General features: G+C 62.7%; 92 protein-coding genes, 2 tRNA genes and 2 riboswitches (2 of these 96 cut by a window edge). Of the genes, 39 read left to right on the top strand and 55 right to left on the bottom strand.

Going from position 1 to position 115,343, the window contains the following annotated elements; translation table 11 throughout:
- A protein-coding gene (gene mnmL, locus SPITH_RS00925) for a tRNA modification radical SAM protein MnmL/YtqA (protein WP_014623874.1) crosses the window boundary here: on the bottom strand, positions 1-819 show its 5' portion. Its footprint begins 135 nt before the window's first position; only the first 819 of its 954 coding nucleotides appear in the window; the start codon lies at positions 817-819; its stop codon lies off the left edge, out of view.
- A 65-nt stretch (positions 820-884) separates the two neighbouring features.
- On the opposite strand from mnmL, the gene SPITH_RS00920 reads away from it, so the two are divergent.
- Positions 885-2,069 (top strand): type 2 periplasmic-binding domain-containing protein, encoded by a 1,185-nt coding sequence (locus SPITH_RS00920; protein WP_014623873.1) that lies wholly within the window; start codon positions 885-887, stop codon positions 2,067-2,069.
- 69 nt (positions 2,070-2,138) lie between these two features.
- The gene (locus tag SPITH_RS00915; protein WP_014623872.1) at positions 2,139-3,236 is read left to right on the top strand and encodes an ABC transporter ATP-binding protein; all 1,098 of its coding nucleotides are present in this window, start codon (positions 2,139-2,141) and stop codon (positions 3,234-3,236) included.
- 64 nt (positions 3,237-3,300) lie between these two features.
- Here SPITH_RS00915 and SPITH_RS00910 read toward each other — a convergent pair whose 3' ends face one another.
- The 3 genes from SPITH_RS00910 to SPITH_RS00900 are packed head-to-tail and all read right to left on the bottom strand — an operon-like array spanning position 3,301 to position 6,312.
- The gene (locus tag SPITH_RS00910; protein ID WP_014623871.1) at positions 3,301-4,365 is read right to left on the bottom strand and encodes a FecR family protein; all 1,065 of its coding nucleotides are present in this window, start codon (positions 4,363-4,365) and stop codon (positions 3,301-3,303) included.
- On the bottom strand, positions 4,362-5,450 hold the full coding sequence (locus SPITH_RS00905; protein WP_014623870.1) for an SPL family radical SAM protein: 1,089 nt from the start codon (positions 5,448-5,450) through the stop codon (positions 4,362-4,364). The genes SPITH_RS00910 and SPITH_RS00905 overlap by 4 nt, the downstream gene beginning before the upstream one ends.
- Positions 5,425-6,312 (bottom strand): hypothetical protein, encoded by an 888-nt coding sequence (locus SPITH_RS00900; protein WP_014623869.1) that lies wholly within the window; start codon positions 6,310-6,312, stop codon positions 5,425-5,427. The genes SPITH_RS00905 and SPITH_RS00900 overlap by 26 nt, the downstream gene beginning before the upstream one ends.
- Positions 6,313-6,407: 95 nt before the next feature.
- Here SPITH_RS00900 and SPITH_RS00895 point away from each other — a divergent pair, with 95 nt between their 5' ends.
- Positions 6,408-7,730: a homoserine dehydrogenase gene (locus SPITH_RS00895; protein ID WP_014623868.1), complete on the top strand. Its 1,323-nt coding sequence runs from the start codon at positions 6,408-6,410 to the stop codon at positions 7,728-7,730.
- 30 nt (positions 7,731-7,760) lie between these two features.
- Here SPITH_RS00895 and SPITH_RS00890 read toward each other — a convergent pair whose 3' ends face one another.
- Entirely contained in the window at positions 7,761-8,447 is a 687-nt protein-coding gene (locus SPITH_RS00890; RefSeq protein WP_014623867.1) for a DUF554 domain-containing protein, read from the bottom strand.
- Between the two features lie 253 nt (positions 8,448-8,700).
- On the opposite strand from SPITH_RS00890, the gene SPITH_RS12330 reads away from it, so the two are divergent.
- Together SPITH_RS12330 and SPITH_RS00880 are read left to right on the top strand one after the other, a co-directional pair.
- On the top strand, positions 8,701-8,856 hold the full coding sequence (locus tag SPITH_RS12330) for a hypothetical protein (RefSeq protein ID WP_237223315.1): 156 nt from the start codon (positions 8,701-8,703) through the stop codon (positions 8,854-8,856).
- A 20-nt stretch (positions 8,857-8,876) separates the two neighbouring features.
- Positions 8,877-9,290, top strand: coding sequence for an outer membrane protein assembly factor BamD (locus SPITH_RS00880; protein WP_014623866.1), 414 nt, complete (start codon positions 8,877-8,879; stop codon positions 9,288-9,290).
- A gap of 1 nt (position 9,291) precedes the next feature.
- Here SPITH_RS00880 and SPITH_RS00875 read toward each other — a convergent pair whose 3' ends face one another.
- From SPITH_RS00875 to SPITH_RS00865, 3 genes are all read right to left on the bottom strand, one after another.
- Complete coding sequence (locus SPITH_RS00875; RefSeq protein ID WP_014623865.1) at positions 9,292-10,395, bottom strand: vWA domain-containing protein; 1,104 nt, start codon at positions 10,393-10,395, stop codon at positions 9,292-9,294.
- 44 nt (positions 10,396-10,439) lie between these two features.
- The gene (gene glmS, locus SPITH_RS00870) at positions 10,440-12,263 is read right to left on the bottom strand and encodes a glutamine--fructose-6-phosphate transaminase (isomerizing) (RefSeq protein WP_014623864.1); all 1,824 of its coding nucleotides are present in this window, start codon (positions 12,261-12,263) and stop codon (positions 10,440-10,442) included.
- A 70-nt stretch (positions 12,264-12,333) separates the two neighbouring features.
- The gene (locus SPITH_RS00865) at positions 12,334-12,957 is read right to left on the bottom strand and encodes a Crp/Fnr family transcriptional regulator (protein ID WP_014623863.1); all 624 of its coding nucleotides are present in this window, start codon (positions 12,955-12,957) and stop codon (positions 12,334-12,336) included.
- 51 nt (positions 12,958-13,008) lie between these two features.
- On the opposite strand from SPITH_RS00865, the gene SPITH_RS00860 reads away from it, so the two are divergent.
- Entirely contained in the window at positions 13,009-14,013 is a 1,005-nt protein-coding gene (locus SPITH_RS00860) for a lipoprotein TP_1001-related protein (RefSeq protein WP_041624111.1), read from the top strand.
- Here SPITH_RS00860 and trxA (SPITH_RS00855) read toward each other — a convergent pair.
- The 8 genes from trxA (SPITH_RS00855) to SPITH_RS00820 all read right to left on the bottom strand — a co-directional run bounded on the left by trxA (SPITH_RS00855) (position 14,010) and on the right by SPITH_RS00820 (position 23,551).
- Positions 14,010-14,330: a thioredoxin gene (gene trxA, locus SPITH_RS00855; protein ID WP_014623861.1), complete on the bottom strand. Its 321-nt coding sequence runs from the start codon at positions 14,328-14,330 to the stop codon at positions 14,010-14,012. The genes SPITH_RS00860 and trxA (SPITH_RS00855) overlap by 4 nt on opposite strands.
- A gap of 58 nt (positions 14,331-14,388) precedes the next feature.
- Positions 14,389-15,150: a tryptophan synthase subunit alpha gene (gene trpA, locus SPITH_RS00850; RefSeq protein WP_014623860.1), complete on the bottom strand. Its 762-nt coding sequence runs from the start codon at positions 15,148-15,150 to the stop codon at positions 14,389-14,391.
- On the bottom strand, positions 15,147-16,370 hold the full coding sequence (gene trpB / locus SPITH_RS00845; RefSeq protein WP_014623859.1) for a tryptophan synthase subunit beta: 1,224 nt from the start codon (positions 16,368-16,370) through the stop codon (positions 15,147-15,149). Before trpB ends, trpA begins: the two co-directional genes overlap by 4 nt.
- Complete coding sequence (trpF, locus tag SPITH_RS00840) at positions 16,354-17,796, bottom strand: bifunctional indole-3-glycerol phosphate synthase/phosphoribosylanthranilate isomerase (RefSeq protein ID WP_014623858.1); 1,443 nt, start codon at positions 17,794-17,796, stop codon at positions 16,354-16,356. Before trpF ends, trpB begins: the two co-directional genes overlap by 17 nt.
- The gene (locus tag SPITH_RS00835; protein ID WP_014623857.1) at positions 17,793-19,391 is read right to left on the bottom strand and encodes a bifunctional anthranilate synthase component II/anthranilate phosphoribosyltransferase; all 1,599 of its coding nucleotides are present in this window, start codon (positions 19,389-19,391) and stop codon (positions 17,793-17,795) included. Before SPITH_RS00835 ends, trpF begins: the two co-directional genes overlap by 4 nt.
- Positions 19,372-20,790 carry a chorismate-binding protein gene (locus SPITH_RS00830; RefSeq protein ID WP_014623856.1) on the bottom strand — a complete coding sequence of 473 codons (1,419 nt, stop codon included), beginning with the start codon at positions 20,788-20,790 and terminating at the stop codon, positions 19,372-19,374. The genes SPITH_RS00835 and SPITH_RS00830 overlap by 20 nt, the downstream gene beginning before the upstream one ends.
- Before the next feature lie 193 nt (positions 20,791-20,983).
- The gene (locus SPITH_RS00825; protein ID WP_014623855.1) at positions 20,984-22,324 is read right to left on the bottom strand and encodes a hypothetical protein; all 1,341 of its coding nucleotides are present in this window, start codon (positions 22,322-22,324) and stop codon (positions 20,984-20,986) included.
- 168 nt (positions 22,325-22,492) lie between these two features.
- Positions 22,493-23,551 carry a mannose-1-phosphate guanylyltransferase gene (locus tag SPITH_RS00820; RefSeq protein WP_014623854.1) on the bottom strand — a complete coding sequence of 353 codons (1,059 nt, stop codon included), beginning with the start codon at positions 23,549-23,551 and terminating at the stop codon, positions 22,493-22,495.
- Positions 23,552-23,700: 149 nt separating this feature from the next.
- On the opposite strand from SPITH_RS00820, the gene ilvE reads away from it, so the two are divergent.
- The gene (gene ilvE / locus SPITH_RS00815; protein WP_014623853.1) at positions 23,701-24,795 is read left to right on the top strand and encodes a branched-chain-amino-acid transaminase; all 1,095 of its coding nucleotides are present in this window, start codon (positions 23,701-23,703) and stop codon (positions 24,793-24,795) included.
- Between the two features lie 69 nt (positions 24,796-24,864).
- Here the strand turns inward: ilvE and flcA are convergent, their stop codons facing one another.
- Positions 24,865-27,759: a periplasmic flagellar collar protein FlcA gene (flcA, locus tag SPITH_RS00810; RefSeq protein ID WP_014623852.1), complete on the bottom strand. Its 2,895-nt coding sequence runs from the start codon at positions 27,757-27,759 to the stop codon at positions 24,865-24,867.
- An 88-nt stretch (positions 27,760-27,847) separates the two neighbouring features.
- Between flcA and SPITH_RS00805 the strand changes: the two genes are divergently transcribed.
- The 3 genes from SPITH_RS00805 to SPITH_RS00795 all read left to right on the top strand — a co-directional run bounded on the left by SPITH_RS00805 (position 27,848) and on the right by SPITH_RS00795 (position 28,770).
- A complete protein-coding gene (locus tag SPITH_RS00805) occupies positions 27,848-28,570 on the top strand; it encodes an early set domain-containing protein (protein ID WP_014623851.1) in 723 nt (240 codons plus the stop codon).
- Between the two features lie 39 nt (positions 28,571-28,609).
- A tRNA-Arg gene (locus tag SPITH_RS00800) sits at positions 28,610-28,683 on the top strand.
- 13 nt (positions 28,684-28,696) lie between these two features.
- Positions 28,697-28,770, top strand: a tRNA-Arg gene (locus SPITH_RS00795).
- 53 nt (positions 28,771-28,823) lie between these two features.
- Here the strand turns inward: SPITH_RS00795 and SPITH_RS00790 are convergent.
- Positions 28,824-29,045: a YgaP family membrane protein gene (locus tag SPITH_RS00790; RefSeq protein ID WP_014623850.1), complete on the bottom strand. Its 222-nt coding sequence runs from the start codon at positions 29,043-29,045 to the stop codon at positions 28,824-28,826.
- Positions 29,046-29,136: 91 nt separating this feature from the next.
- Positions 29,137-29,222: riboswitch (ZMP/ZTP riboswitch) on the top strand.
- A gap of 24 nt (positions 29,223-29,246) precedes the next feature.
- On the opposite strand from SPITH_RS00790, the gene SPITH_RS00785 reads away from it, so the two are divergent.
- A complete protein-coding gene (locus SPITH_RS00785) occupies positions 29,247-30,755 on the top strand; it encodes a glycine hydroxymethyltransferase (RefSeq protein ID WP_014623849.1) in 1,509 nt (502 codons plus the stop codon).
- Positions 30,756-30,770: 15 nt separating this feature from the next.
- On the opposite strand, the gene SPITH_RS00780 is transcribed toward SPITH_RS00785, so the two are convergent.
- Entirely contained in the window at positions 30,771-31,298 is a 528-nt protein-coding gene (locus tag SPITH_RS00780; protein WP_014623848.1) for a nitroreductase family protein, read from the bottom strand.
- A 51-nt stretch (positions 31,299-31,349) separates the two neighbouring features.
- Between SPITH_RS00780 and SPITH_RS12695 the strand changes: the two genes are divergently transcribed.
- From SPITH_RS12695 to SPITH_RS00755, 5 genes are all read left to right on the top strand, one after another.
- Positions 31,350-31,994, top strand: coding sequence for an NUDIX hydrolase (locus SPITH_RS12695; protein WP_014623847.1), 645 nt, complete (start codon positions 31,350-31,352; stop codon positions 31,992-31,994).
- A gap of 41 nt (positions 31,995-32,035) precedes the next feature.
- Complete coding sequence (locus SPITH_RS00770) at positions 32,036-34,429, top strand: Lon protease family protein (RefSeq protein ID WP_014623846.1); 2,394 nt, start codon at positions 32,036-32,038, stop codon at positions 34,427-34,429.
- A 104-nt stretch (positions 34,430-34,533) separates the two neighbouring features.
- The gene (locus SPITH_RS00765; protein ID WP_014623845.1) at positions 34,534-36,027 is read left to right on the top strand and encodes an HDOD domain-containing protein; all 1,494 of its coding nucleotides are present in this window, start codon (positions 34,534-34,536) and stop codon (positions 36,025-36,027) included.
- 72 nt (positions 36,028-36,099) lie between these two features.
- Positions 36,100-36,333 carry a glutaredoxin family protein gene (locus tag SPITH_RS00760; protein ID WP_013312982.1) on the top strand — a complete coding sequence of 78 codons (234 nt, stop codon included), beginning with the start codon at positions 36,100-36,102 and terminating at the stop codon, positions 36,331-36,333.
- A complete protein-coding gene (locus tag SPITH_RS00755; protein ID WP_013312981.1) occupies positions 36,333-36,749 on the top strand; it encodes an OsmC family protein in 417 nt (138 codons plus the stop codon). Before SPITH_RS00760 ends, SPITH_RS00755 begins: the two co-directional genes overlap by 1 nt.
- On the opposite strand, the gene SPITH_RS00750 is transcribed toward SPITH_RS00755, so the two are convergent.
- The 4 genes from SPITH_RS00750 to rsmI are packed head-to-tail and all read right to left on the bottom strand — an operon-like array spanning position 36,733 to position 39,706.
- Entirely contained in the window at positions 36,733-37,530 is a 798-nt protein-coding gene (locus tag SPITH_RS00750) for a TrmH family RNA methyltransferase (protein WP_014623844.1), read from the bottom strand. The genes SPITH_RS00755 and SPITH_RS00750 overlap by 17 nt on opposite strands.
- Positions 37,531-37,532: 2 nt before the next feature.
- The gene (locus SPITH_RS00745) at positions 37,533-38,672 is read right to left on the bottom strand and encodes an iron-containing alcohol dehydrogenase (RefSeq protein ID WP_014623843.1); all 1,140 of its coding nucleotides are present in this window, start codon (positions 38,670-38,672) and stop codon (positions 37,533-37,535) included.
- A 22-nt stretch (positions 38,673-38,694) separates the two neighbouring features.
- The gene (locus tag SPITH_RS00740) at positions 38,695-38,979 is read right to left on the bottom strand and encodes a flagellar biosynthesis anti-sigma factor FlgM (protein ID WP_014623842.1); all 285 of its coding nucleotides are present in this window, start codon (positions 38,977-38,979) and stop codon (positions 38,695-38,697) included.
- Between the two features lie 46 nt (positions 38,980-39,025).
- Positions 39,026-39,706 (bottom strand): 16S rRNA (cytidine(1402)-2'-O)-methyltransferase, encoded by a 681-nt coding sequence (gene rsmI, locus SPITH_RS00735; protein ID WP_014623841.1) that lies wholly within the window; start codon positions 39,704-39,706, stop codon positions 39,026-39,028.
- A 51-nt stretch (positions 39,707-39,757) separates the two neighbouring features.
- Between rsmI and SPITH_RS00730 the strand changes: the two genes are divergently transcribed.
- From SPITH_RS00730 to aspS, 3 genes are read left to right on the top strand one after another with little or no spacing between them, the layout of a single operon-like run.
- Complete coding sequence (locus SPITH_RS00730; RefSeq protein WP_014623840.1) at positions 39,758-40,171, top strand: hypothetical protein; 414 nt, start codon at positions 39,758-39,760, stop codon at positions 40,169-40,171.
- A gap of 19 nt (positions 40,172-40,190) precedes the next feature.
- Entirely contained in the window at positions 40,191-41,105 is a 915-nt protein-coding gene (locus tag SPITH_RS00725; RefSeq protein ID WP_245523413.1) for a cation diffusion facilitator family transporter, read from the top strand.
- A gap of 46 nt (positions 41,106-41,151) precedes the next feature.
- Positions 41,152-42,945, top strand: a complete 1,794-nt coding sequence (gene aspS, locus SPITH_RS00720; protein WP_014623838.1) for an aspartate--tRNA ligase — start codon at positions 41,152-41,154, stop codon at positions 42,943-42,945.
- Here aspS and SPITH_RS00715 read toward each other — a convergent pair.
- Complete coding sequence (locus SPITH_RS00715) at positions 42,942-43,652, bottom strand: RNA methyltransferase (protein WP_014623837.1); 711 nt, start codon at positions 43,650-43,652, stop codon at positions 42,942-42,944. The two genes, aspS and SPITH_RS00715, sit on opposite strands and share 4 nt — an antisense overlap.
- A gap of 102 nt (positions 43,653-43,754) precedes the next feature.
- On the opposite strand from SPITH_RS00715, the gene SPITH_RS00710 reads away from it, so the two are divergent.
- The 3 genes from SPITH_RS00710 to SPITH_RS12690 all read left to right on the top strand — a co-directional run bounded on the left by SPITH_RS00710 (position 43,755) and on the right by SPITH_RS12690 (position 50,972).
- Positions 43,755-44,759: a LysM peptidoglycan-binding domain-containing protein gene (locus tag SPITH_RS00710; RefSeq protein WP_014623836.1), complete on the top strand. Its 1,005-nt coding sequence runs from the start codon at positions 43,755-43,757 to the stop codon at positions 44,757-44,759.
- Between the two features lie 218 nt (positions 44,760-44,977).
- Positions 44,978-49,843 carry an Ig-like domain-containing protein gene (locus tag SPITH_RS00705; RefSeq protein WP_014623835.1) on the top strand — a complete coding sequence of 1,622 codons (4,866 nt, stop codon included), beginning with the start codon at positions 44,978-44,980 and terminating at the stop codon, positions 49,841-49,843.
- Between the two features lie 133 nt (positions 49,844-49,976).
- Positions 49,977-50,972, top strand: coding sequence for a hypothetical protein (locus tag SPITH_RS12690; RefSeq protein ID WP_014623834.1), 996 nt, complete (start codon positions 49,977-49,979; stop codon positions 50,970-50,972).
- Between the two features lie 80 nt (positions 50,973-51,052).
- On the opposite strand, the gene SPITH_RS00695 is transcribed toward SPITH_RS12690, so the two are convergent.
- A complete protein-coding gene (locus SPITH_RS00695) occupies positions 51,053-59,599 on the bottom strand; it encodes an Ig-like domain-containing protein (RefSeq protein WP_014623833.1) in 8,547 nt (2,848 codons plus the stop codon).
- Positions 59,600-59,890: 291 nt separating this feature from the next.
- Between SPITH_RS00695 and SPITH_RS00690 the strand changes: the two genes are divergently transcribed.
- The 9 genes from SPITH_RS00690 to thiC all read left to right on the top strand — a co-directional run bounded on the left by SPITH_RS00690 (position 59,891) and on the right by thiC (position 68,348).
- A complete protein-coding gene (locus SPITH_RS00690; protein WP_014623832.1) occupies positions 59,891-60,580 on the top strand; it encodes a redox-sensing transcriptional repressor Rex in 690 nt (229 codons plus the stop codon).
- Positions 60,577-61,668, top strand: coding sequence for a 3-phosphoserine/phosphohydroxythreonine transaminase (gene serC, locus SPITH_RS00685; protein ID WP_014623831.1), 1,092 nt, complete (start codon positions 60,577-60,579; stop codon positions 61,666-61,668). The genes SPITH_RS00690 and serC overlap by 4 nt, the downstream gene beginning before the upstream one ends.
- Positions 61,668-62,861 carry a phosphoglycerate dehydrogenase gene (locus SPITH_RS00680; RefSeq protein WP_014623830.1) on the top strand — a complete coding sequence of 398 codons (1,194 nt, stop codon included), beginning with the start codon at positions 61,668-61,670 and terminating at the stop codon, positions 62,859-62,861. The genes serC and SPITH_RS00680 overlap by 1 nt, the downstream gene beginning before the upstream one ends.
- A 43-nt stretch (positions 62,862-62,904) precedes the next feature.
- A riboswitch (TPP riboswitch) is annotated at positions 62,905-63,014 on the top strand.
- A 107-nt stretch (positions 63,015-63,121) separates the two neighbouring features.
- Positions 63,122-63,319 (top strand): sulfur carrier protein ThiS, encoded by a 198-nt coding sequence (thiS, locus tag SPITH_RS00675; protein ID WP_014623829.1) that lies wholly within the window; start codon positions 63,122-63,124, stop codon positions 63,317-63,319.
- On the top strand, positions 63,319-64,104 hold the full coding sequence (locus tag SPITH_RS00670; protein WP_014623828.1) for a thiazole synthase: 786 nt from the start codon (positions 63,319-63,321) through the stop codon (positions 64,102-64,104). The genes thiS and SPITH_RS00670 overlap by 1 nt, the downstream gene beginning before the upstream one ends.
- Positions 64,101-65,228, top strand: coding sequence for a 2-iminoacetate synthase ThiH (gene thiH / locus SPITH_RS00665; RefSeq protein WP_014623827.1), 1,128 nt, complete (start codon positions 64,101-64,103; stop codon positions 65,226-65,228). The genes SPITH_RS00670 and thiH overlap by 4 nt, the downstream gene beginning before the upstream one ends.
- The gene (gene thiF / locus SPITH_RS00660) at positions 65,225-65,929 is read left to right on the top strand and encodes a sulfur carrier protein ThiS adenylyltransferase ThiF (protein WP_014623826.1); all 705 of its coding nucleotides are present in this window, start codon (positions 65,225-65,227) and stop codon (positions 65,927-65,929) included. The genes thiH and thiF overlap by 4 nt, the downstream gene beginning before the upstream one ends.
- Positions 65,926-67,077: a thiamine phosphate synthase gene (thiE, locus tag SPITH_RS00655; RefSeq protein ID WP_014623825.1), complete on the top strand. Its 1,152-nt coding sequence runs from the start codon at positions 65,926-65,928 to the stop codon at positions 67,075-67,077. The genes thiF and thiE overlap by 4 nt, the downstream gene beginning before the upstream one ends.
- Positions 67,074-68,348 carry a phosphomethylpyrimidine synthase ThiC gene (gene thiC, locus SPITH_RS00650; protein ID WP_014623824.1) on the top strand — a complete coding sequence of 425 codons (1,275 nt, stop codon included), beginning with the start codon at positions 67,074-67,076 and terminating at the stop codon, positions 68,346-68,348. Before thiE ends, thiC begins: the two co-directional genes overlap by 4 nt.
- Positions 68,349-68,352: 4 nt before the next feature.
- Here thiC and radA read toward each other — a convergent pair whose 3' ends face one another.
- The 6 genes from radA to SPITH_RS00620 are packed head-to-tail and all read right to left on the bottom strand — an operon-like array spanning position 68,353 to position 76,261.
- Positions 68,353-69,696 (bottom strand): DNA repair protein RadA, encoded by a 1,344-nt coding sequence (radA, locus tag SPITH_RS00645; protein WP_014623823.1) that lies wholly within the window; start codon positions 69,694-69,696, stop codon positions 68,353-68,355.
- A gap of 10 nt (positions 69,697-69,706) precedes the next feature.
- Positions 69,707-71,965: an ATP-binding protein gene (locus tag SPITH_RS12685; RefSeq protein ID WP_014623822.1), complete on the bottom strand. Its 2,259-nt coding sequence runs from the start codon at positions 71,963-71,965 to the stop codon at positions 69,707-69,709.
- A 31-nt stretch (positions 71,966-71,996) separates the two neighbouring features.
- Positions 71,997-72,746 (bottom strand): YdcF family protein, encoded by a 750-nt coding sequence (locus tag SPITH_RS00635; RefSeq protein WP_014623821.1) that lies wholly within the window; start codon positions 72,744-72,746, stop codon positions 71,997-71,999.
- Position 72,747: 1 nt separating this feature from the next.
- A complete protein-coding gene (locus SPITH_RS00630) occupies positions 72,748-73,941 on the bottom strand; it encodes a TraB/GumN family protein (RefSeq protein ID WP_014623820.1) in 1,194 nt (397 codons plus the stop codon).
- Positions 73,938-74,900, bottom strand: coding sequence for a DHH family phosphoesterase (locus tag SPITH_RS00625; RefSeq protein WP_014623819.1), 963 nt, complete (start codon positions 74,898-74,900; stop codon positions 73,938-73,940). The genes SPITH_RS00630 and SPITH_RS00625 overlap by 4 nt, the downstream gene beginning before the upstream one ends.
- Positions 74,897-76,261, bottom strand: coding sequence for a tetratricopeptide repeat protein (locus tag SPITH_RS00620; protein WP_014623818.1), 1,365 nt, complete (start codon positions 76,259-76,261; stop codon positions 74,897-74,899). Before SPITH_RS00620 ends, SPITH_RS00625 begins: the two co-directional genes overlap by 4 nt.
- 117 nt (positions 76,262-76,378) lie before the next feature.
- On the opposite strand from SPITH_RS00620, the gene SPITH_RS00615 reads away from it, so the two are divergent.
- On the top strand, positions 76,379-78,199 hold the full coding sequence (locus SPITH_RS00615) for a hypothetical protein (protein WP_014623817.1): 1,821 nt from the start codon (positions 76,379-76,381) through the stop codon (positions 78,197-78,199).
- A gap of 55 nt (positions 78,200-78,254) precedes the next feature.
- On the opposite strand, the gene SPITH_RS00610 is transcribed toward SPITH_RS00615, so the two are convergent.
- From SPITH_RS00610 to SPITH_RS00585, 6 genes are all read right to left on the bottom strand, one after another.
- Positions 78,255-79,757 (bottom strand): xylulokinase, encoded by a 1,503-nt coding sequence (locus SPITH_RS00610; protein ID WP_014623816.1) that lies wholly within the window; start codon positions 79,755-79,757, stop codon positions 78,255-78,257.
- Between the two features lie 130 nt (positions 79,758-79,887).
- Positions 79,888-81,858: a transketolase gene (gene tkt / locus SPITH_RS00605; RefSeq protein WP_014623815.1), complete on the bottom strand. Its 1,971-nt coding sequence runs from the start codon at positions 81,856-81,858 to the stop codon at positions 79,888-79,890.
- A gap of 83 nt (positions 81,859-81,941) precedes the next feature.
- Positions 81,942-83,483 carry a cache domain-containing protein gene (locus tag SPITH_RS00600; RefSeq protein WP_014623814.1) on the bottom strand — a complete coding sequence of 514 codons (1,542 nt, stop codon included), beginning with the start codon at positions 83,481-83,483 and terminating at the stop codon, positions 81,942-81,944.
- Between the two features lie 2 nt (positions 83,484-83,485).
- The gene (locus tag SPITH_RS00595; protein ID WP_014623813.1) at positions 83,486-84,625 is read right to left on the bottom strand and encodes an ABC transporter substrate-binding protein; all 1,140 of its coding nucleotides are present in this window, start codon (positions 84,623-84,625) and stop codon (positions 83,486-83,488) included.
- Positions 84,626-84,631: 6 nt separating this feature from the next.
- Complete coding sequence (hisE, locus tag SPITH_RS00590; protein WP_014623812.1) at positions 84,632-85,198, bottom strand: phosphoribosyl-ATP diphosphatase; 567 nt, start codon at positions 85,196-85,198, stop codon at positions 84,632-84,634.
- Positions 85,198-85,959 (bottom strand): 1-(5-phosphoribosyl)-5-[(5-phosphoribosylamino)methylideneamino]imidazole-4-carboxamide isomerase, encoded by a 762-nt coding sequence (locus tag SPITH_RS00585; protein WP_014623811.1) that lies wholly within the window; start codon positions 85,957-85,959, stop codon positions 85,198-85,200. The genes hisE and SPITH_RS00585 overlap by 1 nt, the downstream gene beginning before the upstream one ends.
- Positions 85,960-86,071: 112 nt before the next feature.
- Between SPITH_RS00585 and SPITH_RS00580 the strand changes: the two genes are divergently transcribed.
- The 4 genes from SPITH_RS00580 (at position 86,072) to SPITH_RS00565 (ending at position 89,123) form a co-directional block, all read left to right on the top strand.
- Positions 86,072-86,626, top strand: a complete 555-nt coding sequence (locus SPITH_RS00580) for a DUF4230 domain-containing protein (protein WP_014623810.1) — start codon at positions 86,072-86,074, stop codon at positions 86,624-86,626.
- On the top strand, positions 86,623-87,297 hold the full coding sequence (locus SPITH_RS00575; protein ID WP_014623809.1) for a DUF4230 domain-containing protein: 675 nt from the start codon (positions 86,623-86,625) through the stop codon (positions 87,295-87,297). Before SPITH_RS00580 ends, SPITH_RS00575 begins: the two co-directional genes overlap by 4 nt.
- Positions 87,298-87,324: 27 nt before the next feature.
- Entirely contained in the window at positions 87,325-87,681 is a 357-nt protein-coding gene (trxA, locus tag SPITH_RS00570) for a thioredoxin (RefSeq protein ID WP_014623808.1), read from the top strand.
- Between the two features lie 179 nt (positions 87,682-87,860).
- Entirely contained in the window at positions 87,861-89,123 is a 1,263-nt protein-coding gene (locus SPITH_RS00565) for a hemolysin family protein (RefSeq protein WP_014623807.1), read from the top strand.
- Here SPITH_RS00565 and SPITH_RS00560 read toward each other — a convergent pair.
- From SPITH_RS00560 to pyk, 12 genes are all read right to left on the bottom strand, one after another.
- Positions 89,120-90,241, bottom strand: a complete 1,122-nt coding sequence (locus tag SPITH_RS00560; RefSeq protein ID WP_014623806.1) for an aminopeptidase — start codon at positions 90,239-90,241, stop codon at positions 89,120-89,122. The genes SPITH_RS00565 and SPITH_RS00560 overlap by 4 nt on opposite strands.
- 53 nt (positions 90,242-90,294) lie before the next feature.
- Positions 90,295-90,891, bottom strand: a complete 597-nt coding sequence (gene leuD, locus SPITH_RS00555) for a 3-isopropylmalate dehydratase small subunit (protein ID WP_014623805.1) — start codon at positions 90,889-90,891, stop codon at positions 90,295-90,297.
- Positions 90,892-90,900: 9 nt separating this feature from the next.
- Entirely contained in the window at positions 90,901-92,304 is a 1,404-nt protein-coding gene (leuC, locus tag SPITH_RS00550) for a 3-isopropylmalate dehydratase large subunit (protein WP_014623804.1), read from the bottom strand.
- 54 nt (positions 92,305-92,358) lie between these two features.
- Positions 92,359-93,426, bottom strand: coding sequence for a protein-glutamate methylesterase/protein-glutamine glutaminase (locus SPITH_RS00545; RefSeq protein WP_014623803.1), 1,068 nt, complete (start codon positions 93,424-93,426; stop codon positions 92,359-92,361).
- A gap of 3 nt (positions 93,427-93,429) precedes the next feature.
- Positions 93,430-93,918: a chemotaxis protein CheD gene (locus SPITH_RS00540; protein WP_014623802.1), complete on the bottom strand. Its 489-nt coding sequence runs from the start codon at positions 93,916-93,918 to the stop codon at positions 93,430-93,432.
- A gap of 1 nt (position 93,919) precedes the next feature.
- Complete coding sequence (locus tag SPITH_RS00535) at positions 93,920-94,735, bottom strand: CheR family methyltransferase (protein ID WP_014623801.1); 816 nt, start codon at positions 94,733-94,735, stop codon at positions 93,920-93,922.
- Positions 94,736-94,741: 6 nt separating this feature from the next.
- Positions 94,742-96,319, bottom strand: coding sequence for a methyl-accepting chemotaxis protein (locus SPITH_RS00530; RefSeq protein WP_014623800.1), 1,578 nt, complete (start codon positions 96,317-96,319; stop codon positions 94,742-94,744).
- Positions 96,320-96,321: 2 nt separating this feature from the next.
- Positions 96,322-96,843 (bottom strand): chemotaxis protein CheW, encoded by a 522-nt coding sequence (locus SPITH_RS00525; RefSeq protein WP_014623799.1) that lies wholly within the window; start codon positions 96,841-96,843, stop codon positions 96,322-96,324.
- Between the two features lie 17 nt (positions 96,844-96,860).
- A complete protein-coding gene (locus SPITH_RS00520) occupies positions 96,861-97,226 on the bottom strand; it encodes a response regulator (RefSeq protein ID WP_014623798.1) in 366 nt (121 codons plus the stop codon).
- The gene (locus SPITH_RS00515) at positions 97,227-99,461 is read right to left on the bottom strand and encodes a chemotaxis protein CheA (protein WP_245523412.1); all 2,235 of its coding nucleotides are present in this window, start codon (positions 99,459-99,461) and stop codon (positions 97,227-97,229) included.
- Between the two features lie 82 nt (positions 99,462-99,543).
- Positions 99,544-101,844: an MFS transporter gene (locus SPITH_RS00510; RefSeq protein WP_014623796.1), complete on the bottom strand. Its 2,301-nt coding sequence runs from the start codon at positions 101,842-101,844 to the stop codon at positions 99,544-99,546.
- 50 nt (positions 101,845-101,894) lie between these two features.
- The gene (gene pyk / locus SPITH_RS00505; RefSeq protein WP_014623795.1) at positions 101,895-103,319 is read right to left on the bottom strand and encodes a pyruvate kinase; all 1,425 of its coding nucleotides are present in this window, start codon (positions 103,317-103,319) and stop codon (positions 101,895-101,897) included.
- Positions 103,320-103,484: 165 nt separating this feature from the next.
- Between pyk and SPITH_RS00500 the strand changes: the two genes are divergently transcribed.
- The 3 genes from SPITH_RS00500 (at position 103,485) to SPITH_RS00490 (ending at position 109,219) form a co-directional block, all read left to right on the top strand.
- Positions 103,485-105,086 carry a methyl-accepting chemotaxis protein gene (locus SPITH_RS00500; RefSeq protein ID WP_014623794.1) on the top strand — a complete coding sequence of 534 codons (1,602 nt, stop codon included), beginning with the start codon at positions 103,485-103,487 and terminating at the stop codon, positions 105,084-105,086.
- Between the two features lie 15 nt (positions 105,087-105,101).
- Positions 105,102-106,703, top strand: coding sequence for a cache domain-containing protein (locus tag SPITH_RS00495; protein WP_014623793.1), 1,602 nt, complete (start codon positions 105,102-105,104; stop codon positions 106,701-106,703).
- Positions 106,704-106,825: 122 nt separating this feature from the next.
- Positions 106,826-109,219 carry a coiled-coil domain-containing protein gene (locus SPITH_RS00490; RefSeq protein WP_014623792.1) on the top strand — a complete coding sequence of 798 codons (2,394 nt, stop codon included), beginning with the start codon at positions 106,826-106,828 and terminating at the stop codon, positions 109,217-109,219.
- Between the two features lie 7 nt (positions 109,220-109,226).
- Here SPITH_RS00490 and SPITH_RS00485 read toward each other — a convergent pair whose 3' ends face one another.
- The 6 genes in view from SPITH_RS00485 to SPITH_RS00460 are tightly spaced (at most 33 nt apart) and all read right to left on the bottom strand, a layout consistent with a single transcriptional unit that may run on beyond the window.
- The gene (locus tag SPITH_RS00485) at positions 109,227-110,261 is read right to left on the bottom strand and encodes a hypothetical protein (protein ID WP_014623791.1); all 1,035 of its coding nucleotides are present in this window, start codon (positions 110,259-110,261) and stop codon (positions 109,227-109,229) included.
- Positions 110,255-111,436, bottom strand: coding sequence for a hypothetical protein (locus SPITH_RS00480; protein WP_014623790.1), 1,182 nt, complete (start codon positions 111,434-111,436; stop codon positions 110,255-110,257). Before SPITH_RS00480 ends, SPITH_RS00485 begins: the two co-directional genes overlap by 7 nt.
- Entirely contained in the window at positions 111,427-112,350 is a 924-nt protein-coding gene (locus SPITH_RS00475) for a hypothetical protein (RefSeq protein WP_014623789.1), read from the bottom strand. The genes SPITH_RS00480 and SPITH_RS00475 overlap by 10 nt, the downstream gene beginning before the upstream one ends.
- A gap of 17 nt (positions 112,351-112,367) precedes the next feature.
- Complete coding sequence (locus tag SPITH_RS00470; protein WP_245523411.1) at positions 112,368-113,459, bottom strand: hypothetical protein; 1,092 nt, start codon at positions 113,457-113,459, stop codon at positions 112,368-112,370.
- Positions 113,460-113,492: 33 nt separating this feature from the next.
- Complete coding sequence (locus SPITH_RS00465) at positions 113,493-115,154, bottom strand: adenylate/guanylate cyclase domain-containing protein (RefSeq protein WP_014623787.1); 1,662 nt, start codon at positions 115,152-115,154, stop codon at positions 113,493-113,495.
- A 13-nt stretch (positions 115,155-115,167) separates the two neighbouring features.
- Positions 115,168-115,343, bottom strand: the 3' end of a protein-coding gene (locus SPITH_RS00460; RefSeq protein ID WP_014623786.1) for a methyl-accepting chemotaxis protein. It continues 2,014 nt past the right edge of the window; the window shows 176 of its 2,190 coding nt (coding positions 2,015-2,190); its start codon lies off the right edge, out of view — the gene reads right to left on this strand; the stop codon is at positions 115,168-115,170.

The following is a 115,343-nucleotide window of genomic DNA, read 5'->3' as shown; positions in this document are numbered from 1 at the left end:
CGGGGTGTCGGTGACGAGCCGCATCACCACCATATCGGGCCGTATCCGCTCCAGGGCCCCCATCACGTACTCGAGGTAGCGCTCCCGTGAGAGGAGGGAGAGCTCACCCCTCAGATACTCCTGGAAGAGGGGTGCACCCACCGGAAGGTGGAGATCGTGGAACTTGATCCCCTCCACCCCGGATTCGGCCACGAACCGGGCGCTCTCCCAGAACGCCTCCCTCCCCTCGCCGGGAAGGCCTGCGATGAGATGGGCCGCCCGGAGGAGCCCGGCCTCACCTGCCCGCCGCACCGCATCCTCCCACTGGGCCACGGTGTGCCCTCGCCGTATCCTCCTGAGCGTCTCGTCGAAGGCGGACTGGAGCCCCAGCTCCACCCACACCTCGAGGCCCCGCGCCTTGTAGGAAGCGAGGAGGTCGAGCACCTCGTCGGGAAGGTAGTCCGGTCGGGTAGAGACGATCAGCCCCACCCATTCCCCCTCACCCGCCGCCAGCCCCGCCTCGTACACCCTCCGGAGCTCCTCCACCGGGCCGTACGTATTGGTGTACGCCTGGAAGTAGAGCAGGAACCGCGAGGCCCCGTAGCGCGCCTTCAGGAACCCCTTGGCCCGCCGCACCTGCTCCTCGAGCCCCCGGACATCACCGAGATAGGGCGCCCGGGACCCCTCCACATCGCAGAAGGCGCACCCCCGTCCCTCCCTCGAGTCCCGATGGGGGCAGGAGAATCCCGCATCGACCCCCACCCGGTAGACCACCCCGCCGAAGCGTTCCTTGAGATAGCGCGAGAACGAACGATACCGCGGCCCTTCCCGGTCCTCCATCACCTCAATACTCGCCCATCCTCCACCGATTGACAAGAGCGTACACCGTCTCTAGAGTGAGGCCCATGAGAGGCGTGCTCCTCTTCCTCCTCATCGTGTTTTCCTTCACAGGATGCGAGACCACCGTGGATTTCTCGGCCCGCCTCCTCACCACGATCCCGGAGACCGCCCTGTGGGTGGAGGCCTTCCATCGCACCTATTCCCACGACCACATCGAGGTCCTCTACGCCCCCTCGCTCGAGGAGGGCCTCTCACGCTACCGCGACATCGACCTCGTCATCTCGGAAGAAACCCTCCCGGCCTCCAGGCTCTTCCCCTATCCTCCGGGAGCGGAGAACCCCCTGTGTGACCCGGATTCGTTCTATCCCGGTATCCTCGCGGCCCTGGGCAACGGCAGCACCCTCATCCGGTATCCCCTCTCGTTCTCCCTTCCTGTGCTCGCCTATGCGACCGCCTCCCTCTCCGAGCTCCAGCCCGGTTCCCTCACCGACCTCGAGACCGTCATCGAACTGAGCGCAGACCACACCACCACGAGGAGGGGCGCCATCACCCGCATCGGATTCTTCCCGGGACTCGCACCATCGTGGGTGGAACACTACCTGCCCCTCTTCGACGTCACCTTCCTCCCCGGCCCCGGGGGGAGGATCGTATGGGACCAGCGCTCGCTCGAAGGATTCATGGACTTCCTGACCTCCTGGTATGACCGGGCCGGCATCTCCCATCGGGATGTCGTCCGTTACAGGGAACGCTACCTCACCCTCCCCCCTGCAGAGAACCTCCGCCAGGGGAGGGCCACCATGCTCTACCTCCCCCTCTCGAGCTTCTTCATGATACCGGAGGAGGCCCGATCCTCCCTCGATTTCGTCTACCTCTCCCACCGGGGACGGGTGCCGGCCATCTCCCCCGTGACCACCGCCTCCATACTGAGAGACGCCCCCCACCGCGACACCGCCGAGCACTTCCTCCGATGGCTCCTCGACCCCGAGGGACAGGAAGAGATCCTCGCCCACCTGGGTCGTACGGGGATCCCCTTCTTCGGGCTCGCGGGAGGCCTGAGCAGCCTCGTGGAGGTGAGTGAAGGCATCCTCCCGCGTATCCACCCCCGGCTCGCAGGAAAGATCCCACCCCCGAACGCCATCCTCTTCACCCCCCCTCCCCGTGAAGAGGTGAGACGGTTCTACGACGAATCCTTCCTCCCCTGGCTCGAGGCGGCCCTCGAAGGAGAGGCCGGAGAGTCCCTCGCCCCGTGAGAATTGTTTGACAAATCCTCCGCCATACCGTATCATGGGAACAATAAGATATACCTATCGGAGGTTTGTATGGCAACGGTAGAACTCAAGAACGTCACCAAGGTCTACGGCGGCAAGGTGACGGCGGTGAAGGACGCGAACATCAGCGTGGAAGACGGTGAGTTCGTGGTCCTCGTCGGCCCCTCGGGATGTGGAAAGACCACCACACTCCGTATGATCGCAGGCCTCGAAGACATCACCGAGGGCGATCTGTTCATCGACGGGACCAGAATGAACGATGTGCCCCCCAAGGACAGGGACATCGCCATGGTGTTCCAGAACTACGCCCTCTACCCGCACATGAGTGTATATGACAACATGGCCTTCGGGCTCAAGATCCGCAAATTCCCCAAGGAGGAGATCGACCAGAGGGTCCACAAGGCCGCGCAGATCCTCGACATCGAGGAGCTCCTCGAGCGGAAGCCCAAGGAACTCTCGGGCGGCCAGAGGCAGCGTGTGGCCGTGGGAAGGGCCATCGTTCGTGAGCCCAAGGTCTTCCTCTTCGACGAGCCGCTCTCCAACCTCGACGCGAAGCTCAGGGTGCAGATGAGAGCCGAACTCTCCGCCCTCCACCACAGGCTGGGCAAGACGATGATCTACGTCACACACGACCAGGTGGAAGCCATGACCATGGCGGACCGCATCGTGGTCATGAGGGACGGCCTCATACAGCAGATCGGAACCCCGCTCCAGCTCTACAACCACCCGGTGAACCTCTTCGTGGCGGGCTTCATAGGATCGCCTCCGATGAACTTCATCTCCTCCACCATCAGGGAGGAGGGCGCCCACCTCGTGGCCGACGAAGGCGACTTCCAGATCATCGTGCCGGAGAAGTACGAGAAGGCCCTCAAGCCCTACGTGGGCAAGCAGATCATCTTCGGCATCCGACCGGAGGACCTCACCTACGACCCCTCGGGCAAGGGCGAGATCAAGGCCATCGTCACCGTGGTGGAGCCCCTCGGTGCGGAGATCCACCTCTACATCAGCACGGGTCAGAACCAGATCATCGCCCGCACCCCACCGCAGCACGAGTTCAAGGTGGGCGAGAAGGTCTCCTTCAAGCCGAACCTCGAGCGCGCACACTTCTTCGATCCCGAGACCGAGCGCTCGCTCACTGCGGAACTCTGAACCGAGACCCCAGACCAAAGGGGCTGCCGTATGGCAGCCCCTTTCTTCACGGGTGTACCCCTCATCAGTCCTCGAAGAGAAGCGACTCGCCCAGCAGTGAACGTCCCCGCTGTTCGAAGAGGAACATGACGAACCGCACGTACTGGAGCCTCGAGGCCAGCTCCCTCGCCTCTTTCTCCACCTGTGCGACGAAGCTCCCTATCTCCTCTCCGGTATCGAGCCTCCCGTGCCCCACTCCTTCGTGGTAGTACGAGACCAGTTCGATCAACCTGTAGTAGACCCGTGAGAAGAGGAACAGTTCCTTCCTCAATCGGAGCATGACCCCCGCAAGCTCTTTGCGTTCCCGTAAGGCCTCGGGTCCCCCTTCAGAAAGCCTCCCCTGCTTGTAGCGCCGTATCCACTCGTTCACCACCTCCTGCCTCCTGAGGAGATCCCCGTAGGCCTCATCAAAGGCTCGCTTTCTCTCCCGATAGAGGCGGGCATAGAGCGAAAAGACACGGGGTGCGTTGGCCCTGAAGGCCTCCATCCGCTCGGTGAGCCAGTTCCGCTTGAGGTCCTCGGCCTCGGCGAGCCGGAAGAGCACGGTTCTCAGCCGCTCCCCCACCCGGCGTTCCACGGCCTTGCCCGGCTCGGCGAAGGCGGTCTCTCCCTCCCCAGCCCGGCACGCCACCCTCCCTTCGGTACAGATCACCAGGAGATCACCTCCCGCGGAGGTGATCACCTCGAACTCCGTCCCCCGCACCCCCATCGCCGCACCCTCGGTACGCACCACCACCTCGTCGGTGCCCGCGAGCCGCTTCACCTTCAGGAAGACCTGACCGGCGAAGAGTTCCATGGTCGTGGTCTTCTCCTCTTCCTCGCGCACCACCTGGAACACGCTTCCCGGCCGTATCTCCACCGAACCGGAGATGCCCCCCTCCTCCAGGAAGTCCACCACCACGTACCCGTCCCGTCCCGTCCTTATGAGGTCGTACTCACGCACCTCCATCCCGAAGTCCACCGGGAGGAGCTCCCTGTCCTCTCTGAGGAGCACCACCTCGCCTTCCACATAGCTCACCATACCCATCTCGGGGCCCGTGGCATACAGGCCCGCACATACGAACAGGGACACGAGCACCATACGTTTCATCGCTTCCTCCTTTCTCCCGAGAGCGCTACCCTTTCAAATATAGCCCAAAGCTCGGGAATTTTCCGGGGAAGGGTACCGAATACGCGATACCAGACCGCGGCGCTCTCCATGCACAGGTACACGGGGGTCCCGGGCCAGATACCGGTGATGAGATCCTTCATGTATCGGTACACCTCCACCCTCATCGCCTGAAGATACCTGAACTTGCCGTCCCGGGAGAGGACGAACTCGTCGTAGAGATAGGGGCGCCCCGACATCCTCTCCTTCAGGGCCGGCAGGTATCGGATGGTCCCCAGACTCACCCAGGCGATTCCGTCGGCCGGGAACGGAGCGAGGGCCCCCACCACCCGGGCATAGGCATCCTCCCATCCGGGGAAACGAAAGATGGGATCGAAATGCAAGGAGAGGCGGAACCCGGCATCAAGGACCTTCTTCGCCGCCTCGAGACGCTCCTCCAGCGGAGCGGCGGCCCCTTCCTCTTCCGCCACCACCCGGGGAGGATTGAGGGAGAACCCCACCACGGCCCGGCCCTTGGGAGCCACCCCGAGCAGGTGATCCACCGAGGCGGTCTTGGTCTTCACCTCGAAGCTCACGTGGGGATAAGGGGCGAGGGCCCGGATGAACTCCTCCGAGAGTCTGAAGACAGGGTCGAGGAACAGCGAATCCCCCACCTCCCCCGTGCCCACCCGTATCGGCCGGTCGGGATGGGTCTCCGCGAGTCGCACCAGCTCCTCCACGGCGGGTCGAGGATCCACGTGCACCACCAGCGGGGAGAAGTTGAGATATCCCTTCATCACACAGTAGGAACAGCCGAGCGGGCATCCCACGTAGAGGTCCACCGTGAGGTAGTTGCAGCACACGTGCCCTCGTGACCCGGGACACCGCCCGACGATCCTCCCCTTCGGCCGGGTGAGGAAGAGCGTCCTGCTGTTGAGGTCTTCGGGAGGCATCTCCTCCTTCCCTTCCACCACGTGCCACGAGGCCCCTGCGAGGGACTCCCTCGCCCGCTCAACTGCAGGGAGGGAGAGCGCGTCCCGCTCTACGTAGACGTGAGCGATCTCAGCCAAGGAACGAAAGGAACTCATCCAGATGCTCCTCGAGTTTCGAGAGCGCCTTCATCCTCCGCCCAAACTCCGTACGGGAGGAGAACCGGAAACTCACCCTCAGGGAATGCCCCTCGAACCCCGGGGGCGCCTCCAGTGCCACCCCGGTACCGTCGAGGAGCCTTCGCCTCGACGCAGCGAAGGAATCCTCCATGCCGGCGAGACGCGGGAAACGGGCCCTCCACACCGCTTCGAGGGGTTTGGGCGACGCGAGCAGTTCCCCCGCGCGGTGCATCGCCGCACGCTCGTCGAGCCCCTCCCGCCGGACGATCTCGGCCAGCATCACGAGGATCTGTCTCCTTTCCGAGAAGGTCATCCTGTGGGGATAGTAGGAAACGAGCCCTCCCACCGGATCCGGGAGATCCCTCACCTCCCAGGCCGTCTTGAGATCCACCTTGCCCTCACGGACCATCTCCCTGAACGACGCAGGAAGGGACAGGTAACGCTCCACGTGGGAGAAATCGCGCTTGCCCGGAACCACGAGAGGGACGATCCGCTCCGCCTCCTCGAGGAGGCCGTAGGTCCTGCAGAGCTCGTAGATACGCGCCTGTTCCTCCCAGGTGTAGGCCCCTGCCCTGTTCTCGCACTCCAAGGCGGCCGTGATCCGGTTGAGGGGACGTGCCTCCTCCCCCTCGAGCAGTACCACGGGGATCTCCTTCCACCCCGCCTCCCGGAGACGATCGCAGAGGGCCCCGCTCCACACGAGCCCGTCAGGGGCCCAGAGGAGCGGGGGGACCACCCCCCTTCGGAGCGCACCCTCGGAAGGGAGGGAAGGCTCCTCCCAGATCTCCGCCTCCGGGAGTCTCCTCTTCAACGCCGATACAGGATAGACCGCACGCTTCATGCCCCTACTCTACCATGCAACCCGGTCATGCGGCCACCGCCGATATTGACACCTCCACGAGGTTGCCCGTACCATACCGGCACCAAGGAGCAGCTATGGACCGACACAAGATCGCCCTCATAGGTTGCGGCACGGTGGGGAGCGGCGTGGCCGCCCTCCTCACGAAGGATGCGGATCTTCTCGCACAGAGGACCGGTCGACACCTCCATCTCGCCTATGTCGTGGACAGGGACTTCTCCCGGGCGCGCGCCCTGGGCCTCGACGAGCGCCTCTTCTGCGACGACTACCGGAAGGCCCTCGCAGACCCCGAGGTGGAGATCGTCGTGGAGCTCGTGGGCGGCACCGGTGTAGCGAAGACCATCACCGAGGAGGCCCTCAAGGCGGGCAAACACGTGGTCACCGCGAACAAGGCCCTCCTCGCGCACCACGGCCCCGACCTCCTGCGCCTCGCGAGGGAGCATGGAGTGGCCGTCGCCTTCGAGGCAAGCTGTGGAGGAGGGATCCCGATCATCCGCGCCCTCTACGACGGCCTCATCGCCAACCGCATCGACGCCCTCTACGGCATCGTGAACGGCACCTGCAACTACATTCTCACCCGCATGATAGGAGAGGGGATACCCTATGAAGCGGCCTTGAAAGAGGCGCAGGAACAGGGTTTTGCAGAGGCAGACCCCACCCTCGACGTCTCGGGCATGGACTCCGCACACAAACTCACCATCATGGCATCGCTCGCCTTCGGTTGCAGAGTCGATCTCGACGCCGTCCCCGTGCAGGGTATCCACAGGCTCGAGCTCCTCGACATCACCTACGGTCGAGAGCTCGGGTACGTGATGAAGCTCCTCGCCGTGGCGAGACGGGAGGAAGGTGGTCTCTCTCTGGTGGTGAGACCCTCCTTCATCTCCACCGAACACCCCCTCGCGTGGGTCTCCGGCTCGTTCAACGCCGTGAGCGTCTACGGCCATGCGACAGGCCACACCATGTACTACGGGAGGGGCGCCGGCTCCCGTCCCACCGCCTCCGCCATCGTGGCCGACATCGTGGCCCTGGTGACGGGCACCTATCCCCGGCTGTTCCAGGCCCTCCCCCTCTGGCCCGACAGGGGGACTCCTCCGACATACCTCCCTCTCGAGGCCACCATCTCGCGGTTCTATCTCCGCATCATGGTGGAAGACCGTCCCGGTGTCCTCGCCCGGATCACCGGTATCCTGGGAGAGCACGACATCAGCATCTCCTCCGTGCTCCAGAAGGAAGTCCCCGAGGGCAGGGGCACGAACCACGTGCCCATCGTGATCATCACCCACACGGTGGGAGAAGCCCGTGTTCAGGAGGCGGCGGACCGCATAGGGAACCTTCCCACGGTACACGAGCGACCCGTCATCATCCCCATCGTGGACGAACACGAAGAGTCCATAGGATAGAGAGGACCGACCCTCCTCCTCTGAGACCCATCAAAACCAGGGGACGAAACAGAGGGGGACCACCAGTATGAGGGCGGGAAAGAAGTTCCCGGTCTTGATCCTGGTCACTCCCAGGAGGTTGAGCCCTATCATTATCACCATGGCCCCTCCCACCCCTGTCACCTCATTGAGGATCGTCTCCGTGACGAGAGGCTGGAGGAACCCCGAGAGCAGGGTGAGCCCCCCCTGATACACCAGTATGGTGAGGGCGGAGAAGGCCACCCCCATCCCCAGGGCCGCGGTGAGGAGGATGGCCATGAAGCCGTCCATCACCGACTTGGTGAGGAGGAGGGTGTAATCCCCCTCGGTCCCGGCCTTGAAGGCCCCCACCAGGGTCATAGCCCCCACGCAGAACAGGATGGAGGCGTCGAGGAACCCCGAGGCGAAGGTACTCTCACCCTCCGCCCGCGCTACCCTGCGCTTGAGGAACTCCCCGAAGCGGTAGATCCCTCCCTCTATGTCCCACCACGTGCCGAGGATCCCTCCCGCGACGAGGGAAAGGGCCATCCAGAGCACCCGCTGGCTCTCGAGGGCCATGCTCAACCCGATCACCAGGGTGAAGATCCCCACCCCCTGGTAGACCACCTTTTTGAAGTCCTCCGAGATCCTCGCATGGAACAGAAGCCCCAGCAGGGATCCCACGATCACCGTCACCATGTTCACGAACGTCGCTATCATGAAGCGTAGTATATCAGAAGCTCGTTACATGTAAAAGAGATATATCTAAACTATTGACCGGTAAACCACGATGATAGTAGTATACCGGTGCCAAGGGGGGAGGATGGGAAAGTCGGGTTCCACTCTCTCATCCAGAGAGAAAAAGAAGAAGATCTACTGTGCAAACTGCATTCACTGCAAGGTGTCTGCAGAACCAACCGGAGGGGGGTACCTGCTCAGGGTACGTTGTGCTGCGGGCAAATGGAGGAAGAAGATGGGTGCCGAGAAGCTCTACCGCCTCTCCACCGTCATGAGAAGGGTGATGACGGAATGTGAGGCCTATGAACCGATGGGAGACGAGGAGGAGTTTCTCAGGGAACTCAAGAAGACCCTTCCCGTGCAGGACGACCCCTACGAGATTTCATCCTAACCATCAGGTGGAGGCATGCGATGCGGCGTACAGCGTTTCTGGTCGGCGTCCTTGTGATCACGATCCTCTCGACAGGTGCATGCAAGAGCACCCCGCCCGAGATCCCCGAGGGTCTTTCCCGGGAAGAGCTCTTCCAGCGGGCACAGGAGGCCGTCGATCGGGGGGACGAACAGACGGCGCTCCTCTACTATCAGACGGTCCTCGAACGCTATCCCGACGATCTCGAGGGACGGGCCGCCGCGGAGTACGAGATTGCCCACATCTACTACAAACAGGGGCTCTACGGAGAAGCGAAGGAACTCTTCCTCACCATCCTGTCCTACTATGACACGCAGGAGGGAACCTCGCTTCCCCTCTGGATCAAGGTCCTCTCCGAGAAACACCTCTCCTGGATCCAGGAGAAGGAAGCCGAACAGGAGGCACAGGGTTCCTGACCTACTGGGGGAGGAGTACGGGGTAGATCCGCACCTTCTTCCTCTCCGCCTCCCGGCGTACCATCTCCTCGGTGACCGCCCCACGAGGCCTCGGATGAGGAGGTGCGTCTCCCACCAGTATGATCTTCCTGTCCTCGGCCTGCCAGTCGAATCGGACGAGGGCCGCATACAAGGCCTCATGGACCGCCTCGGGGAGATCCCGCCCGCCTGAGACCCTTATGCCCTGGACGAGGCGCTGGAACTCCCCCATATCGCTCTCGAACGGTATCACCTTGTTGAGATATTCCTCCATGTAATCCTTGTAGAGCACCACACCTATCCTCACGCTCCGGTAGGGGGCACACACACGTCGGACGAGCGGCCCGAGCTCCCGCTTCACGTAGGGAATATCGTCTTCCATGCTCTGTGTGGTATCGAGCACGACCACCAGGTCGAGGGTGTCCCCCTCCCTCTCCGAGAGCACCTCCTCTATTCTCTTGAGCACATCCTCCTGTCCCGTGGAATAGAGGAGGGGAGTCCGGCTCTCCTCGGCGAGCCTCGTGAAACTCTCCACGGCGGCGGGCATGTAGTTCTCCTCAGGGGGGCCCTCGAACGGCTTCTGTATCACCCTGAGGATGAAAGGATTGTCCTGGAAGGCCCCGGTGTAGTCGGCATAGGGCTTCTCGAAGGTGCGCACATTGAGGTAGGTCCCGTCCACCACGAGGAGCTCACCCGAACGCGACCATGGATAGCCGTAGATCACCACGTACGGGATAAAGATGTGAAAAGCCTCGCCAAAGACAGGGTGGGATTCCGGGGTTGAATCCACCAGGTGGTAGCCCCTCGAGGTATCGAGGAACTCACCGTCGAGGATCCGCCGCTCGTCCCCGTTCACGGGATTGTACTCCGTGGTGCGGAAGGCGTAGGATGCCACCTTTCTCGCTGGGTCCTCCGTGGACTCCGTGAGCAGGACCGAGGCAATGTCCGGTTTCTTCCTGATCCAGAGATGATACCCCCCCTCTAGGGCCTGTTCGACGAGAAGGTCGTCCGGTGAAAGAGAGAGATCGAGTCCTCCGAGCGCGCCGACGGAGAGGAGGAGACACGCCAGGACACCACTGCCTTTCATCCCACTATACAGGATCGGCACCCATGGGGAGGTGGTTTATCCCGTCATTCCACCGTGACGCTCTTCGCGAGGTTCCGCGGCTGATCCACATCGCGTCCCAGTTCGAGGGCCATGTAGTAGGCGAAGAGCTGGAGAGGAACCACCATGAGGTAGGGATACATGTACCGGTAGACCGCCGGAATCTCGATCACATCATCGGCGATCTCCCTCACATCCGGATCTCCCTCGGTGCACAGGGCGACCACCTTCCCCCCTCGTGACTTGACCTCCTTCATGTTGCTCAGGACCTTCTCACGTAGCTCATCATGGGGCACGAGGAACACGCTCGGCGTCTCGGGATTGATGAGCGCGATGGGTCCATGCTTGATCTCCGCCGCACTGTAGCCCTCGGCGTGGATGTACGAGACCTCCTTGAGCTTGAGCGCCCCCTCGAGGGCCACCGGATAGTTGAGACCTCTTCCGAGGAAGAGGAAGTTCTTCACCCATGCGTACTTCCGGGCAAGGGCCTTGATCTCCGGAGCCTTCTCGAGCACCTCCCGCAGTCTTTCCGGAACCTCGCGGAGAGCCCGTATGAACAGGAGGCCCTCCTCGTAGGAGAGATGGCGCATCCTCGCCATGAGGAGCGCGAAGAGGTAGAAGGCCGTCACCTGCGAGGTGAAGGCCTTGGTGGAGGCCACCGCGATCTCCGGCCCCGAGTGGATGTACACCCCGCCGTCGGATTCCCTGGGGATGGAGGAGCCCACCACGTTGCAGATCCCGAGGACGCGGGCCCCCTTCCGCTTGAGCTCTCGAAGGGCGTAGAGGGTGTCGGCCGTCTCACCCGACTGCGAGACCGCGAAGTAGAGGGTGTTCTTCCTCACCACCGGGTTCCGATAGCGGATCTCGGAAGAGAGCTCCGCCACCGCAGGGATCCTCGCGAGCTGCTCGATCACATACGCCCCGAGCATACCCGCATAGTAGGAGGTGCCTGCACCGATGATCACCACCTGCTCCACCTCGAGGAGCTCGCGACTGGTCATGTTGAGCCCTCCCAGGTGGGCGGTGGCATACTCCTCGTCGATCCTCCCCTGCATGGCCCGCTTGATCGACTCAGGCTGTTCGAAGATCTCCTTGAGCATGTAGTGCTGGTAGGGGCCCTTCTCTATCTCCTCCAGCTCCCACGTGATGAGTTCCACCTTCTTGTCGATGACGGTGTTCCTCAGGTCCGTGGTCAGGAACTCCTCAGGGGTGACCCTCACCACCTCGTTGTCTTCCAGGTAGACCACCTGTCGGGTATGCCCCAGGAGGGCGGAGACATCGGAGGCGAGGAACATCTCGTGTTCCCCCACTCCCAACACGAGAGGGGAGCCGTTCCGCGCACCGACGATCACCTGAGGCTCGTCCGCGTGCACACACAGGAGACCGTACGTACCCTTCACCAGGGAGAGGGCGCGTTTCACCGCCTCTTCGAGCGATCCCTCATAGAAATCCTCGATGAGGTGGGCGAGCACCTCGGAATCGGTCTCGGATACGAACCGATATCCTCGCTCCTCCAGGGTCTCCTTGAGCGACTGGAAGTTCTCGATGATCCCGTTGTGGACCACGGCGATCTTTCCGTTTTGGGAAACATGCGGATGGGCATTGGTGTCGGTGACCCCCCCGTGCGTGGCCCACCTCGTATGCCCTATCCCATACTCGCCGTCGAGATCCTGTGGGACGATCCCCTCGAGGTCCTTGATCTTGCCCGCCCGTTTGATCACCGTGAGCGCGCCGTCCCGCACGGTGGCGATCCCCGCGGAGTCATAGCCCCGATACTCGAGTCGCTTGAGCCCCTCGAGCAGGACCCGAGCGGTGGGCTTTGGACCACAATAGCCGATGATTCCACACATGGAAGGGCCCCCTTCACGAAGTTCTATACATCAACATACCACATGGGAACGCTCTCTTCAATTTCCCACGTTATCTTTCGGCCCCGTCGACCATGGCCTTGAGGCCGTCCATGTCCATGAGCACGAGATCGTTCCCCGATCGCTCCAGGATCCCCCGCCCGATGAGATCCTGTATCGCGCGCTCCACCTCAGCCGCATCCACCTCCTTGTTGAGGGCGATCTCGTGCACGGTCTGGTTGTAGGGGACGGTCCGGACGAGCCCCTGCGTCCCCTTGAAGACGAAGTAGAGATCCAGGAGGATGAGGTTCTTGAGGTTGCGGCGGACCAGATACTGGAGCTGGAGGTTGGTCTGATTGAGCCTGCGGCAGAGCTTGTCGATGATGGCGAGGGCGATACGCGCGTTCTTCTCCACCATGCTCTGAAACCCCTCGCGGGTGAAGCCCAGGGCGAGCACATCGGTGACTGCCGTGGCCGTGGCGGTGCGAGGCGATCTCATCACCAGGGCCATCTCTCCGAAAAAGTCCCCTTTCTCGAGTATCGCGAGCGTATGGTCCTTCCCTCCCACTTGCTTCGAGATCCGCACCTTGCCTTCCTGGATGATGTACATCTTATCGCCGGGATCTCCTTCCTTGAAGATGATCCTGCCCGCGGGAAACAGTTGCCCGTACTTCTCCACGAGGGGGTTTGCTGCCATGCATGCTCCTTTCTTGAAGCGGGTTCACCGAATATCCAGTATAGCCCTATGATGAGAGAAGTGCAAATACTCCTTGTCGTCATCTCTTGCGTGATATCGAGTGCGTGCCTCGAGGAGGGGATAGAAGATGCCTTCGACCTCGCACCTCCGGAACTCGTCTCATGGGAGGCGGTCTCCGAAGAGGAGATCCTCATCTCCTTCACGGAAGAGGTGAACGCCTCACCGGATGACTTCTTCCTTCCACAAGGGAGAACGCTCACCTCCCTCACCGTGGGAGGTGAGGACCTGCGGCTCACCATCTCCCCACCCTCCTCACCGGGGGAAGCTCTCCCCCTCGAGGGGAGAGTGAGGGACAGGGTCGGCAACTCCCTCACCTTCTTCCTCGTGGTCTACGGGTACAACGAAAGGCTCCCCGAGGTGCTCATCAACGAGTTCACCACACAGGGGAGCTCCTCGCACCCCGATTGCGTGGAACTCTACCTGGCCACCGAGGGGAACATAGGCGGCCTCGTCTTCTACGAGGGCACGGACACGGACTGGGATCAGATGTTCGTCTTCCCCCCTCTCGACCTTCCTGCGGGGAGCTTCGTGATCCTCCACACCAAGCCAGAAGGTATCCCCGAAGAGATTGACGAAACGACCGACCCCGCGGCTTCCGGCGGAAAGGACAGTCACCCTTCCGCCTGGGACTTCTGGCTTCCCGACGGGAAAGGGCTTTCCGGCAACAACGGGGTGCTCACCCTCTACACACGACCGGGGGGCCGCCTCCTCGATGCGGTGGTCTACAGCACCGGGACGTCCGAGAAGTACGAAGGCTTTGCCCAGAAAAAGGTGCTCGATCGGGTGAGGGAGGTGGAGGGGCTCGGCGGCTGGAAGGGGGACTCCTCTCCCCTCACCCCCGGTGACTGCATCGATCCGGACCCCTCCACTGCCACGCGGTCCATCTGCAGGGCCTCTGTTCCTCAAGACACCGACACCAAGGAGGACTGGCACATCGTACCCACGGGAGGGGCCACGTTCGGCGAACCCAACTCGGACGAGGTCTACACACCCTAGCCGAGATGGGGCTGGATCATCTGCTCGAAGACCTGCCGGGGAGCGGCCCCTATCTGCTGGGCTGCCACCTGCCCATTCTTGAAGAGAAGGATGGTGGGGATACTCACGATGCCGAACCTGCTCGCGAGGTCCGGTTCCTCGTCCACGTTCACCTTCACCACCTTGAGTTTCCCGGCATATTCCTCGGCGAGCTCGTCGAGGATGGGCGAGACCATCCGGCACGGCATGCACCATTCGGCCCAGAAGTCCACGAGTACAGGGATATCGGCCTTCAAGACTTCCTTTTCAAAGTCGGCTGCCTTCACATGAAGCGACATGACGCCCTCCTACCTCTATTGTTGTCAAGGAAAATATCACAAAACTTTTATATACCGTCTACTCTCGGCGGTTAGCCTCCTTCGAAGAGAGAAGCTCCCCTATCTTCGCCTTGAGGGGAGCCGCGGGGCTCCCGCTGCATGAGGCGATCACTCGGACGAAGGCCGATCCCACCACCACCGCGTGGACGTGTGGTGCGAGGAGGGCTACCTGCTCGGGTGAATCGATGCCGAACCCGGCGAGCGTTCTCGTCCCTGCGGCCTCGAGCGTGTCGAGCAGGGAAAGGTTCTCCTCCCCGATCTCGGTGTGATACCCGGTGATCCCCTTCCTGAGGGCCGCATACACATAGGCGGGGGAAAGGGAGAGGATACGGGAGAGTCGCTCACCTCGAATCTGCGGAATCACCACCGGCACGACCGGAATCCCATGGCGGGCTCCGGCCTCGTAGAGGCCTTCGTCGTAGTCAGGAGGAAGGTCGGGAACGATGAGCCCCTCGAGTCCGAGCTCTGCACACCGTTCCACGAAGGGATCCACCCCCTTTCGCACCGGGATACTCCCATAACACATGAGGAAGACCGGCAGATCGGGCCACCGTCCCTTCAGCCATTCGAGGAACCGGAACCCCTTCTCCACGGTGAAGCCCGCCTCCAAAGCCCGCGTGCATGCCTCCTGAATCGCAGGACCGTCGGCCGTGGGATCCGAGAAAGGGAACTGTATCTCGAGCGCCCACGCACCTCCTTCCACGAGGGCCTGTGCCACCTCCCGGGAACGCGCCTCGTCCGGGAAGAACGAGACCATATGGGCCATGATGCGTGCACTCATGAGGAAGCCTCTCTCAGCAGGAATTCCCGCCACTTCTCACCATCGAGGGCCTTGGCGGTGATGAAGATGTCTTTATCGCCCCTGCCAGACATGTTCACTATGATGGCCTTCTCCGGGGAGCCCTCCCGCGCCATCTTCATGGCCACGGCTCCTGCGTGGGCGCTCTCGAGGGCAAAGACCAGACCTTCATGGCGGGCGAAGAACTTCAAGGCCTCGAGCGCCTCCTCGTCCGAGGCCGTGGTGAAGGAGATCCTGCCGGTCCTCCCCAGATGGGCGAGCTGAGGCCCTATCCCCGGATAGTCGAGTCCGGCCGAGATCGAGTGGGTGGGGAGCACCTGCCCGTCCTCGTCGAGGAGGAAGAGGCTCTTGTAGCCGTGGACCACTCCCTCCACCCCTGCCCCACTCATACGGGCGGCATGCTCTCCTGGACCGTTCCCCCTCCCCCCGGCCTCCACACCCACGAGCTTCGGCCGGTCGGCCTCGATGAACGGGGCGAAGAATCCGATGGCGTTCGACCCTCCCCCCACACATGCCACCAGGGCCACCACCTCCTCACCCACCTGTTCCCTCATCTGCTCCACGAGTTCCCTCCCGACCACCGACTGGAACTCCCGCACCATGTCGGGGAAGGGGCTCGGCCCCAGAGCCGAACCGAGCAGGTAGTGGGTATCCTCCCAGGAGGCGGCCCAGTCACGCAGGGCCTCGTTCACCGCATCCTTGAGGGTGCGAGAGCCACTGCACACCGGGACCACCTTCGCACCGAAGAGCTCCATCAGGTAGACATTGGGCCGCTGTCGCGCCATGTCCACCTCTCCCATGTAGACCGTGCACTCGAGGCCAAGCCGTGCGCACACGCTCGCCGTCGCCACCCCATGCTGCCCTGCCCCTGTCTCGGCGATGATCCTCCGCTTGCCCATCCGCTTGGCAAGGAGGGCCTGGCCGAGGGCATTGTTGATCTTGTGAGCCCCTGTGTTGGCGAGACCCTCGAGCTTTATGTAGATCCTGCTTCCTCCCAGCGCCCTGGTGGCATTCTCTGCGTACAGGAGAGGGGTGGGACGTCCCACGAAGTGGCGCCGGGCCTCGGCGAGCTCTACATGGAAGGCGGGATCGGCCATGGCCTCCAGAAAGGCCTGCTCCAGTTCGTCGAGCGGGCGCCTGAGCACCTCGGCCACGTACCGCCCCCCGAAGGTCCCGAAAAAGTCGTTATACACCTTCTGCATCTCGGATCTCCCTGAAGAATCGTTCGAGCCTGCCCCTATCCTTTACTCCCGGCGCCGCCTCGAGCCCTGAGGATGCATCCACCAGCTCGGGCCTGAAGCGCCGCACCACCTCCCCCACACTCCCCGGCCCCAGCCCCCCCGCCAGCCACACAGGCCCCCTCTCCCCCGCCGCCTCCACCACCCCCTCCGGCACCCGCATCCCCGTCCCCCCGTACGCCCCCTCGACCCTCGCATCCAGCAGCACCCGCACCGCACCGTACCGCTCCACCCCCTCCAGATCCCCCCGCTCCTTCACCCGCACCGCCTTGTACCACGGCACACACAGCGATCCCAGCACCTCCGGATCCTCCTCACCGTGGCACTGGATCCCGTCCAGGAGACCTTCCTCCACCAAACGCACCGCCTCCTCCAGCCCACCCCCCTGCTCTCCGACCACCACCCCCACCCTCCTCGCCCGCACCGGCCCCATCCGCTCGAGGAACGAGCGATCCACCTGCCGGGGAGAGGGGGCGAGGATGAAGCCAAGAATATCGGCCCCCGACCTATCCGCGAGCTCCACGTCCTCCTCCCGGGCAAGACCACACACCTTCACGAGCGTCCTCCCGGCCGCAAGCCCGCTCCAGAACCTCCTCCCCCTCACCCAGTCCCGCTTCCCGGCGGCGAGTCCCTCCATGATCGCCCGCACCCTCCCCCGCTCCCGCATCACCGCCTCACCCACCAGCACCCCCCACGCCCCGCCACTCCCCGCCACATATCCATGCGTCCTCGTCCAGAGCCCCGACTCGAAGACCACGCGCGCATCCCAGTCGATGAGCCGTCGCATCCTCACCGGGTGGAGGAGATCCACCCGGAAGGTAGCCAGATCCCTCGCATTGATCCCCACCAGGAGAGGCTCGAACCGCCTCACCTTCTCCACATCTTCAGGCGTGTGTACCTCCACAAGAGCCGAAAGCCCCAACTCCTCTGCCCTCCGAAGCATTCGGCCCAGCACATCCTCGGGGAGCACCCGGGCGATGAGGAGCACCGCGTCGGCCCCTGCACGCCAGGACACCTCCACATCCTCCTCGGAGAGGAGGAAATCCTTCCGGAGCACCGCCACACGGGGAAAACGCTCTTTGATGCGGACGAGATCACCGAGGGACCCACCGAAATACCCCTCCTCGGTGAGCACCGACACCGCCCGTACCCCCTGCGACACGTAGGCGCCTACCTGCTCCACCGGGTCCGCCTCCTCAGCGATGGCACCACGTGAGGGAGATCTCCGCTTGAATTCCGCGATGAGACACGGATCCTGGGCGAAGGGCACCAGCGGCACATCCCTCCGCGCGGGAAGCCGCATCCCCTGTGCAGGCCCCTCCTCCGCCACCCGTCTCCGCCTCGCCTCCACGATCGTATCCAGGATATCCCCCGAGACCCCGCTCCTCATACCCGCTCCTTCCCATGGGAGACGAGCCGTTCCACCAACTCCCCCACCTTCCCAGAGGAGAGCACATCGAGCGCCGTCCCCACCCCTTCTGACGGGCTACTCACCGCTCCTGCCACGTAGAGGGCCACCCCGGCGTTCGCCGCCACCGCATCCCGGAGCGCAGGCCTGCCCTCACCGGCGAAAACCCGTCGCGCCTCCTCCACGTTCTCCTCAGGCGTCCCACCGAGCACCTCCTCGAGCGGGTAGCGCCCCACCCCCAGGTCCTCCGGCTCGAAGACTCCCTCCTCCCTCCTCCCCTCCGCATCCAGGTATACGTAGAACGTGCGGCCGGTCACCGACACCTCATCCTGCCCGTCTTCCCCATGCACCGCCATCACCCGCCTCACCCCCAACTGCAGGGCTGCCTCGGCCATGAGTGAGAGGTAGTCGCGCGAGAAGACGCCCACCAACTGGTAGACCGCACCCGCCGGGTTGGAGAGCGGCCCCACGAAGTTCATGATAGTCTTGATACCCAGCTCCCGTCTCGGCCCTGCTGCGTACTTCATGGCTCCATGGTACCGGGGAGCAAAGAGAAAGACAAAGCCCTCCTGCTCGAGCATCCGTGCCGCTACATCAGGCGGAAGGTCCACTGGAATCCCCAGCGCCGCATAGAAGTCCGCGCTCCCGCTCTTCGAGCTCACCGCCCGGTTGCCGTGCTTGGCCACCGGAACCCCACACGCAGCCGCAACCAGGGCCGCACAGGACGAAATGTTAAAGGTGCCGAGGCCGTCACCCCCTGTCCCACACGTGTCGAGAAACGCCCCCTCTGCCGGAAACGGCACTGCCTTACGCTTTAGCACCGCTGCACACCCTGCCACCTCCTGGGGGGCAAACCCCTTGGCATTGAGCGCCACGAGGGCCCCTGCGATCTGCGCAGGTGTGAGGTTCCCGCTCGTGAGCTCGTCCATGAACTCCTCGGCCTCCTCGCGGGAGGCGTCCTCACCCTCGAGGAGCCTGCTGAGAAACCCGCGATAGTCGAACGGCTCGCGCTTGTAGGAGAGGAAATTGGCGAGCATACGCTTTCCCTCCTCGGTGGCGATCGACTCGGGATGGAACTGCACCCCTTCGAGGACCCACTCCCTGTGACGGACCCCCATGATCTCACCGTCCGAACTACGTGCCGTGACCTCGAACTCGGGCGGAAGGCTCTCCTCGTCGATCACCAGGGAGTGATAGCGGACGCAGGTGAGCGTCCTGGGGAGCATCCGGAAGATCCCCTTACCGTCCAGGTGCACGGTATCGGTCTTGCCGTGCATGATACGCTTCGCCTGCACGATGCGCGCACCGAAGGCCTGTCCGATGCACTGGTGCCCCAGACACACCCCCAGGATGGGTACCTTGCCGGCGAACCGGCGTATCACCTCGAGCGAGATCCCCGCATCCTCGGGCCGTCCCGGTCCGGGGGAGATGATGATCCCCCTGGGGTGCAAGGCCTCCACCTCTTCCACCGTGATCTCGTCGTTTCGAACCACCCTCACCGGCTCTTCGGCGAGCTCACAGAGGTACTGGTAGATGTTGTAGGTGAACGAATCGTAGTTATCGATGAGAAGGTACATTGGCATCCTCCAGTCCTATGGCATGCATGAGGGCGGCGAGCTTCTCCTCGGTCTCTTCGAACTCACGCTCGGGCCGCGAGTCGTACACCACCCCCGCCCCCGCCTGTAGGAAGAGCATATCGCCCTTCTTGAGTCCGCTCCGAATGGTGATGCACGTATCGAGGCTCCCGTCCGGCTCGAGATACCCCACCACCCCGGCGTAGAAGCCCCTCGCCACCGGCTCGAGCCCGCTCACCACCTCTCCGGCCTTGATCTTGGGAGCCCCGGTCACCGTACCCGCAGGGAAGCTCGCCCTGAGGGCATCGATCCCGGTCTTTCCTTCCCTAAGCCTTCCCCGCACCTCGGAGACGATGTGCATCACGTGGGAATACCGCTCCACCATCATGAGGTCGGCGACGTGTACGCTCGCAGGCTCGCAGACCCTCCCGAGGTCGTTCCGCGCGAGATCCACGAGCATGAGGTGCTCAGCCCGCTCCTTCTCGTCGGAGAGGAGCTCGGCCTCGAGGGCCGTGTCTTCCTCCTGATCTCGTCCCCTCCTCCTCGTCCCCGCGATGGGCCTGATGATCGCCTCCCCGCCCTTCACCTTCACGTGCACCTCAGGAGAGGAACCGAAAAGCTGGAACGTGCCGAAGTCGAGGAAAAAGAGATAGGGGGAAGGGTTCACCGACCTGAGCACCCGGTAGGCCTCGAAGGCGGGAAGCTCGGTCTTGAGGGCCTTCCGCCTGGAGGGTACGGCCTGGAGGAGGTTGCCCCTCACGATGTGGTCCTTTATCACGTTCACCGCATCGAGGAACCAACTCTGATCACCTGAAAGGTCCTCCACCGGATACCGCCCCTCCTCAGGAGCCTCCATGAAGGAAAAGTCCAAATTCTCCAGCTTCCTCTCTACCGCATCGAGGGCCCGCTCGAGGTCCACCTCGGCCTCCCGGTAGTTCATCCCCACCAGGTACATCCTGTCGGTGTAGTGGTCCATCACCACCCACACGTGGCCGAAGAGGAAACTCCCCAGGGGAAGACCGAGCGGATCGGGCTTCTGCTCGAGACGGATCGTATCGCAGAAGGTACAGAACTCGTAGGAGAGGAAACCCACGCCCCCCGCGGGGAACGGCAGCCCGCCGTCGAGTGGCGCGTGTTGCTGAGCGAAGTAGAAGAGCACGTCGAGGATGTCGCGCCCCGGATGCTTTATCCGGAAGGTCTTTCCCCCCCGAGAGAGGAAGACGCCCTCCCTGGTCTGAGAGACCCTGAAGGCCTCGTCCACGAGAAGCAGGGAGTACCGCCCCCTCCCCTGCTGGAGCGAGGCCGACTCCAGCAACACCCTGGCATCGAGCTTTCTCGCGAGGCTGAACGGCGTGAACCGCTCCGAGGGAAGCATCCGCACCCGGACATCTGATCGCTCCACAGCGCGCTCCTTCTCAAGGGATCGTGCGTTTCTTTTTATAGAAACGCACCGCATACGGTATCACACTTTTACTACCCTGTCAAGATTCTTTTGGAAGAAACAAGCGCTTCCACTGAATTTTGTACTCTGGTGGGTACATAAAAGAAGAGCGCCCTGCTCCTGCAGGGCGCTCACACATTATCTGCTACTGGAATTAGTAGCTGATCTTGATAGCGAAGGTGATCTCACCGAGGCGAGCACCAGAATCGTTAGCAAACACGTCAGCAGTGTAATCAGCCGCAGACTCCTCGTGAGTGAGGTCGCCCGAGGCATACTTGAGGGTGAAGGTGGTGTTCTGCACCGCAGTGATGTCAGTTCCTACCTGCATCATGAAGTCAGACTGGTCATCACCACTTACGCCCTCGGTAAGGGTCTGCTCATAGATCACACCAACGAAGGGCTTCGCAACCCCAAGCCCAGCACTGAGATCAGCTTTCAGAGCGAACGCAGAGGCTTCCGTATCGGTATCCATCATTCCATACTCACCATTGAGGCTCACATCTACCACAGGGATCATACCGCCATCAGAGACGGAACCCTTCACAAGGAGCTTGTACTGGTTCTCAGCAGGAATTACGTAAAGCACATTCACACTAGTGCTGAGCCCATTGTACCCCACGCTCAGACCACCAAGGATATCGTGGGCAAGCGCATCTCCCTTCTTCACAAGATCATACGCCACAGAGGGAGTAATGGAGAGCCCCTCGCCCACAGAAGCGGCATAAGAGGCATTCACACCAACAGCAAGGGGATTGTCAGCATCTTCGCCGATGCTTCCACCGTTGTTACCAAACAGACCACTCACGTTAACACCAAGCGTCGCACCAGCCACACTTACAGAGACTTCACCAGCAACCAACCCAGCATTCTCAGAGTCGCCATTCCAGTCGTCCTCAGTACCGAGCGTCACCGACGCATCCACCACATCGGTGTCCACGCCAAGGGTGAGGTTGTTGTAATCATTATCTTCGAAGCTGGAGGCTGCCACATCGTTGCCACCGAATGCTTCTTCCTTGATAAAGTCAGGATCAAGGGAAGCCTTATCGATGTCAGCACCCTTAGTGGTAATGAGGAGGTAGGCAGGCCCCATCATGAGCTTGGCGGTGATGCTGGGAGGCGTGATCACAAAGTCGCTCTTAGCCTTGATGGAATCCACACCAAGATTATTTTTCACGCTGTCGGTAACATCATTATCATCGGCATCGTAGAACACCACGTCCTCTTCTACGATGTTGTTCCCAGCCTTTGCCGAGAAGCCGGAGAGGGAGATCCAGCCGTACACGGTGCCTTCACCGCCCTTTTCCTCGCTTCCCTCAACAAAGGTGATGGTAAGATCAGCACTGGTCTCGTTCTTGATTCCGAACGTCTTACCATCGAGATCGTACCCTATGGTTGCAGTGGCGCTTCCGCTTATAGAGTAGTCCACCTGACTGTCAGCAAAGGCATACCCTACCACCAGCGCCATTGCAAGAAGGAGCAGTAATCCTCTCTTCATAGCAAGTTCCCTCCTTGCACAAAGTTTGGAGTCGCGAGGGGGACGATCGAAGATCGTCCTTATCCTCTTTAGCGCTCATTATATCCGTGCACGCTCTCAGTTGTCAAGGTTTTTTCACTGCGAAAACAAATCTTTTTCGCTCCACCACATTCGGGAGGAGCCGTTCCTTCACTCTTCCCACCCTTTTCCCTCCTCCTTCATCCGCTCCACCGCCTTCTTCACGAGCTGCCCCCGCCCCTTCCTGAGCACCAGTATCCGGCCGTTCCTGCAGGACACCACCAGGTCCTCCACCCCGCAGAGCACCACCGGCAGGTCGCTCACCACGGTACATCCTTCCGACTCCACCTCGAGGACCTCGCCCAGGTGATCGCCCAACCAGGCCGCATACTCCTCCCAGCTCCCTATGTCGCTCCAGGAGAAGCGTGCGGGCACCATGGCGGCCCGTTCGGTCCGCTCCATGAGGGCGTAGTCTATGGAGTCGGCGGGAATGCGGGCGTAGACCTCCTCGAGGACATCCCCCCTCACAGGTCCCTCTGCAAGGTCGAGTGCCCCGAGCCCCGTCTCGAGGAAGGGCCGGGCGATCCGGGGGGCGTAGCGCTCCATCTCATCGAGGAACACGTCACGCCTGAACACGAACATCCCCGAGTTCCAGTAGTAGGTCCCCTCTTCCACGTAGCGTCGTGCCGTGGCCTCATCGGGCTTCTCGGTGAACGACTCCACGAGAAACCCTCCTTTATAAGGCGCGCCCACGTGGATGTACCCGTATCCCGTCTCGGGACGCACGGGGGGTATCCCGAAGGTCACATGGTAGCCATCGCGGGCGATCTCCACGGCCCTCTCCACATCCTCCACGAAGGACTCGAGCGGCCTCACCAGGTGGTCCGCCGTGAGCACCACCATCACCCCTTCCGTCGCCTTCATGAGGGTTGCGGCGCACATCACGGCCGGGGCGGTGTTCTTCCCCTCAGGTTCCCCCACCAGGACGGTCGCCGCCTGCTGTTCCCGGGGAAGCGCCCCCATCACCTCCTGTGAGGCCTCCAGGTAGCGGTCTCCGGTCACCACGATCACACCCTCTCTCGGAGCAAGGGCCCAGGCCCGCAGGAGGGCTTCCTCGAGGAGTGTCCTCCCTCCTTCCACCGTGAGGAACTGCTTGGGATGGGCCTCGGTCGAGGCAGGCCAGAGCCTCGTGCCCTTCCCTCCGGCGAGTACGACCACCACGTCCACCATACGACACCTCCTCGTCGCTCATGTGCTCTCACCTCAAGACTACCTTTTTTTCGGACTCGAGACCACCCCGGAGGAGGATTCTCCTTGACGCATCCCCTTCTCCGGCATACAATTCATGCTATCCTCCATCGTTAAGGAGCACGGGATCCATGGCAAAGAGCTTCAGCCTCTCCCTCTACCCTTGGGTGTACAAGGCCCAACACCAACCCGACGGCTCGTGGCAGGAAGCATTCGAGGCGAAGGTGCACCTCGCCCCCGAGGCCGAGGCGGCACTCCCCCACGAGGGGAGGATGGCCCTCCTCGCGAGGCGCAACTCCTTCCCCGACCTCCCGCTCGTCAACTACAGCACCCAGTACGGATTCTCGGTTTTCGAGGGCCTCAAGGCCTTTCCTCAGAAGGACGGCTCGCTCAAGCTCTTCAGACCCGACGAGAACGCCCGACGCATGCGCCGCTCCATGGAAGGCCTCAAGATGCCCGGCTTCCCCGAGGAGCTCTTCGTCCTCGCGGTGAAGGAGGTGGTGCGTCGGAACAAGGAGCTGGGATTCTATCCCCGCTACAACCCCGAGTGGGAGAAAGACGGTTTCCTCTCGGGCCACGCGGTCTACATACGACCCTTCTCCTACACCGAGCCGGGAATCGGGCTCGACCTCTCGCACCACCCCTGGGTGGTCATCATCACCACACCGGTGGGCGCCTACTTCGAGGGACCGAACAACAAGGCCGTCACCACCGACAGGATACGCGCCACCCCCAAGGGTACCGGATGGATCAAGTGCTCCGCGAACTACGTGATTCCCACGCTCGTCAAGAAGGAAGCGAACGAACAAGGCTACATGGAGGCGATCTTCCTCGATGCCCGCGAGCAGCGATACGTGGAGGAAGGCTCCTCCTGTAACATCTTCTTCTACCTGAAGAACGGCACCCTCGTCACGCCCGAGCTGGGAGACACCATCCTTCCCGGTATCACGAGAAAGAGCGTGCTCGCCCTCGCAACACACATGGGCATCCCCACCGAGGAGCGCAAGATCTCCATAGACGAGGTCCTTTCCGAGGCAAAGGAGGTCTTCGTCACGGGGACGGCTGCGGGCATCTCCTACATCGAGTCGATCACCCACGAGGGGAAAACCGCGGTCTTCAACGACGGGAAGATGGGGGAAGTGACCCGAACCCTGCTTCTCACCCTGAAGGGGATCCAGTACGGAGCGAAGGAGGATCCCTTCGGCTGGATGGTCCCCGTGGAGTGATGAGGCCGGACCTCCGATTCCCGAAACCGAGACCGGGGCGAGACCCCGGCGTGTGCATGGTTCTACCCTCTACGGACCCGAGAGCCCCCGGGCCTTCACATCCACGGGAAGGCTCCGGTAGATGGCGAGGGGAAGCTGAGCAAACGGCACGGTGGGATGGAGGATGGCGTCCATGTTGAGGTAGGCGAGGTTCACCGCTCCGGCCCGCTCCATGGTCTCGGGATCGCGGTAGAGGTTGACGAAGAGCTCCTGGGCGTCGGTGAGGAAGGTGAGGGCCTCAGGATAGGCGGGGTGTCCTTCTCTCCCTCCGGATCTCTTGAAGAGCGTCACCCCCAGGTTGTTCTCCACCCTGATGATGCCCTCGACCAGAGCCCGGTGGTCGGGATTCTCGTCCACCCTGAGGGCCGGAAGGGCGGCCTTCTCCCGTTCCAGCATGTCGAGGAGACGCCGGTAGTAGCCTTCGGCGGCCGTGTAACTGGCCTTGAAATAGAGCGCGTTGGCCAGGGCGAAGAGCACCACCCGGTTGTTCCTGAAGGCTTCCTCGGACTTCGCGAACTCCGTGAGTGCCCTGTCGTAGAGCCCCTTGCGGTAGAGCAGCCGCCCTTTCTTGTACGCGTTCTCCGGTGTCACGTAGCCATGCGATTCGGCCGTCTCGTAGAGGGTGAGCGCGGTCTCCTCTTCGGCCGAGTGGTAGTAGTAGATATCAGCGAGGGAGGCATAGATGCTGCCGAAGCGGGCGGAGCGTCTGAGAAGCCTCGATGAGAGGGCCTGCTCGTAGAGCCGTATGGCGTCCCGGTAGGCGTCCTCCGCCGAGAGGAGTTCCCCCTGACCGTAAAAGAGATCCCCCTGCCGCCGGTAGGTATCAACGAGCTGGGCTGTCTGGCGGCGTGTACGCATCGGGAGGTCTTCGAGGAGGAGGCGGGCAGCCTGGAGGGCCTTGGCCTCGTCGGCCGGGCGCTCCACTATCCTGAAGTACCGGGCGAGCTGGTAGTGGACCTCCGGATGGGGGTCCTGGATCTCTCTCGCCCTGAAGAGGACGTCCCGGACCCTGTCGATACGGTTCCTGTCGATGAGATATCCCCCCGCCCGGGCGAGCTCGCCCGCATCGACCACGAGCTTCGGACGCTCCAGGATGTACTCCACCAGCTGCTCCACGTGGGAGAGGTTGTCGACATCGGTCCTCCCCAGTTCCGCCGCCTTCTCCTCCTGGTGCACGAAGTACATCAGCATGCGCTGGACGATCGGGGCCCTGCTCCCGTGATACTCCATGGCCCGGGCATACATCTTGCGGGCTTCCTCGAACCTGTCGAAGTCCTCGGCTCCTCCCTCGTCGGCCCATCTGAGGAAATTGTCCCCACGGGCGAGGAGCACGTCGAGATCCTTCAGGTTCTCGAGCCGGAGGTACCGCTCGAGGGGCAGGTCGGCCTTCTCGTAGTTGGCGAGCACCCTGCTCTCGAACTCCGCGTACTCGAGCGTGGCCTCCTTGTCCAGCGGATAATAGGCGAGGAGTTGTTCGTACTTCTCCTCGGCGAGGGGATACTGTCTCATCTCGGTATAGGCCCGTGCGTATCTGAAGAACCACCCCTTCATGCGCCACAGCCGGAGTCCCTGCTCGAACCTGAGGAGTGACGCGTCGTACTCCTCCTGGAAGATCTGCCTGTAGCCCTCGGTGTAGAGGAGGTGAGCCCTGATCGGACGGTAGACGAACTGGAATACCACGGCCGTGAGACCTGCGAGGATGAGGGTGCCCACCAGCACGGCCCTCACCACAGGGAGGAGGCGGTACCTCACGAGATACCAGAGCCCGCCCTTCGCCTCCTCGAATTCGGCCCCCGTACCCCGCTCATAACGGGCCGGTATCCGTATGCGCTTGCCCGTGAGGCGACCCACGAAGGCCGCGAGCGCCCGGGGAGACTCCCCTTCGACGAGCATCCTCACGAGCCGCTCCAGGTCTTCCCCACCTACCTTCGCCTCGGCCACCAGGGACTCGATCTCCATCTTCAGGTTCCGAGGCAGGGAGAAGAGGTGCTCCTGCAGGCGTCTGAACTCCTGCTCGGTGAGGCCGAATCCCGTCTCGGGGAGCTCTTCCACGGCCTCGGGGGTGATGGCTATGGCGGGGTTGAGGGATTCCTCCTCGGCCACGAGCCCCGGCTCCTCCTCCACCACGCCGAATTCCTCACCCAGATCCCTGAGGCTGAACTCTTCAACCTCTATGTCCTCGGGGAATTCCTCGGCGAGGAGGGCCTCCTCCTCCAGGGCGAGATCCTCGGGGGACGGCACCGGAGGGGCTTCTTCTTCCGGGGACCCCGGTGTGACTTCTCCCTCGTCTTCGGTGAAATCGAGGGAAAGGCCGAGATCCTCGTCGGGCTCCGGAAGTGCCTCCCCGGGTTCCTCCTCGAGCTCATGGAAATCAGGGAGTACGAATTCCTCCCTCCCCTCCCCGGCCGGCTCCCCACCTGCCAGATCCTCCACCGGTGGAGTCGCCTCAGCGTCCTCCGGCGACACCCCTTCCAGTCCTTCGACAGACGGGGCCGCCTCCTCCGGCCCTTCCTCTCCGAGTTCTGGAAGCTCTTCGAGCACTCCCAGGTCCTCACCGGCAGGAGTCTCTTCCTCCCCGAGATCGAAGAGACCCTCGGGAAGCTCCTCCGGGAGGTCGGCCTGCGGCATCTCTCCCTCGAGATCCTCCTCGAGAGGCTCGAAACCGAGCGCCTCGAAGGCATCCCCCTCGGACTTCTCTTCCTCAGGCTGCTCGTCCCCGAACCTCGAGAGAAGCCCCTCTATCGACTCCTCCCCTTCACCGGCACGCTCCTCTTCCTCCCCCGTCCGCGAGACCGGCACGTGGACCTCGGGCTCCACCGGGGGAGGGATCTCCACCGTCTCCCCCCATTCGTCGAGCACCCGGGGCTCTTCCCTGAGCTTGAGGAGTTCCCGGCCAAGCCGTTCTATGTCACGTTCTTCAGGCATCGTCCCTCTGTATATGAGTCGGCCGTTATGGGCCTGGGATAAAACCCTTTACTTCGCCGCCCCATCTTCCGAATACTGTAGCAGAAAGATGGAAAAAAGCAAATTCATCCTGGCGGGTGTGTGCCTCCTCTGTTTCGGCCTTTCACTCTCCTCCCAGGACCTCGGATTCATCGTCGAGGACAAGGACCTCCACCTCTACCTCCTCGATCTCAAGGAGGCAAGACCTCCGCACACGAAGAAGAACCGCCTCGTCTTCACCTTCCAGGGGAGCACGCGGACGAGGAGCGTGGGCATCGCCTTCTCCTTCGAACGTTTCCGAACCGTTCACCTCATGGCCCGTAACCCCTCCCGCATCTTCTTCTATGTCCTCGATCCACCGGAGGACCGATTCACCTACCGCCTCGTGGTCGACGGCGTGTGGATGGCGGACCCCTCCAACCCCGTAGTCGTGGAGGACGAAGACGGCGTGCGCCTCTCACTCGTATCCCTGCCCCCTCGTCCAGCAGAGGAAGCAGGGCCGGTCCCGCTGGAAGGGGAGATCGCATTCCTCTTCAGGTACACACCGGGCAGACGGGTCTTCCTGGTGGGCGAGTTCTGCAACTGGGACCCGTTCCTCCTCCCCATGGAAGAGGTGGAGCCCGGACTCTACCGGAAGACCCTCTCCCTCCCTGCAGGGACCTATGCCTACTACTTCCTGGCCGACGGGAAGCGCATCGCCGATCCCGAGAATCCGCGTCGGGTGTATCTGGACGCGATCCCGGTGTCGCTCGTGGAGGTGCCGCCCCGCATATCGGCCCGGCTGCAAGATTGACACAATCCCTTCGATATGGATACTATATAGAGACGGAATGCCCCGGTAGCTCAGTCGGATAGAGCGACTCCCTCCTAAGGAGTAGGTCATGCGTTCGAATCGCATCCGGGGTAGGAGCAAAGACATGCCCCGGTAGCTCAGGTGGATAGAGCGACTGCCTCCGGAGCAGTAGGTCGGACGTTCGAGTCGTCTCCGGGGTATGGCACAGCCCCTCCCGACAGGGAGGGGCTGTTTCAGATGCCCGCGAGCGCCTTCAGGTCTTCGAGGGGTCTGTCCCCTCCTTACGAGGACAGGTGGAGACCCCGAAGAGGGTGTAGAGCCCGCAGAAGCCCACCGCTCCCGTCACGAGGGAGACGGCCCCGATGACGGCGAGCCACCAGTAGGCCCCACCCCGGACGAAGATCCCCAGGCCGATGAGCACCAGGCCCAGCACCACCCTGATGATCCTGTCGATCGTTCCCACGTTTCCTTTCATGTCTCGCTCCTCAAAATATGGTCTTTTACTAATATACTCAGCATCCACGGCGTCGTCTGCCTTCATTGACACCTCCCTGCACTTCCCGCGATAATGAGCCGACGACTGGCGCCCTCCGAGGCGGAATCGACCGCCGGGAAGTCTTTTCCTCCCCTGTCGCGCGCCTGGGCAGGGGGATATACCACGCATCTGGAGGGAAGCATGTCCCAGACACTGCTCGCTTCATACCTTACGACTCATCCGCAGGCCGCCTCCAACCCCGAGATGGTGGGTTTCGTGGCCCAGCTCGAGGTGATCATCCGGACTGCGCCGGAAGTGGCCCGGGCGATCGTGAAGGAACTGCGGGATCAGCGGCGAAACATCAAGCTCATCGCGAGCGAGAACTACTCCTCGCTCGCCACGCAATTCGCCATGGCGAACCTCTTCACCGACAAGTACGCCGAAGGGTACCCCGGCCACAGGTTCTATGCCGGTTGCGACAACGTGGACGAGGTGGAGAGCCTCGCCTGTGAGGAGGCGAAGGCCCTCTTCGGTGCCCAGCACGCCTATGTCCAGCCTCACAGCGGGGCAGACGCCAATCTGGTGGCCTTCTGGGCCGTGCTCCAGTGGAAGGTCCAGGCCCCGGCCCTGGAGAAGCTGGGCAAGAAGAACCTCTATGACCTCTCGAAAGAGGAGTGGGAGGCCCTGCGAAAGGAGCTCGGCAACCAGCGGCTCCTGGGACTCGACTACTACTCGGGAGGGCACCTCACCCACGGGTACCGCTACAATGTCTCGGCCCAGATGTTCGAGGCCTACTCCTACGGCGTGAACCCGGAGACAGGGCTCCTCGACTACGATGAGATCGCCCGCCTCGCACGGGAGATTCGTCCTCTCATCCTCCTCGCGGGGTACAGCGCCTATCCAAGAAAGATCGATTTCGCCCGACTGCGAGAGATCGCCGACGAGGTGGGGGCCGTCCTCATGGTGGACATGGCGCATTTCGCAGGCCTCGTGGCGGGAGGCGTCTTCGAAGGCCCCTACAACCCCGTGCCCCACGCCCACATCGTCACCTCCACCACCCACAAGACCCTCCGCGGGCCTCGGGGGGGCATCGTCCTCTGCGTGAAGGAGCTCGCCGAGTTCGTGGACAAGGGGTGCCCCATGGTCCTCGGCGGTCCGCTCCCCCACGTGATCGCGGCCAAGGCCGTGGCCCTGAGGGAGGCGCGGAGCCCTGCCTTCCGAGAGTATGCGCACAAGATCGTCGAGAACGCCCAGGCCCTCGCCGCCTTCCTCCAGGAGGAGGGCATCACCGTAGCCACGGGCGGCACCGACAACCACCTCATGCTCATCGACGTGCGACCCTTCGGGATCACCGGCCGCCAGGCAGAGGCGGCGGTGAGGGAGTGCGGCATCACCCTCAACCGCAACGCCCTCCCCTACGATCCCAACGGCCCCTGGTACACGAGCGGGCTCCGCATAGGCACCCCCGCCGTCACCACCCTCGGGATGGGCAGAGAAGAGATGAGGGAGATCGCCCGGATCTTCAAGCTCATCCTCACCCACGTGAGCCCCGAAGTAAAGGACGGATCCCCCAGCAAGGCACGCTACCACCTCGATCCTGGGGCAAAGGAAGAGGCCCGCTCCCGGGTGGAGGCCCTCCTCTCCCGCTTCCCCCTCTACCCCCGGCTCGACCTCGCCTTCCTGGAGGAAGCCCTCGGCCTGCAGGGCTGACCCCTGCAGGCCCCCCTACTCACCCGGCCGCCACCCCCTCCCCCACCGCCCGTGGAAGACCCGCCCGTCCATCCACCCCTCGTGCGGCCGCTTCGTCTCCGCAGGATAGCCAAGCACCACCAGCGAGAACGGCACCACCTCGGGCGGAAGGCCACACACCTCGCGAAGGACCCCCATCCGGTCCTCGTGGGGGAAGAGCCCCACCCACACACTCCCCAGCCCCAGCTCCGTGGCAGCGATGAGCATGTTCTCCGTGGCCGCAGAGAGATCCTGCGGCAGGAAGTCCGGCTCCTTCATCCCCTCCGGGATCCCGCACACCAGCACCGCCACCGGCGCCTCCCTGCACATCGCCGCATACCCATGCCGCCGCGCGATCTCCTCCAGGGCCGCAGGATCATCGATCACCACGAAGGCCCACGGCCTGCCGTTCCACGAGCTGGGAGCCGCCATCCCCGCCCTCAGGACCTCCTTCAGGACCCCATCCGGCACGGGATCGGGCCGGTACCTCCGGATACTCCTCCTCGCGAATATCGCATCGAGCATCGCGCACCTCCTTGCCTGTTTTCCAGGATTGTACCATAGTTTTCCCCGAATATGGAGGACTTCCCCCTTCCCGGCACCCCCTGCACCCCCGACGCCCCTCCCTCCCCCCTCATCCTCAACGCCCCCGACTTCACCCAGGCCGCCGTCCTCGTCCCCTGCATCCCCACCCCCACCGGCTGGCACATCGGCTTCGAGGTCCGGGCGCACGGTATCCCCCAGGAAGGGGAGATCTGCTTCCCCGGAGGCCTCGTCGAGCCCCACGACCCCTCCCCCCTTCACACCGCCCTCAGGGAGACCGGGGAGGAACTCGGCATCCCCGGCTCCCGCATCCCCCACATCCGGTACGCAGGCGCCTTCCTCTCGGCGAGCGGCAGGCTCATCCACGTCTTCCCCGCCCTCGTCCCCTCGTGGCACGAGGCGCACCCCTCCCCGGACGAAGTCTCCCACCTCTTCACCCTCCCCCTCTCCTGGCTCCACACCACCCCTCCCCGCATCCACCACGTCCGCCTCACCCTCCACCCACGCGAAGGCGGGACCGAACTCCTCCCCGCCTCCGCACTCGGCCTCCCCTCCCACTACCACACCCCCTGGAAAGGCCCCCTCAGGCCCATCTACCTCTGGCACACCCCCCACGGACCCCTCTGGGGCATCACCGCCGGCATCCTCTACCACCTCCTCCACCCTTCCAGGGGGTGATTTACTCTCGGACCCCACTTCGCTACCATAGAGGCCACACCATGCAGCACGAACCATACAGACTCTCCCCGGAAGAGGTGGGATTCTCCATCCCCGAGGAACACATCCAGGCCCTCCAGGAGGGAGTCCAGCCCGGCACCATCATCGGTCAACCCCGGGCCGTGGAGGCCCTCACCCTCGGCATACAGCTTTCAGGCAAGGGCTACAACATCTTCGTGGCAGGCCCCCCGGGCACGGGCCGGCACACCGCCATACGCCGGATCCTCGAGACCCTCTCGCCCCCCAACCGCTGGGGGAAGGACATCGCCTACGCCTACAACTTCCAGAACCCGCAAACCCCCCGCGTGCTCTACTTCCCTGCACGGACCGCCGCACGGTTCAAGCGCGCCCTCAGGCGCACCCTGGAGAAGCTCACCAAGGGCATCCGCCACAGGCTCACGAGCGAGAGCTACCTCAGGAAGAAGACCGCCCTCATGCGGGAGGTGGAAGCGGAGGAACGCAGACTCCTCGAACAGTTCCAGGAGGAACTGCGCCGCGAGGGCTTCACCATGCTCGAGCGGCCCGGTGACGGCCAGACCTTCACCGACCTCGTGCCTCTGTGGCACGGACAGCCCATCGAGTTCGACGAGCTCGCCCAGAAGGCCTCACGGGGCGAGGTACCCCACGAACTCGTCGAGGAGCGAAGGCAGAAGTACTTCCCCCTCCTCGAGAAACTCCAGGACCTCTTCGCCACCTTCGATCTCAAGCGCCTCGCCGCAGAGGAACGACTCGCCGAGATCCAGCGCACCCACGTCGCACCCGACGTGCGGGCAGAGATCCAGCGCCTCGCCGCCTCCTTCCACGCCGAGGGGCCCCTCCTCCAGCACCTCAAGGAGATGGAACGCGACGTCCTCGACCATCTTGCCGCCTTCCTCGAAGAGGACACGGCCGGCGAAGAGGACGGCATGCCCATCTCCCTCCGCTACACCATCCACATCATGCACGAGGTGGAGGATCCCGACCGGGCCCCTGTGGTCTTCGAGTCCCAACCCGACTACACCACCCTTTTCGGCACCATCGAGAGCATACCCGAGAAGGCCGGCGAGGAGCGGGCCAACTTCCTCATGATACGGCCCGGGTCCATCCTCAAGGCCAACGGCGGCTTCATCATCCTCAGGGTGGAGGACCTGCTCCGTCACGAGGAGCTGTGGGCCACCCTCAAACGCGTGCTCCTCGACGGCCGACTCGAGATCCGCACCCCTCCCGGCCCCTTCAGTGCACCGAGCGCCCTCAAACCAGAACCCATCCAGGTGGACGTGAAGGCCATCCTCATAGGCAACGAGTTCCAGTACGAGTACCTCTTCCTCCAGGACGAGGACTTCGGCAAGCTCTTCAAGATCCCCGCGGAGTTCGACACCACCATCCCCTTAAACGACCAGACGATTCGAGAGTACATCGGCTTCATACGCGCCACGTGCGAACGCAAGCACCTCCTGCCCGTGGACACCTCGGGGATCGCCGCCCTCCTCGAGTACGGCGTACGTCTCGGCGAGGAGCGCGACAAACTCACGGCCCGCTTTTCCCTCGTCACCGACATCCTCAGGGAGGCGGACCATTGGGCGCGTACCATGGGCAGCGACCACATCGACCGCCAAGTGGTCGAGGCGGTCCAGCGCCACAGGAACCACCTCTTCGGACTCCTCGAGGAGAAGATCGACGAACAGATCCTCTCGGGAGAGCTCCTCATCCAGCTCGAAGGCACGGCCGTGGGGAAGATCAACGGCCTGGTCATCCTCGACCGGGGATTCCACTCCTTCGCCAGACCAGTGCTCATCACGGCGCGCACGGCCCCCGGCACCGAAGGGATCGTGAACATCGAGCGCGAGTCCGGGCTCTCGGGCGAGCTCCACGACAAAGGGGTCTACATCATCCAGGGCTACCTCCAGAGCCGGTACGCGCGGCGCTTCCCCCTCTCCATCAAGGCGAGCATCGCCTTCGAACAGTCGTACGTGGAGATCGACGGCGATTCGGCCTCGCTCGCAGAGATGTGCGCCCTGCTCTCCGACATCGCGGGGATCCCCCTTAGGCAGGAGATCGCGGTCACCGGGTCCATCAACCAGATGGGCCAGGTGCAACCCGTGGGAGGGATCAGCGAGAAGGTGGAGGGCTTCTTCAAGGTGTGCAGGAAGAAGGGGCTCACCGGCACCCAGGGGGTCATCATCCCGCGACTCAACCTCAAGAACCTCATCCTCGAAAAGGATGTCCAGGAGGCGGTGCGCGAGGGCCTCTTTCACATCTATGCGGTGGAGACCATCGATCAGGCCATGGAGGTGCTCACCGGGATGGAGGCGGGCACTCGTACGAGCAGGGGGACGTTTGCTCCGGGGACCGTCAACGAACGCATCGAGACCAGGCTCAGGGAGATGGCCCGTGTGGTAAAGGAGTTCGGGAGCTGATTCCGAGAAAGGGACGCTCGAACCGCTCCGAAATTTTCTTGACACCGTCACCTCGAGAACCCATACTGATAAAGAAGGGGGTTCTGTATGACAAGGAGAGACTCGTGAAGAAGGCAGTCGTGGACAACTCCAAGGTACTTCAGGCGATCCGCCACAACCTGCCTGTCACCATCAAGATCCACGCGATGACGCCCGAGATCGAAGAGCGTGTGGAGGAGATCCTCGACCTCGTCCTCACCGACATAGGCAGGGAGAAGATGCGGGACGCCCTCCTCTACTGTCTCAAGGAACTCGCTGCCAACGCACAGAAGGCCAATGCCAAACGGGCCTTCTTCCACGAGCGGGGTCTCGACATAGAGGACGAGGAGGAGTACGAAGAGGGCATGCGGGTTTTCCACGAGGTCCTCTCGGAGGCCCCCCGCCACTACTTCGAGCTCCTCAAGGAGCTGGGGCTCTACACCCGCATCACCTTCCAGTTGAAGAACAACACCTTCTACCTCACCGTGGCCAACAACGCCCCCCTCCTCAAGGAGGAACAGATCCGTATCTTCGACAGGGTGGCGAGGGCGCGGCTCTTCGAGACCCTGGAGGAGGCCCTCACCACCGCCTACGACGTCACCGAGGGAGCGGGCCTGGGCATCGTGACCCTCATCATGATCCTCAAGCGACTGGGCCTCTCCGAGGAGGCCTTCGACATCGACGTGGTGGGGGAAGAGACCGTGGCCCGGCTCACCATCCCCATGGACCGGATACACCTCTCACGGCTCACGGAACTCACGGAACGGGTGGTGGGCGAGATCGAGTCCCTCCCCCAGTTTCCGGAGAACGTCCTCTATCTGCAGAAGCTCATCGACGACCCGAACAGCACGGTACAGGACATCGCCCGACAGATCTCCACGGATCCCTCGCTCACCGCCGACCTCCTCAAGGTGGTGAACTCCGCCCAGTTCATGCTGCCGAAGAAAGTGGACTCCATCCTCGAGGGGGTGAAGATTCTGGGTCTCAGGGGACTCAAGAACCTCCTCTACACCTACGGGACCCAGAAGATCCTGGGGCTCGGCACCGAGGAGCAACAGCACCTGTGGGACCACTCGCTCCGGACTGCCTACTATGCCTACAACCTCGCACAGACCGTGTTCAGGGACAAGGAGCTCATGGAGGACGTGTACGTGGGGGGCATCCTCCACGACATGGGAAAGATCGTCTTCTCCCGGGTGCACCCTACCCTCCTCGAGAAGATAGAGCTGCTCCGCAGGGAAAGGGACATTCCTCAGAACCTCCTGGAGGAACTCTACGGAGGGCTCCACCACGCCGAGATAGGGGCGCTTCTCGCCGAGAAGTGGAACTTCCCCGACCTTCTCGTCGCCGCGATACGCTTCCACCACACTCCGGAGGGCGCACCGGGTGAGATGGACCGGATCGTCCAGACGGTATACGCGGCGAATGCCATCGCCATGTTCGAGGAAGGACGGCTCACCTGGGAACAGATCGACCACGGAATCCTCTCCCGGTTCCAGATCACGGACAAGGAGGGCCTCGATCAGCTCAGACGTTCCCTGAGAAGGAGCTTCGAGCGGGAGATGAAGCGTCGGTCCTGAACCGCCTCTTGACGGCACGATGTAAATGCATCATCTTATATTAAGAAAATCTAATACAATATGGAGGAGACGATGAAGGTCGTGCTCTATACGACTCCCACGTGTGCCTACTGCAAGATGGCCAAGGACTACTTCCGGAAGAACAGGATCCCCTTCGTGGAGTACAACGTGGCCCAGGACATGCGCAGGGCCGAGGAGATGGTGCGCAAGTCGGGGCAGATGGGCGTGCCGGTCATCGACATCAACGGCAAGGTCATCGTGGGTTTCAACCTGCCCGAGATCGAACGTGCCTTGAGGAGCGCGTGATGGCGGCAAAGGTCACAGCCCGCCATACCGGGGATATGGCCTTCGACGTGGAGGTGGACGGTCACACCCTCACGGTGGACGCCCACCCGGAGTTCGGGGGAAAGGATGCGGGCCCCCGGCCCAAGAACCTCCTGCTCGCCGGGCTCGCGGGATGCACGGGGATGGACGTGGTCTCCATCCTCGGCAAGATGCGCATGCCGTACGACTCGTTCACCCTGCACATCGAGGCGGACCTCAGCGAGGAGCATCCCAAGGTCTTCACCCGGATCCACCTCGTGTACGCCTTCACCGGGGATGCGCTCGACAGGGAGAAGATCGAGAAGGCGGTGCGTCTCTCCCAGGAGAAGTACTGCGGGGTCTCGGCGATGCTGGGGAAGACGGCCCGGATCACCTACGAGATCAGGCTCGACGGGTGAGGGCCCTGCTCCAGTAGCAGAGGAGGATCCCTGCGGCCACGCTCACGTTGAGCGATCCCTTGGTCCCCACGAGGGGGATGCTCACCCTTCCCTGCGAGGACTCGGCGAGGGCAAGGAGTTCGGGGCTCACGCCGAGTTCTTCGTTTCCCACCACCACAATCCCTTGTTCAGGAAAGGTATACTCGTCCACGGGGGTGCCTCGTGTCTCCAAGACGATCACAGGGAGACCGAGGCTTCCCACCTGGTCCGGGGCGAGCCGTCGCCAGGGGAGGAGGTGCTGGGTGCCGCGGGCGGTGCGCGCGGCACGGGGATGGTCGGGTGTCGGGGTGGCGGGCGAGAGGTAGATGCCAGAGGCGCCGAAGGCCTCGGCGCTCCGGAAGATGGCGCCCACGTTGTAGGGGGAACGCAGATCTTCGAGGTAGACCCAGATGGGGAGCGAGGTGCGGGGAGGGAGCTCTCCCCGAGGCTCGGGTGAGAGGTCCCAGTCGGCGGTCCAGGTGCCGAGGAGTTCGTCGAGGAAGATCTCGGCCCTGAGGAAGGGCCGGGCGAGCGCTTCGGGGTCGGTGGTCTGGGGGAGGTAGGGGAGGAGCCCGGCGCAGGTTTCGCGGAGCGGCGCCGGGGCCTCCTCGTCCCGTGCCACGAAGGAGAGGATGTCGCGTACCATGGGCCGCACGGTCTCCCACTCGGGGGGGGAGAGGGTGCGCCAGGTGCGCAGCAGGGTGCGGAGCTTCCGCAGCCGGGCCGAGGGGGTAAGACGCGCGAACTTGCGGGGAGTGATCATGGCTAGCAGGCGGCTTCGAGGAGACCGAGGAGGAAGGCCTGGTCGGGCGAGGAGGGGAAGGCGGCGAGCTGGCGGAGGGGGTGGTCGAGGTCCCAGGCGGTACGGGCGATCTCGGGGAGGGCGGCGCGGGGGAGTTCAAGGTCGGTGAGGCGGGTGGGAAGGCCTGCGCGGGCGAGGAGGCGGCGCACGAACGATGCGGTCTCGGCGGCGGCGACTTCTGCCGCTACGCCGGTGATCCCGAGGGAGGCGGCGACTTCCTTGAGGACTTCGGGCGCGAGTTCGGCGAGCCGAGGGGCCGCGTGGACGAAGAGGAGGGCGGTGGTCCAGGAACCGGGGAGTCCGCGGCACGAGAGGGCGAGGGAGAGGAGGGTGAGGGGGCCGTCGGGGGTGAAGCGTCGGGCGAGGGCGGAGAGGAGACCTGCCTGGAGGAGGGTTGGACGGAGGGGGGATGGGTCGGGCCGGAGCACGGCGGGTTCGGCGATGCGGGAGAGGAGGCCGAGGGTGTGGGAGGCGCAGGCAGCGGCAAGGCCGGGGGGCGAGGCGAGGAGGGTCTCGGCGGCGTCGGCGAGGAGGGCGAGGAGGGTGGAGGCGGTGGCTCGGGGGGGGAGGGTGCGGGTGAGGGCAGGGTCGGCGAGGAGGAGCGAGGGGACGTGGGGAAGGGGGACGAGGAGGTGGGGGTCGGGGGGGTCCTGGACGAGGAGGACGCGGGGGGCGAAGAGGTGGGGGATGCGGGGGGTGGTGGGGAGGGCGACGAGGGGGAGGGGGTGGGGGGGGACGGACCGGGGAAGGGTCTGGAGGAGGTCGAGGTCGCCGCGGGTGGCGGAGAGGAGACGGGCGGTGCGGAGGGCGGTGGGCCCGCCGAGGACGACCACCACCTGGGCGCGCGAGGCCGAGAGGATGCGGCCGATGCGCACCAGGTCGTGGAGAGAAGTGGTGTGCGAGATCTCGTGAAAGAGCACGGCCTCGACGCGGGAGGCCTTGAGCAGCTGGACTACAGGGATGTGCAGGTCGTGTTCCACCACCACGGGGTCGGCGAGCACAAAGGCACGGTCACCCATCCCTGCAACGAGGGGTCCCAGCCGCGAGAGTGCATCCGTTCCTTCTATGATGGTGAAGGGAAACTCTAGTTCTCGATAGGTCACGGTATGCCCCGGGGAAGAGGGCCTAGAGGCCGAACATCTTGAGGACCCTGTCGGCCACCACTTCGATCACCTTGTCGTCGATATAGGAGGGGTCTTCGAGCTTCTTCCTGATCTCCTCGATTCGATCCTGTCGAATGTCCGGAGCCTGTTTCACCAGTTCGATCGACTTGTGCAGTTCCGCGCGGAACTTCGCCTCTTCCGAGAGGGTGATGCTGTCGCCTTCCTGTTTCTTCACCACCTTTTCGGTCTTCTGGGTCTTGAGGTATCGCCCGATGGGATCGACAGGTCCGGTTCGTTCGACTGTCATGGCTCCGTCCTTTCACTAGCAGTATCGTCACCCGCTCCCTTCAATTTTACCCCTTTTTGGTCCCACAGACAAGCACAGAAAACTCTCCTCGAACGGAATTTCCCTCCTTGAGCGAGGTTGCGACCTCTTCGGCGGTACCTCTGAGTATCTCCTCGTGCATCTTGGTGAGCTCACGCCCCACTACGATGGTCCTGTCGGGGGAGAGAACCGAGAGATCGTCGAGGAGCTTGAGGATGCGGTGGGGCGCCTCGTAGAGGAAGAAGGCCTCGCCCCGGTCCAGGAGCTCGGCGAGCCGGCGTCTCCTCCTCCCCTGTTTGGGCGAGAGAAAGCCCTCGAAGGTGATGGTCTTCTCCTCGATGCCGCTCGCGCTCACGAGGGTGGTGAAGGCCGATGGACCGGGGACCGGGACCACCCTGAACCCCGCCTCCCTCACCTTCGCCACGAGAAAGGCGCCGGGATCGCTCAAGGCCGGTGTGCCCGCATCGGTCACGTAGGCCACGTCCTTGCCTTCCTCGAGGGCCGAGAGTATGGGGGGCACGCCTTCCTCCCGCTTGTGGCTGTGATAGCTTATGGTGCGGGTCTCGATGCCGTAGTGTGAGAGGAGGATGCGGGTCCGTCGGGTGTCCTCGCAGGCGATGAGCGACACCTCCTTGAGCACCCTGAGTGCCCTCAGGGTGATGTCCTCGAGGTTGCCTATGGGGGTCGCGACCACGAAGAGACTCGCCACGTATCCTCCCTCGTGTGGTAAAAATGCGCGGATTCCAGTATAGTACACCTCGTGGACCCTGTCATCCTGATACTGGGGACGGTCACCGTGATCCTCATAGGCCTGCTCGCCGCCGGGATGGTGAAGGACGTGCTGAGCAGGGAACGGGCCCGGACCTCCGGGAGAGACTCCTCTGCCCTTCCCCGCTGTCCGGTGTGCAGGACCCCCCTCGCTCCGGGCGAGCGGGTCTCATCCCGCGTCTTCTCCAGAGGGAAACAGGCGAACCAGCTGGGCATCGTGGAGAGCATGGCCCACATCCTCGGTTGCCCCCACTGCTACCCCGCCCCCCGGGAGGTGAGACGGAGGTGCCCGGTGTGCGGGAAAGACCTGCTGGTCACGGACGTGCTCGTGGCCCGCATGTTCGAGAACACCAGAACAGGGAGGAAACATGTACGGATCCTCGGATGTTCAAGGTGCAGGGACTAGAGGAACGACCGGCCACGAGATGCGGACGATTCAGAGGGCAGGCTTCCTCTCCATCGTGGGAAACGTGGTCCTCTTCGGCATAAAACTCGCCGCAGGACTCACCAGCGGATCCATCGCCGTGGTGGCCGATGCCTGGCACACCCTCTCGGACAGCATCTCGTCGATCGTCCTGCTGGTGGGAGCCCGTACCGCCCGCAAACCCGCCGACGACGACCACCCTTTCGGCCATGGGCGGGCCGAACTCATAAGCACGGTGATGATCGGCACCATCCTGGGGATGATCGGCATCACCTTCGCCCTCGACGCCGTGGAACGCCTCTTCCACCATGAGGGGGCCCACTACACCGACTTCACCCTCTGGGTGGTGGGGTTCTCCATCCTCGCCAAAGAGGCCATGGCCCAGTACGCCTTTGCGGTGGCCCGGAAGACCGGCTACTCTTCGGTAAAGGCCGACGGCTGGCACCACAGGAGCGACGCCCTCTCCTCGCTCCTCCTCCTCGTGGGTATCCTCGCAGGCGGCAGGTTCTGGTGGATGGACAGCGCCCTCGCCCTGGGCGTGAGCGTGTTTCTGGGCTACACCTCGTACAGCATCCTGAAGGAGGCCTTCTCTCCCCTTCTCGGTGAGGCTCCTCCTGAGGAGCTGGAGACCCGGATACAGGAGGTGGTGCGGCGAACACAACCAGAAGGCCCTGATATCCACCACCTCCACGTCCACCACTACGGGCGACACACCGAGGTCACCTTCCACGTGGTCCTCGATGGGGAGACCTCGCTGAGGAAGGCCCACGAGATCGTCTCGGTCATCGAGCAGGATCTGAGGAGGGAGCTGGGGCTCGAGGCCACCATCCACGTGGAACCCTTCGAGACATGGAAGGATCGCCAGCTCCGTCGGCGAGCGAGGAGTAAGGAGCCCCCCGCGGATCCGGGTGCATGAGGGCTCTTCCTTGCCTTTGCCCTCTCACTGTGTTAGAGTTGCACCCATGGCACACGAGACCCCTTTTTCGGCGTGGAAACGCACCACCACCTGCGGAGCACTGCGGGCAACAGACGCAGGGAAGGAAGTGATCCTCAACGGCTGGGTCCACAGAAAGCGTGACCACGGGGGGATCCACTTCATCAACCTGAGGGACAGGTACGGGATCACCCAGGTGGTGGTCGACGAGGAGAGCCCCGAGGAGGTGCGCAGGCTCGTCGAAGCACTCAAGTACGAGTACTGTATCGCGGTGAAGGGCGTGGTGCGACTACGGCCCGAAACCATGCGCAACCCCCAGATGCCCACAGGGGACATCGAGGTGCTCGCCACAGGGATCCGCCCGCTCTCGGCCTCGGAGCCCCTCCCCTTTCCCATAGACGACGCCATCGATGCCCGGGAGGAGCTCAGGCTCCAGTACCGGTACCTCGACCTGAGGCGGCCCCGCATGCAGCGCAACCTCACCCTCCGGCACCTGGTGGCCTGGCACGCGCGGGAGTACCTCGTGGGAAAGGGGTTCTACGAGATCGAGACCCCGACCTTCATCCGATCCACGCCGGAAGGGGCGCGGGACTTCCTGGTGCCTGCGAGGCTCCATCCCGGCAGGTTCTACGCCCTCCCCCAGTCGCCGCAGCTCTTCAAGCAGCTCCTCATGGTGGCGGGGTTCGACAAATACTTCCAGATCGCCCGATGCTACCGCGACGAGGACGCGAGGGGAGACCGCCAGCCCGAGTTCACCCAGATCGATATGGAGATGAGCTTCGTAACCCAGGACGACGTCCTCGCCGAGACCGAGGGACTCATGGCCCACATCTTCCAGAAGGCCCTGGGCGTGGACCTCTCCCTCCCCTTCCCCCGCCTCACCTATGAGGAGGCCCTCGACCGTTACGGCACGGACAAGCCCGATCTCCGCTACGGGCTTGAACTCAAGGACTTCACCCTTCACGTGGACAAGGGCTCGTTCCAGGCCTTCCAGAAGGTGGTGGCCCAGGGCGGGGTGGTGAAGGCCCTCGTCGTGGAGGGAGGAGCATCGTTCTCGCGCAAGGAGATAGAGGCCCTCGAGGAGGTGGCGAAGACGTATCGGGCTGCAGGTCTCGCCTGGATGAAGGTGACCGAAGGGGGGCTCGAAGGAGGCGTCGGCAAGTTCTACCAGGAGGCTGCCCCTGCGCTCATCACGTCCCTCGGTGCCCGTCCGGGCGATCTCATCCTGCTCGTAGGGGATACCTGGAAGACGGCGTGTACCGCTCTCGGTGCGGTGAGGACGGCCGTGGCCCGCACGCGCGGGCTCATCCCTGAGGGGGCCTTCTCCTTCTGCTGGGTGGTGGACTTTCCCATGTTCGAGTGGAACGAAGAGGAGCGGAAGTGGGATCCGGCCCACCACATGTTCACCATGCCCAGGGAGGAACACCTGCCGCTCCTCGAGAAGGACCCAGGCGCGGTCAAGGCGGCGGCCTACGACCTCGTGTGCAATGGATACGAGCTCGCATCAGGGTCCCTCAGGATACACGACCCGGAGCTCCAGAGGCGCATCTTCAAGGTGGTCGGATTCAGCGAGGCGGAGGCCGCCTCCCGGTTCGGGTTCCTCACCACGGCCTTCAAGTACGGTCCGCCCCCCCACGGAGGCATCGCCCCCGGGCTCGACAGGCTCGTGATGATCATGGCGGGGGAGGAGACCATACGAGAGGTCATCGCCTTTCCCAAGACCGCCGCAGGGCTCTCCCCGCTCGACGGATCACCCGCCGAGGTCGACCCTGCACAGCTCGAGGAACTCCACCTGCGGGTGGTACTCCCCGAAGAGGACTAGTCCTTCCCGTGGAGGTCGAGCCTGGCCGCCACGTGCGAGAAGAAGCGGGAGACCCTCACGGCGGTCTCCCTGTCCCTCACCATGCGGGCGATCACCTTCCTCACCGAGAAGGCCACCTTTTCCTCGGGGATGTTCCGGTAGTAGCCCAGTTTTTCGAGCACCTCCCTGGCCCTGACAACCGCCTCCTCGAGATAGGGCCGCAGATCCTCCTCCCGGTTCGGTGCGAGCGAGAGGAAACTCGCCCGCATGAGCTCGTAGAGCACCACCATCACCGCCTGGGCGAGATTGAGCGAAGGACACGAGCCCGACGAGGGAATGGTGAGGATGAGGTCGCACGCCTGCACTTCTTCCGAGGTGAGGCCCGTCCGTTCCCTTCCGAAGACGAGCGCCACCTCCCTCCCGGTGAACTCCGCGAGAAAGGCGGGGAACTCCGGGAGGTAGAGATCGGGCATCCGGTACTGGCCGTGCCGGCGGGTGACCGCCACCCTGAGATCCACACCATCCAGGGCTTCCGCCAGGGTCTCACACACCCTCGCCCCTTCCAGGATCGATTCGGCGTGCACCGCATACCTCTGGGCCGGTGGTGAGAGGTGGTCACACGCAGGCCGCACCAGGACGAGCCTCTCGCGTCCCATGTTCGCCATGGCCCGGGCCACCATCCCCACGTTCTCCGCTCCTTCAGGCTCAACCAGAATCACGCGGACCATGGCCCTATCTCAGCACAAGATCGTACACCGTGCAAGGGGCCCCTTGTTTTTATACCTTGGAGTGACGATAATTAACATAGACGGTCAATGGAGAGGATCCCAATGGCACGACCTCGTATCGCCATAAAGCTCGCTGACAACAGCCTCTTTCCCGTTCTGGAAGAGGGCACCCCTTCGCGGAAGCGCGTGGTTCTCGAACCTGCCCACACCCATCAACGAGCGGTCCACATAGATCTCTATCGCACCCTCGACGAGGAGGGAGGGGAATATCTGGGGACCCTCACCGTCGACCTCCCCGACTATGACGGTGAGAAGCCCGAGGTGGAACTCGTCCTGGAGATGGATGCACACGAGCACCTCTCCGCCACCGCCCGAGAGAGGACTTCGGGTGAGACGCGGCACCTCGAACTCACCATGGAAGAGCCCTCTCCCGACACAGACTTCTCCATGCTCACCCGGATGCCCGAAGAAGAGGAGTCCGCCGAGGAAGAGGACTTCGAGGAAGAGGAGGAATCCCTCACGGAACGTTCCTACGACGAGGACTTCGGCACCCCGTTCGATGAGGAGGCTTCCCTCTCATACGAGGAGGGCGAGGAAGAGGAAGGGTTTTCGTTCGAAGAAGAGCGGGGTTCCTCCTCCAGCCTCATGAGCGAGGAGGAACAGAACCTGCTCCAGTCGGGATTCGAGCGGGAGGAAGAAGAACGATCGGCCGCCCTTCCCGTCAAGAGAAAGCCCTCCATGTGGGTCCCCTTCATCCTCGGCTTCATCCTGGGCGTACTCGTAGGGGGAGTACTCTCCTACCTGTTCCTCCCCCGTCTCCTGGGAGAGGTGACGGCTCCCCAGGTGTCCGCCCCACCCCGGACCACACCCGCCGCCACCCCAATCCCCGCCCCCACGCAGGCACCCGAGGCAGCACGACCTGCACCCTCCGAGTTCACCATCATCTACACCCCCACATGGGGGGATACCCTCTGGGACCTTGCCGACTCCTTCTACAACAACCCATGGCTCTATCCTGCCATCGCCGAGGAGAACCACATCCCCAACCCCGACCTCATCTATGCGGGAAAACCCCTCAGGATCCCGCACATCAGACCGCAGGAATGAGGTCTATGCATGGTGCATAGTGCTCCTCCCAAAGAGATGAGGCACTCCTCACCCTCTCCTACGGTGAGAATGTATTTTCCTGTATGACTGAGAGATATCCTCATCAAAAATGCCTGGAAGCATATGAAGCAAGACGTTATTTTGGTATGTTATTTGCTTTGAACACTGTGAGTCAGAAGGGCATGGAACACTTATCCCCATCTTAAGGAGGGCCATATATGAAGCTGCGTAGCCTCACGACATTTCTCTTTCTTCTCCTCATCTCCGTCTGGCTCTATGCTGGCGGTACCACCGAGTGGCAGGAAGCAGAGGGGAAGGAGGACTGGAAAAAAGAGTTCGACCTCCAGGAGACAAAACCCGGTACCCACAACGTGATCATAAAGGCCATCGATTTTGCAGGAAACGAGTCCATCGCCGGACCGTTCAACATCAAGGTGGATCCTGCCTCCGACCTCCCGGTGGTGCGGATCGTCTCCCCACAGGAGTACGAGGTGGTGCGTAATGCCTTCAACATCGTGGGCGTGGCGGTCGACGACGACGGCGTGGCACGGGTCCTCGTGAAGCTCGACGACGGTTCCTACCAGACGGCCGAGGGAACCGAGTACTGGCGGGTCGCAGTACCCGCCTCACGACTCACCGAGGGAACCCACACCATCTCGGTGAAGGCGGTGGACGTGAACGGCACCGAGGGACCGGAGATCACCTCCACATTCGTGCTCGACACCGCTCCGCCGGTGATCGAGTTCACCTCGCATCAGAGTGGCGCCCTTGTCTCGGGGAAGATGGCTCTCGAAGGTGTGGTGAGGGACGAGACCGGCGTGGAAGCACTCACCGTCACCATACCCTCCTATACCGCAGTAAACAAAAAGGGAGAGGAGGAGCACATCCCGGAGAAAACCCTCACGATGGGTCTCAAGTACGACAAGGGCGAAGGAGTCTACCGATTTTCCCTTCCTCTCGATACCAGGCCCTTCCCCGACGGCCCCTATGTGTGGTGGTTCACCGCCACCGACGGCACCGGGACAGAAGTCCGCACCCCCTTCCTCCTCTTCGTGGACAACGAACCGGCCACACTCAGCGTACTCAACCCTGAAGACGAGGCCGTGGTCTTCGGGAAGGTGGGCATCACTGGCACGGTGAGGGATGCCATAGGGGTGAAACGGCTCTGGTACACCTTCAAGGGCGAAGAGCACGACCTCGAGATCATACCAGGGAACCCGTACTGGCACCTCACCCTCGACACCACGCAGGAAAAGGACGGCACGCTCGAACTCATCGTGCATGCAGAGGATGCGAGCGGCAACCTCTCTTCCCGGAAGCTCCGGCTCAAAAACGACAGAAAGGCCTTCCAGCCTCGGGTGGAGATCCTCTTCCCCACCCAGGAAGAGGGTGAGCCGCTCCTCACCTCGGATGAGGTGCTCGTGGGCCGTATCGTGGGACCCAACCCGCCTGAGAAGGTAAGGGTCCTCGGTATGGGAGACGATCCCAAACAGGGGGTTGAGATCCCCGCCTCCATGGGATTCTACGTACCCCTCGAGGGACTTCCCCCGGGCCGACACACCCTCACCCTCATGGGGGTGGACGTCTACGGTCTGGAGAGCCCTCCGGTGAAGGTCTCGTTCCAGATCGCCCCCAACGCGCCGATCCTCACGGTCGAGGAGCTGTTCTATACCGACACGGGCGAATCCCTCACCTGGAAGAACGGCCTCACCTACGATGCCTCCCGCAAGGCCGTCCTCCGGGGAAGGATCACTGCCCAGGAGAAGCCCTCCTCCGGCGTGCTCTACGTGGGAGGGGACGACCTCTGGGCCCTCATGCCCCTCGATCCCGAGAACATCCCGCAGTTCCCGAACACGGTGAGAAAGACGGGTCTCAAGATCAGTCCTGACGAAGAAGGCGGCTATGTCTTCGAGGCCTCTCTTGATCCCAAGGCAGGCCATGGGGCCCTCGCCGCGGTCTTTGCGCTCACCATGCGCGACGGGCGTACCTCTCTCTTTCCCCAGGTCATCTCCTATCAGGCACCTCCGCCGAAGAAGGAAGGCGAGAGTCTCCCCCCGCCTGTCAAGCCCGATGAGGTGTTCCTCCTCGACTACCGCCTCTCCCATGGGACCATGGTCTGGACGGATCGCACCCCCCTCGTAGGCTTCTTCTCGGGAAAAGGGATACGAGAGGTGGTACTCGAAGGGGCCGACGATCTCCTCAGCGTGAGACACGAGGACACCCACCTCATCATCACGCCTCAGAAGGCGGGAAAGGCCTCGGGCGTTCAGGTGGTGGTGACCTCAACCGACGGCCGCACCTACCGTTCACCCCGCTTCAATGCCGAGATCGATCTCGATGCCCCTGTACTCACGCTTAGTACCCCCTCGGATGGGGCGTACCTCAACACGTCGCTCACCATCGAGGGAGAGGTGCAGGACGACGCCGGTCTGCCCCGGCTCTCCTACAGGCTCGACGGTGCCCCCTGGGTGAGCGTATCCGCCTCAGAACCCCGGTTTTCCACCACGATGGCCGTGTCCCAGCTCACCCCCGGCCCACACCTCCTGGAGGTAAAGGCAGTGGACGACGCAGGTCACATGACCCACCGGCGCATCCACCTCTTCTACGACGCCACCCCGCCCACCCTCGCCTTCACCACCCCCGAGGCGGGAAAGACGGTGAACGGCACCATCCTGGTGGCAGGCTCCATCATCTCCGAGGCCCCGGTGGTGCGGTTCGGCTACCTCCTGGAACAGGGACCGTCTGAACCCTCTGCCTCATCGGGGGACTCCGAGGAAGCAGCCGCCAGTACCCCGGAGCCCTCCTTCACCCCCCTCTCTCCGGAAGACGGGATCTTCTCGTTCACGGTCGACTTCTCCCACCTCGCCGAGGAGGGAAAGACCATGAAGCTCATTGCGGAAGATGCGGCAGGGAACACCTCGGAGACCATCCTCTCACCCTCCGTGGACCTCTCGCTCGACAAACCCCACGTGGAGATCCAGACACCACCCGACGACTTCGTGGTCACCAAGGACGTCACGATTGCGGGCATGGCCTTCGACGACGACGGCATCTCCAAGATCGTATGGAAGCTCGACGACGGCACCTGGCAGGAGGTGCCTGCGCAGCACACCTTCTCCTTCACCATTCCCCTCTCCTCCCTCTCCGACAATGAACACACCGTGGAGATCTACGCCGTGGATCTGTTCGGGTTGCAGGGGGAGATCGCCTCGAAAACACTCAGGGTGAGTCTCAGCGAACCGGAGGGTGCCATGGTCTCCCCCACGGTCGAGGAGACCGTAAGAGGAACGGTGATCCTCAGGGGAACGGCGGGTGACGCGAACGGGATCGATTCGGTACGGGTCTCCTTCGACAACGGGAACTCCTTCCACTTCGCCCACCTCACCATAGAAGGTACGGAGTGGACCTACCCGCTCGATACCACCATCTTCACGGACGGTACGTACGCGGTGCAGTTCGTGGTACGCGATGGATATGGCATAGAGGCCTCGTACTCTGCGCTGGTGAACGTGGACAACACGCCTCCCGAGATCACCATCACCACCCCGGAAGAAGGGGCCACCGTCTCGGGAGAGGTCCGGCTCTCAGGCCGTGTCTCCGACAACATCCAGCTCACCTCCTTCAAGGGGATCCTCGAGCCCATCAACAACCAGCTGGAACCGGTGGAGGTGACGCTCCCGCTCGAGAGGGTGCTCACCACTCGCATACCGTTGGGTGAGCTCTCGCCCGGGTGGTACAACCTGAGACTCGAGGCCAGGGATAAGGCAGGCAATGTGGCCCTCGTGGACAGGAACCTCTTCGTGGTGGCACGGACCGAGGGCGCCTCGGTGCACATCCTCTTCCCCTCCGAGGGTGAGGTCGTCCACGGGCCCGTGGTGGTCGAAGGTGTGGCGACGGCTCCCTCGCCGGTGGAGAAGGTGCAACTCTTCCTCGAGGACGGATTCCTCACCTCGGCCGACGTGAACCCCCGCGGATATTTCAGGGCAGTCCTCGATCCCGGCAAGGTCCCCGACGGCGAGGTCACCCTGAAGGCCGTGCTCTCCCACGATGGGGCGCGGGTGGAGAGCGAGCCGCGGAGCTTCATCTACCAGAAGACAGGGCCCTACCTCACCCTCGAGAGCCACATGATAGGCGATATGCTCACCAACAGGCCCTGGATCAGAGGGACCGCTGCCTACCTCACCACGCTCGATCCCGAAGATCCGGACTACAGGAAGAAGATACGGGAGTTCGAAGTGGTGCGCATACAGGTGAGTCTCGACAACGGGAGGACGTTCGAGGAGATTCCGGCCCGAGAGGAGTGGGAGTACCGCGTGGAGACGGGCTTCCTCCCCAATGGTCCGCTCCCTGTCCTGGTGCAGGCCTCCTTCCGGAACGGTGAGACCGCCGTCCTGCGCACCCTCTTCGTGGTGGACAAGATCCCGCCCGAGGTGAAGGTGATAGCCCCGCTCGAGGGCGACAGGGTCAACGAGAAGCTCGTGGCGTTTGGTATTGCGGACGACAACTTCGGGCTTAAGGACGTGCAGATAAGCCTCAGGGCCGGAGACAAGGCCGGGTACGAGATACCCGAGTTCATCCAGGGGATGTACCTCGACGCCCATTTCCTCGGCATGACCTACTGGAAGGCGGGCCTTGGCCTCACCTTCTTCGACAACAACGTGAAGCTCCAGGTGAGCTATGGTCTCGGCCCGCGGACCACCGCCGAGGGCAAGCCGGCCCGCCTCTCGGGCCAGTTCATAAGCGGCAAGCTCCTCGCGAGCCTCCTCTCCGTGCCGTTCGAGTCGTTCCTGGGGCCCGACTGGGACTGGCTCTCGTTGAAGCTGGCCCTCGGAGCGGATTTCAGCTACATCCTCCTCTACGATCCCATCGAGGTGGAGGAGGCCCAAGGGACCAGGACGATCTCCTCCGTGGTCTTGAGCGCCATCCTCGCCCAGCTGGAGTTCCCGATCGTGGAGGTGAAGCGCTTCCCGGCCTTCCACACCTACAGCCTCTACGTGGAGCCGGAACTCTGGTTCATCCCCTCGGACGTGGATCCGAAGATCGTGCCCAAGCTCACCTTCGGCACCCATGTGGTGATGTTCTAGACCGGTGCGCCGAAAGAGGTGAGAGGCGGGCTTCCTGAGGGAGCTCGCCTTTTTCGTAGGGTGGTACTACAATGTGAAGAGGAGAATACCTCATGTGATACGGTTCCCAGGATATACCGTTGCAGGAGTGGGTATGAACAGGAGAAGCAAACAAAGACAGAGGACTGACAGGGAAGTGAGGTCGTTCTTTCCCCCATGGGTGTGGATGGTGCTGGGAGGGGTCCTGGTGGCAATTGTGCTTGCGGGTGGGCTGTGGTGGTACGTGACGTACTATGCTCCACGGTGGTATGTGACCCCGGAGACCGATGAGCTGTGGCGCGCGTTCCTGGAAGAGAGGGAGGATGCTCCCTTCCGGCGGGTGGAGGTGTTTCCCGGCAGCTATGAGGCGTGCAGGGCGCCGGGGGTCCTCATCACGTGGGGGGTTCCCGAAGGGAAGGCCCATGCGTTCGAATGGGGGGAGAGCGAGGATACGGGGTTTCCCGAGGGGTATGTGAGGCTCGTGAGGGATGGGGCGGTACCGGCAGGGAGTGTGCCACTGGTGGTGGATGTGTGGATGGTGTTCCGGCGCGCAAGGCAGGAGAGGCTGACGCGCGGGGATCTAGCCGCAGGCCGAGGCCGGGTGCTGGTGGCGGGGGGGACGCCGCGGGGCAGGTGGAGCGCAGGGGTGCAGGGGGCACGGTTTGGCGTGGGGGGGGAGGAGAGCGTGAGGACGTGGCTGGATGCGGGGGTGTGGGCAAGGGGGTCGGAGACTGCGGTGTGGGAGGATGTGTGGGCGCGGTTTTTTGCGGAGCAGGGGCTGTGGGTGTACGCGCCGCTCGCAGAGGCGGTGAGACTGGGACCGGGGAAGGTGGGGCTTCTCGAGGCAGACCGGTTCCCCGATCCGGCTGAGGTGGCCGAGTACGAGCTTCCCGTGCGGGTCCTGTGGGCTGTGCCTGTGGGCTGGAGGAATAGGGGAGCGGTGGCGCAGGGGCGTGCGTGGGCAGGGGAGCGGGAGGTGCAGGAGGCCCTTGCGATGAGGACAGGGCTGGTGCCGACGGTACGGGGAGCAGAGGCGCCCAACCCCCTCGCGTGGCGGGCAAAGGCCGCATGGGATGCGAGTACAAGGCTGGTGGTGGAAGGCCTACACTAAGACCGCCTTCTTCCAGGGAGTCGATGAAGACAAAAAGAAGGGGCTGCCGGAAGGCAGCCCCTTACCTCTGCGTAACACCCTTACTTTACGTAGTAGGCCACTCGATAGTAGTCGCTCGAAGCGTACCCTATTGCAGCCCACCATCCGTTGTGGCCGCCCGTATCGTACTCGATGCTCAGCCGCTTGTTGTCGATGTCATACCCAAGGGCTGCGTACATGGTCTCCCATCCGTCAGAGGTGTCGGGTTCTCCTGCCACATCTCCGTCCTCACGTTCGAGCGCAGGATCGTAGAAGGCCATCTTGAGGCCATCAAAGGTGTTGACCAGCGAGAAGTCGAGGTAGGTGATCACCGGCCTGTCGTCGTCGGTGAGGGAGATGTCGGCCCAGATACCTACCGAGCCTTCGTTGTCGACCACCACAGTGGGACCGAACGTGTAGTCTGTGCTCCCGTCCTGCGGGTTGTTGGTGGACTTCATGTAGATGAGATCACCTGTGCTCACCCTGAAGAAGGCAAGGTGGACATAGCCTTGACTGTCGATCCGCATGGAGATGTACTTGCCAGAGTACCGGTAGTTGGGATCAGAGGTGCTGATCACGTCCTGGAGTACCCAATCGGCTGCAGTAGTGGGCGTGGTGCTCGTTGCTCGGGCGATCCGCACGGTCTGCCGGGAGATATCGTAGTAGGCGATTACCGGGTAGCCCAACGGGGTCACGTCGATGGCGCTGAACTCACCTGCTGCAGAGACCCGACCGGTAGAGACCACCTGGATATCATCCCCATCAGAGCCTCCGTCGAGATTTACCCAGGAGTGTTCCGCAGTACTGGTATCGCCGCTCTGGATGTACATATACTTGAGAGCCTTGGTCTCGGTATCGTAGTAGCTCACGTGGATGTTATCCCCCACCGTGACCACGCGCTCATTGATGAACTGCATGAGATACTGGTCGTGCCCCATATTCTCACCCTGATAGAAGTAGTTGTCCACTCCCGCTGAACTGAACTGATACGGGGCTTGTGGATCCCAGACATAGAGACCGCCATAGGTAGTAGCACCATTGTAATAGTTCGCGTTGTAGGCGATGACCGGTCGGACGCCGTAATCGATATCGGTATGCTCTGAGGGATCGTAAATCCGGAACACCGTGGTCCTTCCAGCATCATCTATCGCCGCTCGATAGACCTGCGAGGTGGCATAGTGGGACCAGCTCGCATACAGCCTTCCGGTTGAGGGATCTACGGTCATGGCAGGATGCACAGGGTTGTCGCTCCCGGGGAAGTACCCTGCATCGAGGGTACCGGTGGTGTCGTTGGACTGCCAGATGTGGGCGTAGCGATCATCTGTCCAGAGGGTCGAACGCGGCTCAGCAGTATCGTACTCCTGGTTGTAGGTCTCCGTGTTGTCGTTGATGTTGTTGAGGGCCTCAAGACCATTCACCATGAGGGTGATGGCGCCGGAGACCGCGGTAGCCGGCACAGTCAGGGAGAACGAGGTGGTCGTAGCGCTGGATGGGAGATTCACAGCCGCTCCACCAAAGCTTATGGTATCGGATGGGGAGCTGTAGAGGTTGAAGCCCGTGATCTGGACAGTCTCACCCCTCCGCAGGGAGTACCATCCGTACTTCGACCGGTAGGTGTTGAAGTTCGCGGGATCGCGCTGCACATCGGTGATGTAGGGCCGTACATCCACCGTATAGCTCACAGGGGTTCCTGTATTGCCTGAGGTATCCTCCACGGTGAAGGTCAACGTCACGTTGTCTTGGGCCACGTTCTGCACGGTTGCGGTGTTCCATGCGAACTTCCAGTTGATCACATGCCCGTTGTCCACAGTGAGGGACTCACTGCCGGAGACCACCTCGAAGGCCCAGTCAGCATTCCCTGCCTCCACATCGGCGATCGTGGCGCTGTTGGCTGAGACGAGGGTGCCACCAGAGGCCACGGCGATCTCGAAGGGCTGCCCGATGCCGGTTCCACCGTCATAGCCTGTAATCTGCACCTGGATGCGCTGCAGGTTCTGGTTGTCGTATGCCTTACCAAAGAAGATCACCTTTCCGCTCACGTCGGCATCGGCGTCACTACTCGCAGCTGCGTACTGCACGTATCCCTGTCGTGTGCCATCCCCAGAGGTGACGATATTGTCTTCGTATGAGCTCACAGGTTGGAGAACTCTGTCGACATACGCCTCAGCCACGGAGTATGTCTGTCCCATATCAGCGACTGCAAGTTCAGGTACCGCCTCATCGGTGTTGTCCACCGTGAGCCCTACCAGCACGGCAGCAGCAAGCTGCTCCTCCTCACCACCCGCCGGCACGGTAGAATCGTACACCTTGATGATGAACCGGCGGTCGTTCGCAACCGCTGAATCCGGGATGCTCGAGAAGTCGGTGAGATCCACCACGTTGCTGGTGAGGGTGGCGTTGAGCTCAGTGGTAGTGTACGAGATGGCCGTACCAGACCCTGTGCCAGGTCCTGTGGCCACGAATGTGATGCCCGCCTGGTTGGCCAGGGCACCGATCCTGGTCCAGTCCGTATCGCCTACGGTCTCTATGGTGTACACACCACCCCTCACGAGGCTCGAGGCCGGCACACTCGTCGTTCCCGTCACGTAGCCCACGCGGTAGTAGAGCTGGCCGTTACCTGAGGAGGCGTTGATCTGGAACTGGAGGTAGTGGTTCCGGACCGTGAAGTTGGTAGTTTCATAGTTGGTGTTGTAGAGCTTAGTCTCGCCAGGATCGATCGTGCTACTGTTGTCAAGGTCGGTTCCTATCACTACGTTGTCGATCTGGGGAATGTTGTTCTGGATGTAGAGATCCTGGGTATAGTGGGTGGCGTTGCCTGCTGCATCGATGATCACGTAGTGGAGGGTCACAGGTCCATCCGCGAGCACTGTGGTATCATAGATGGCATACCAGTTCTTGTAGATTCCATCGGTGGAGAACCCTTCCACGTATCCGTCACCGTCGATATCGACCCCGATCTCGTTCGTATCCACCCAGATACCGCTCGCCGTATCGGCCGGGAAGGTCACGTCCTGGTAGGTCCCTCCTGCGGCCTCATCCTTGACGTATCGGGTTGTCCAGGAACCAGCCCCTCCTGCGAGGTCGATGAATGAGCCCTCACGCTCGAAGTAGACTACCACCTCACCGATCCCCTGGATGGGTCCCGACCCGGTACCGCTATCCCAGCCACGACCCTGAATGTAGTACTCGGCTGTGGCAGCATTGGGAGAGGCCAGATATTCGCCCGACGGATAGTAGTTGTCGATCTGCAGGTTGAGGCTCTGCTGGCTCATGTAGGGCGTGGGCGAGGCGTTGTCGGTCACCCTGAGGTCGAGCTGGTAGAACCCGCTCGTGGCGGCATAGGCACCGCCGTTGAGGGTGGTGGAGTCGAGCTGGAGGTGGAACCGGTACACAAAGCTCAGCTTCTCAGGCTCTATGGCAAACCCATCTCCGGTACCAGCACCTGTGGCCGTGAAGGTGGTGCCTGCGTTGTTGTCGGGTGCCCCCACTGCGGTCCAGTCGGTGGTACCGGGCTCATAGATACGGTAGGCCTCGTCTGCCACGAGCTCCGTAGCAGCCACGATCCGGAAGGCGATGCCGTCGCCCGTGCCGGCACCGGTCGCCACGAACGGCGTCCCTACGCTGTTGTCGGGCGCACCCACCGCCGTCCAGTCGGTGGTGCCGGGATCGAAGATGGCGTAAGCCTCACCGGAGACCAGCTCTGCTGCGGGTACGAGCGGCGGGGTGACGGCCATGTAGGCCGTGCCGGTACCGGTTCCGGGCCCTGTGGCGGTGAACGTGATACCCACGTCGTTGGAGCTCGCCCCTATGGCCGTGAAATCGGTGGTACCCACCGAGGTGATGAGGTACTTCACCCCGGCCCGTATCTCGGAGGCACCCACCTCGGGCGGGGTGGTCACCACCGTGGGATCGGAGAGTACATCGGTGAAGAGCGTAGTCCCCTCACCCCGCCACTCGATCTCGGAGAGACCGCCCTCATCCCTCATCACCGCCTCGACGGTGAAGGTCCCTGCCACACGCTCGCCTGCGGTGTACGGTACCTTCGTGCCGTCGGCCTTGAAGACCTCCACGTCCTCTATCACCGGGACGTTGCTGTCGAACCTGAGTCGGATGCTCGCCACATCCCCTTCTATGCCGCGACTAAGCCCATTGTCTTTGCTGTCTACTGCCCTCACCTGTACCAGGACCTCGTTGATCTCGCCCGGAGGCGGATTGAGGGATCCGTCCTCATTGAGGTTCACATACCAGTTGACCTGGGTGCCCGCACCTATCCTGTTCGCACTGGCCCACGAGCCATAGCCGGAGCCCGTGCCCGTGGGATCCACACGATACTCCACATCGTAGACCCAGTCGTCGTCGGTGGCATACCCTGCGAGCCGCACCGTGCCGCCCACGGTCTGGTTGTTCGTGTGGCTCGTGATGTAGACCAGCGGGGTATCCATGTCCGGATCGATCCAGAGCTCGTAGGAGAGCTCCTCATAGACATTCCCCGCCACGTCGGTGACCCTCACCTGGAAGGGGAGGGCCCACACATTAGTTCCCGCCTGAGGCAGACCCGTCGCAGGATCTATCTCTGTAGCGTACGTATCGTTTGCATAAGACTCGATCTGCGTAAAGGTGTAGCTCCAGCTGTAGAGACCACTAAGGCCGCTCGTCTGCCAGGTAGTGGCGTTCTTACCAAATCTGTACTCAACGGTTGCAACTGCCACATTGTCAGAGGTGGTTCCACGGATGGTAACTTCTCCATTCACCCGGGTCTGGTGAGTGGGTTCGAGGATACTTACCCCCGGGTCCTCATTGTCGAAGACAAACGGCTTGTTGAGCATCACCGTCTTACCCGCACTGTCTTTCGCCTGCACATACACTGTGTGGTCGCCTGAGAGAAGCCCACCGGTGGGCACAGAGACAGACCAGGTTCCGGTTCCACTATCATAGGTCGCATCCACGGCACCGGTGGAGAAGTCGGTATCGTCCACCTTTATCTTCACGCTCGCTATCGCCCCATCATCAGAGGCTGTCCCTGTGAGCGTGAAGTCACCATTTTGATACATAGCTATGGGGTCTATCGTAAGATCAGGTGCCTGCTGGTCTATTGCAAACTCTATATGGAGCTTTTCTCCCTGGTTCGGAGTATTCTGAGCTGTATCGGTGGCCCGCACCGAGATTCGATACCTCCCTGCCCCCAGATTGAGACCTGAGGGGCCGAGATCCTTGCTCCACACGTACACCGTGGCTCCAGCCGGGTTACCCACACCCATCCAGTCCTCTACAGGCTCCCAGGAGGAGGTGCTGTAGTTATACTGCTCTATCCTTGTCTCTACTGTCCCCACACCATACATATCGGAGACAACACCATTTATCACAGGCGAGGCGTCCTGGAGCACCGTGCTCCCATCCTCGTTGATGTTGCTGAACGAGATGACAGGCGGCTGACCATCTTTGATGAACTGCCAGGAAATGAGTGTACTTCTTCCTGCCAGATCCATAGCGGTCACCTGTATGGTGTGCGCTCCTTCAGTAAGGGCATCAAAGACTGTCTTATCCACATCGAAGGACCAGGTCGTCGCGGATCCTCCGTTGCTCAGAGGCGTACCCTCGAGATCGGCTGTCACGGTATCGAGGAGGGCATCGGACGCTGTGCCGGTGAGCGTGAAGACCACTCCAGAGGGGACAGTACCGTACACCGTTCCCTCCGCAGGACCTGTAATGGAGAGGGAGGGAGCGGCACGATCTATCCTGAACTGTACGTCCACTATCTCGGTCTGGTTCCCGAGGGCATCGGTTGCCCTTATATCGAGATCGTGCTGGCCATCGGAGAGGCTGCTCACATCGATGCTGAAGCTCACCGTCTTACCCGACCCGCTCACACCGGCCTGCTGCCATGGATCGGGATCGGCCCCGTCGATACGATACTCTATCTGGGAAGCTATGTTCGAGTAGTCATCCGAGATACTCCCCGCCACCACCGGACTGGTGGAGGTGAGGATGGTGTTGACACCCTCCTGGATGCTGGTGAACACGATACCCGGACCTGCACTATCCTTGTAGAACGTGACCTGGACGGCATCCGTCTGGCCCACCTTGTCCACAGCCTCCACTGTGAGGGAATGCGGCCCCTGGGAGAGTGAATCAAAGAGTGTAGTATCCACATCATAGGTCCACGAGTAGTTGGGCGCAGTACCGCTCGGTGTGAGCGTTTGCCACGAACCGGTGTCGATCTTGAGTCTCAACGTCTGCAAGTTCTCCTCCAGCACCGTGCCTGTCGCGGTGAAACTACTCACAAACGCTTCATTCATCGCGGGTGTGGTGATGTCGACATCCGGACCGGTGGCATCGTAGGTGAACGAGACCGGCCCTTCGGTAGTGGTTATTGCCGCGGGAGCGCTCCCCAGTTTCTTCGAAGGATCGTCGCTCGCCCGCATCTCTATCTGCTTGAGCCCATCCGCTCCGAGATCGGGAAGCGTGTACGTGAACGACACGTTCTTCCCCGTGCCGGTCACCGAGACAGGCGTCCACCCGCTCCATGTGCTCCCGCCGTCGGTCGAATAGCGCAGCTCGATGCTCGTGGTGTCCACACCATCGTCATCGGCCACCGTGCCGCTCACCACATGGCCTGCACCGGCAAATCCTCCGTCGCTGGGGCTGGAGACCGTGACGACCGGCACATCGCTGGATTGATCCACTACCATGGTGTAGAACGAACTTGCGAGATTCCCGTTCCTGTCGGCCGCCAAGAGACCTATATAATACGTACCATCCGAGAGGACCGTGGTATCGTACTCCAGAGTCCAGGCGTTGTTGCTCGGTCCCCCATACGACTGCCATCCGGCGGGGAGGCCGGAGACTCCTATGGCCCTTCCGTTCGCATCACGCTGGACGGTGACACTACCAGCAGGATCGGTGTCGTCCGGGCCGATGTAGTAGTAGAGGAGATCCACAGGATTGTCGTCGGAGATGAGGCCAGAGAGGTTCACCACCCCGTTGAATGCCGGGGCCGGGCTGGTGACCGGCGGCACGATGGAAAACTCGATCTGGGGAGCCACGCTGTCGACTATCACCTGGCGCACCACGTTGGTGGAGAGATCCCCCACATCCCGTGCGATGATCTCGTACGTATACGATCCATCCGGATTCCCCGAAACCGGAACACTGAAACTCTCGGAGATCTTGTTCACGGCCTGCTGGAAGATCGAGGTGCCGTTCTCAAGTACTTCCACCGTAGAGACTTCCTCGTTGTCCGAAACGGTAAAGGAGAGAGTGTAGGACCCACTGCTCACGTGGAAGCCTCCCGAGGGAAGAGAGGTTCCGTCTATCTGTACACCCGTGATCTGGGGAGGTTCATTGTCGCTGGTTATCACCTCGAATTCCTTGAACTCAGAAGTATCGTTACCATAAGGATCCTTGGACTCCACCTCTATCTTGTAAAAATTCCCCGCTTCGAGGTCCGTGCAGGCGAAGGCAAACTGCACGAGGCGGGTCTCATTCTTCTTTACGGAAATATGGGAATCAGCTACGATGTTCGTCCACCCGGTGAGGGGGAATCCAGGTTCGAGGGAATAGGTGAGTCCCCCATCCGTGGATTTGGAGAGGGTGAAGACAAGCGAGTCCTTGTCCACCGCATCGTCGTCTTCCACCTCGATGGTGATATCTTCCGAGGTGAAAAACTTGGTTCCTCCCTCCAGAAAGGTTATCTTCGGATTGTCTTCTTCCTCGTCGAAGTAGAGGGTGAAGGGCGCATCAGCCGAGAGGGCCACAGCCCCAAGATCCTGAGGGGTGACCGAGATCCCTTCAGGAGGACTCCCCTCCAGGATCTGGCGTACCTGTTCCACCGTGAGTGTGATACCCCCAAGCTGATATATGTCATCAGTATGGTAGAACGTCTGCGAGATGTTCCCTGCCTTGTCCTCGGCGGACACGACGAAATGGAACGATCTCTGGGGCTTCCCTATGTCCAGGGTGTAGGGAGTCGACTGAAAGGTGTAGTTCCACGGAGAGGCCGTGTGGGCCTCTGTGTGTGGGAATCCGGAGAGATGTTCCCAGGTAGAGGGATCGTCCTCCGGATTATCACTCGCCCACACATCCACCGTGAAGGAGACGAGGGGAGAATAGTCCGCCGCATGGACGCTCAGGATCGCCTGCTGGTTGTGGGGGTTCTGTGTGGGATCCGCGACCTTCGAAGGAGAAGAGACGAGAAGGACCGGAGGATGATTGTCAACAGTGAAGACAATCTCCTCGGTCTGATACTGGTGGCCGCCGGAATCGAAGGCCTTGATCACCACATAGTATCGGCCGTCGGTGATCTTGGTGGTGTCCCATGCATAACTCCACTCGATCTTCCCATCCTTGCTCACGAGGTTGCTCACCTTCTTGAAGGTGGCCCCTCTGTCGAAGGAGATCTGAACCTCCTCGATCCCAGTGTCATCCTCGGCTGTACCCGATAGGGTCACCACCCCTTTTACGTACTCCCCCGACTCATGGCTGGTGAGCGCAACTCTTGGACGGGCCACATCGACCTGTTCGCCCAGACCCACATCACACCCTCCAAGGACTACGATAAAGAGGGTGATCACCGCCACCACGTATCCTGTGAGTTTTGTTATATGCTTCATAACCCCCTCCACAAGGAAAATCTCTCTATTTCTTCGGTCACGAGACCTGTACTTATGTACTCCTAGGTTTTTCATATTATTTTCCTCCGGTTCATTAAAATTCAAAAAGTATGCCATGTCTCTATCAAGTGCGCTTCCATTCACTTAACATAACATCAGATATGAGCACGCTGCTTCATGGGTTCCTTTCTTCTTTATGAATCTATGCATAATGCATAGCTCTCCATGAAAATTTCATACCCTTCTCATCCCCATTGACATAAGGAACAAAACATTACTATACTCAAATCTGTGAAAAAAATCACAAATACTCCACCATCCCTCCCCCTCCCCACGCTGGAACGGCTCTCGGCTCTCTACAGTGTGCTGGAGAGTGCAGCCACATCGGGCGTAGCTCGCCTCTCATCACGAGAGCTCGGCAGGCTTCTGGGCTACCCGGCTCACCTTGTGCGCAAGGATATAAGCCTTCTCCTTAAATACGGGAATAGCCACGAGGGGCCCGGCGAAGGTCACAGAGGATATGCGGTGGAGGGCCTCCTTGCCCTTCTCTCTCGCGCATTAGGGCTCACGAGTAAGAGACGGGCGTGTATCGTGGGGCTCGGGCGACTTGGGACCGCTCTCCTCCACTACAGCGAAGAGTCCTTCCCGGAGTATGAGGTGGTGGCAGGGTTTGACAGCAACACCAACCGGCTTGAACTCATCTCAACCCGCATCCCTCTCTACCCTGCCTTCAGGATTCCAGAGGTGGTCATGCGGGAGGAGATAGAGGTGGGCATCCTTGCCGTGCCTCCTGAGGCCGTGGAGACCACGGTAGAACGCCTCAAGGCAGGGGGGATACGCGGCCTTATCAACTTCACCTCCCGCCCCCTTCCCCCCTCCGAAGGGGTATGGGTGCGTACCATATCGCTCCGCGCAGAGATGCGCGTGCTCTCTGCCCTCCTTACGGCGGGCAACCCCTCACAGAAAGGAGATATAACATGACAGGAGAGCGTGTGTACAACTTCTCTGCAGGGCCTTCAGTGCTCCCTGAGGAGGTGTTAAAGAAGGCATCTGATGAGATGCTTAACTACAGAGGCTCGGGCATGTCCGTGATGGAGATGTCACATCGCTCCAGGATTTTTGAGAAGATCATAGGTGAAGCCGAGGAGCGGCTTCGCAGGCTCATGGACATACCCGACGACTACGCGGTGCTCTTCCTTCAAGGCGGGGCCTCGCTCCAGTTCGCCATGGTGCCCATGAATCTCATGGGTCGCACGGGCAGGGCCGGCTACATCGATACGGGTCACTGGTCGAGCCGCGCGATCAAGGAGGCAGGGCTCTTCGGCGAGGTGGAGGTGCTCGCCTCCTCTGCCGACAGAGGGTACACCTATATCCCTGCGATGTCCCCCATCCCCGAAGGTCTCTCCTATGTGCACATCACCACCAACAACACCATCTACGGCACGAGGTACACCTCTCTTCCCGACACAGGGGATATTCCTTTGGTGGCCGACGCTTCGTCCAACATCCTCTCAGAGCCTGTGGACATACGGAAGTTCGGCATCTACTACGCAGGGGCGCAGAAGAACCTGGGCCCCGCAGGGGTGACCGTGGTGATCATCCGCAAGGATCTTGCAGGAGGGCACCTGCCGAAGACTCCCACCATGCTCAGGTATGATATTCACGTGGAGAAACGATCGCTCTACAACACACCGCCGTGCTATGCCATCTACATGGTGGGCCTGGTACTGGAGTGGGTGGAAGCCCAGGGCGGCGTGCAGACCATCTATGCGCAAAACCAGGAGAAGGCCGAGCTTCTCTACTGGTTCCTGGATCAGTCGGATCTCTTCTCCACCATGGTGGAGCCGGCCTACCGGTCGCTCACGAACGTGCCTTTTTTCCTCCCCTCTGAAGAGCTCACACAGACCTTTCTCAAAGAGGCGGAAGCGCAGGGCCTGGTGAACCTCAAAGGGCACAGGAGTGTAGGGGGGCTGAGGGCGAGCATCTACAATGCCATGCCCAAAGAAGGGGTGGAGGCCCTGGTGGCCTTCATGAAGGACTTCGAACGACGGTATGGAAGGAGGAGGTGATGTTCAAGATCCAGACGCTCAACAAGATCTCTCCCAAGGGGCTCGAGATCTTCCCGCGCGACCTCTACGAGGTGGCCTCAGAGTTCACCCACCCGGACGCCATACTGGTGCGGAGTGCGGATATGAACCAGATGGAAATCCCTCCCTCGGTGCTCGCCATCGCACGGGCAGGGGCCGGGGTGAACAACATCCCCGTGGAGAGGTGTACCGAACGGGGAATCGTGGTCTTCAACACACCGGGCGCCAATGCGAACAGCGTGAAGGAGCTCGTGATCGCGGGCCTGCTCATCGCCTCGCGCAAGATCATCAGGGCCGTGGAGTGGGTGCGCTCGATCGCGGATGAGGGCGACAGGGTGTCCGAGCTGGTGGAGAAGGAGAAATCACGGTTCACGGGGCCCGAGATCAAGGGCAAGAAGCTGGGGGTGATCGGGCTCGGTTCCATCGGTGTGATGGTGGCGAACGCGGCCGTGGCCCTCGAGATGGAGGTGATAGGATACGATCCCTATATCTCGGTGGAGGCGGCCTGGGGCCTCTCGAGCAAGGTGCAGCGGGCCGAGACCCTGGAGAAGCTCATCAGGGAGGCGGACTACATCACCCTCCACGTGCCGCTCAACGACGACACCCGAGGCATGCTCAACTACGAGAAGTTCCGCATGATGAAGCGTGGGGTGAAAATCCTCAATTTCGCCCGCGGGGGTCTGGTGAACAACAGGGACATCCTCAAGGCCATCGAAGAGGGGATCGTGGACCGCTATGTCACCGACTTCCCCGAAGCAGACCTCCTCCAGTGCGAGAACGTGATCCCTATTCCCCACCTGGGTGCCTCCACGCCCGAGGCCGAGGAAAACTGCGCCATCATGGCGGTACAGCAACTCAGGGACTTCCTCGAGCGAGGCAACATCAGGAACTCGGTGAACTTCCCCACGTGCCAACTTGACATAAGCGGCGATACGCGCATCCTCATCGCCAACCGGAACATCCCCGACATGGTGAGGCAGATCACCGGCGTGCTGGGCAGCGCACACATCAACATCAGCGACATGATCAACAAACACAAGGGGAACATCGCCTACAACATCATCGACGTGGACGGCGATATCCCGAGCGAGGCGACCGAGCAACTCTCTCAGATCGAGGGGGTGATCATGGTGCGGGTACTGAGGCCGAAGGAATTCTCACCTCTGGACAGATGAGTGAGGCGGGTGTATACTTTGTGTAACGATCTTTGAGAGTGCAGGGCTGAAGTGGGGGTGCTCGGCATGAGGCCGGGCTGAGAAAGGGCGGTGCCCTTACCCTTCGAACCTGACGTGGGTAATCCCACCGTAGGGAACTTCGGCCGGAGTATGACCGCGCACTCGAGTACGCGGACGTCCTTCGACCAGAAGCAGGCATACCCTACGGTATGCCTTTTTTCTTTCCCTCCCCCTTTCCCCTGCACCGTCAGGAGGCGCACATGAGGCTCATCGTGAACGGAGAGTGGCTCGAGACCGGAGCCACCACGGTGGGAGGTCTGCTCGAGGAGAGAGGGATCCTCCCTGAACGCGTGGTCGTGGAACTCGAGGGCAGGATCGTCCCCCGAGAGGAATTCGAGCGCACCCCACTCTCCGAGGGGGCGCGGGTTGAGATCGTTTCGTTCGTGGGAGGTGGTTGATGAACGATTCCCTCGTCATAGGCGGCACCAGCCTCGAGAGCAGGCTCGTGCTGGGTACCGGCAAGTTCCCCGACCGGCATCTCATCCCGCGGGTCATCGCCGAGAGCAAGGCCCAGGTGGTGACCGTGGCCCTGCGGCGTGTGAACCTGGCGAACCCCGAAGACAATGTGCTCTCCTACATCCCCGAGGGTGTGGTGGTGATGCCCAACACCTCGGGCGCACGGTGTGCAGAGGAGGCGGTGCGGATCGCCCGGCTCGCTCGTGCTGCAGGGTGCGGGAACTGGGTGAAGATCGAGATCGTGCCGGATCAGGTCTACCTCATGCCCGACAATCAGGAGACGCTCCGGGCCACCGAGATCCTGGTGAAGGAGGGGTTCGTGGTGCTTCCCTACGTGCTCCCCGACCTGGTCATCGGGCGGAAGCTCCAGGATGCAGGGGCGGCGGCGGTGATGCCCCTCGGTGCGCCCATAGGGAGCAACAGGGGGCTCAAGACCGCCGAGCTCATCCGGATGCTGGTGGAGGAGCTGGAGGTGCCCATCATCGTGGATGCGGGGATCGGGAGGCCGTCGGAGGCGGCGGCGGCCATGGAGATGGGGTGTGCGGCGGTGCTGGTGAACACGGCCGTCGCCACCGCAGGGGATCCGGTGGGTATGGCGCGGGCCTTTGCCCTTGCGGTGGAGGCGGGACGCAGGGCCTTCCTCGCAGGGCTCGGACCCGTGCGGGAGTATGCAGAGGCATCCTCACCGCTCACCGGGTTTCTGGCTGAGCTGGAGCAGGGCACATGAGCGTGCGTGCGGTAATCGAAGAGTGGAAGAGATTCGACTTTGAGGGGTTTTTCGCCTCGGTGAGGCCCACCCATGTGGAAGCAGTGCTCGCAAAGGAGGGAGGGCTCTCGCCTCATGACCTGCTCGTGCTCCTCTCTCCTGCTGCAGTACCGTTCATTGAGGAGATGGCCCGGAAGGCACACCGCTTGACTGTCCAGCACTTCGGCCGGGTGATCTCGCTCTATACCCCGCTCTACGTGAGCAACTACTGCGTGAACCGGTGTGTGTACTGTGGGTTCCACGCCGGTGCCCCGGTACAGAGGAGGCGGCTCTCATTCGAGGAGATCGAGCAGGAGGCCGAGGCCATCGCCCGCCGGGGGTTCAGGGATGTCCTACTCCTCACGGGGGAGGACCGGCGTCGCAGCCCGATCTCCTACATCGAGGAGGGGATACGGATCCTCACGCGGTTCTTCCCCTCGGTGGGGATCGAGATCTACCCCCTCGAAGAGGATGAGTACCGGAGGCTCGTCCGGGCCGGGGTGGACTACCTCACCCTCTACCAGGAGGTGTATCACCCCGAGGAGTATCCCCGCTTCCATCCGGGTGGACCCAAGGCCGACTACGCATACCGGCTCCTCGCCCCCGAGCGGGCCGCGCGGGCCGGGATACGGGCGATCACGGTGGGGGCCCTGCTCGGGCTTGGGGAATGGCGCAGGGAGACCTTCTTCACGGCCCTCCATGCGAGGTACCTTTCGCGGGCGTTCCCCGAGGTGGAGGTGGGGGTCTCACTGCCGCGGCTCCGGCCGTGCGTGGGCGGGTTCACCGCTCCGCATCCTGCGGGCGAGCGAGATCTGGTGCAGGCGGTGCTCGCCCATAGGCTCTTTTCCCCCCACTGCGGGATCTCGCTCTCGACGCGGGAGCGGGCCTTCGTGCGGGATCACCTCATCGGGCTGGGGGTGACGAGGATGTCGGCGGCCTCGGTGACGGCGGTGGGTGGGCATGCGACGCGCGCAGAGGAGGGGCAGTTCGAGGTGGCCGACACCCGCGGGGTCCGGGAAGTGTGCGAGGCGATCAGGGCGCGGGGGTTCCAGCCGGTCTTCCAGAACTGGGTGGAGGGGCTCGCGGGGGTAGGAGGTGGGCGATGAGGAAGGAGGGGACGGTGGGTGAACCGGCGGCTCGGGTCTTCGAGGAGGGGCTCTCCCGGTATCTGGGGCCCCGGGAGCGGGGGGTGCTCGCGAGGGTGCGGGTGGGGATCCTGGGGGCGGGAGGGCTGGGGTCCATGGCGGCGCAGGCGTTGGTCCGGACCGGGGTGCGGCACCTGGTGGTGGTAGATCCGGATGTGGTGGAGGCCTCCAACCTCAACCGGCAGTTCTACTTCGTCGATCAGGTGGGGCGGACCAAGGTGGAGGCGCTGGGGGAGAACCTCAGGCGGATCAATCCCGAGGTGGAGGTGGAGGGTCACCGGCTGGAGGTGCGATCGGCGGAGGATCTGGAGCGGGTCTTCAGGGGGTGCGAGGTCCTGGTGGAGGCGGTGGACAGGGCTGAGGTGAAGCGGATGGTGGCCGAGGAGGTGCGCAGGCGGCAGGAGGCAGAGGGAGGCCCGCGGGGGAGGGTGTGGGCGCCGTACCTGCTGGTGAGCGCCTCGGGGGTGGCGGGCTGGGGGGCGGCGGATGAGGTGCGGGTGCGCGAGGTGGGGGAGGGATGGGTGGTGGTGGGCGACGGGGTGCGCGAGGTGGGGGAAGGGGTGCCGCCGCTGGCCCCACGGGTGTGGGTTGCGGCGTCCATGGAGGCGGATGCGGTGGTTTCGTTCGTGCTCGGCCATACGAGGTTGTGGGAGGATGTATGAGGGGGCTCTACCGGATGCTCGATGCGAACTGGAACAGAGCGGCCGAGGGGCTTCGGGTGCTGGAGGATGTGGCGCGGTTCGTGTGGAACGACGGGCCGCTCGCGGAACGGCTCAAGGGGATGCGGCACCGGGTGAGGGGGGTGCTGCGGGAGCGGGAGGGGCTCATGGCAGGGGCGAGGGATGTGGAGGGGGATGTGGGGAAGGGGATGGGGGTGCGGGGGGATGGGAGGGAGGGGCTCGAGGGGCTGGTGCGGGGGAACTGTGCGAGGGTGGAGGAGGCGCTGCGGAGCATGGAGGAGGCGCTGCGGAGCATGGGGCTGGAGCGGAAGGCGGGGGTGTGCGAGGAGGTGCGGTACGGGGTGTACGAGGTGGAGGGGCGGCTCGCGGGGTGGCTCAGGCGGGTGCGGGTGGCGAGGGCCTTCGACGGGGGGGTGTACGCGATCACGGCGGAGGAGTACTCGCGGGGGAGGGGGAACCTGCGTGTGATGAGGGAGGCGCTCGAGGGGGGGGCGCGGATCGTGCAGTACCGGGAGAAGGAGAAGTCGTACCGGGCGATGTACGAGGAAGCGCGGGCGATCAGGGAGCTCTGCCGGGAGTACGGCGCGCTCTTTGTGGTGAACGACCACGTGGAGCTGGCCCTCATGGTGGAGGCGGACGGGGTGCACGTGGGACAGGACGACTGGCCGGTGGAGGAGGTGCGGAGGGTGGTGGGGCCGGGGATGGTGGTGGGGCTCTCCACGCACGGGCCTGCCCAGGCGCAGGAGGCGGTGGAGCGGGGGGTGGTGGACTACATCGGGGTGGGGCCGGTCTTCCCCACCAGTACGAAGAAGGATGTGTGCGCCCCGGTGGGCCTGGAGTACGTGGCCTACGCGAGCAGGGAGGTGAGGATCCCCTGGGTGGCGATAGGCGGGATAAAGGAGCACAACCTGGATGCGGTGTGCGAGCTGGGGGCGCGGTGCGTGGCCATGGTGACGGAGATCGTGGGGGCGGAGGATGTGAGGGGGAAGGTGCGGAGGGTGCGGGAGAGGGTGGAGGGGTGGAGGGAGAGGGGCCCTGAGCCGAGGTGGGTGAAGGAGTGGGAGGCGGTGCTCGCCAGACAGGAGGCGCCTACCGATCAGACACGACCTACAGGAGAGGAGGAACCATGACCCAGCTTGAAGCGGCCCGGAAGGGCATCATCACCCCAGAGATGGAGGAGGTGGCGCGCAACGAGGGGCGCGCCCCTGAGGAGATCCGGGCCCTGGTGGCCGAGGGCGCGGCGGTGATCCCCGCCAACAGGAACCATAGCGGGGTTTCGGCCTGTGGAATAGGGAGGGGACTGCGCACCAAGGTGAACGTGAACCTCGGCATATCCCCCGACTGTCGGAACCACGAGGTGGAGTTCGCCAAGGCAGAACTCGCCGAACGGATGGGAGCGAACGCACTCATGGATCTGAGCTGCGAGGGGGACACGCGACCGTTCAGGAAGGCGCTCATCGCCCGAACCAGGCTTCCCGTGGGAACGGTCCCGGTCTATGACGCGGAGGGCATGGGCAAGAGTCTCGAGGACCTCACCGCCGACGATTTCCTCTCCATGCTCGCGCGCCACGCCGAGGATGGTGTGGACTTCGTCACCCTCCACGCAGGCATCACCCGGGAGTGCCTCGATCTCCTGGAAGAGGGGGAGCGGATCATGCCCGTGGTCTCCCGCGGTGGTTCCCTCATCGCGGAATGGATGAGGAAGACGGGGGAGGAGAATCCCTTCTACGCCTGCTTCGATCGGGTGCTCGAGATCTGCAGGGAGTACGACGTGACCATCAGCCTGGGCGACGCATGCAGGCCCGGGGCGGTCCATGACGCGACCGACAGCCTCCAGATCCAGGAACTCATCACCCTGGGGAGACTCGTGAAGCGGGCGCGGAAGGCCGGCGTACAGGTGATGGTGGAAGGACCGGGGCACATGCGACTCCCCGAGATAGAGGCGAACGTCCTCCTCCAGAAGAAGCTCTGTCACGGCGCTCCCTTCTACGTGCTCGGTCCCGTGGTCACCGACGTGGCTCCGGGTTACGACCACATCACCTCGGCCATAGGGGGAGCCCTCGCCGCCTGGTTCGGCGCCGACTTCCTCTGCTACGTGACCCCTGCCGAACACGTGAGGCTTCCCACCCTCGAGGACGTGCGCGAGGGGATCATCGCGGCCCGGATCGCAGCCCACGCCGCCGACCTCGCCAAGGGCATCCCCGGGGCAGAGGCATGGGACAGGTGCATGAGCGAGGCGCGGGGAAGGCTCGACTGGGATGCCATGATGGAGGAGGCCCTCGATCCGGAAAAGCCCTCCAGGATGCGGGCCGAGTCGGTGCCCGGGGATCCCCGTGTGTGCACCATGTGCGGGAGGATGTGCTCGATCAAGCGCATGCAGGAGGCGGCCCCCCACCCCTGATCCCTCACCCCCCTGCCCCGAACACCGCCCGCACCGCCTCCTTCACGTTCCTCACCACCAGGAGGGGGTCCGCTCCGTCACCCGGCGGACTCACCACCCGCTCGAAGCCCAGCTCCCTCGCGGTCCGCACCCGCCTGCGCAGGTCCCGCACCGCCCTCACCTCCCCTGCGAGCGACAGCTCCCCCACCACCACCAGGCCGGCCGGCACCGCGAGCCCGGTGCGCGCCGAGTAGAGGGCCATGGCGAGCGGCAGTTCCACCCCCACCTCCTGCACCCGAAGCCCCCCCGCCACATTCACGTACAGATCCTGACTTCCGAACTGGACCCCCACGTGCTTCTCCAGCACCGCCGCCACCCGGGAAACCCGAGCCGGCTCGATGCTCCCCGCATAGACCCGCGAGACCCCCGACTTCGCCGGCACCGTGAGGGCCTGTATCTCCACCAGGAAGGCCCTCGACCCCTCCACCACCGGCGCCACCACCACCCCAGGCGGCACCCCGCCTTCCCGCTGCACCAGGAAGAGCCTGCTCACCTCCGCCACCTCCACCAACCCCTTCCCCGTCATCTCGAACACCCCTATCTCATCCACCGATCCGAACCTGTTCTTCACCCCCCTGAGGATACGAAGGTTGTGTTCGGCCGCCTCCACGTAGAGCACCGTGTCCACCATGTGCTCCACCTGCTTGGGCCCTGCGATCACCCCCTCCTTGGTCACGTGCGCCACCAGCAGCACCACCCCCCCCTGCTCCCTCGCCCACTGCGCGAGCTCGTAGGCGCAGAACTTGAGCTGGTTCACCGTGCCCGGTGCGCTCCCCATCTGCGGCGAGTAGAGCATCTGCAACGAGTCCACCACCACCACGTCCGCCCTCCGCTGCCTGAGGAGCGCCTCGAGGCTCTCCACCTGCGTCTCCGCCGCAAGCTCCACCTCGGCCTTCCCGCACCCCAGCCGCGCCGCCCGCGCCGCCACCTGCCCCACCGACTCCTCCCCCGCCGCGTACACCACCTTCACCCCCCCTGCGAGACGCGCCGCCACCTGGAGCACGAGCGTGGACTTGCCGATCCCCGGCTCCCCCCCCACCAGCACCACCGAACCCCGTACCAACCCACCCCCCAGCACCCTGTCGAACTCCCCCACCCCCGTCACGATCCGCTCCTCACCCTGCGCCACCACCTCCGGGAGCCACACCACACCCGATCCTCCCCTCCGCTCCCCCCGTTCCCTTTCCCCACCCCGCACCTGCTCCACCATGCTGTTCCACGCACCGCACCCCGGACACTTCCCCACCCACTTCGACACCTCGTACCCGCACTCCGTGCACACGAACCTCGACTTCACCCCCTTGCCCATACCACCCCCCTCACGTCCGCTTCCTCCCCTTCACCCACCTCTCCACCAGCCGCCTGAGATCCTCCAGGCGCACCGGCTTGAGCAGCATATCGTCGAACGCTTCCCTCATGAAGAACTCCTTGTCCTCCGCGAGCGCCTGACCCGTGAGCACCACGAGCACCCCCTCCCCCACCGACCCCTCCCGACGCATCACCCCTGCGGCCGTCACCCCGTCCATGACCGGCATGTGGTAGTCGAGCACCACCAGGTCGAACGATCGCTCCCGCACCCGCTCCACCGCCTCCTTCCCGTTCTCCACCGTCACCACCCGTCCACCCATCCGCGAGAACATCCTGTGGAGGAGGACCCTGTTCGCCTCGTTGTCGTCGGCCACGAGCACCCAGAACCCACCCGGCTCCTCGTCCTCCACCACCTCCTCCCCCAGACTCCCCCGCCACTCCACCTTTTCCTCGAGCCCATCCCTCACGAACGGGAGGACCCGGGCGGAGGACACCGGCACCTGGAAAGGAATCCTCACCGTGAAACACGACCCCTTCCCCTCCTCGCTCTCCACCTCGATCCTCCCCCCCATGAGCTCCACCAGATCCCTGGCGATCGACAACCCCAGCCCCGAGCCCTGGAAACGGCGCGTGACACCCTGATCCACCTGGTGGAACCGCTCGAACACCCGGGGGAGCTCCTCCCTGGGGATCCCGATCCCCGTATCCCGCACCTGGAAGACGATCTTCGCCCGACCCTCTTCCGCCTCCTCCATCCACACCCGCAGCACCACCTCCCCCCGACTCGTGAACTTGATGGCGTTCCCCACCAGGTTGAAGAGCACCTGGGAGAGCCGCGCCTCGTCCGAGACCACCACCGCCGGAACCTCGGAAGCCACCTCCAGCACGAACCTGAGGCTCTTGTGGATGGTCTGAGGATAGAGCGTCTTGTATACGTGGAGGAGCACGGCCTTGAGATCGCACGGCCGTCGTTCCACCTTGAGCTTCCCGGACTCGAGCTGCGAAACATCGAGGATATCGTTGATGAGGGCCAACAAGTTCTCACCCGCGGTCTGGATGGTGCGCGCATACTCGACCAGCTCGCCCGAAAGCCCGCTCGACATGAGCAGCTCGCTCATCCCTATGATCCCGTTGAGAGGCGTACGGAGCTCGTGGCTCATCGTGGCGAGGAAGGCGCTCTTCGCCCTGTCGGCCCGCTCCGCCTCCTCCTTCGCCTCCTTGAGCCGCTCCTGATAGGCATGGATCTCCTCGGTATCCAGGACGATCGCGTTGAGATAGAACGTCCCCTCGGCCGAGGGCGTCACCGACACCGTGACCCTGAACCAGCGATACCCCCTCCTCGTCCGAAGTCGCACATCCCATCCCAACGGCACCGAGATCCGATCCAAGTTCCGGATGGTATGAACGATGGCCCTGAGCTTCTCCTTCGGCATGAACCGCAGGGTGGCGAAGGGGTTCTGGAGTATCCGGTCCACCTTCTCTCCGAAGATCTCGCGGGCCTGATCGCTTATGTAGGTATAGTAGATGTTGCCCGAGACACTCATCTCGAGCTGGAGGATGACCCCCGGGATGTTCTGCACGATACCCTCGAGCCGCTCCTCGCTCTTCTTCAGCTGGATCTCGGAACGGGCCGCCTTGGCGATGAAGTCGATCACCGTCACCAGATACGCGGCCCCGAGACCACTGTAGAAGAGGAGCACGGCCCCCCCCGCCACGATGCCCACCGGATCCAGGAGAAACGAGAAGTACGGCGCCCCCTCTCCCACGCTCCCACTCTCGCGGAGGACGAAACCCACCACCGAGAACCCCACCGCCCCGCACACACCGGCGTATACCGTCGAGAGCGGGCTGTACCGTGCGAGCGAGGAGAAGATCATCCCGAAATACATCACGTAGAGCAGGGTGATGAGCGAGACGAAGGGGAACCTGAGCACGAAGACGAGGAAGGCCCCCGAGACCAGCACGGTATCGATACTGATCGAGATGTACCCTATGTGCTCGATCTTTTTCTTTCGAATCCGCCATTCGACCCAGATGATGTGGAGCACCGAGAGAAGAAGGAGCACGGCACCGTAGCCATGCACCCTTGGAAGCACGTAGCCCTGAAGCGCCACATACCCGAGGAGGGCTAAACCGAGGAGCAAGGTGACCCCTACCCTGGCCCTGTTGATGAGCCGCTCACCCCGAAGGAGCTCCTCCTCCAGGAGGGGGAGTCCGAAGAGATACTGCTTGAGTCTCTGACTCGAGATGAGGGAGACGAGGGATTTCACCCCTTAATGGTAGTAGGACCCCTCTCCGAGGTCAAGGAAGCCCGGACCCATAAGCGACCCGGTACCAGACCATGCCCACGTATTCCCTGAGGGCCGCCTGTACATCCCTGGCCGCCTCGGCGGAGATCCCCAGGTAGAAGATCCAGTGCGCGGGCCGCTCATCCCGGAAGTCCACCGGGGCGGGGATTACCTCCACCCCCTGCGCCCTGAAACACCACACCGCCCGCTGCATGTGATAGGCCGAGGTCACCAGGAGCACGGGCCCCCTCCCCACCATACGGGCCGTGTTGCGGGCATTCTCCCAGGTGGTCCTGCTCTCCCCCTCCACCACCACCTCCTCCCACCCGAGCTCCCGTACCAGATCCGCCATCATCTCCCCCTCGCTCTTCCCCTCATCCCACACACTCCCCCCCGCGAGCACGAGCGGCACCCCGAGCATCCGGGCGTACCGCAGCCCGCCCCACAACCGCGCGAGACTCACCACCCCCGGCACATCCCCGGCCGGGGTCCCCGCCTGTGCCCCTCCCCCCAGCACCACCACGTAGCGCACCCCGCCCCCAGCATCCCACACCGGGAAAGCCCGCTCGAGCGGTGCGAGGAGGAGGTGTTCGACCAGGTGCGTGTTCCCCAGGTAGAGGAGCCCCGCGAACACCCAGGCCGCGACGGCCCCCCGTCGGGAGCCCCGACGCAGAGAGACCGCCCCCACGAGCAGGGCGAAGACCACCCACAGCCCCGGAGGCACGAGGAGCGACCCCACGACCTTGGAAAGGAGGAAACGCACCTCATCCCCCCAGGAACGAAGCGAGCCAAGGGATACCCACGAAGGTCCCTATCACGCTCCCCACGGAAGAGAAGAAGAACACCAGGAGGATGCGAGTGACCCTATTCCGGAAGAACCCCTTCCAGGAGGCGATATCCTCGTTGAGCCGCTCGAGATCGCCCACCCGAGGCCTGCGGAGCGAGGCCTCCACCAGGCCTGTGACCAGCCCCACCCCCACCACGGGTGTCATCGAGGTGAACGGAGCGGAGAGAACCCCGGCGAGTATGGTAAGAGGATGACCGCCCGCCAGGATCGTCCCCAACCCCGCGAGCCCCCCGTTCACCCCCACCCACAGGAGGAACATACGCAGACCACCTTCCCAGCCATGTCGCACCACCCCGCCCGCGATGAGCCCCAGCACCACCGCCGGGACGAGCCACCCCAACACCTTCCCCGCCCTTCCGGAAGGAGGAACCGTCTCCAGATCCCCGAACGCCACCCCCTCATCGCCTGCGGCGCACCGCTCGAGGTGGCGCACGATCCCCTCCAGGTGCCCTGCCCCCACCACCACCACCAGCTTCCGCCCCGGACTCTCCCATATCCTCCGCGCCAGGTACACGTCCCGTTCGTCGATGAGCACCTCCTTGACCTCGGGGAGGTACGAGGCAAGCTCCTCCATCATGGCCTGGAGGGCGTCGGTTCTCTTGAGCCGTTCCACCTCCTCGGCCGATATCTTCTCGTCCTCGAATGCGGAAGCCAGGAGAGCGGCGAGCAACTTCGCCCTCCCCCACAAGGAAGTCCGCGCCCAGGCCCTTCGCAGGGTCACCTGCACATCCCTGTCGCACGTGTGGTACGGTATTCCCAGCTCCTCGGCGCTCTCCACCGCAGCCTTCATCTCCTCCCCCGGCTTCACCCCGGTCTCGAGCCCAATCCTCCGCTGGAACGAGGAGAGGACCAGGTTGGCCAGGAGCATGAACCCCCTCCCCTCCCGGAGCACCCGATAGACATCGAGGTTCGACCACCTCTCCTCCTGCCTCAGGGCGGAAAGCCGCTGTGGATCGATCTCCACGCACACCCCGTCCGGCGCCTCCTCCCTGATCACCCCTCGCACTTCCTCCACGCTCTGCTTCGAGACGTGCGCCGTGCCCACCAGAATGATCTCCCTGCCGGCGAAGACCAACCGCTTCACCGTATCCGTCGTGTGCACATCGCTCATACCAACTCCTTTACCACCGATATGAATCGCTCCCTCATCGCCTTCTCGCCCGGCCACACCCCTGCATCCACCCGTCCCCCACCCATGTGGACGTGTCCTCCTCCCACACCATACCCCTCGAGCACCCGGCGTACCACCATCCAGGCCGGCAGCCGCCCGTCCTCGCTCCTCACCGAGATCCTGTAGCCGTCCCCGTCCCTCGCACAGAGGAAGACGCAGGTGATCTCCCTGAACCGGAGGATGAGGTCCCCCATGACCGCCATGACCTCGCTCCTCGCCGGCCCATCCACGAACACGAAGGCCCCCGGCGGAGACAACTCGAGCCTGCGCCACATCCCGGAGAGCACAGGAAGGTCCTCGATCACGAGCGAATTGGAAAGGATACCCGTCGCCTCGGAGAGATCTCCCTTTCTATAGAGCCCGGCGAGGGCGTCCATCTCCGCAGGCGAGACACCCCTTGCCAGGAACTCGGTGTCCATGAGGATGGCGAGCATGAGGAACGTCGCGAGCCAGGAGGGGGGGGAGAGGTCGAGATCCCGGAGATACTCGTACACGATGGAGGCGCACGCCCCGTACGAAGGCCTCACATCCACGAAGGGAATCCCCTCAGGCGGGGGAAACGCCTCCGGTTCGTGGTGGTCGATCACTCCCATCACCTTCCCGCCCACGGAGGGCACGTGGCCGCTTCCATAGAACCCGTCCACCACCACGAACTGGACACTCGTCTCGTCCACCCCGTCGAGGGACGAAAGCGGCACGGGATAGCGGGAGAGCGCTTCCTTGAGCGATTCACTCTCCAGCATCCCCCTGTAAACCACCTGCGCCTCCCACCCCCTCCGCGAAAGGAGCCACACCAGTCCTGCAGCCGAGGCCACCGCATCATGGTCGGGATAGTCGTGCACCAGGACGCACACCGGCACACCCGGAACGAGCACGTCCAGGAGCTCGGACACCCTCATCGGTACTTCTCCATCTCCCACGACGCCATCCTTCCCTCGATCGCCCGGAGGGACGGGTTGTCCGCCACCTCGGTGAAGTAGGTCTGGGCGAGCCGTGGATGCCCCTCCTCTTCGGCCATGATCCCCAGGAAGAAGTACACCCTCGTCCTCTCGACCTTGTCCGCTATGTCCCGAAGCCTGGTGAGGACCAGGCTGTCACCCTTCCCCTCGAGGTAGTAACGCGCCACGAAGTAGTAGATGGAGTCCCGGGGGATCTGAGGCATCCTCCGGGTGAGATAGTCCCGCATCATCCGGTCGTCCCCGGCACGCTTGTAGGCCGTGGCCGCAAGGAGGATCAGAGGGTATTCGGAGGGGTACGCATCGAACCCCTTGTCGAAGTACACCGCAGCCCCTCGGTAGTCCTTTTCATGGTAGAGCGTCACCGCGTAAGGGACGTAGATGTAATAGTAGTCCGGCCTGAGCTCCAGGGCCCGGGCATAGTCGCTGCAGGCCTCCTTCATCATCTCCTTGCCGTCGTATATCCTCGCCCTGTAGACATAGGCGAGAAAATTGGAAGGATCCAGGAGGATCGCGCGTGAGAGATCCTCCAGGGCCCGATCCATCTGTCCCTCCGAGATGAGGATCCTCGCGCGGTCGTAGTAGTGCCATGAGAACCCCGGATCGAGTTCGATCGCCCGTGAGATGTCCTGCTCCGCCTTCTCGGGCTCATCCAGCATCTGCCAGGCCCTCGCCCTGTCGGCATAGGCGAAAGGATAGTCGGGCGCCTGCCGGATCGCCTGGGTGAGCACCTCGGCCGCCTTCTCGGCCTTCCTGGTCCTGAGGTACACGTTGCCGAGTCCTACGAGGGCCACCAGGTCCCCGGGATCTTCCTCGAGAACCGTGGTGAACTCCTTCTCGGCCCGTGCGTACTGTTTCTTCGAGAGAAGGAGCTCGCCGAGCGCGGCTCTCGCACCCGTGTGATGGGGATCCAGAGCCAGGACGCGCTCGAGGAGACGTCGGTGTTCCTCTTCTCTGCCCCGGGCACCCTCGAGGAGGGCGAGGGTGTAGAGGGCCCCCACGTGGTCGGGGTACTCCTCGAGGAGCCGTGAGAGCTCCGCCTCGGCCTCCGTCTCCTTCCCCGCCATGAGGAGGAGGTTCACGTAGAGGAGTCGCGTCTCGGGATCTTCCGGAGCACGGGCGGAGGCCTCCTCGAAGGCCTTGATGGCGTCCTCGGGCCTGCCGAGTTCCACGAAGTAGCTGATCGCCTGATAGGGGAGCTCCTCCTCGGGCAGCACGGTCTCGGCGGGCTGTGTCGTCCTGCAGCCCATCGAGATCACCACCAGAAACAACGCCGCGCAGACCGGAATGATCCGCAGTCTCATCGGTACCTCCCGCGACCACAACTTTACCCGAGCCCCTCACGAGGTGCAAGGAGTCACTTCCCCTTCACACACCGGTCCTCTTTGACATTCCACCTCCCTGTTGTTAGAATGCGGCCGATGATCGAGGTCAAAAGAACGTGGTACCGTCTCCTCCTCCCTGTCGGCTATCTCTTCCTTCTCTTCCTCGTCGTCCTCCTCTCCTTCTCGGGAGGCAGGGTGCTCACCTCCTCCTGGCACGGTCTCACCGTCCACACCCGTGAGGTACCGGGACCGGAAGGGCTATCCATACTCGAGGAGGTGCGCATCGACTACCACGGTCTCTCCCTTCGCTTTTCGCGGAAAACGCCACTGGAAGCTTCCACCGATTCCGGCGGGAGACTCCCCGTGATACCCCTCTCCTTCACCGCGTCCTCGGATGAACTCACCCTCGAGGCCTCGGAAGGGGTCCGAATCCGCATCATTCCTTCGGTCGGAGACTCCCTTCGGATCGTCCTCAGTGCTCCACCGCGGATGACTAGGCTCACCATACCCTTCTCCCTCTCAGGTGGCCTCAAGGCGCAGGTCGCCGAAGACCTCCCGATACTCGCCCTCAACCCCTCGGGGGACGACCAGTACTACCTCTCCCTTCCCGGAACCTCCCGCATCCTCCTCGAACAGCGGATACTCGAGGTGGGGCTCTCCCGGGACGGGAACGGAACGCTTACCCTCGGCGCGCCCTCCGGAGGGAAAGCGGTCTTCGCCTTCTGGTACCGGAGTCAGAACAGGTCCATCACTCCGCGCCAGGTCGCCGCGGCCATCCAACAGTTCGTGGACTCGGCCTACAAGGGCTGGCAGTCGCGTCTCCTCCCGGACCGGCTCGTCTGGAGCTACGAGACGGAACGAGGGATCCATGAGGAGACGGTGATCGCGTATGCCGCGGAAGCCATACGCAGGAACACCTTCCCGGACGTGGTGGACACCCTCGCCCGCATGAGGGAGGCACATCCTGCGGCCTTCACCTTTCTCTCGAATCCCTATGTGGGAAATCTCCAACGCACCTCCGAGGCCTTCTTCCAGGAACTGGACGACCTCCTCGAGGCCTACCTCGACTCGCTCTCCCCCGGCGCACCCTCCCCGCTCCACACGGTGCCCGATCTCTACGACCTGCTCGTCATGAGCCGGACCCTCGGGGGAAGCGGGAGATGGCTCTCCCGGGTGCAGGGACTCCTCTCGTCCCTCGATCCGGAACGTCTCTCTCCTGCCCAGGCGCTCGAACTCCTCCGGCTCTTCCACCGCGTCCGGCGATCCTCCCCCGCGCTCCTCGATACGACACCCATCGAGCCTCTCTTCGACACCGTCCTCTACCCCGCACTCACCCTCACCGACGAGGGACTCTTCGTGGCGAGCGGCGGACGGGCCGACATCCGGCTCTCCCTGGCCGCCGCAGCCATCCTCTCCATGGAGGGCGCACGGAGGGGAGACCCCCTCATGGAGGAAGTCTCCCGCGACCTCTACGTCTCCTCGCTCAAACTCGTGGGGCCCTCGGGTACCCTTCCCGCCTCGTTCCCGGTGGACGACCCCCGGCAGAGGGAAGGGATCGTCTTCCCCGAAGAAGTCTACCCCTTCGTGATGCCCGACGCCCCCCTTCCTCACATCGTCCCCCTCCTGCAGGGAGAGGATCTCACAGGGTGGGTGTGGACCATCCTCAAGTTTCCCCGGATCTCGGTCTCAGAGACGGAACTGCTCATGGAGTTCGAGTTCCCGGAAGGGTGGATCCATCACATGGTGATCCAGGGCGTCCGCCCCTACACCCGGCTCGAGATACTCAGACTCACCTGGCGTACCACCCCGGTGTTCGAGATCTATCCCATGGGTGCGTACTATACTCCCGGGAACGAGACCCTCTACGTGAAGTACCGGCACAGGGAGCAGAAGGAGCGGATCCTCGTCACCTACTGATCCTCCCCACACGGGAGGGGCCGGTGCGGCCCCTCCCGTGCATGGTCCGACTCACCTACCCGCCCAACACGGTGCGGAGGGTCTCCTTCCACCGTTCGTAGGCCTCGCGGTATCGCTCCATGAGGTCCGGCTCCGGCGAGACCTCCCCCTTCCGGGAGAGCCCCACGTAGGCCTCCTCCGGCCTGGAGTAGATCCCGACACCCACGCCCGCACCCCTCGCCGCACCTTCCGAACCATCCGTATCGAACAACTCTATTCTCGCACCCGTGGTGTTCGCAAAGGCCTCCCTGAAGAGGGGGCTCAGGAACATGTTCGCATGCCCGGCGCGTACCACCTCGGTGGGCATCCCCATCTCCTCCATGATCTCCATGCCATACGCAAGGGCGAAGACGATCCCCTCCTGTGCGGCCCTGAGGAGATGCTCCCGCCGGTGTATGTTGAAGTTGAGGTGATGGATCGAGCCTCCGATGTCCCTGTTCTCCAGGGTCCGTTCCGCCCCGTTCCCGTACGGCAGGATCACCACCCCCTCGCTCCCCACGGGCACCCGGGAGGCCCACTCGTTGAGGACCTCGTAGCCCACCGTACGATCGTCGAGATCCACCGCCTGTTGCTTGACCCACCGGTTGAGGATCCCCGTACCGTTGAGGCAGAGGAGCACCCCGTAACGGGGATGGGTTTTCCCGTGGTTCACGTGGACGAAGGTGTTCACACGGGATCGGGTATCATAGGCCGGTCGGTCGGTCACGCCGTAGACCACCCCCGAAGTACCCGCCGTGGTGGCCGCCTCTCCCGGATTGAGCACCGCCAGGGAGAAGGCGTTGTTCGGCTGGTCCCCCGCCCGGTAGGCCACGGGGACCCCCGCGGGAATCCCCAGTTCCTCGGCCACCTCCTTGAGGACGCGCCCCTGATCGGAGAACGAGGGTACCACCTCGGGCAGGATATCCTCGGGGAAGCCGAAGTACTCCATGAGGAAGCGGGCGGGTCCGTCATCCTTCACGTCCCAGAGGATACCTTCGCTCAACCCCGAAGGGGTGGTCGCCACCCTCCCCGTGAAACGGTACGCGATGTAGTCCCCGGGGAGCATGATCTTCCAGATCCTCTCAAAGACATCGGGTTCATGCTCCTTCACCCACGCGAGCTTCGCGGCCGTGAAATTGCCGGGCGAGTTGAGCAACTCGGCGAGACATCGCTCGGGTCCAAGCGCTCTGAAGGCCTTCTCCCCATAGGGCACGGCCCTGCTGTCACACCAGATGATGGCATCACGGAGCGGCCTCCCCTCCCTGTCCAGCGTCACGAGCCCGTGCATCTGGTAGGAGATCCCGATACCCGCCACCTGGGCCATCCCGGAGGGGGCCTGCTCCCTCAGCATGGCCGCGGCCCGCTTTACGTGTTCCCACCAGGTGAGGGGGCTCTGCTCGGCCCACCCCGGTTTCAGCGCCTTGATCTCCAGTTCAACCTGCGGAGAGACGGCCTGGGCCACCCTCTTTCCCGTGTCCGCATCCAGGAGAGAGGCCTTTATGGAAGAGCTTCCCACATCGAATCCGAGAAGGTATGCCATGACCAACTCCTTTCGTAAAGGTGATACTCACATACTAGCACACTCTCCCGTGTTTTGCAAAACCTTTTAAAAAGCCTCGTACACTATCCCCCACGAAAAAACCGCCCGGTCTCCGGGCGGTCGACGTCTCTCATTGCCCCATGATCCTCTGCTTCACCCGCTCCTTCGAGAGGCCGAGCGCCTCGGCCACCTGGCCCCCGGGACCGGACAGGCCGAATCGATCCAGGGTGACGAGGTCGTCCCTCCGGGAGACGAACCCCTCCCACCCGAGGGCCACACCGGCTTCCACCACCACGGTCCTCACATCGCGGGGAACGATCCTCTCCCGGAAGGCTTCGTCCTGTGAGAGGAAGAGCTCCCTCGAAAGCATGGAGACCACCCTGACCCGCCTTCCCTCCGCCTCTCCTGCGGCCGCAAGGGCGAGCGAAACCTCGGACCCGGTGGCCACCACCACCACATCGGGGGTGCCCTCGCAGTCCTTCACCACGTAAGCCCCACGCCGTGCGTCCTCTTCCCAGGCTGCAGGCTTCTCGTAGACGGGCAGTCCCTGCCGTGAGAGGGCGAGCACCACCGGGGTGGAGGCGCTCTCCATGGCGAGCCTCCAGGCCAGCACCGTCTCCTCCGCATCCCCCGGCCTCAGCACCAGGAGGTTGGGAACGGCACGGAGGGAGGCCAGGTGCTCCACCGGCTGGTGGGTCGGGCCGTCCTCTCCGACGAAGATCGAGTCGTGGGTGAAGATGTACGTCACGGGGAGCCCCATGAGGGCGGCGAGCCTGATGGGGGGACGCATGTAGTCCGAAAAGACCAGGAAGGTGGCGCAGAAGGTCCTCAATCCACCATAGAGGGCGATGCCGTTCGCCACGGCACCCATGGCGTGCTCCCTCACCCCGTAGTGGAGGGTCCTCCCCGTACGATCCCCGACGCTGAAGTCCCCATATCCGGGGAGGGCCGTGTTGTTGGACGGCGCGAGATCCGCGGACCCGCCCACCAGGTTCGGGACACCTGCGGCAAGGGCCTTGAGCACCTCGCCGCTCGCCTTTCTGGTCGCCACCTTGCTCCCACGCTCGAAAGAGGGGAAGCTCACCTTCGAGAGATCGACCGGGCCGAAGAACCTGTCCCATTCCGCCTTCTTCTCGGGGTACGTGCGCGCCCAGTCGGAGAACATCCGCTGCCACCTGTCGTACTCCTCCCTCCAGGCCTTCCGTCGTTCCTCGAAGTAGGCGTAGGCCTCGGGTGCCACGTAGAACTGCGCGTCCTCGGGGATTCCCAGGGCCCGTTTCGAAGCCTTCACCTCCTCGGACCCCAACGGAGCGCCGTGTACCTCGTGGGAACCGGCCTTGTTCGGAGCGCCTTTCCCGATCGTGGTGTGAAGGATGATGAGCGTCGGGCGTTCCCGTTCGGCCTTTGCCTCCTCGACCAGGGAGAGGATCCCCTCCATGTCGTACCCGTCGCCTTCCAGGACCTGCCAGCCATACGCACCGAAACGAGCACCCACATCCTCGGTGAAGGCGAGGTCGGTCTCACCCTCTATGGTGATACGGTTCGAATCGTAGAACACGATGAGCCTGCCGAGCTTGAGGTGCCCCGCGAGTGAGGCGGCCTCTGCGCTCACCCCCTCCATGAGACAGCCGTCGCCTGCAAGGGCGTACACGTAGTGATCGATGAGGGGAAACTCCGGAGTGTTGAACCTGGCGGCGAGCATCTCCTGCGCGATGGCCATGCCCACCGCGTTCGCAAACCCTTGCCCGAGGGGGCCCGTGGTGGTCTCCACCCCGGCCGTGTGACCGTACTCCGGATGCCCCGGCGTCTTGGAACCGAGCTGGCGGAACCGTTTGATCTCGTCCAAGGGGAGATCGAAACCGGCGAGATGGAGGAGTGAGTAGAGCCACATGGAACCATGACCTGCCGAGAGGACGAACCGGTCACGATTGATCCAGGCCGGATCATGAGGCGAGAGCCTGAGCACCTCCCCGAAGAGCACCGCACCTATCTCTGCCGCACCCAGAGGAAGGCCAGGATGTCCCGACTTGGCCGCCTCCACCGCGTCCATGGAGAGACTCCGTACCGAGAGCGCTATCTTCTCCAGAGCTTTCCTGTCCATACAGACTCCTTTCGGTTTGTGGAATAGGGCAGTGTTGATTTATAATCGGCATTTAAAAACTCGTACCACAATGATACACCTATTCACCCTTTCTGCCTACCCCGGCTCCCGGGAACATCCTCACCGGCAGGGAGCGCCATCTCACACAGGAGCCCTCCCGCCACCCCCCTGAATCCAAGAAACCCGCCCTGCAAGGAGAGGATTCTCTCCGCGAGGAGGATGCCTGGGTCCTGCACCCCGGTATCTTTCCCCTCCATGGGCCCACCCCCAAAGGAGGAGGCGAAACCCTCGGCCCCTGCCGGGGTATAGAGCGAAACCATCGTGTACTCGTTCCCCTCGAGGACCCTCCGTGTGGTCCTGCACACCACGAACGCATCCTCGTCGAAGGAGAACAGCACACGCACGACATTCTCCAAGGCGATCGCTGCATGCTCCCGGCTTCCCCTGAAGGAAAGGGAGGGATCCGAAATCACATCCAACCTCCGGACCAGATCCTCACCCAGACGTTCCCCCACCAGTGCAATGAGGCTCACCACCGTCCATACCCCCACATCCCCGGGTTCCCCCCTGGAGAGGATCCGGACCTGGTGCGCAAAGGCACGGGCCTTCGCAAGCTCCCGGGCGAGGACCACGCCCCTCTCGGCCACATCCCCTCCCCTCTGTGCGAGCTCCCCCAGCATCGTCTTCACCATTCCGTACATACCGGTGAAGAGGTTGGAAACCACATCGGCCGTCAATCCCAACAGGGAGAGATCCTCCCCCTTGGATCGGGACACCGTATCGATCGTGGCCCTCACGCGCCCCTCCCCTACCTTCACGCTCAGGAGGATCGCAAGGTAGCCCCCCACGGCGAGCACACCCCACAGGAAGAAGAAGAGCGGAGGAAACACAATAGAGGCCGGACGCATCGCCACGAAAAAGAGACCCACCTCGTCCATCCAGGAAATCCCGTAGTACCACGACCTTCCCTGATACCGCATCCTCCCCACACCCCCATCCCCTCGGCGGAGGATAGAGAGGAATCGCTCCTCCAGGATCTCCTCTTCGAGAGGAGTTCCGAACCCATCGAGCAGCACCACATGGGATCCCACGCGGCGGAGCCTCTCCTCCAGATCATCCAGAGAGAGGTAGACCACCAGGAGAGCCCCTCTCCGGCTCCTCATCCACACCACGGCCTTGTGCGAAAGGAACACGGGAGAGAGGTAGACCCCCTCCCACACCGGACGCTCCGCCTTCGAGGAAGCCCTCCTGAAGAAAGGCTCCCTCCAGAACGGGAGGTCTCCGGCCGGAATCGAAACACGCGCGTCCCCCAGAGGAGAAAGCACACACACACGCTCGAAGAGAGGAGCGCGTCCGAGGAGATCCTCCAGGAAAGGGATCAGGTCGGAGGGGGCTCCCTCCTCGAGAAGGACCGTCCTCACCGTGGGATGAGCCGCCAGCACCTCCACCGCGGCGAGAGCCCCCTCACGCCAGAGGGCGGCCACCTCGTGGGCCCGATCGAGCTCCTGCCGGAGATCCCGCTGCACCCCGCTCTTAGCGGTCTCCACCACGAGAAAGAGTCCCCCCACGTGAATGAGGAGGAGCACGCCCGTGACCACTGCGAGGTGGAACCTTCCTCCCCGCATCGCTACTCCACAGGGTCCAGCAAATCTCTCACCACCGTCCTCCCTCCGGGCAGCCGTTCCATCACGTACAGGTGTCTCCACGGCTCCCCGTCCTCCAGGAACTCGCACGAACCCAACGCTCCGACGAACCCCCTCTTCATCATCAACGCATTCCGCACCTCCTCGGGGGAGAGGCGATCCATCCCCTTCACACCCTCCCAAAGGAAGAAGAGCGCGTCGCAGAAGTATACGTACACGTCCGGCTCCTCCCCTCTTTCGGCGAGAAACCGCTCGAGGAATCGGGAGGAAGGACTCTCGTTGAACGTGAAGTCCCAGTGGGTCACCCAGTACCCGGAAATCCTGTCCTCAGGCGTGAGCGTACCCCACGAATCCGGGCCGAGCAAGAAACCGGTATACCCCGCCGCTTCGAGTTCTCCCGCGACCCGAACGAGCTGCTCCCTGAAGAGGGGAAGCACGATCCCCTCGGGCTCGTACCCCACGAGCCTCTGGAGGGCCTCACTCCGCTCCTCGTCGGAGACGAACCCCTCCACCACCACCTCACCCCCCCCGGCGGGGAAGATACGGGAGATCTGAGCGGCCATATCCCTGCTGTAGTCGTCGGCCCCATCGAAGAGGACCCCCAACCGTCTGACTCCGAGCCGTTCGTACGCATACCGGCAGAGGACTCTGGCCTGGAACTCGTCGGAAGCCACCAGCCTGAAGACATACCGACGTCCTCCCACCACCTCCGGATGAGTGGCGATCGGGGCGATGAGGGGTATACCCAGGCTCTCCGCCACCCCTCCGGCAGGGATGGCCGTCCGGGAGATGTGAGGACCGATGAAGGCAACCACGTCCTTCCCCGAGAGAAGGAGCGATCTCATCGTACGGATCACCTGCGCCGGATCCCCACCGGTATCGAGGAACTCGAAACGAAGCCGCCAGGGAAGCTCCTCCGGCTCCACCACCTCCTCGGAGAAGCGTTCCACGAGGGCCTTTATCCTCCTTCCGATGGGGGCGAGCTCTCGATCCCCCAGGGGAAGCAGGACTCCCACGGTATAGACCGGCCGGCGAGGGCCGGAAGAGGCGATCCAGATCCCTCCGGCCACCACACCGAGAACCACGAGGACGACCACCACGTACCGGAGGACGGAGGACCTCATATCACCTCACCGATCGAACCGGCGGGAGAGCTCTTCCAGCACGTCCCGAAACGCGATCCCTTCCCATACCAGGAGGACCATGAGATGATACAGGAAGTCGGCCGCCTCGTAGACGATCCTCTCCCGGGAAGGTGCGAGAAGGAGCTCGATCGCCTCCTCTCCGGTCTTCTTCCGTATCTTCTCCCCTCCGGACGAGAACAGGTGGGTGGTATACGATCCTTCAGGCATGGCGCTCCGCCTCGCCCGCACCACCCCCTCGAGCCGTTCCAACACCCCCCCCTCATCCCCCCGCACCACCCCCTCCTCCTCCCGCACCTCCCCCCTCCCCTCGCCCCTCACCACCACCCGCACCCACCCCTCCTCCTGCACCACCCGCACCACCGGCCCCATCCCCGCCGGCACCACCCGCCCCGTCGCGGGGTGGACCATCCAGACCTCCTTCTGCTCGAGACTCTTGTCCCTCGCCTTCTCGTTCTGGAGCACCGCCCCCACCACCCGCCCCTCCCCGTCCACACACACTGCAGGGAACACCGCCTCTTTCACGAACGCCTCCTTGGTCTCGCTCTTGTGCATCACATCATCCTCCCCTCGAGTCGGACGAGACCCCCCTGCGGGAACTCCCGGAAGAGCGCAGGCAGGTCGACCCTCCCCTCGTAGACCGCCTTCCCCAGGATCACCCCGCACACCCACCTCCCCCCCTCCGCGGCCACCCGCCGCACATCCTCCACCCCCCCGACCCCTCCCGAAACCACCACCGGGAGCCCCGCCGCCTCACCCACCCGCCGTGCACCCTCCACATCGGGCCCTGAGAGCATCCCGTCCCGTGCGATATTGGTGTAGATCACCCCGCACAACCCCAGGTCCCTCGCCCTCCCCGCGAGAGCCACATCCTCCACACCCCCCTCCTCCTCCCACCCCTGCACCCTCACCACCCCGTCCCTCGCATCGATCCCCGCCCAGAACACCCTCCCGTACTGCTGCACCCACCGCTCCACACGCCCGGGATCCCGCACCAGCACCGTCCCCACCACCAGGGCCCCCGCCCCGACCGAGAGGAGCTCCTCCACGTCCCTCTCCGTACGCACCCCTCCACCCACCTCCACCACCACACCCTCCCCCGCCGCTCTCACCATCCGAGCGATCACCCCCCGATTGTCCCCCCTCCCCCTCGCCGCATCCAGATCCACCACATGGACCCTCCTCGCCCCCGCCTCCACGAAGGCCCGCACGCGGGCCACGGGATCCTCGTCGTACACCGTCACCCGCCCATAGTCCCCCTGCAGGAGCCGCACCCCCCGACCTTCCAGCACATCGATTGCAGGCACACACCACATCCGTGAACCCTCCCGCATAGGATATCCCTTTACCCAAGGAGTATACGCCATTCGCGCAGAAAAATACACACACCCCTCCACAAATCCCGATTTTGGGGTATACTGAAGGGGGATGAAACCTCTCCTCCCGTTCGCACTCCTTCCTCTCCTCCTGTCCACCTGCAGACCCTCCCCGCCCCCACCCGAACGGATCGCATACCACATCAAGGAAGTACTCCTCCTCGGAACCTACGAATACACCTACAGGGACATCATCTACATAGAAGACCCGAACTGGCTCGCCCGACTCTTCAAAGTCGACCACCCGCTCCTCTTCTCCATCGTCTACCACATCCAGGCCGGCATAGACCTCTCCACCCTCACCATCACCCGGCACCCCACCGATCCCGGACACCTCATCATCAGCCACGAACCCGCCCGCATTCTCTCCATCGACGCCGACGAGCGCGCGATCCACGAGTACTTCGGAGCCCCCAACACCTACCCTCATCCCCGCCTCCTCGAGGAGATCAACCGGAGGAAACCGGCCGTGGAACAGCTGGCCATCTCGCAAGGGCTCCTGGAGAAGGCCCAGGCCAGAGCCCACCTCCTCGTGGAGGAACTCCTCCGTGAAGCGGGCTATACCACCATCGAGTGGCACATCGAGAGCGGAGGACCCGAAGGATGAAACGGATCCTCCTTGCCCTCCCCATGGCGATCGTCGTCATCCTCCTCGCCATCACCCTCGTCCTCCTCCGCTTCCGCCTCGACACACCGCCATCGATCGACAACAGCACCCCACAGTTCCTCTCGGAACGCGAGCTCTCCCTCCTCGTCACCACCGAGTACACCGTGAAGATCGTCTTCCCCCACGACTTCCTCCCTGCCGGCACCACCCCCTCGGTCTACCGCACCCTCACGCGAAAAGCCGCCTCAGGAGAGCCCCTCACCCCGGAGGAGACGGCCAACATGGAAGTCTACGACTTCCTCGATCGCATGGGGCACCCCTTCTACCTCTTCCCCTACGACTTCATCGTGGTCGACCTCACCGTACGTGCAGGCTACGACTTCTCGGACCCCACCCTCCCCCCTCCCGCCGCGTGGTGGAACGAAGACGGCCTCCTGGAGGTCCCCCCCACCGCCATCCTCTCCATCACCATGGGGGACACCCCTCACACCGAGGACTACCCCGCCATCAGGCTCAGCGCCTCCCAGTGGAAGGAGACCTCAGCCTTCATCATCTCCCACGCCCCCTCCATCCTCCCGGTGGAAGACATACTCGAACACGCCACCCGCTCCGCCCGCCGCGCACTCGGCGCCCTCTTCAGTGGACGGCGCGCCTCTTCTATGCTATATTGAAAGAAATACTTTATGTAGAGGTGCTTGATGACACACAAACTTACCACCGAAGACTTCAAGGAAAAGGTCTTCGACTACGAGAACGAGACCGAATGGAAGTATAAAGGAGACGTTCCCGCCATCATCGACTTCTATGCCGACTGGTGCGGCCCCTGCAAGATGGTGGCGCCCATCCTGGAAGAAATCGCCGACGAGTACGAAGGCAAGCTCGTGGTCTACAAGGTGAACACAGACGAAGAACAGGAACTGGCGATGGTCTTCGGCATTCAGAGCATCCCTTCCATTCTCTTCATCCCTGTGGAAGAACAACCTCAGCTCGCCGTGGGCGCCATCCCTCGGGAAGTCTTCGATCAGGCCATCAAAGAAGTGCTCCACGTGGAGTGATGCACCCCTGAGGTCTCAGGGAGCGCCATGGAAGACGACGACCCTTACCCACGAAGACAGGCTGCCTTCCCCGTGAAGGTGGCCTTATCCGACAACCCCTTCCCGCATACCCATTCCCTTCCCCCGAACAAAGCGCATACCCCCCACAACACGTCCGTGCATCGAGAAGGAGCACAGGTATGATCGTACCCCTCCTGGTCCTCGCCTTTCTCCTCTTTCTCTCGGCCTTCTTCTCGGGGACCGAAACGGCCTTCACCTCCCTCTCCTTCGTGGATATCCAGACACTCAAGAAAAAGGCCCCGAAGAAGGGACACCTCATAGAGAAGATGCTCTCGCAGCCCGACATCTTCCTCACCACGGTGCTCATCGGAAACAACCTCGCAAACCTCAGCGCCTCCGCCTTCACCACCACCCTCACCATCCGGCTCGCAGGAAGTACCGCGGTGGGACTCTCCACAGGCGTACTCACCATGGTGGTCCTCCTCTTCTCGGAAATCCTGCCCAAACGCCTCGCCTTCCACCACAACACCTTCATCGCGCTCCACACCGTCCGCATCCTCTGGATACTCTCGTTCGCCTTCAGGCCCGTGATCTGGATCCTCTCCGGCATCACCCGCATCCTCCTCCCCCGGAACGAACAACCCCCGCTCACCGAAGAGGCCATACTCCACACCCTCTCCCTCGCCCACAGCACCGGCGCCCTCGAGCCCTACAAGACCCGTATGATGCGGCGCATCATACGCTTCAGCGAGGCCACGCTCCACACCATCATGACCCACAGGACACGCATCTTCAGCCTTCCTCAGGCACTCACCGTGGGAGAAGCCCTCCCCCACGTCCTCTCACGACCCTTCTCACGAATTCCCCTCTACCACCAGAACCCCGAGGACATCAGCGGAATCGTGCACCTCAGGGATCTCCTCAAGGCTCACGCAGGGGGAAAGGCAGACACCCCCCTCTTCAGACTCGCCGTCACCCCCCTCTTCCTCCCCGAGACCATGCGGATCTACGACGCCTTCACCGCCCTCACCAAGGCGCAACACAAGATGGCCATCGTACTCGACGAATACGGAGGCCTCGCCGGTCTCGTGACCACCGAGGACATCATCGAGGAGATCGTGGGAGAACTCTACGACGAGAACGAGCAGAAGGAGGAGACCCCCCTCCGGCGCCTCCCACACGGCTGGTACAAGGTCGCGGGGAAGGCTCCTCTCTATCTCCTCCTGGAGACCTTCGAGCTCGATCTGGAGGAAAAACCGGATGCCTCCACGGTCGCCGGTTATCTCACGGAAGTACGCGGCACCCTCCCCGAGCCGGGAGAGGTGATCGAGACACCTCTCGGCACCTTCAAGGTGACGGCCCGCTCGAAGACATCGATCGATTGGGTCGAGTACCTGCCACCGGGAAGGGAGGAACACGGGGAGGGCCCTCTCCCCCGCTAACCGACGAGCGTCCCTTCCTCCATCAGGACCTCCCAGGAGGAGTCCCGTCTCACCCTGATGGTAGGGTTCTTCACCAGGGCATCCAGGTGGATGAGGGCCTTCGCATCCTCGTCGTAGTTGCTTCCTATGGCGAAATGACACGTGCCGTAGACTTTCTCGTCCTCGAGCATGTTGCCCACGATCCGTGCCTTCTCGTTGAGCCCTATTCCGAACTCACCGAGATGCCGCGCGTTTCTCGCGTAGACCTGCCCCTGCCCCCGAGGGAGCAACCCCTCCTGCTCGAAGTCCAGGGCCTGCTTCTTGCCTGCCTCGAGGGAAGCCGAGAGGAGCTCCGCCGCCTCGTCTTCCCCTTCCACCGAGACGACATACCCCTCCTCGAACGTCACCCGCACCGGAGTGGAAGGGATGGCGATACCGTCCGCAAGGGCGATGCTCCCGTCGAAGGAGACCACCCCCTCGGCCGAACCCACCACGGGCGAGACGAAGACCTCACCCGCCGGGAGGTTTCCCCCCTCACCCGGCTCCCTGAAGAGCCCGTCGTCGAGAAACGGGGTGCGCCCCTCCACCGAAAACCGCAGATCGGTGCCCGAAGGTGAGGTGACGTGCACCTCCACGGCACCTTCGAGTCGCGCCTTCACCTTCCGGCATACCGAGGCAAGGGTCTCGTAGTCGATGTCCACCGTCCTCAGGAAGGTATCGAGTGTGAGCGAAGGAGACCAGAAGCTCCTCATCACCTTCTTCCCCTCGCGGAGGAAGCCGTGTATGTGGTCGTACTCCTTGCCCTCCCAGACGTACGGCCGGGAGAGCCCCCGTCTGTCCTTACCGAGTTTCTCTTCAGAAAGGGAGCAGAAGACCTCCGGCTCGCTCGCGAGGGCCTCTATCACCGCATCCTCTGCGTAGTCGAGGCTCGTCTTCCTGGGCTGCACCACGAGGACCGGCCGTGCCCCCAGCTCTGCCGCTGCATCGTAGACCGCACAGGCGATGCGGAAGATCTCCGCCCCCGGATTGGTCACGATGAGGACCCGTTCACCAGCCTTCACGCCGAGACTCTCCTGCACCACGGCCCGCGCGGGCCTTACGAGACGTTCGTCGTGGATACCCATAGCGAGGAAACGCACCGAGAACTCCTTCTTCTTCGGATTCGGCCGATGCACGTATCGGCCCGAAAAGCTTACTCGAAACCCCTCACATAGGGAAGGCCCGCCGCCACCTTCCGGGTCTTCTCGAGGTTGCTCAGGAGCAGGGCCGTGGAATCCCAATACCCCTTCAGGAAGGCTTCCCTCCTTCCTTCGGGCATGGAAACGGGGTAGGAAAAATCCTCCCCCCGCACCACCATCTCCTCGAGGTCGATCTCCACCCGGGCCTCGGGGCGTGCCTCGGCGAGGGTCTGGAGGGCCTCCACCACCTCCTGCGAGGCCACGACCGGTGGAACCCCTATCATGGTGCAGTTGCCCGCGAAGATCTCCCCGTACGACTCGGCCACGATCGCCCGGATCCCCCAGCGCATCACCGCCTGGGCAGCGTGTTCTCTGCTCGACCCGCATCCGAAGTTGGCGTTCGCCACGAGGATGCTCGCCCCTTTGTAGCGGTTGAACGGATGGTCCGTGGGCGTGCCGTCCTCTCCGAAACGCTCGTCGTAGAAGGCGTACTCACCCATCCTCTCGAAGGTGATCTCCTTGAGATACCGGGCCGGGATGATCCTGTCGGTATCGATATCGTTTCCACGAACCGGCACCATGGTACCCGCTATGCGGATGATGTTCGTCATAAGGCGCTCCTATCCTACCTCTCGTATATCCACTACTTCCCCTGCGATGGCCGCAGCAGCCACCATCTGCGGGGACATGAGCAGGGTACGCCCCTTGGGACTCCCCTGACGACCGATGAAGTTCCTGTTGCTCGAGCTCGCGCTGATCTGGTCGCCCTCGAGCCTGTCGAGGTTCATCCCCAGACAGATCGAGCATCCGGCCCCGCGCCACTCGAATCCGGCATCCATGAAGATCTCGTGAAGCCCCTCCTCCTCGGCCTGCCGCTTCACCTGCATCGATCCCGGCACCACGAAGGCCCGCACATGAGGCGCCACCTTCTTGCCCCTCACCACCTCCGCCGCGGCCCTGAGGTCGGAGATCCGGCCGTTCGTACAGCTCCCCACGAAGGCCACGTCGATCCTGGTGCCGAGGATCCGCATGCCCGGCCTGAACCCCATATGGCGGTACGCCAACTCGGCGATCTCCCGCTCGCTCTCGGGCAGGGCCGCAGGATCCGGGAGCACCCCGTCCACGGGCACACTCTGTCCCGGCGTGATCCCCCACGTCACCATGGGCGCGATCTCGGCAGCATCGAAGACCACCACGTCATCGTAGACCGCATCCGGATCAGAGGCCACACTCCTCCAGTACGAGACGGCCCTGTCCCATGCCTCTCCCCTGGGGGCGAACTCCCTGCCTTTGAGATAGGCAAAGGTCTTCTCATCGGGGTTCACGTATCCGATCCTCGCCCCACCCTCTATCGACATGTTGCACACCGTCATCCGACCATCCATCTCCATGTTCTCGAAGACATCCCCTGCATACTCATAGGCGTACCCTATACCCCCCTTCACACCGAGCCGGTTGATGATGAAGAGGATCACGTCCTTCGGGGTCACCCCCGGACCGAGTCGCCCGTTCACCTCTATCTTCCTCACCTTGAGCGGCTCCATGGCGAGGGTACCCGTGGCGAGCACATCACGGATCTGACTCGTACCGATACCGAATCCGAGCGACCCGAAGGCCCCATGCGTCGAGGTATGCGAATCGCCGCACGCGATGGTCATGCCGGGCTGGGTGAGACCGAGCTCCGGCCCTATCACATGGACGATCCCCTGCCGTCCGCTCTCCAGGTTGAAGAACCTGATGCCGAACTCACGCACGTTCTTCTCGAGCTCCTGCATCATGCGTTCCGCCTGTGGATCCACGAAGGGCCGTCCCTGGTCGTGGGTGGGGACGATGTGATCCACCGTGGCGAAGGTGCGCTCAGGGAACGCCACCTTGAGCCCCTTCTCCCTCAGGGCCGCGAACGCCTGGGGGCTCGTCACCTCGTGGATGAGGTGGAGCCCGATGAAGAGCTGGTACTGCCCCGTGGGCAGTCGATCCACCACGTGTGCCTCCCACACCTTTTGAAAGAGGGTCTTCCCGGCCATGGTCACTCCTTCCTTTTTATGACTAAACATATCAAAAATAGTGAGCCTCGGCTATCATCCCCCGCCCTCTGAGGAGACGAGCGTCACCATCCGTTCGGCGATCCGATCCAGAGGGAGGACCTCCTTCGCTGCCCCCATCTCCACCGCAACCCTCGGCATCCCCCACACGATCGAAGAGGCCTCGTCCTGTGCGATGGTGTGTCCTCCCGACTCCTTTATCCTCAGGAGTCCCTCCGCTCCGTCCTTGCCCATCCCGGTGAGAAGCACACCAAGGGTGTTCTTCCCGGCCACTTCCGCCGCAGACTCGAAGAGCACATCGACCGAGGGACGCTGGAAGTTCACCTTCTCGTCACGGGTGAGACGCACGTAGAGGAATTCCCCCCGTCTCTCCAGGACGAGGTGGTACCCACCCGGTGCGATGTACACCGTTCCCTTCTCGAGACGTTCCCCATCCTCGGCCTCCTTCACCCGCAGCGTGCAGAGCTCGTCCAGACGCCGCGCGAACTGGGCGGTGAACACCGGCGGCATGTGCTGCACCACCACCACAGGCGGCATCCCCCTCGGGAGCCGGGAGAGCACCTCCTCCAACGCCACCGTGCCGCCGGTGGAAGCACCCACCACTACGAGCTTCTCGGTGGTCTCCACCACCGAGAGATGGTGGGAAGGAGGACCTGATCTCGCCCCCTTCTCCTTGAGGAGGCACCACTTGCCGATGAACTGATCCCTGTACCTGTAGGCCGCACGGATCTTCTCCAGGATCTGCTCACCCACCTCCCCCACGCTCGTGCTATCCCCCGGCTTGTTCACCACGTCGAAGGCCCCCAGTTCCAGAGCCCTCACCACCGCCGTCGAGTCCTTCGTGGTCACCGAGCTCACCACGACCACCGGGAGGGGGCGGTAGTGCATGAGCCGCTCGAGGAACGAGAGCCCGTCCATACGAGGCATCTCGATGTCCAGGGTGAGGACATCGGGGTTCGTCCTGAGGATCTTGTCCCTCGCGATGAAGGGATCCGGGGCGGTCCCCGCGAGCTCCATGTCAGGAGCCCCCCCGATGAGCCGTGAGAGGACCTCCCTCACGATCGCCGAGTCGTCCACCACCAGCACACGGATCTTCTCGCTCATGAATCACGCCTCCGGGTCGTAGAGATCATCCACGGTCACGCCCTTTATCTGTTCGACGACCAGCTTGTTGGTGTGAGGTTCGAAGAGAACCCTCCTCCCGTAGTCCCCGCCGGTGTTCATCTGGAGCACATAGACCCCATATTCCTTGAGCAATCTGAGTGCGACCTCCACGTTCCTGTCACCCACGAAGAAGATCTCCCGCTCGTCGAAGACCACGAACGCCCCACCTATCACCGAGGCCAGCAGATCCTCCTTCCGGGATCCCGCCTTCCCCAGGAACTTCGAGAGCAAGACCCGTATGGCCACGTCACCGTACTTGGTGCTCCGCTGTTCGTCCGTGGGGGCCACCGGAAGGAGGTAGTGGCACATCCCCCCTATACGCTGCACCTTGTCGTGTATGCACACCGCCACACATGACCCCAGCACGGTCTTTACGAGCATGTGGCGTCGGGAGAAGATAAGCTCTCCGGGATGCAGGAAGTACTCGTGCATATCACCCTCTCTTGCTGTAGATGGAAGCCTTGAGGTGAAGAAACCGGTGACGCACCCCCACGAGGCTCTCCGAGAGCCCCAGGATGAGATACCCTTCCGGCTTCACCACGTCGTAGACCTTCGAGAGGATCCGCTCCTTCTCGGGAAGGTCGAAATAGATGAGCACATTCCGGAGGAACACCACATCGAACATGCGTCTGAACGGATAGGGTTCCATGAGGTTGAGGCGCCTGAACGTCACCAGCCTCTTCACCTCATCCTTCACCTCGAGGATACCCTCCCCCTCGTCGAACCTGCAATAACGCGCGAGAAGATGATCATACGGCGAGGTCTGCACCTTCCTGATCGGATACACACCCGCGTGCGCCACGTACAAGACCTCGGGCGAGATGTCCGTACCCAGGATCTTGAGATCCCTCGCATCCACATCGGGGAGGGCATCCCTCACCACCATGGCGATACTGTACGTCTCCTCTCCGGTGGCGCATCCCGCGCTCCATATCCTCACATAGGGTTCCTCCCTGCCTCTTCCCTGGAGATACTCCCGTACCACCGAGAAGTGCAGGGACTCACGGAAGAAGTATGTGTAGTTCGTGGTGAGGAGGTGGACGAAGAGTCCCCTGAGCTCCCCCGTGTGGTCCTCACGGAGCGCCTCGTAGAGCTCCTCGAACGAGGAGAACCTCCGATCGGGCCCCACGAGCCGCATGAGGCGGTATTCGAGGAGGTATCGCTTGTACTCCTTGAGCCGTATCCCGGTGATCTCGTAGAAGAGCCCGGAGAGCCGGGTGAACATCGCGGGAGAGAGGGTGGACATCATCTTCCCCTAGAAGATGATGATGGAGTCGTCCGTGGGCGAGACATCCTCTTCCCATTCCTCTCCCAGGAACTTCCTGTAGAAATCCTTGAGGAGGAGACGTTCCCGCTTGGTCGTGATCCTCGATTTGAGTCGCTCGAGGATGGCCCTCACCACCTCCTTGTTCTCCCTGTAACTCTCCTCCCGGGAGACGAAGTCCTCGAGATTCTTCTGGAGCCCCTGCATGAGCTCCTCGACAAAGGCATCCCGGTGGAGCAACTCCTCCTGGACGATCACCAGTTGCTGGGCGATCTCGAAGAACCGCATGAGGAGCCGGTTCGCCTCGCGTCCGTACTCCTCGATATTGCCGATACGCTTGAGCTGCATCTCGAACGAATCCGAGATCCTGCGGACACTCTCGTCGTATCGATCGAGCTCCTGGGTGAGGGAACTCGATTCCCCCATGATCCGTTCGAGTTCCTCGAGTTTCTCGATCTGGATCCTCCTCTCCTTCTCCACGGTCTGGGTGGTGAGGCTCACCCTCCCTGTGATCTCCTTCGCGAAGAGGGAGACCTTCTCGGAGAGGGTCCTGAGTTCCCTGGCGATGAGGGTGAAGCTCCTGTCACCCGCCTTGCTCGCCTCGATGCTCAGTTTGAACGAGACCATCTTCACATTCTCCGCGATCTCTGCAATCTCCTTCACCACGGAGGGGATACCCTTGAGTTCATCGAAGTACCGCTCCATGCTGAGAGAGAACTCGTGCTTCACCTTCTCCATCACTTCGAAGAATTCCTCGAGCCGCCTCCGCTGGAAGAGCAGGAACTCCCTCGCCTCCTCCTGTTGCCGTTTCATCTCGGGGATGTCCCCGGCGAGGACCTTGAGGGTCTTCTCCAGCATCTCCCGCATCGGCGCGATCTCCTGGAAGCTCTGGGAGACCTCCTTCACGATGAGCTGATCCGACAGCTCGTCCCACCGTTTTATGAGGTCGTGGACGATGGAGACCTCCACCAGCCCGCGGGACATGCTCCTGGAGAGCTCGAGCTTCTCTGCGATCACCTCCTTCATCTTCTTTACGACTGTCCCCAGGATCACCAGAGAGGCGAGGATGTACCGTCGGCTGATCACTTCGAATCCCGCCACGCCACGGAGGAGCTTCTTGAGATCGACGCCTTTGAGGCCGTCGATCCTCTTCCGTTCCTCCTCTATGAGTTTCGCGAACTCGGTCTCCGAGGAGAACACCCTATCCAACATGGACCGGGACTCCTCGACCTCGGCAGGCAGAGGAGAGAGGTACTCCTCTTGAAGGGAGAGCATGTCCCTGTAGATGTCGCCGATCGCGAGGAGAAGCTGGAGGGAGACGCCCCGATAGGCATCGATGGTGTGCTCTACCACCTGTTCCAACTCCACTATGTAGCGCCGCTCCCTCCTCAGGAAAACCACGAGGCCGAGGAGGACGAAAAGCACCACGAGGAGGAGAGGGAGGAACGTCCACCCCTCCATGTCGAACACCTGCATCATCACGAGGAGCAACAGAGAAGCGAGAAGCCCTACTTCAGCGAGGACGGTGAGTGCACGGATCGAGGCGAACCAGGAGCTCGTTCGTTTCATGCTCATCCTTTACGCTGTGAGGAAGAGGGTTCCGGTGAGACCTTATGGGTCTCCACCTTCTCCGAGATCTTCACCACTTCTTCGGTGCTCAGGATCTCCTCGAGGTTGAGGAGGAGGACGAGTCGGTCACCCAACTGCACCAGTCCGTAGAGGTAGTGCGACTTCATCTTGCCGCCCACGCTGGGCATCTTCTCCACCCGTGTATCGGGTACCTCCACCACGTCCTCCACCGCATCGACGGCGAGGCCGACCAGGTAGGGGCTGCGGGGACTCAAGACCTCCACCACGATGAAGACCGTTCGATCCGTATAGGGTCTCTCCTCGAAGCCGAACTTGAGCCTCAGATCTATGATCGGCACGATCCTTCCCCTGAGATTGACCACCCCCTTGAGGAAGCGGGAGGTGTCGTGCAACCTGGTGATGGGGATGTATCGTACCACCTCCTGGACCTTGGCGATGGGGATCCCGTAGTGTTCCTCCCCCAGGGAAAAGAGCAGATACTTGTTGAGAACCGGATCAGCCATAGGGCCTCCTCTTCAGATTACCCGAGGTACATCTTCACCACCTTGATGAACTTCTCGCCCTCGAAGGGCTTTATGATCCATCCGGTGGCACCGGACTCCCTGGCAGCCATGATCTTCTCTTTGTCGGTCTCCGTGGTGAGCATGATGATGGGCGTGGTCTTGTCCAGGGTCCTCACCTCCTTGAGGAGGGAGAGACCGTCCATCTCCGGCATGTTCACATCGAAGATGTAGAGCGCGATCTTGCCCAGGTGTTCCTTGATGATAGGCAGGGCATCCTTCCCGTTGGATGCCGTGAGTATCTGGGAATACCCATGCATCTGGAGTGTCTGACTCACGATCCTGAGGATGACCTCCGAGTCATCCACCACCATGATGTGTTTCATTCACACCTCCCTCAATACCGTCTTGGCCGCCGATCCGGCCTCCGCCTCTTCTATCAATCCCTGGATGTCGAGGACGAAACCTATACTCCCGTCCCCGAATATGGTACCACCGGAGAGATAGCGATAGCCGGAGAGCAATCCCCCCAGATTCTTGATCACCACCTCCTGCTTTCCCACGATCTCGTCCACCACCACGCAGTAGGAGGAACGCTCGTGGAGCACGAGGACCCCGAGGAAGGAATCCCCTTCTTCGTGCCTCTCCTCTCCCAGGATGCGATGGGAGAAGAGCACGGGGATGTGCCGCCCCCGATGGAACAGGAGGGTGGCGTTCTGATCCTCCTCCATACGGAGTCGGTCCCGGGGTATCACGGCGATCTCCTCCACCGCCCCGAAGGGGAAGATGTACCGGTTCTTCCCGATCACCGTGACGAGTCCGTCGATGATGGCCAGGGTGAGGGGAAGTCCGATGATGAATCGGGTGAACTTCCCCTCTTCGCTCTCCACCTCGACCCTGCCGTGGATGGACTCGAGATTCTTCTTCACCACGTCCATCCCCACCCCCCTGCCCGAGGTGGTGTCCACCCGCTCCTTGGTGGAGAACCCCGGAAGGAAGAGGAGGTCGTAGACCTCCTTCTCGCTCATCCGCCCCGCATCCTCCTTGCGGACGAGGCCGAGGAGCAGGGCCTTCTCCACCACCTTCTTGCGGTCGATACCCCGTCCGTCGTCCTCCACCACGATCTGGATGCCGCTCCCCCGGTGTTCCGCCCGCAGGGAGATCTTGCCGACCCTGAGCTTCCCCGCCTTCTCCCGTTCCTCGGGGGATTCGATACCGTGATCCACGGCGTTCCGCACGAGGTGGAGCAGGGGGTCGTAGAGCACCTCCAGCATGTTCCTGTCGAGTTCCGTCTCCTCTCCCTCGGTGTCCACGATGATCGCCTTGCCGAGCTCCTCCGCGGTATGCCGTATGGCCACCCTGAGCCGGTTGAAGAGATCGCCCATGGGGAGCATGCCGAGTGAGAGGACCAGGTTCTTGATGGTCGAGGTGGTCGTCTCCAGGCTCGTGAGCGTCCTGTCGAGCCGCTCCCTGTCCTCCTCCGCCAGGAGGTGTTGCTGGAGCATCGACTGATGGATCACCAGCTCCCCCACCAGATCGATGAGCATGTTGAGCTTCTCGTTGGAGACCTTCACGTATCCCAGCCGTCTCGCCTTGGCCCGCTGATCCTGCTGTTTCTTGAGGGCCCCCACCACGTCCTCCGGCATCACGAGCCGCTCCTCAACAGCGAGTTTCCCCAGGGGCATCCGTTCTCCCCCTTCCTTCTCCTGACGCTCGAGGAGCACGTGGAGGTCTTCGGGCTTCAGCTTGCCCTCCTCCTGGAGGATCTCGCCGATCTTCTTCACCGTATATTCCGTGAGTATACGCTCCATGAGGTGGAGGTAGGTGAAGATATCCACCTGGAGGAATGCCTGGGTCATCTTCTCCCGTTCGAATCCGGAGGTCTCCATGATGTCGAGCAAGACCCTGATGAGTTCTATCCCGTAGAACACCACATCGATGAGATCCCGAGAGAGAAAGATCTTGTCATCGCGTACGAGGACGAAGAGGTCCTCTATCCTGTGACTGACCTCCTCTATGTTCCTGAGGCCGAGGAACGCGGAAGACCCCTTGATCGTATGGAAGTTCCGGAAAATGTCGTTGACGAGTTCCTTGTTCGTGGGATCGTACTCGAGATCGAGGAGCGTGTACTGGGCCTCGTTGAGGTGGTCGGACGCCTCGTGGAAGAACTGCGAGAGAAGCCGGCCGTCGTCCACGAGGGCGTCGAAGTAATCGGAGGGATAACGGGGACGCCCCTTCTCCTCCCGTGGGGCAGAGGAGGAGAGCATCTCCTTGAGTCGAGGGATGAAGGATCTGAGGTGGGCCGCGAAGGTCTTCGCCTCGATCTTCCTCGTGAAGAAGAGGATGAGATCACTCACCACCCCCGAGAGGAGCTCCACGAAGCCAGCCTCCAACCCCGGATCCGAGGCGAGCCGGTCCGAGATCTGGAGAAAGGTAACGAGCACGCCTTCGAGTTTCTTGAGCGAAGGGGTCCTCTCGAACTCCCTCCGGACCTCACCGAGGAGCTCCCGGATCTCGGCGAGTGCGATCACATCCCCTGGAACATACGAGGAGAGACGCCGTTCCAACGTCTTCAGGTTCTTGAGAAGAGCCTTCACTCTCACCCCCTGGCCGTTCGACACTATACAGTATGGTAGCCTCCCTCGTGAAATTCAAGGAAACAGGGGGGAATGTCCGCACTTTTTCGCCGAGCCCCTCAAGGGATCACGGGATCTCCATCACCCCGAGGGCGTAGAGGAGGACGAGAAGATCGAGTTCGAGCTGCCCTGGATCGTCGGTCTCCCGGGCCTTCTTGAGGAGCCACCACCACACGCCGAGGCGCTGATCCAGCCGGCAGGCCTTTTCGAACACCGTGCCCTCTCCTATGTTCCTCGCCTCTGCACACAGGAGGACGAGCCTCTTGCCCACCTCTCCGAGCGTTTCCCTGCACTCCTCCTTCCTCCCCTCGAGGAAGAGGTCGACCGCTTCCGTGATTCCCTTCCGGATCGTCTCCACCTCCTTCGAAGGAAGGCCCATCCTGAAGAGGAGTCTGCTGCATTGGGCAGGGAGCGACCGGAGCATTCTCTCCCGCACCTCTTCCTGTTCACCCCCGGTCACCAGTCGGTAGAACTCCCCCGGTCTCCCGAGGAGGTTCGCGAGGGCGATGGCGAGCTGTGTCTTGAGTACGCGATTCGGAGAACGGTGCATGAGAGGAATGATCTCCCATGCCGCCTCCAGCACACCCAGTTTCGCCGCGGCCGTGGCCCCCGAGACCTTAAGATGCTCGGGCGACTCCTCGTCCTTGAGGGTGGAGAGGAGCACGCCTGCGGCCTCCTCGCCCCCAATCTCTCCCAGGGCATAGGTACAGGCGAGCTGGAGCTCCGGGGAAGAAGAAGTGAGCCCCTCGATGAGCGCCGGGATGGCCCGCGGGTCACCGATCGCCCCCAGAGCCCGGGCCGCCTCCACCCTGAGGGAAGAGGAGTCGTCACGGAGGTGGGAGACGAGCAGGTCCACGGCCGAGGAGGCCCGCAGTCGGGCGAGCGCCTGTATCGCCTCACGCCGCACCTCCTCGTCGGGGTCGTTGAGCCGCGCCTTCACTTCCTCCAGGAGGAGGCTGTCGCGTTCGTTCACCGCCCTTAGGGCCGAGACCACACGCTCGGAGGGGACGGATCCCCGGATGATCCCCATGTTCACGTAGGTCCGGACCACCCCCGGGTTGGCGAGTCGGGCGAGGACATACCGGGCCGTCTTGCCCTTCCCTTCTTCGATACCCACGAGCACCATGAGGGCCACGGCGCACAGGAACAACGAGAGCGAGAGCACCACCTGGAACCCGTCCACCGGTCCCACTCCCCGGATGGTGAAGGAGGCTGCATCCACGGCATCGCTTATCACACCGCCCAGCGCCGATCCTCCCGCCGATGCCACACCCCACACGAGCCAGAACCAGGCCACGTAGGAGACCCTTCCCCGCTCAGGGGCGAGGGAGAGCATCATCTGTTGCATACCGTCCCAGAGCGGGGGACCGAAGATGCCGGTGACGATGGAAGCGAGGGGGATGATGACCTGGTAGTTCGTCGGCGAGAGGAACAGGAACCCCACCCACGAGAGACGTCCCAGGACGCCGAGCACCACCGCCGGTTTCCTCCCGAACCGGTCCATGGAGAGCCCCCAGAGGGGTGCGGTGAGCACCCAGGTGATCTGGAAGAGTATGAACTGGATCCCCAGCCAGAAGTTGGGGGCCCCCACGTGCCGCGGATCCACGATATAGGGGGACAGGAAGGGCATCGAAAGGTTCACGGCGAAGAGGATGGTCCCTATGACGAAGAGGAAGGGCCTGAAACGCTCGTCCTTGAGAGGTTCCCACAGCCCCTTGAAACCGACACCCTGCTCCCGCTCATGAGGTCTCGCCGGCATGGGCAGATGGAAGAGAATGTCCGCGAGCCCTCCTATCCCCCCGATGATGAACACCACACCCCAGAAGAGGAACACGCCCTCCTCGGGAACCAGATCGAGCGAAAGGCTCACCGCGAAGAACCAGATCATGTTCACCACATTGGAAAGGGCGGAACGTTTTCCGAAGAACTCCGCCCGGATCTCTTCGGGGAAGAGATCCGCCATCCAGGACCACCACCCTGAACCCGTGAGGTTGGTGAGGGCCCAGCTCATCCCCATGGTCACGACAATGATCCAGAACCCCGTCTCCTTGTCGCCCCCCGATGCCACGGAGAAGGCCACACCGGCGAGCACGAAACTGTGGAGCCGATGGATGAGATGCGTGACGAGCCACACCCATTTCGGCGTCTTCACCATGTTGAAGAGGGGCACCGCGAAGATCTGAAGCACCCCCATCATGGAGATGACCGCGATGAGGAGCCCCAGGCCGCTCGCCCCTGCTCCGAGATAATTCTTTATGAACACGTTGAAGAGCGACTGAGGGGAACACACCTGGAACCAGAAGACGAACGACACCCCGCTCAGGAGGGAATAGCGCATGGTCCGCTTGAGCTCTCTCTGGGAAAGCATACCTGCTCCTCAGTATAAGGATCTTCGCGTCCTGTGAAGGCGAGGCGCCCCTATCCCCGCTCCTTGAGATAGGTGGCGACGGTGTTGATCTCCAGGAAGTTCGAGCTGTTGCTCTGATGCGGCGGGGATCCTGCGAGGATCAACACCAGATCCTCGGGACGGACATCCCCTTCCGTGAGGAGAGAGGAGATGCTCTCCTTCACCAGCTCGTCGGTGCTGTCGGGAAGCTCTATCACCCGGGGATACACCCCATACGAGAGGGCCAACCTTCGGGCCACGCGGGGATCATGGCAGAAGACATACACCGGTGTCTTGCCCCTGAAAGAGGACACCAGCCTCGCGGTCCTCCCTGTGTAGGTATGCACGATGATGGCCGCGATGGGAAGCCGGTAGCTCGCCTTCATGGCCACCTGCGAGAGGAAGTAGCGCACAGGGTTGGTATAGCCTACGATGTCGTGCTCAGGGAGCTCGGGCCTCATCTTCTCGGCCGTGGAGGCCACTCGCACCATGGTCTTCACCGCCTCCACGGGGTACTTGCCGTACGCAGTCTCTCCGCTGAGCATGAGGGCGTCCGTACCGTCGAGCACCGCGGTGGCGATATCCGTCACCTCGGCCCTGGTCGGCCGGGGGTTCTCTATCATGGAGTGGAGAAGCTGGGTAGCGGTGATCACCGGCTTCGCCCGCTCCATGCACAGCCGTATGAGCCTCTTCTGGATCGCCGGGACCTCCTCGGCCGGTATCTCTATCCCCAGGTCTCCCCGCGCGATCATGAGCCCGTCACATGTGTCGAGGATACCCTCGGCGTGGTCCACCCCCTCCCGGTTCTCGATCTTGGCGATGATCCCCACCGTGCCGGCATCCCCTCCCGCCCTCTCCAGGGCCTCTCTCACCTCCTCCACATCCTCCCGGCTGCGCACGAAGGAGTGAGCGATGTAGTCCACCCCTTCTTCCACGGCGAAGCGTACGTATTCCCTGTCCTTGCCGGTGAGCGCCGGAAGCGAGAGGTGCACGCCCGGGACGTTGATGCTCTTCCTGTCCTTGACCATCCCTTCGTTCTCCACCCTGCATACCAGCCGCCCTGCCTTCCGCTCCTCCACCAGGAGGCCGATCTCCCCGTCGTCGATGAGGAGCCTCGCCCCTTCCGGCACATCCTCGACGAACCGCTCGTACGAGGTGGAGAACCAGGGGGCATCCTCAATAGGTTCACCCCCCACCCATACCACATCTCCCTCCTGCACCTCGAGCGGGGCCCCACCGAGCCGTGTCCTCACCTCGGGGCCCTTGGTATCGAGCACGATCGCCACATGGGATGAGACCTTGCGGATCGCATCCACCACCCGTTTGCTCGTCTCGGGTGTCTGGTGCGCGGTGTTGAGCCTGAACGCGTCCACCCCTTCCTCGATGAGGGCCTTGATGAAGGAGAAGTCGCACCGACTGTCGGAGATCGTCGCTATGATTTTGGTATTCTTTCTCATGGCCGGCTCCCCGTCAGTATGATCCCAGGTGTTGTAGCACAATTCCGGTGAAAAGAAAATATCGTTTTCTCGTCATCTTCTATTGAAATCTCCCGACTCATGTAAAACAATAGATTATGGTGGTCCGTGTATGAGCACTTCCCGCAGACCAGGAGGAGGCGTCCCATGCTCAAGAACCTGAGGCTGTCCTACAAGATCATCCTCATCGCCCTCATCATCATCGTGCTCTACTCGCTCTTTGTGCTGCTCTACGTCTATCCGGAGGTGAGGAAGGACCTCTACGCGGAGAAATACCTCAAAACCCGACACGTGGTCGAAGTGGCCTACAGCGTCTTCGAGTTCTACGCGCAGAAGGTGGAGGAAGGCTCCCTCTCCCTCGAAGAAGCCCAGACCCTCGCAAAGGAAGAGATAAAGGTATTCCGTTATGGGGATAACGACTATTTTTTCATTCAGGATACGCAGAACCACATGCTCATGCACCCGTTCAATGCCGAACTGATAGGAAAGGATCTCTCCAAACAGGAAGATCCCGTGACAGGAGACTATTTCAATCAAAGGATGCTGAAAATAGCCTTGGAAGAGGGTGAGGGTTTCGTGGACTACCACTGGCCCAAACCGGGGACCGAAGAACCCATAGCCAAGATCTCGTATGTGAAGCTGTTCAAGCCGTGGAACTGGATCATAGGGAGCGGGATCTACCTCGACGACGTGGAGGCCGAGACCGGGGCCCTCTTCAACCTCATCCTCGTCTCCATCACCGTCATCGTGGCCATCGCCCTCGGTCTCGCCATCCTCATGGCGCGGAGCATCTCCCTCCCCATCACCAACGTGAGCAGCAACCTCCTCGCCTCCTCCAACCAGCTCGAATCGGCCGCCACCCAGGTCTCCTCCTCCAGCCAGGAACTCTCCAGCGGCGCGAGCGAGCTCGCAAGCTCGGTCGAGGAAATCACCAGCAACATGGAAGAACTCCAGTCCATCATCGAGTCCAACACCAAGACCGTCACCGAGGCCGAACTCCTCATGAAGGAGACCAACGAGAGCGCCGGCCTCTCCACCCGGCAGACCGAGGAACTCCAGAACGCCATGACCCTCATAAGCGAGAACGCCAGGAAGATCGTCAAGATCAACAAGGTCATCGACGACATCGCCTTCCAGACGAGCATCCTCGCCCTCAACGCCGCCGTGGAGGCCGCCAGGGCCGGTGAGGCCGGCAGGGGTTTCGCCGTCGTCGCCGAGCAGGTCAAGTCCCTCGCCCAGAAGAGCGCCGAGGCGGCAAAGGAGACCACCGAGCTCATCGAGACCGTGGTCGACAGCATCGACTCAGGCCAGGAGAAACTCTCCACCGTCAAGGAAAGCGCCCTCAAGGTGAGCACCCTCGCCGGCAAGGTCAACGTCCTCCTCGACGAGATCACCACCGCCTTCAAGGAACAGTCCAGGGGTGTCTCCCAGGTCACCAAGGCCATCTCCCAGGTCAACACCGTGGTACAGGGGACGGCCGCCTCCTCCGAGGAGACGGCCAGCGCCGGTGAGGAACTCCTCTCCCAGGTGGAACAGCTCCGCGAGGTCGTGGTCGTCCTCAACCGCATCGTGAACGGCGCCCGCGCCGCCGCCCACGCGGACGGCGAACACCACACGGAAAAGGACCGTCCCCCCGCCAAGACACCGCCCCGGACCACACCCCCACCAAGGGAACCCCACAACCACAAGGACGTCGAGATCATACGCCCCGAGGAGACCCTCCCCCTCGAAGACTTCAAGGACTTCTGAGGGAGGAAACCGTCCATGCTCAAGAACCTGAGGCTGTCCTACAAGATCATCCTCATCGCCCTCATCATCATCGTGCTCTACTCGCTCTTTGTGCTGCTCTACGTCTATCCGGAGGTGAGGAAGGACCTCTACGCGGAGAAATACCTCAAAACCCGACACGTGGTCGAAGTGGCCTACAGCGTCTTCGAGTTCTACGCGCAGAAGGTGGAGGAAGGCTCCCTCTCCCTCGAAGAAGCCCAGACCCTCGCAAAGGAAGAGATAAAGACATTCAGATATGAGGAGGAAGAATACTTCTGGATAAACGACATGCGTCCTTACATGGTGATGCACCCCTATAAACCCGAGCTTGATGGCACAGATCTCTCCGACTACGAGGACCCCAACGGCAAGAAGCTCTTCGTGGAGATGGTGAAGGTGTGTAAGGAGGCAGGCGCCGGGTTCGTGGACTACATGTGGCCCAAACCGGGTTTCGACAAGCCCGTACCCAAGATTTCGTACGTGAAGCTGTTCAAGCCGTGGAACTGGATCATAGGGAGCGGGATCTACCTCGACGACGTGGAGGCCGAGACCGGGGCCCTCTTCAACCTCATCCTCATCTCCATCACCGTCATCGTGGCCATCGCCCTCGGTCTCACCATCCTCATGGCACGGAGCATCTCCCTTCCCATCACCAGCGTGAGCAGCAACCTCCTCGCCTCCTCCAACCAGCTCGAATCGGCCGCCACCCAGGTCTCCTCCTCCAGCCAGGAACTCTCCAGCGGCGCGAGCGAGCTCGCAAGCTCGGTCGAGGAGATCACCAGCAACATGGAGGAACTCCAGTCCATCATCGAGTCCAACACCAAGACCGTCACCGAGGCCGAGCTCCTCATGAAAGAGACCAACGAGAGCGCCGGCCTCTCCACCCAACAGACCGAGGAACTCCAGAACGCCATGACCCTCATAAGCGAGAACGCCAGGAAGATCGTCAAGATCAACAAGGTCATCGACGACATCGCCTTCCAGACGAGCATCCTCGCCCTCAACGCCGCCGTGGAGGCCGCCAGGGCCGGTGAGGCCGGCAGGGGTTTCGCCGTCGTCGCCGAGCAGGTCAAGTCCCTCGCCCAGAAGAGCGCCGAGGCCGCAAAGGAGACCACCGAGCTCATCGAGACCGTGGTCGACAGCATCGACTCAGGCCAGGAGAAACTCTCCACCGTCAAGGAGAGCGCCCTCAAGGTGAGCACCCTCGCCGGCAAGGTCAACGTCCTCCTCGACGAGATCACCACCGCCTTCAAGGAACAGTCCAGGGGTGTCTCCCAGGTCACCAAGGCCATCTCCCAGGTCAACACCGTGGTACAGGGGACGGCCGCCTCCTCCGAGGAGACCGCCAGTGCAGGGGAGGAGCTCCTCTCCCAGGTGGAACAACTCCGTGAGGTCGTGGTCGTCCTCAACCGCATCGTGAACGGCGCCCGCGCCGCCGCCACCCACGCGGACGGCGGGCACCACGCGGAGAAGGACCACCCCCCCGCCAAGACACCGCCCCGGACCACACCCCCACCGAGGGAACCCCACGACCACAAGGACGTCGAGATCATACGCCCCGAGGAAACCCTCCCCCTCGACGACTTCAAAGACTTCTAGGAGGAGGAAAGCTGAGCACTACTGAAGAATAAGGAGCTGTCTCCCGATGAAAATAGGGGAAACTCCACTACTCTTCACCATAATGAGTGAAGGGAATCCACGAGGAAACAGGGGAGTAGGAAGTGGGCGGGCTTCTCGAACGGGCGAAACGTTATAGGGCGGAAGGTGGCTTCATCATCATGGAGGAAACCGGTCCTTCGGAGACAAAACGCTCAACTCTCAATAAAGAGGAAGAGCAAGAAATCCTCGAAGAGATAGAGGAGATCGTCGAAAAGGAGCGTCTCCGGGTCGACGAGACCACCTTCCGTATCACTGCGAGAAAGAGAGGAGTGCTCCTTCCGCTCCTCATCAATTGTGTGGCACTCCTCGCCATCGCGGGCGCCTTCATCGGCTTCCGATACCTCACCACACAGGAGCAGGAGAAGATCGCCTCGGGCAGAGGAACCATCAACGCCGTGGAGGCCAGGCTCATCCAGGAGATCCAGCGGGAAGCCCAGGAGAAGCTCAGGGCAAAGGAACAGGAGATAGCTTCGATCCAGAAACGGCTTCAGGAACTGCAGGCCCAGCAGGAGCAGCTCCAGAGCGAGATGGAGGAACGCATCAGGGAGAAAGAGAGCCAGCTCCGGGAGCAACTCTCCCTCGAACTGGAACGAGAGCGGGAGCGGCTTCAGGAGGCCGGTGTACCTCAGGAACAGATAGAGACCAGGCTCGCCGAGTTCGAAGCCCAGAAGCAGCAGGAATTCGACCAGGAACTCGCTCGCTTCAGGGAGGAGGCGGAAGCGGAGCGGCAGCGTCTCCTCGAGACCATCACCCGCCTCCAGCAGGAGTACGAGGGTACCCTCACCCGCCTCACGCAGGAGCGTGAGGCCCTCCAGACCGAGTTCCAGCAGCACGAGGCCGAATTGCGGAGGCAGTACGAGGCCAGGACCGAAGCCCTCCAGGCCCAGACGCGGGAGGCGCAGACCGCACTCGAGGAGGCCAGGGCCGAACTCGGACGTCTCTCCCGCATGGAGGAGGAGGCGCGGGCCGTGGAGAACCAGATCCTGGGCCTCTACCGGGACATACGATCGGCCATCCAGGACGAGGAATACACACGCGCCCGCCGGTTCCTCACCACACTCCAGGACCTCCTGAATCAGCCCCGGGTAGCCGCCCTCTCCCCCCTCTCGGGCAGAAGGCAGATCGACATCTTCATCACGGAAACCCTCTCCAGGCTCATCGAACAGGAGCAGCAAACCCGCCTCGATACCGCAACCCTCCTCGCCCAGAGCCGTCTCCTCTCGAGGATCGAGAATCTCGTCGACCAAGCCCGTACGGCCCTCTCTTCCGGGGATACGGCAAGGGCCGAAGAGCTCTACACCGCCGCACTCAGCACACTTCCGGCCGTCAAGGAGAGTCACGACTATCTTCTCCAGATGGTGAGAGAGGAAGAAACCCGCCGGAGGGAGGCCCTCACCACCGCCCTCTCCCGTGCGGAGGACGCATACCGGCGGGGATCCCATCAGGAGGCACTCGCAGCCTACAGGGAAGCCCTCGCCTATCTCCCGCTTCCCGCCTCTCGGAGGGAGGCCCTCGTATCCTCGCTCCTCGACATAGGGGGTCGCACGGCCCTCTCCCGCGTGGAGAGAGAAGGAGAGGATGCCGCATCCACCCTCCTCGCCCAGGCCCGAAGCCGGGAGGCCGAGGGAGACTATCCCTCGGCCATGGAATTCTATGCGCGTATCCTCTCGCGTCTCTCCCAGACACCTGTGGGGAGGCAGGCCTTCGAGGGTCTCACCCGCAGCATGCGGGCGTACAACAGGCAGGTGGAACAGGAGAACACTGCCCACGAGAGAGAGGCCGCCCGGTTCACGGAGCAGATCTCGTCCCTTGAGGAACAGCTCGAAGCACTCAGATCCGAAAACGCCCGCCTCAAGGAAGAACGCGACCGCATGGCTCGGGAGACGCGCACCCTTCCGCCGGAGGAGGAAGCACGAATCCGAAGGGAGATAGAGCGGCTCACCCAGGAGAACGACGCTCTCACCATGAGGATCCAGGAACTGACCCGACAACTCACAGCGGCCCAGGAAGAGCTCGAAGCACGTCCTCCTGCGACCACGGACGAAGAACTCGAATCCCTCAAGGCCAGAATCGAGACTCTCGAAAAGGCCGAGGCTCGACTCAGCAGTCTGAGTCAAGGCTATGAAACCTATGCCCGGACCGAGGACCAGCTCCTGAGCCGGTACGGCGAACGGGGAAGGGTGGAGGCAAAGTCATATCTCGACACCTTCCTGGGGTCTTCGGAGGTGGAAGCCACGTTTCCGGGACTCCTCGCCCGGATCAAGGAGTACGACCGGGCCTTCGAGAAGGCGGGAAGGGAGGCGGCGCTTCTCGAGGTGATCGATCTGGTGGAGGCACTCAGCGTGCTCCCCTCGCGTGAGGCGAGGGTGCGTTTCCTGGAGGAGCAGGCCCGGGAAACGGAGGAAGGCTCACTCCTCGAAGAGATCATCGAGGCGCTCACACTCATTTTGGAGTGATGAGGGATCAGCGAAGAGGATAGGCGTATACCTCGAAGAAGGCCGCACTCCCCTCTTTCGTCTTGAGGATGTGGGGAAGGGAGAAGAAGAACGCCTCTTTCCCCTCCCATTCGTACCAGCCCGCAGGTGTGAGACGTTCGGCCGAGAAGCGATCCTCGAGCGAGAACGCGGGATCGTAGACGAGGAACTCACCGGTCGATTCCTCATAGGTGAGGAGGTACCCCGAAGGCGTCACCTCCAGCGGCACACCTTCCACACCGATATCATCCTCACGGAGAGCACCTTCTTCCTCATACCACACATGGAGAGAGGAATCTTCCGGCCCCCGGAAGAGGCTCTCATATCGAAACACATCGAAGAGGTAGACTCCTGGTCCGGACACCCCTGAAAGGGATATATCCGACGAACCGAACCCTCTCAAGTCCAGGTTCACATCGTAAGAATAAAGCCCCCACGCACTCCCGGCAGCCACATACTCGTAGTAGGTACCAGCCCCATCCCCGAAGAGGAGAGCCACATACAGCGGTTCCGAAGGGGACCCCTGGAAGGAGAGGAACGCCCCGTACTCTGTGTAACCTGTGGCTGAGAAGAGATCAGAGAGGGAACCGGGAGTCCCCCAGGAGACTGCCTCCCCGTTCCTCTCTCCCGGCATGATCCACCATCCTCCTCCATCGTAGTAGAGGAGGGCTGCCTCCGCCTGCTCCTCGCTGGTGGAACCCATCACCAGCCGGGTCACTTCCGGATGCACACTCTGATCCATGAGAGTTTTGTCCCCAGAGATCCACTTCACCTGCGCATAGTCGCGCCCCTTCATCAGGACCACCCCCCTCTCGATCGCATCCCGTTCCGGAAAGTACGCGAGGTTCTCGTAGGAGGAATCCCAAGGGACCCCCACGACCCCCGTCTCCCCTACCTTCTCCAGCCTTCCATCGAGGGTGAAGAGGGTGAGGAGGAGATTCTCGTCGTACGGCGGAAGCACACATCCCGTGAGCACCGACAGAGAGAAAAGGCCCACCCACAACCTATACCTCATTGTCACCATGTCACCTCCACTCCTGCCTTCATCCCCGGCCGGAAGATACTCCTGGCGATGTCCTCCGCCCGTTCCGCCTCTTCCCCCAACATCTCGTAGAACAACAGTCGATTCTTCGTCATGTAGGCGGTGAGACCCCCTTCCACCACCATCGCCCACCTTCGGGAAAGCGGCAACCTGATCCCGCTTCCGAGGACCACACCGCCCGGAGCCACCGGATCGATCGCCCACTGCCCCTCGGGGTACACAACCCGGAGGAACACGCGCATGGTACCGAAAAGGGAGATCCCGCTCCTCCATCGAATGAAGGTGGTCCGCAGGCCGACCCAGGGCTCGATAAGGGCAAAGGAGACGAAGCCCGCCTGCCGGTCACTCTCCCACGGACGCTCGGGGAGGTAGAGCCCCGCGCCGTACCAGTCCACCCCCCCTCCCGCCGAGAACCAGTCGGGGACCACCTCGTACATGACCGAGAACCCGGGGAACTGGAAGTACTGGAGGTTCACGCCGGTGACAAACCCCACGACCCGCTCCTGCGGGAGCCGTACCTTCGTCTCCTCCCCCACCCGCAGCACGGCCACCATCTCCTCGGTGGTGTAGCCCTCCCGCGTCCCCCTCACCACGTAGGTGGAAGGAGCAGGCAACCTGAACCGTATCACCCCCTCCTCCCCCACCTCCACCGGATCGGTGAAGATCCCCTCGAGGAGCGTCCCCGGCACCGCCTCCACGACGAGTCTCCCCTCACCCTTTGTGGCCAGATCACGCATACCCCTGAACCGGGCATCGAACCTCTCCAGGGCTTCCTTGAGGGCAGACAGTCGGGCCTTCACCACCAGAGGCGAAGAAACGGCCGTATCCACTCGAAAGTCGAACACTTCCTCCTCTGTGTCGAACCGGTAGGCGCGGTACCGGAGGGCTCCACCCTCCGCGGTGATGAGGAGCGCCGCCGCGGCGCCCCGTCGCTTCGCATCGTCACGCCAGTCGGGAGGAACAGAACCGACCTCCTCAACCACCACCCACGAGTAGGAGGTGAGAAGCGCGAGTGTCTCTTCATACCAGATGGCGGCTTCGTGCCCTTCAGGATCCATGTAAACGGCCACCTGCACCGTCAGCGCCCACATGCCGCTCCCCAGGACGAAAAAGAGAGCCACGGCACCCAGCCGACGAAGCCTGCTTCTCACCACCACACCGGCCCCCGGAAGACCTTCTCGACCACGGGATCGAAGACGTAGAGCGCATCCCCCGCAGGGGCATAGGCCCAGAACACCTCGTAGTCCCACGGCATCTCGGTAGAGTCCACGAACTCACCTTCAAGGTTGTACCGCTCGTGGATGCGCACGTCCTCCTCCCACTTCGAGACGAGGATACCCTCCTCGGTCACCGAGACCACGCTGTCGTAGTTTTCGAAGGGAAGGGGAAACCATGGATAGTGGTCGAACAGAGGGGTGGACCATGATTGATACGAATCGAACGGCAGTAAGAGGAAACGGCGCGCACCTTCTTTCCCGCACTCCAAGACCACGTGATCCTTCACCCTCCATCCGTCTCGTACGTCCCACTCGAACGGCAGGGTGTACGTGGTAAGAGTCTCCCAGTTGCGATCCCTTACCTCTATGTTGAGAGAGGCCTCGTCCCCCCACAGCCTGTAGTTGTAGAGGCTTCCCCCCTCTTCCCCCCAGAACCCCCTCCCTCCCTCGATCAGCTTGGGATCCCCGCTCCCCTCGGGATCGATCCAGTAATCCCCGAACACCACCTTGTTCGAGGCATCCACGAAAGGCGTGTCGTAGAGCCTCTCGGGCTCCTGGAAGTCCTCGGTCTCCAGGACACGTTTTATGCCAAGCTCTCCGTCCATCACGAAGAGTCTCCCCCTCATCCCATTCTTCTCCCGTATCCCGAACACGACATACCTCGAAGAGGGCCCGTCCGATACCGCGAAGACCGCCTCGTAGTGTTCATAGAACGGAGTGGCACCAAAGTCTTCCAGATACTCCCCGAGGTCTGTGCTCTCCTCGGCCCACCGGTCGTAGAACGGAAAACGGGAAAGCTCGAAGAGCGAACACCCCGTCACGAGCAGGAAAGAGACCAGGAGTCCCCATACCATAGACGAACGTCCAATTCCTACCATCGGTATCCCACTCCACATGAAAGTGCGGGTCCTCCCTCTGGATACAGGGAGATCGAGCCCTGAGGGAGGAGACCGGTACCCGCGGCATAGTCGTACCCGGTGCGTGCATACAGGGTCCACCCGGGCACCACCACCCACTCCACCCCCAACCCGATGAGGTGGTAGTAGAGATCGAACGGCACGCCCTCCACGAACGAGAGGTACCCTCCGATACCACTCTCCATCCACAGCCGCACGGTCGAGCTCACCCCTCCCACGAGGTACGCCCCTACTACTAACTCACTCTGGTTGCGAACCACCACCTCAGGCATCCACCACCGGCCGCCCCCCTCGGCGTAGACGTAGTCCCTGAGCCCTGCGAAGACCCGATCCGGCAGGGCGTACCATCGTCCCTCCACCCCCGCCCCCTTGAGTTGGCCAAGCGTGCTGAAGACCCCCACCTCGAAGCGATGTTGTCTGGGAAGGGGCGGAAGCTCCACCACCACGGGACTCTCCTCGATCACCACCTCCACATCCCTCGGGAAGTAGCCCTCCTTCTCCACGGTGAGCTTCACCCTGCTTCCCAGCACCACCCTGAACGGATCCCCCACGAGCACCCCCTCCTCGATGGTGCCGAGCACCACATCCCCTACCTTCACCACCGCTCCCTCGTCCGGCCCCCTCACCTCCACCGGAAAGACCGCATCCTCAGGGGCAGCCACCTCCGGGAACCGGCTCAGCCACCGGGACAGAAGGTCCTCCACGGCCCTGTCCACCTCGGCGTAGAAGGAGAGGTTGAGAGGGAAGGAGGCCACCACGGCCGCCACGAGACTCCTCGTCTCTCCTTTTTCCACGTAGAGCCGGAGCGAGACCACGCCCCGTCTCCCGCCGCCCCACATCCTGGTGGTGAGCACGTAGCCCGCATCATCCTGCACCAGCACCTCTCTCGCCTCCAACGAAGCGACGAGGGCCTTCACCACGAGTTCGGGGGATAAATCCAGATCCTCCACCACGGGGTCTTCGAGCCTGACCTGGGGCACGGCGGAGAGGACGGCCACGCCCCAGAGCATCCCCACTATCGTCGGCAGGGCCTTACGCATGTCCATCACACTCAAGTATAGTACGTCCTCGCGGATTTTTCACTTCACCAGCATCTTCTCCACCCCGTCCCAGTCGGGAGGAGGCGGTTCCACGACATAGAGCCTGCACCGCTTGGAGAGCATCTGCGCGGGATAGTCCTGAGGATCGAGCTCGAGGATCCGCTGGAAGAGCACCGCGGCCTCGTCGAACCTTCGGGTATAGTAGAGCTCCATCCCCTCGTTGTGCAGCTTCCAGATCTCCCCCTGCCGTGGTGAGAGCTCACGCTTCACCGTGTAGATGCGCACCCCCCGGTGCTTCCCCTTCACCGCCACGGTGTCGAGGAGCCTCACCGGGAGCTTCCCCTCCACCTTCCGGAAAAGACTCTCCGAGATGACGATCTCCTGATGATAGTACTTCGTGAGTCCTTCCAGGCGGGAGGCGAGGTTCACCATATCCCCGATCACCGTGTAGTCCATCTTCTTCTCACACCCTATGTTGCCCACGGTGACGAGGCCGTAGTTGATACCCACCCCTATCCGGAACTCGGGCTTCCCCTCCTCGACCTGCCTCTGATTGAACTCCTTCACCTTTTCCGTCATCTCTATCGCAGCCAGCACGGCGTTGTATCCGTCGTCCGGCCGCTTCACCGGGGCACCGAAGAAGGCCATGATCGCATCGCCTATATACTTGTCCACGATCCCGTTGCGGGCGGTGATGATGTCCACCATGAGCGCAAAGTAGCGGTTGAGGGCCTCGACCAGCTCGTCGGGGGGCATACCCTCGGAGATGGTGGTGAAGCTCCTGATATCGGAAAAGAGCACCGCGAGCACCCGGTTGTCGCCCACCAGCATGGATTCGGGATGTTCGAAGAACTGATCGATGATGTCCTGCGGTACGTACTTCTGGAAGATGTTTCGAATCTTCATCTCGTTGCGTCTGGCGACCACCGCATCCATGGCATAGTTCTTGATGCTCGTATAGGCCCGATCGAGTCCCTCCACCATCAAGTTGAACGTGTGTGAGAGCTCACCTATCTCGTCGTGGTATTCCACCGGCACCCGCTGGGAGAGATCGGTGGAAGCGATGATCCCCTGCATGGTGGAGACCACACGGGACAGGGGGCGCAGGAGATACCCTACGAAGAAGAACACGAGGAGCGAGGCGAACAGGATACTTCCCGCCACGATGTAGATCGTCTGGGTGGTGATCTTCTCCACATCCTGGTAGAAGGTAGTCCGCGCCTCGGTGAGGACCACATACCAGGAAAAGGGTTCGAAGAAGAATCCCCTTCCCACGCGTTCCGTATCCCCCAGCCTGAGGGTGAAGAACCCTTCCGCCCTCCCGGCCTCGAAGACCTCCCGTATCTTCCCCCAGTCTTCCGGAGCCAGCTCCACCGGAGAAGTGGAGAAGGCGAGCGCACCCTCTCCGTCGACGGCGAGGATGAGCTCAGTGGTGCTCCTTATGAGGGTGGCGGCGAACGAGGCCATCCCCTCCTGCGTGGCAGACCGCATCTCGGGCCTGTCGGAGAGTCCGCTCTCCACAAGCACCTGCCACTGTGTGAGCATGTACTTCTCCAGCTCCTCGGCCTTGAAGCCGAGGAACTCCCGCGCGATCCTGGTGATACCGGATGTAGCGAAGAAGTATGAAGAGAGCCCCGCCATCAAGAGCGAAAGCACGAGGATGGGGATGATGACGAGCACCACCTTTATCCGTATGCTCACGCGAACCTCACTCCTACCTCCAGGACATGAACTGGACGATGGCACCCTTCAGAGCTTGCGCCGTACCGGCGAGCTGACGGGCCATGTCCCGGATACTCCCCATCTGGGCGAAGAGCTCCCGGATGGCGGCCGAGACCTCCTCCGTGGCGGCCCGGTTCTGCTCGCTCACCGCCACCACCTCGTCTATCA

It is taken from the genome of Spirochaeta thermophila DSM 6578, from assembly GCF_000184345.1.
In the GTDB taxonomy this organism is placed as follows: domain Bacteria; phylum Spirochaetota; class Spirochaetia; order Winmispirales; family Winmispiraceae; genus Winmispira; species Winmispira thermophila.
Note: the sequence above shows the minus strand (reverse complement) of the source record. Positions and strands in the feature narration are given on the sequence as shown.

Excerpts from the sequence above, each read along its gene's own strand:
- SPITH_RS00920 (WP_014623873.1), top strand. The coding sequence starts at position 885 with ATGAGAGGCGTGCTCCTCTTCCTCCTCATCGTGTTTTCCTTCACAGGA.
- SPITH_RS00915 (WP_014623872.1), top strand. The coding sequence starts at position 2,139 with ATGGCAACGGTAGAACTCAAGAACGTCACCAAGGTCTACGGCGGCAAG.
- SPITH_RS00910 (WP_014623871.1), bottom strand. The coding sequence starts at position 4,365 with ATGAAACGTATGGTGCTCGTGTCCCTGTTCGTATGTGCGGGCCTGTAT.
- SPITH_RS00905 (WP_014623870.1), bottom strand. The coding sequence starts at position 5,450 with ATGAGTTCCTTTCGTTCCTTGGCTGAGATCGCTCACGTCTACGTAGAG.
- SPITH_RS00900 (WP_014623869.1), bottom strand. The coding sequence starts at position 6,312 with ATGAAGCGTGCGGTCTATCCTGTATCGGCGTTGAAGAGGAGACTCCCG.
- SPITH_RS00895 (WP_014623868.1), top strand. The coding sequence starts at position 6,408 with ATGGACCGACACAAGATCGCCCTCATAGGTTGCGGCACGGTGGGGAGC.
- SPITH_RS00890 (WP_014623867.1), bottom strand. The coding sequence starts at position 8,447 with ATGATAGCGACGTTCGTGAACATGGTGACGGTGATCGTGGGATCCCTG.
- SPITH_RS12330 (WP_237223315.1), top strand. The coding sequence starts at position 8,701 with ATGGGTGCCGAGAAGCTCTACCGCCTCTCCACCGTCATGAGAAGGGTG.
- SPITH_RS00880 (WP_014623866.1), top strand. The coding sequence starts at position 8,877 with ATGCGGCGTACAGCGTTTCTGGTCGGCGTCCTTGTGATCACGATCCTC.
- SPITH_RS00875 (WP_014623865.1), bottom strand. The coding sequence starts at position 10,395 with ATGAAAGGCAGTGGTGTCCTGGCGTGTCTCCTCCTCTCCGTCGGCGCG.
- glmS (WP_014623864.1), bottom strand. The coding sequence starts at position 12,263 with ATGTGTGGAATCATCGGCTATTGTGGTCCAAAGCCCACCGCTCGGGTC.
- SPITH_RS00865 (WP_014623863.1), bottom strand. The coding sequence starts at position 12,957 with ATGGCAGCAAACCCCCTCGTGGAGAAGTACGGGCAACTGTTTCCCGCG.
- SPITH_RS00860 (WP_041624111.1), top strand. The coding sequence starts at position 13,009 with ATGAGAGAAGTGCAAATACTCCTTGTCGTCATCTCTTGCGTGATATCG.
- trxA (WP_014623861.1), bottom strand. The coding sequence starts at position 14,330 with ATGTCGCTTCATGTGAAGGCAGCCGACTTTGAAAAGGAAGTCTTGAAG.
- trpA (WP_014623860.1), bottom strand. The coding sequence starts at position 15,150 with ATGAGTGCACGCATCATGGCCCATATGGTCTCGTTCTTCCCGGACGAG.
- trpB (WP_014623859.1), bottom strand. The coding sequence starts at position 16,370 with ATGCAGAAGGTGTATAACGACTTTTTCGGGACCTTCGGGGGGCGGTAC.
- trpF (WP_014623858.1), bottom strand. The coding sequence starts at position 17,796 with ATGAGGAGCGGGGTCTCGGGGGATATCCTGGATACGATCGTGGAGGCG.
- SPITH_RS00835 (WP_014623857.1), bottom strand. The coding sequence starts at position 19,391 with ATGTACCTTCTCATCGATAACTACGATTCGTTCACCTACAACATCTAC.
- SPITH_RS00825 (WP_014623855.1), bottom strand. The coding sequence starts at position 22,324 with ATGAAGAGAGGATTACTGCTCCTTCTTGCAATGGCGCTGGTGGTAGGG.
- SPITH_RS00820 (WP_014623854.1), bottom strand. The coding sequence starts at position 23,551 with ATGGTGGACGTGGTGGTCGTACTCGCCGGAGGGAAGGGCACGAGGCTC.
- ilvE (WP_014623853.1), top strand. The coding sequence starts at position 23,701 with ATGGCAAAGAGCTTCAGCCTCTCCCTCTACCCTTGGGTGTACAAGGCC.
- flcA (WP_014623852.1), bottom strand. The coding sequence starts at position 27,759 with ATGCCTGAAGAACGTGACATAGAACGGCTTGGCCGGGAACTCCTCAAG.
- SPITH_RS00805 (WP_014623851.1), top strand. The coding sequence starts at position 27,848 with ATGGAAAAAAGCAAATTCATCCTGGCGGGTGTGTGCCTCCTCTGTTTC.
- SPITH_RS00790 (WP_014623850.1), bottom strand. The coding sequence starts at position 29,045 with ATGAAAGGAAACGTGGGAACGATCGACAGGATCATCAGGGTGGTGCTG.
- SPITH_RS00785 (WP_014623849.1), top strand. The coding sequence starts at position 29,247 with ATGTCCCAGACACTGCTCGCTTCATACCTTACGACTCATCCGCAGGCC.
- SPITH_RS00780 (WP_014623848.1), bottom strand. The coding sequence starts at position 31,298 with ATGCTCGATGCGATATTCGCGAGGAGGAGTATCCGGAGGTACCGGCCC.
- SPITH_RS12695 (WP_014623847.1), top strand. The coding sequence starts at position 31,350 with ATGGAGGACTTCCCCCTTCCCGGCACCCCCTGCACCCCCGACGCCCCT.
- SPITH_RS00770 (WP_014623846.1), top strand. The coding sequence starts at position 32,036 with ATGCAGCACGAACCATACAGACTCTCCCCGGAAGAGGTGGGATTCTCC.
- SPITH_RS00760 (WP_013312982.1), top strand. The coding sequence starts at position 36,100 with ATGAAGGTCGTGCTCTATACGACTCCCACGTGTGCCTACTGCAAGATG.
- SPITH_RS00755 (WP_013312981.1), top strand. The coding sequence starts at position 36,333 with ATGGCGGCAAAGGTCACAGCCCGCCATACCGGGGATATGGCCTTCGAC.
- SPITH_RS00750 (WP_014623844.1), bottom strand. The coding sequence starts at position 37,530 with ATGATCACTCCCCGCAAGTTCGCGCGTCTTACCCCCTCGGCCCGGCTG.
- SPITH_RS00740 (WP_014623842.1), bottom strand. The coding sequence starts at position 38,979 with ATGACAGTCGAACGAACCGGACCTGTCGATCCCATCGGGCGATACCTC.
- SPITH_RS00725 (WP_245523413.1), top strand. The coding sequence starts at position 40,191 with ATGCGGACGATTCAGAGGGCAGGCTTCCTCTCCATCGTGGGAAACGTG.
- aspS (WP_014623838.1), top strand. The coding sequence starts at position 41,152 with ATGGCACACGAGACCCCTTTTTCGGCGTGGAAACGCACCACCACCTGC.
- SPITH_RS00715 (WP_014623837.1), bottom strand. The coding sequence starts at position 43,652 with ATGGTCCGCGTGATTCTGGTTGAGCCTGAAGGAGCGGAGAACGTGGGG.
- SPITH_RS00710 (WP_014623836.1), top strand. The coding sequence starts at position 43,755 with ATGGCACGACCTCGTATCGCCATAAAGCTCGCTGACAACAGCCTCTTT.
- SPITH_RS00705 (WP_014623835.1), top strand. The coding sequence starts at position 44,978 with ATGAAGCTGCGTAGCCTCACGACATTTCTCTTTCTTCTCCTCATCTCC.
- SPITH_RS12690 (WP_014623834.1), top strand. The coding sequence starts at position 49,977 with ATGAACAGGAGAAGCAAACAAAGACAGAGGACTGACAGGGAAGTGAGG.
- SPITH_RS00695 (WP_014623833.1), bottom strand. The coding sequence starts at position 59,599 with ATGAAGCATATAACAAAACTCACAGGATACGTGGTGGCGGTGATCACC.
- serC (WP_014623831.1), top strand. The coding sequence starts at position 60,577 with ATGACAGGAGAGCGTGTGTACAACTTCTCTGCAGGGCCTTCAGTGCTC.
- SPITH_RS00680 (WP_014623830.1), top strand. The coding sequence starts at position 61,668 with ATGTTCAAGATCCAGACGCTCAACAAGATCTCTCCCAAGGGGCTCGAG.
- thiS (WP_014623829.1), top strand. The coding sequence starts at position 63,122 with ATGAGGCTCATCGTGAACGGAGAGTGGCTCGAGACCGGAGCCACCACG.
- SPITH_RS00670 (WP_014623828.1), top strand. The coding sequence starts at position 63,319 with ATGAACGATTCCCTCGTCATAGGCGGCACCAGCCTCGAGAGCAGGCTC.
- thiH (WP_014623827.1), top strand. The coding sequence starts at position 64,101 with ATGAGCGTGCGTGCGGTAATCGAAGAGTGGAAGAGATTCGACTTTGAG.
- thiF (WP_014623826.1), top strand. The coding sequence starts at position 65,225 with ATGAGGAAGGAGGGGACGGTGGGTGAACCGGCGGCTCGGGTCTTCGAG.
- thiE (WP_014623825.1), top strand. The coding sequence starts at position 65,926 with ATGAGGGGGCTCTACCGGATGCTCGATGCGAACTGGAACAGAGCGGCC.
- thiC (WP_014623824.1), top strand. The coding sequence starts at position 67,074 with ATGACCCAGCTTGAAGCGGCCCGGAAGGGCATCATCACCCCAGAGATG.
- radA (WP_014623823.1), bottom strand. The coding sequence starts at position 69,696 with ATGGGCAAGGGGGTGAAGTCGAGGTTCGTGTGCACGGAGTGCGGGTAC.
- SPITH_RS00630 (WP_014623820.1), bottom strand. The coding sequence starts at position 73,941 with ATGAGCGATGTGCACACGACGGATACGGTGAAGCGGTTGGTCTTCGCC.
- SPITH_RS00625 (WP_014623819.1), bottom strand. The coding sequence starts at position 74,900 with ATGAGGGTGTCCGAGCTCCTGGACGTGCTCGTTCCGGGTGTGCCGGTG.
- SPITH_RS00620 (WP_014623818.1), bottom strand. The coding sequence starts at position 76,261 with ATGAGACTGCGGATCATTCCGGTCTGCGCGGCGTTGTTTCTGGTGGTG.
- SPITH_RS00615 (WP_014623817.1), top strand. The coding sequence starts at position 76,379 with ATGATCGAGGTCAAAAGAACGTGGTACCGTCTCCTCCTCCCTGTCGGC.
- SPITH_RS00610 (WP_014623816.1), bottom strand. The coding sequence starts at position 79,757 with ATGGCATACCTTCTCGGATTCGATGTGGGAAGCTCTTCCATAAAGGCC.
- tkt (WP_014623815.1), bottom strand. The coding sequence starts at position 81,858 with ATGGACAGGAAAGCTCTGGAGAAGATAGCGCTCTCGGTACGGAGTCTC.
- SPITH_RS00600 (WP_014623814.1), bottom strand. The coding sequence starts at position 83,483 with ATGCGGGGAGGAAGGTTCCACCTCGCAGTGGTCACGGGCGTGCTCCTC.
- SPITH_RS00595 (WP_014623813.1), bottom strand. The coding sequence starts at position 84,625 with ATGAGGTCCTCCGTCCTCCGGTACGTGGTGGTCGTCCTCGTGGTTCTC.
- hisE (WP_014623812.1), bottom strand. The coding sequence starts at position 85,198 with ATGCACAAGAGCGAGACCAAGGAGGCGTTCGTGAAAGAGGCGGTGTTC.
- SPITH_RS00585 (WP_014623811.1), bottom strand. The coding sequence starts at position 85,959 with ATGTGGTGTGTGCCTGCAATCGATGTGCTGGAAGGTCGGGGGGTGCGG.
- SPITH_RS00580 (WP_014623810.1), top strand. The coding sequence starts at position 86,072 with ATGAAACCTCTCCTCCCGTTCGCACTCCTTCCTCTCCTCCTGTCCACC.
- SPITH_RS00575 (WP_014623809.1), top strand. The coding sequence starts at position 86,623 with ATGAAACGGATCCTCCTTGCCCTCCCCATGGCGATCGTCGTCATCCTC.
- trxA (WP_014623808.1), top strand. The coding sequence starts at position 87,325 with ATGACACACAAACTTACCACCGAAGACTTCAAGGAAAAGGTCTTCGAC.
- SPITH_RS00565 (WP_014623807.1), top strand. The coding sequence starts at position 87,861 with ATGATCGTACCCCTCCTGGTCCTCGCCTTTCTCCTCTTTCTCTCGGCC.
- leuD (WP_014623805.1), bottom strand. The coding sequence starts at position 90,891 with ATGACGAACATCATCCGCATAGCGGGTACCATGGTGCCGGTTCGTGGA.
- leuC (WP_014623804.1), bottom strand. The coding sequence starts at position 92,304 with ATGGCCGGGAAGACCCTCTTTCAAAAGGTGTGGGAGGCACACGTGGTG.
- SPITH_RS00545 (WP_014623803.1), bottom strand. The coding sequence starts at position 93,426 with ATGAGCGAGAAGATCCGTGTGCTGGTGGTGGACGACTCGGCGATCGTG.
- SPITH_RS00540 (WP_014623802.1), bottom strand. The coding sequence starts at position 93,918 with ATGCACGAGTACTTCCTGCATCCCGGAGAGCTTATCTTCTCCCGACGC.
- SPITH_RS00535 (WP_014623801.1), bottom strand. The coding sequence starts at position 94,735 with ATGATGTCCACCCTCTCTCCCGCGATGTTCACCCGGCTCTCCGGGCTC.
- SPITH_RS00530 (WP_014623800.1), bottom strand. The coding sequence starts at position 96,319 with ATGAAACGAACGAGCTCCTGGTTCGCCTCGATCCGTGCACTCACCGTC.
- SPITH_RS00525 (WP_014623799.1), bottom strand. The coding sequence starts at position 96,843 with ATGGCTGATCCGGTTCTCAACAAGTATCTGCTCTTTTCCCTGGGGGAG.
- SPITH_RS00520 (WP_014623798.1), bottom strand. The coding sequence starts at position 97,226 with ATGAAACACATCATGGTGGTGGATGACTCGGAGGTCATCCTCAGGATC.
- SPITH_RS00510 (WP_014623796.1), bottom strand. The coding sequence starts at position 101,844 with ATGCTTTCCCAGAGAGAGCTCAAGCGGACCATGCGCTATTCCCTCCTG.
- pyk (WP_014623795.1), bottom strand. The coding sequence starts at position 103,319 with ATGAGAAAGAATACCAAAATCATAGCGACGATCTCCGACAGTCGGTGC.
- SPITH_RS00500 (WP_014623794.1), top strand. The coding sequence starts at position 103,485 with ATGCTCAAGAACCTGAGGCTGTCCTACAAGATCATCCTCATCGCCCTC.
- SPITH_RS00495 (WP_014623793.1), top strand. The coding sequence starts at position 105,102 with ATGCTCAAGAACCTGAGGCTGTCCTACAAGATCATCCTCATCGCCCTC.
- SPITH_RS00485 (WP_014623791.1), bottom strand. The coding sequence starts at position 110,261 with ATGGTGACAATGAGGTATAGGTTGTGGGTGGGCCTTTTCTCTCTGTCG.
- SPITH_RS00475 (WP_014623789.1), bottom strand. The coding sequence starts at position 112,350 with ATGGTATGGGGACTCCTGGTCTCTTTCCTGCTCGTGACGGGGTGTTCG.
- SPITH_RS00470 (WP_245523411.1), bottom strand. The coding sequence starts at position 113,459 with ATGGACATGCGTAAGGCCCTGCCGACGATAGTGGGGATGCTCTGGGGC.